The organism is Pseudomonas sp. SJZ079 (assembly GCF_007993865.1).
Lineage (GTDB): Bacteria > Pseudomonadota > Gammaproteobacteria > Pseudomonadales > Pseudomonadaceae > Aquipseudomonas.
Genome location: NZ_VIUH01000007.1, coordinates 55,848 through 169,267, shown reverse-complemented (window position 1 = coordinate 169,267; position 113,420 = coordinate 55,848). Strand labels below are relative to the sequence as shown.

105 protein-coding genes, 2 pseudogenes and 1 riboswitch (1 of these 108 only partly in view) are annotated in these 113,420 nt (G+C 63.1%); of the genes and pseudogenes, 67 read left to right on the top strand and 40 right to left on the bottom strand.

Translation table 11 applies throughout. The features are described 5' to 3' along the window. Positions 1-144 precede the first annotated feature (144 nt). A complete protein-coding gene (locus tag FBY03_RS09490) occupies positions 145-378 on the top strand; it encodes a DUF2789 domain-containing protein (protein ID WP_147171946.1) in 234 nt (77 codons plus the stop codon). Between the two features lie 22 nt (positions 379-400). Here the strand turns inward: FBY03_RS09490 and FBY03_RS09485 are convergent, their stop codons facing one another. The 5 genes from FBY03_RS09485 to tkt all read right to left on the bottom strand — a co-directional run bounded on the left by FBY03_RS09485 (position 401) and on the right by tkt (position 6,722). Beyond that, the gene (locus tag FBY03_RS09485; RefSeq protein ID WP_147171945.1) at positions 401-907 is read right to left on the bottom strand and encodes a M48 family metallopeptidase; all 507 of its coding nucleotides are present in this window, start codon (positions 905-907) and stop codon (positions 401-403) included. 234 nt (positions 908-1,141) lie between these two features. After that, positions 1,142-2,206: a class II fructose-bisphosphate aldolase gene (gene fba / locus FBY03_RS09480; RefSeq protein WP_147171944.1), complete on the bottom strand. Its 1,065-nt coding sequence runs from the start codon at positions 2,204-2,206 to the stop codon at positions 1,142-1,144. Positions 2,207-2,384: 178 nt separating this feature from the next. Beyond that, the gene (locus tag FBY03_RS09475) at positions 2,385-3,557 is read right to left on the bottom strand and encodes a phosphoglycerate kinase (protein WP_147171943.1); all 1,173 of its coding nucleotides are present in this window, start codon (positions 3,555-3,557) and stop codon (positions 2,385-2,387) included. 4 nt (positions 3,558-3,561) lie between these two features. Next, positions 3,562-4,629, bottom strand: a complete 1,068-nt coding sequence (epd, locus tag FBY03_RS09470) for an erythrose-4-phosphate dehydrogenase (RefSeq protein WP_147171942.1) — start codon at positions 4,627-4,629, stop codon at positions 3,562-3,564. A 95-nt stretch (positions 4,630-4,724) separates the two neighbouring features. Next, positions 4,725-6,722: a transketolase gene (tkt, locus tag FBY03_RS09465; protein WP_147171941.1), complete on the bottom strand. Its 1,998-nt coding sequence runs from the start codon at positions 6,720-6,722 to the stop codon at positions 4,725-4,727. 224 nt (positions 6,723-6,946) lie between these two features. Here tkt and FBY03_RS09460 point away from each other — a divergent pair, with 224 nt between their 5' ends. The 5 genes from FBY03_RS09460 (at position 6,947) to ligB (ending at position 12,534) form a co-directional block, all read left to right on the top strand. Further along, positions 6,947-7,984 carry a metalloregulator ArsR/SmtB family transcription factor gene (locus FBY03_RS09460; RefSeq protein WP_147171940.1) on the top strand — a complete coding sequence of 346 codons (1,038 nt, stop codon included), beginning with the start codon at positions 6,947-6,949 and terminating at the stop codon, positions 7,982-7,984. A 21-nt stretch (positions 7,985-8,005) separates the two neighbouring features. Further along, positions 8,006-9,196, top strand: a complete 1,191-nt coding sequence (gene metK / locus FBY03_RS09455) for a methionine adenosyltransferase (protein WP_147171939.1) — start codon at positions 8,006-8,008, stop codon at positions 9,194-9,196. 119 nt (positions 9,197-9,315) lie between these two features. Continuing rightward, positions 9,316-10,158 carry a helix-turn-helix domain-containing protein gene (locus tag FBY03_RS09450; protein WP_147171938.1) on the top strand — a complete coding sequence of 281 codons (843 nt, stop codon included), beginning with the start codon at positions 9,316-9,318 and terminating at the stop codon, positions 10,156-10,158. Positions 10,159-10,208: 50 nt separating this feature from the next. Continuing rightward, complete coding sequence (locus FBY03_RS09445) at positions 10,209-10,775, top strand: YbhB/YbcL family Raf kinase inhibitor-like protein (RefSeq protein ID WP_147171937.1); 567 nt, start codon at positions 10,209-10,211, stop codon at positions 10,773-10,775. Between the two features lie 76 nt (positions 10,776-10,851). Further along, the gene (ligB, locus tag FBY03_RS09440; RefSeq protein WP_147171936.1) at positions 10,852-12,534 is read left to right on the top strand and encodes an NAD-dependent DNA ligase LigB; all 1,683 of its coding nucleotides are present in this window, start codon (positions 10,852-10,854) and stop codon (positions 12,532-12,534) included. A 33-nt stretch (positions 12,535-12,567) separates the two neighbouring features. Here ligB and FBY03_RS09435 read toward each other — a convergent pair whose 3' ends face one another. The 3 genes and pseudogenes from FBY03_RS09435 to FBY03_RS09425 form a co-directional block, all read right to left on the bottom strand. Continuing rightward, positions 12,568-13,011 (bottom strand): cytochrome c, encoded by a 444-nt coding sequence (locus FBY03_RS09435; protein ID WP_147171935.1) that lies wholly within the window; start codon positions 13,009-13,011, stop codon positions 12,568-12,570. A 149-nt stretch (positions 13,012-13,160) separates the two neighbouring features. Continuing rightward, positions 13,161-13,547, bottom strand: coding sequence for an MAPEG family protein (locus tag FBY03_RS09430; RefSeq protein ID WP_147171934.1), 387 nt, complete (start codon positions 13,545-13,547; stop codon positions 13,161-13,163). Between the two features lie 110 nt (positions 13,548-13,657). Beyond that, positions 13,658-13,805: pseudogene (locus FBY03_RS09425) on the bottom strand (Zn-dependent hydrolase); the annotation flags it as partial. A gap of 189 nt (positions 13,806-13,994) precedes the next feature. Next, positions 13,995-14,091: riboswitch (S-adenosyl-L-homocysteine riboswitch) on the top strand. Positions 14,092-14,114: 23 nt separating this feature from the next. On the opposite strand from FBY03_RS09425, the gene ahcY reads away from it, so the two are divergent. From ahcY to FBY03_RS09355, 15 genes and pseudogenes are all read left to right on the top strand, one after another. Beyond that, complete coding sequence (ahcY, locus tag FBY03_RS09420; protein WP_147171933.1) at positions 14,115-15,521, top strand: adenosylhomocysteinase; 1,407 nt, start codon at positions 14,115-14,117, stop codon at positions 15,519-15,521. Positions 15,522-15,612: 91 nt separating this feature from the next. Next, positions 15,613-16,458 (top strand): methylenetetrahydrofolate reductase [NAD(P)H], encoded by an 846-nt coding sequence (gene metF, locus FBY03_RS09415; protein WP_147171932.1) that lies wholly within the window; start codon positions 15,613-15,615, stop codon positions 16,456-16,458. Positions 16,459-16,707: 249 nt separating this feature from the next. Continuing rightward, positions 16,708-18,081, top strand: coding sequence for a nucleotide 5'-monophosphate nucleosidase PpnN (ppnN, locus tag FBY03_RS09410; protein WP_147171931.1), 1,374 nt, complete (start codon positions 16,708-16,710; stop codon positions 18,079-18,081). A 408-nt stretch (positions 18,082-18,489) separates the two neighbouring features. Then, complete coding sequence (locus FBY03_RS23425) at positions 18,490-19,665, top strand: methyl-accepting chemotaxis protein (protein WP_147171930.1); 1,176 nt, start codon at positions 18,490-18,492, stop codon at positions 19,663-19,665. A gap of 18 nt (positions 19,666-19,683) precedes the next feature. Continuing rightward, positions 19,684-19,974, top strand: a complete 291-nt coding sequence (locus tag FBY03_RS09400; RefSeq protein ID WP_147171929.1) for an STAS domain-containing protein — start codon at positions 19,684-19,686, stop codon at positions 19,972-19,974. Positions 19,975-19,982: 8 nt separating this feature from the next. Then, entirely contained in the window at positions 19,983-21,749 is a 1,767-nt protein-coding gene (locus FBY03_RS09395) for a fused response regulator/phosphatase (RefSeq protein ID WP_147171928.1), read from the top strand. A 22-nt stretch (positions 21,750-21,771) separates the two neighbouring features. Then, positions 21,772-22,137 (top strand): response regulator, encoded by a 366-nt coding sequence (locus tag FBY03_RS09390; protein ID WP_147171927.1) that lies wholly within the window; start codon positions 21,772-21,774, stop codon positions 22,135-22,137. Positions 22,138-22,170: 33 nt separating this feature from the next. After that, a complete protein-coding gene (locus FBY03_RS09385) occupies positions 22,171-24,021 on the top strand; it encodes a chemotaxis protein CheA (protein WP_371920763.1) in 1,851 nt (616 codons plus the stop codon). Further along, positions 24,014-24,502, top strand: coding sequence for a chemotaxis protein CheW (locus tag FBY03_RS09380; RefSeq protein WP_147171925.1), 489 nt, complete (start codon positions 24,014-24,016; stop codon positions 24,500-24,502). Before FBY03_RS09385 ends, FBY03_RS09380 begins: the two co-directional genes overlap by 8 nt. Before the next feature lie 33 nt (positions 24,503-24,535). Further along, a pseudogene (locus FBY03_RS23230) lies at positions 24,536-25,072 on the top strand (MCP four helix bundle domain-containing protein); the annotation flags it as partial. A 216-nt stretch (positions 25,073-25,288) separates the two neighbouring features. Beyond that, positions 25,289-26,884, top strand: a complete 1,596-nt coding sequence (locus tag FBY03_RS09375) for a methyl-accepting chemotaxis protein (protein ID WP_256677900.1) — start codon at positions 25,289-25,291, stop codon at positions 26,882-26,884. 53 nt (positions 26,885-26,937) lie between these two features. Further along, a complete protein-coding gene (locus FBY03_RS09370) occupies positions 26,938-27,774 on the top strand; it encodes a CheR family methyltransferase (RefSeq protein WP_147171923.1) in 837 nt (278 codons plus the stop codon). A gap of 3 nt (positions 27,775-27,777) precedes the next feature. Continuing rightward, positions 27,778-28,386 (top strand): chemoreceptor glutamine deamidase CheD, encoded by a 609-nt coding sequence (gene cheD, locus FBY03_RS09365; protein ID WP_147171922.1) that lies wholly within the window; start codon positions 27,778-27,780, stop codon positions 28,384-28,386. A gap of 9 nt (positions 28,387-28,395) precedes the next feature. Continuing rightward, positions 28,396-29,451 carry a chemotaxis response regulator protein-glutamate methylesterase gene (locus FBY03_RS09360; RefSeq protein WP_147171921.1) on the top strand — a complete coding sequence of 352 codons (1,056 nt, stop codon included), beginning with the start codon at positions 28,396-28,398 and terminating at the stop codon, positions 29,449-29,451. A gap of 488 nt (positions 29,452-29,939) precedes the next feature. After that, complete coding sequence (locus FBY03_RS09355; RefSeq protein WP_147171920.1) at positions 29,940-31,763, top strand: DEAD/DEAH box helicase; 1,824 nt, start codon at positions 29,940-29,942, stop codon at positions 31,761-31,763. A 96-nt stretch (positions 31,764-31,859) separates the two neighbouring features. On the opposite strand, the gene FBY03_RS09350 is transcribed toward FBY03_RS09355, so the two are convergent. Together FBY03_RS09350 and FBY03_RS09345 are read right to left on the bottom strand one after the other, a co-directional pair. After that, positions 31,860-32,438 carry a YceI family protein gene (locus tag FBY03_RS09350; protein WP_147171919.1) on the bottom strand — a complete coding sequence of 193 codons (579 nt, stop codon included), beginning with the start codon at positions 32,436-32,438 and terminating at the stop codon, positions 31,860-31,862. Between the two features lie 76 nt (positions 32,439-32,514). Next, positions 32,515-33,060 carry a cytochrome b gene (locus tag FBY03_RS09345; RefSeq protein ID WP_147171918.1) on the bottom strand — a complete coding sequence of 182 codons (546 nt, stop codon included), beginning with the start codon at positions 33,058-33,060 and terminating at the stop codon, positions 32,515-32,517. Between the two features lie 325 nt (positions 33,061-33,385). On the opposite strand from FBY03_RS09345, the gene FBY03_RS09340 reads away from it, so the two are divergent. From FBY03_RS09340 to FBY03_RS09330, 3 genes are all read left to right on the top strand, one after another. Beyond that, positions 33,386-34,792, top strand: coding sequence for an adenosylmethionine--8-amino-7-oxononanoate transaminase (locus FBY03_RS09340; protein ID WP_147171917.1), 1,407 nt, complete (start codon positions 33,386-33,388; stop codon positions 34,790-34,792). 153 nt (positions 34,793-34,945) lie between these two features. Beyond that, positions 34,946-35,668: a 16S rRNA (uracil(1498)-N(3))-methyltransferase gene (locus tag FBY03_RS09335; protein WP_147171916.1), complete on the top strand. Its 723-nt coding sequence runs from the start codon at positions 34,946-34,948 to the stop codon at positions 35,666-35,668. Positions 35,669-35,892: 224 nt separating this feature from the next. After that, positions 35,893-37,386 (top strand): sodium:alanine symporter family protein, encoded by a 1,494-nt coding sequence (locus FBY03_RS09330; protein WP_147171915.1) that lies wholly within the window; start codon positions 35,893-35,895, stop codon positions 37,384-37,386. An 82-nt stretch (positions 37,387-37,468) separates the two neighbouring features. Here the strand turns inward: FBY03_RS09330 and FBY03_RS09325 are convergent, their stop codons facing one another. The 8 genes from FBY03_RS09325 to pilG all read right to left on the bottom strand — a co-directional run bounded on the left by FBY03_RS09325 (position 37,469) and on the right by pilG (position 50,769). Beyond that, on the bottom strand, positions 37,469-37,939 hold the full coding sequence (locus FBY03_RS09325) for a chemotaxis protein CheW (protein ID WP_147171914.1): 471 nt from the start codon (positions 37,937-37,939) through the stop codon (positions 37,469-37,471). Between the two features lie 31 nt (positions 37,940-37,970). Continuing rightward, complete coding sequence (locus FBY03_RS09320; protein ID WP_147171913.1) at positions 37,971-38,990, bottom strand: chemotaxis protein CheB; 1,020 nt, start codon at positions 38,988-38,990, stop codon at positions 37,971-37,973. Beyond that, a complete protein-coding gene (locus tag FBY03_RS09315) occupies positions 38,987-46,285 on the bottom strand; it encodes an Hpt domain-containing protein (protein WP_147171912.1) in 7,299 nt (2,432 codons plus the stop codon). Before FBY03_RS09315 ends, FBY03_RS09320 begins: the two co-directional genes overlap by 4 nt. Positions 46,286-46,306: 21 nt before the next feature. Continuing rightward, the gene (locus FBY03_RS09310; RefSeq protein WP_371920761.1) at positions 46,307-47,182 is read right to left on the bottom strand and encodes a CheR family methyltransferase; all 876 of its coding nucleotides are present in this window, start codon (positions 47,180-47,182) and stop codon (positions 46,307-46,309) included. Positions 47,183-47,232: 50 nt separating this feature from the next. Next, positions 47,233-49,281 carry a methyl-accepting chemotaxis protein gene (locus tag FBY03_RS09305; protein WP_147171911.1) on the bottom strand — a complete coding sequence of 683 codons (2,049 nt, stop codon included), beginning with the start codon at positions 49,279-49,281 and terminating at the stop codon, positions 47,233-47,235. Positions 49,282-49,365: 84 nt separating this feature from the next. After that, positions 49,366-49,902: a chemotaxis protein CheW gene (locus FBY03_RS09300; RefSeq protein WP_147171910.1), complete on the bottom strand. Its 537-nt coding sequence runs from the start codon at positions 49,900-49,902 to the stop codon at positions 49,366-49,368. 45 nt (positions 49,903-49,947) lie between these two features. Beyond that, on the bottom strand, positions 49,948-50,313 hold the full coding sequence (pilH, locus tag FBY03_RS09295; protein ID WP_147171909.1) for a twitching motility response regulator PilH: 366 nt from the start codon (positions 50,311-50,313) through the stop codon (positions 49,948-49,950). A 48-nt stretch (positions 50,314-50,361) separates the two neighbouring features. Continuing rightward, a complete protein-coding gene (pilG, locus tag FBY03_RS09290; RefSeq protein ID WP_147171908.1) occupies positions 50,362-50,769 on the bottom strand; it encodes a twitching motility response regulator PilG in 408 nt (135 codons plus the stop codon). A gap of 239 nt (positions 50,770-51,008) precedes the next feature. Here pilG and gshB point away from each other — a divergent pair, with 239 nt between their 5' ends. The 7 genes from gshB to FBY03_RS09255 all read left to right on the top strand — a co-directional run bounded on the left by gshB (position 51,009) and on the right by FBY03_RS09255 (position 56,866). Beyond that, positions 51,009-51,971, top strand: coding sequence for a glutathione synthase (gene gshB, locus FBY03_RS09285; protein ID WP_147171907.1), 963 nt, complete (start codon positions 51,009-51,011; stop codon positions 51,969-51,971). Positions 51,972-52,027: 56 nt separating this feature from the next. After that, positions 52,028-52,924: an energy transducer TonB gene (locus FBY03_RS09280; protein ID WP_147171906.1), complete on the top strand. Its 897-nt coding sequence runs from the start codon at positions 52,028-52,030 to the stop codon at positions 52,922-52,924. 101 nt (positions 52,925-53,025) lie between these two features. Next, on the top strand, positions 53,026-53,595 hold the full coding sequence (locus tag FBY03_RS09275; protein WP_147171905.1) for a YqgE/AlgH family protein: 570 nt from the start codon (positions 53,026-53,028) through the stop codon (positions 53,593-53,595). Continuing rightward, on the top strand, positions 53,595-54,038 hold the full coding sequence (ruvX, locus tag FBY03_RS09270) for a Holliday junction resolvase RuvX (protein WP_025163420.1): 444 nt from the start codon (positions 53,595-53,597) through the stop codon (positions 54,036-54,038). Before FBY03_RS09275 ends, ruvX begins: the two co-directional genes overlap by 1 nt. Positions 54,039-54,067: 29 nt before the next feature. Beyond that, positions 54,068-54,574 (top strand): bifunctional pyr operon transcriptional regulator/uracil phosphoribosyltransferase PyrR, encoded by a 507-nt coding sequence (gene pyrR / locus FBY03_RS09265; protein WP_147171904.1) that lies wholly within the window; start codon positions 54,068-54,070, stop codon positions 54,572-54,574. A gap of 10 nt (positions 54,575-54,584) precedes the next feature. Further along, complete coding sequence (locus FBY03_RS09260; protein WP_147171903.1) at positions 54,585-55,595, top strand: aspartate carbamoyltransferase catalytic subunit; 1,011 nt, start codon at positions 54,585-54,587, stop codon at positions 55,593-55,595. Next, positions 55,595-56,866 carry a dihydroorotase gene (locus tag FBY03_RS09255; protein ID WP_147171902.1) on the top strand — a complete coding sequence of 424 codons (1,272 nt, stop codon included), beginning with the start codon at positions 55,595-55,597 and terminating at the stop codon, positions 56,864-56,866. The genes FBY03_RS09260 and FBY03_RS09255 overlap by 1 nt, the downstream gene beginning before the upstream one ends. 52 nt (positions 56,867-56,918) lie before the next feature. Here the strand turns inward: FBY03_RS09255 and FBY03_RS09250 are convergent, their stop codons facing one another. The 3 genes from FBY03_RS09250 to pilT all read right to left on the bottom strand — a co-directional run bounded on the left by FBY03_RS09250 (position 56,919) and on the right by pilT (position 59,827). After that, positions 56,919-57,317 carry a TM2 domain-containing protein gene (locus FBY03_RS09250; protein WP_147171901.1) on the bottom strand — a complete coding sequence of 133 codons (399 nt, stop codon included), beginning with the start codon at positions 57,315-57,317 and terminating at the stop codon, positions 56,919-56,921. Positions 57,318-57,538: 221 nt separating this feature from the next. Further along, positions 57,539-58,684, bottom strand: coding sequence for a PilT/PilU family type 4a pilus ATPase (locus tag FBY03_RS09245; protein WP_147171900.1), 1,146 nt, complete (start codon positions 58,682-58,684; stop codon positions 57,539-57,541). Between the two features lie 108 nt (positions 58,685-58,792). After that, complete coding sequence (gene pilT, locus FBY03_RS09240) at positions 58,793-59,827, bottom strand: type IV pilus twitching motility protein PilT (protein WP_147171899.1); 1,035 nt, start codon at positions 59,825-59,827, stop codon at positions 58,793-58,795. Between the two features lie 64 nt (positions 59,828-59,891). On the opposite strand from pilT, the gene FBY03_RS09235 reads away from it, so the two are divergent. The 11 genes from FBY03_RS09235 to FBY03_RS09185 all read left to right on the top strand — a co-directional run bounded on the left by FBY03_RS09235 (position 59,892) and on the right by FBY03_RS09185 (position 69,468). Continuing rightward, a complete protein-coding gene (locus FBY03_RS09235; protein ID WP_147171898.1) occupies positions 59,892-60,578 on the top strand; it encodes a YggS family pyridoxal phosphate-dependent enzyme in 687 nt (228 codons plus the stop codon). Between the two features lie 64 nt (positions 60,579-60,642). Further along, complete coding sequence (proC, locus tag FBY03_RS09230) at positions 60,643-61,461, top strand: pyrroline-5-carboxylate reductase (protein WP_147171897.1); 819 nt, start codon at positions 60,643-60,645, stop codon at positions 61,459-61,461. A 10-nt stretch (positions 61,462-61,471) separates the two neighbouring features. Next, the gene (locus FBY03_RS09225) at positions 61,472-62,062 is read left to right on the top strand and encodes a YggT family protein (RefSeq protein ID WP_147171896.1); all 591 of its coding nucleotides are present in this window, start codon (positions 61,472-61,474) and stop codon (positions 62,060-62,062) included. A gap of 279 nt (positions 62,063-62,341) precedes the next feature. Next, a complete protein-coding gene (locus FBY03_RS09220) occupies positions 62,342-62,620 on the top strand; it encodes a DUF167 family protein (RefSeq protein WP_147171895.1) in 279 nt (92 codons plus the stop codon). Positions 62,621-63,018: 398 nt separating this feature from the next. Then, positions 63,019-65,001, top strand: coding sequence for a dynamin-like GTPase family protein (locus FBY03_RS09215; RefSeq protein WP_147171894.1), 1,983 nt, complete (start codon positions 63,019-63,021; stop codon positions 64,999-65,001). Between the two features lie 129 nt (positions 65,002-65,130). Beyond that, complete coding sequence (locus tag FBY03_RS09210; protein WP_147171893.1) at positions 65,131-66,270, top strand: homoserine O-acetyltransferase; 1,140 nt, start codon at positions 65,131-65,133, stop codon at positions 66,268-66,270. Between the two features lie 7 nt (positions 66,271-66,277). Then, positions 66,278-66,898 carry a methionine biosynthesis protein MetW gene (metW, locus tag FBY03_RS09205; RefSeq protein ID WP_147171892.1) on the top strand — a complete coding sequence of 207 codons (621 nt, stop codon included), beginning with the start codon at positions 66,278-66,280 and terminating at the stop codon, positions 66,896-66,898. Positions 66,899-66,938: 40 nt separating this feature from the next. Next, complete coding sequence (locus FBY03_RS09200; protein WP_147171891.1) at positions 66,939-67,358, top strand: DUF4426 domain-containing protein; 420 nt, start codon at positions 66,939-66,941, stop codon at positions 67,356-67,358. Then, positions 67,355-67,951 carry an RdgB/HAM1 family non-canonical purine NTP pyrophosphatase gene (gene rdgB, locus FBY03_RS09195; protein ID WP_147171890.1) on the top strand — a complete coding sequence of 199 codons (597 nt, stop codon included), beginning with the start codon at positions 67,355-67,357 and terminating at the stop codon, positions 67,949-67,951. Before FBY03_RS09200 ends, rdgB begins: the two co-directional genes overlap by 4 nt. Further along, positions 67,948-69,108, top strand: a complete 1,161-nt coding sequence (hemW, locus tag FBY03_RS09190; RefSeq protein WP_147171889.1) for a radical SAM family heme chaperone HemW — start codon at positions 67,948-67,950, stop codon at positions 69,106-69,108. The genes rdgB and hemW overlap by 4 nt, the downstream gene beginning before the upstream one ends. 36 nt (positions 69,109-69,144) lie before the next feature. Beyond that, on the top strand, positions 69,145-69,468 hold the full coding sequence (locus tag FBY03_RS09185; protein WP_025163436.1) for a DUF3392 domain-containing protein: 324 nt from the start codon (positions 69,145-69,147) through the stop codon (positions 69,466-69,468). A gap of 361 nt (positions 69,469-69,829) precedes the next feature. On the opposite strand, the gene zapE is transcribed toward FBY03_RS09185, so the two are convergent. The 7 genes from zapE to FBY03_RS09150 form a co-directional block, all read right to left on the bottom strand. Then, positions 69,830-70,957, bottom strand: coding sequence for a cell division protein ZapE (gene zapE, locus FBY03_RS09180; RefSeq protein WP_147171888.1), 1,128 nt, complete (start codon positions 70,955-70,957; stop codon positions 69,830-69,832). Between the two features lie 387 nt (positions 70,958-71,344). After that, complete coding sequence (locus FBY03_RS09175) at positions 71,345-71,758, bottom strand: hypothetical protein (protein ID WP_178090611.1); 414 nt, start codon at positions 71,756-71,758, stop codon at positions 71,345-71,347. 426 nt (positions 71,759-72,184) lie between these two features. Further along, complete coding sequence (locus FBY03_RS09170; RefSeq protein ID WP_147171887.1) at positions 72,185-72,565, bottom strand: hypothetical protein; 381 nt, start codon at positions 72,563-72,565, stop codon at positions 72,185-72,187. A gap of 246 nt (positions 72,566-72,811) precedes the next feature. Continuing rightward, positions 72,812-73,546 carry a sulfite exporter TauE/SafE family protein gene (locus tag FBY03_RS09165; protein WP_147171886.1) on the bottom strand — a complete coding sequence of 245 codons (735 nt, stop codon included), beginning with the start codon at positions 73,544-73,546 and terminating at the stop codon, positions 72,812-72,814. A gap of 359 nt (positions 73,547-73,905) precedes the next feature. Beyond that, entirely contained in the window at positions 73,906-74,652 is a 747-nt protein-coding gene (locus tag FBY03_RS09160; RefSeq protein WP_025163440.1) for a DUF3726 domain-containing protein, read from the bottom strand. Beyond that, positions 74,652-76,373 carry a hypothetical protein gene (locus FBY03_RS09155; RefSeq protein WP_147171885.1) on the bottom strand — a complete coding sequence of 574 codons (1,722 nt, stop codon included), beginning with the start codon at positions 76,371-76,373 and terminating at the stop codon, positions 74,652-74,654. The genes FBY03_RS09160 and FBY03_RS09155 overlap by 1 nt, the downstream gene beginning before the upstream one ends. Before the next feature lie 178 nt (positions 76,374-76,551). Next, positions 76,552-77,454: a LysR family transcriptional regulator gene (locus FBY03_RS09150; protein ID WP_147171884.1), complete on the bottom strand. Its 903-nt coding sequence runs from the start codon at positions 77,452-77,454 to the stop codon at positions 76,552-76,554. 93 nt (positions 77,455-77,547) lie between these two features. Here FBY03_RS09150 and FBY03_RS09145 point away from each other — a divergent pair, with 93 nt between their 5' ends. The 4 genes from FBY03_RS09145 to FBY03_RS09130 all read left to right on the top strand — a co-directional run bounded on the left by FBY03_RS09145 (position 77,548) and on the right by FBY03_RS09130 (position 82,042). Continuing rightward, positions 77,548-78,990, top strand: coding sequence for an aldehyde dehydrogenase family protein (locus FBY03_RS09145; RefSeq protein ID WP_147171883.1), 1,443 nt, complete (start codon positions 77,548-77,550; stop codon positions 78,988-78,990). Positions 78,991-79,000: 10 nt separating this feature from the next. Continuing rightward, on the top strand, positions 79,001-79,990 hold the full coding sequence (locus FBY03_RS09140) for a membrane dipeptidase (RefSeq protein WP_178090609.1): 990 nt from the start codon (positions 79,001-79,003) through the stop codon (positions 79,988-79,990). A 48-nt stretch (positions 79,991-80,038) separates the two neighbouring features. Next, positions 80,039-81,598 (top strand): BCCT family transporter, encoded by a 1,560-nt coding sequence (locus tag FBY03_RS09135; RefSeq protein ID WP_147171882.1) that lies wholly within the window; start codon positions 80,039-80,041, stop codon positions 81,596-81,598. 72 nt (positions 81,599-81,670) lie between these two features. Further along, positions 81,671-82,042 (top strand): RidA family protein, encoded by a 372-nt coding sequence (locus tag FBY03_RS09130; RefSeq protein ID WP_147171881.1) that lies wholly within the window; start codon positions 81,671-81,673, stop codon positions 82,040-82,042. Between the two features lie 214 nt (positions 82,043-82,256). Here FBY03_RS09130 and FBY03_RS09125 read toward each other — a convergent pair whose 3' ends face one another. From FBY03_RS09125 to FBY03_RS09105, 5 genes are all read right to left on the bottom strand, one after another. After that, on the bottom strand, positions 82,257-83,600 hold the full coding sequence (locus FBY03_RS09125; RefSeq protein ID WP_147171880.1) for a DUF1329 domain-containing protein: 1,344 nt from the start codon (positions 83,598-83,600) through the stop codon (positions 82,257-82,259). A gap of 194 nt (positions 83,601-83,794) precedes the next feature. After that, positions 83,795-84,466 (bottom strand): tRNA (guanosine(46)-N7)-methyltransferase TrmB, encoded by a 672-nt coding sequence (gene trmB / locus FBY03_RS09120; RefSeq protein WP_218570767.1) that lies wholly within the window; start codon positions 84,464-84,466, stop codon positions 83,795-83,797. Between the two features lie 280 nt (positions 84,467-84,746). Beyond that, positions 84,747-85,541, bottom strand: coding sequence for a thiazole synthase (locus FBY03_RS09115; RefSeq protein ID WP_147171878.1), 795 nt, complete (start codon positions 85,539-85,541; stop codon positions 84,747-84,749). Between the two features lie 75 nt (positions 85,542-85,616). After that, positions 85,617-85,817, bottom strand: a complete 201-nt coding sequence (thiS, locus tag FBY03_RS09110; RefSeq protein ID WP_147171877.1) for a sulfur carrier protein ThiS — start codon at positions 85,815-85,817, stop codon at positions 85,617-85,619. A 107-nt stretch (positions 85,818-85,924) separates the two neighbouring features. After that, positions 85,925-86,305, bottom strand: a complete 381-nt coding sequence (locus tag FBY03_RS09105) for a DUF423 domain-containing protein (protein WP_147171876.1) — start codon at positions 86,303-86,305, stop codon at positions 85,925-85,927. A 200-nt stretch (positions 86,306-86,505) separates the two neighbouring features. On the opposite strand from FBY03_RS09105, the gene FBY03_RS09100 reads away from it, so the two are divergent. Together FBY03_RS09100 and mtgA are read left to right on the top strand one after the other, a co-directional pair. Next, a complete protein-coding gene (locus FBY03_RS09100; protein ID WP_147171875.1) occupies positions 86,506-86,850 on the top strand; it encodes a cupin domain-containing protein in 345 nt (114 codons plus the stop codon). A 168-nt stretch (positions 86,851-87,018) separates the two neighbouring features. After that, positions 87,019-87,753, top strand: a complete 735-nt coding sequence (gene mtgA / locus FBY03_RS09095; protein WP_147171874.1) for a monofunctional biosynthetic peptidoglycan transglycosylase — start codon at positions 87,019-87,021, stop codon at positions 87,751-87,753. A 52-nt stretch (positions 87,754-87,805) separates the two neighbouring features. On the opposite strand, the gene FBY03_RS09090 is transcribed toward mtgA, so the two are convergent. The 5 genes from FBY03_RS09090 to ftsY form a co-directional block, all read right to left on the bottom strand. Then, a complete protein-coding gene (locus tag FBY03_RS09090) occupies positions 87,806-88,411 on the bottom strand; it encodes a hypothetical protein (RefSeq protein ID WP_147171952.1) in 606 nt (201 codons plus the stop codon). A 66-nt stretch (positions 88,412-88,477) separates the two neighbouring features. Beyond that, entirely contained in the window at positions 88,478-89,332 is an 855-nt protein-coding gene (rpoH, locus tag FBY03_RS09085) for an RNA polymerase sigma factor RpoH (RefSeq protein ID WP_147171873.1), read from the bottom strand. A gap of 111 nt (positions 89,333-89,443) precedes the next feature. Then, entirely contained in the window at positions 89,444-90,460 is a 1,017-nt protein-coding gene (ftsX, locus tag FBY03_RS09080; RefSeq protein ID WP_147171872.1) for a permease-like cell division protein FtsX, read from the bottom strand. Next, entirely contained in the window at positions 90,460-91,128 is a 669-nt protein-coding gene (gene ftsE, locus FBY03_RS09075) for a cell division ATP-binding protein FtsE (RefSeq protein ID WP_147171871.1), read from the bottom strand. Before ftsE ends, ftsX begins: the two co-directional genes overlap by 1 nt. Beyond that, on the bottom strand, positions 91,125-92,651 hold the full coding sequence (gene ftsY / locus FBY03_RS09070) for a signal recognition particle-docking protein FtsY (RefSeq protein ID WP_147171870.1): 1,527 nt from the start codon (positions 92,649-92,651) through the stop codon (positions 91,125-91,127). The genes ftsE and ftsY overlap by 4 nt, the downstream gene beginning before the upstream one ends. A 642-nt stretch (positions 92,652-93,293) precedes the next feature. Between ftsY and FBY03_RS09065 the strand changes: the two genes are divergently transcribed. From FBY03_RS09065 to FBY03_RS09030, 8 genes are all read left to right on the top strand, one after another. After that, positions 93,294-94,034, top strand: a complete 741-nt coding sequence (locus tag FBY03_RS09065) for an SDR family NAD(P)-dependent oxidoreductase (protein WP_147171869.1) — start codon at positions 93,294-93,296, stop codon at positions 94,032-94,034. Between the two features lie 4 nt (positions 94,035-94,038). Then, positions 94,039-95,238, top strand: a complete 1,200-nt coding sequence (locus FBY03_RS09060) for a hypothetical protein (RefSeq protein WP_147171868.1) — start codon at positions 94,039-94,041, stop codon at positions 95,236-95,238. Beyond that, positions 95,238-96,479, top strand: coding sequence for a hypothetical protein (locus tag FBY03_RS09055; protein WP_147171867.1), 1,242 nt, complete (start codon positions 95,238-95,240; stop codon positions 96,477-96,479). Before FBY03_RS09060 ends, FBY03_RS09055 begins: the two co-directional genes overlap by 1 nt. A 1-nt stretch (position 96,480) precedes the next feature. Beyond that, entirely contained in the window at positions 96,481-97,104 is a 624-nt protein-coding gene (locus FBY03_RS09050) for a 2OG-Fe(II) oxygenase (protein ID WP_178090608.1), read from the top strand. A 66-nt stretch (positions 97,105-97,170) separates the two neighbouring features. Further along, positions 97,171-98,070, top strand: coding sequence for a DMT family transporter (locus FBY03_RS09045; RefSeq protein WP_147171865.1), 900 nt, complete (start codon positions 97,171-97,173; stop codon positions 98,068-98,070). Positions 98,071-98,140: 70 nt separating this feature from the next. Further along, positions 98,141-98,875 (top strand): cupin domain-containing protein, encoded by a 735-nt coding sequence (locus tag FBY03_RS09040; RefSeq protein WP_147171864.1) that lies wholly within the window; start codon positions 98,141-98,143, stop codon positions 98,873-98,875. Further along, a complete protein-coding gene (locus tag FBY03_RS09035) occupies positions 98,872-99,651 on the top strand; it encodes a class I SAM-dependent methyltransferase (RefSeq protein ID WP_147171863.1) in 780 nt (259 codons plus the stop codon). Before FBY03_RS09040 ends, FBY03_RS09035 begins: the two co-directional genes overlap by 4 nt. Positions 99,652-99,796: 145 nt before the next feature. After that, on the top strand, positions 99,797-100,168 hold the full coding sequence (locus FBY03_RS09030) for a hypothetical protein (RefSeq protein WP_147171862.1): 372 nt from the start codon (positions 99,797-99,799) through the stop codon (positions 100,166-100,168). 19 nt (positions 100,169-100,187) lie between these two features. Here FBY03_RS09030 and FBY03_RS09025 read toward each other — a convergent pair whose 3' ends face one another. Further along, complete coding sequence (locus FBY03_RS09025) at positions 100,188-101,615, bottom strand: PLP-dependent aminotransferase family protein (protein ID WP_147171861.1); 1,428 nt, start codon at positions 101,613-101,615, stop codon at positions 100,188-100,190. A gap of 640 nt (positions 101,616-102,255) precedes the next feature. Between FBY03_RS09025 and FBY03_RS09015 the strand changes: the two genes are divergently transcribed. The 4 genes from FBY03_RS09015 to FBY03_RS09000 all read left to right on the top strand — a co-directional run bounded on the left by FBY03_RS09015 (position 102,256) and on the right by FBY03_RS09000 (position 106,774). Continuing rightward, positions 102,256-103,608: a pitrilysin family protein gene (locus tag FBY03_RS09015; protein ID WP_147171860.1), complete on the top strand. Its 1,353-nt coding sequence runs from the start codon at positions 102,256-102,258 to the stop codon at positions 103,606-103,608. Beyond that, positions 103,601-105,088, top strand: coding sequence for a pitrilysin family protein (locus FBY03_RS09010; protein ID WP_147171859.1), 1,488 nt, complete (start codon positions 103,601-103,603; stop codon positions 105,086-105,088). Before FBY03_RS09015 ends, FBY03_RS09010 begins: the two co-directional genes overlap by 8 nt. Continuing rightward, positions 105,088-105,699 carry a 16S rRNA (guanine(966)-N(2))-methyltransferase RsmD gene (rsmD, locus tag FBY03_RS09005; protein WP_147171858.1) on the top strand — a complete coding sequence of 204 codons (612 nt, stop codon included), beginning with the start codon at positions 105,088-105,090 and terminating at the stop codon, positions 105,697-105,699. The genes FBY03_RS09010 and rsmD overlap by 1 nt, the downstream gene beginning before the upstream one ends. 85 nt (positions 105,700-105,784) lie before the next feature. Beyond that, on the top strand, positions 105,785-106,774 hold the full coding sequence (locus FBY03_RS09000; protein WP_147171857.1) for a hydrolase: 990 nt from the start codon (positions 105,785-105,787) through the stop codon (positions 106,772-106,774). 103 nt (positions 106,775-106,877) lie between these two features. Here the strand turns inward: FBY03_RS09000 and FBY03_RS08995 are convergent, their stop codons facing one another. Next, positions 106,878-107,537 (bottom strand): TetR/AcrR family transcriptional regulator, encoded by a 660-nt coding sequence (locus tag FBY03_RS08995; protein WP_147171856.1) that lies wholly within the window; start codon positions 107,535-107,537, stop codon positions 106,878-106,880. Between the two features lie 243 nt (positions 107,538-107,780). On the opposite strand from FBY03_RS08995, the gene FBY03_RS08990 reads away from it, so the two are divergent. The 7 genes from FBY03_RS08990 to ggt all read left to right on the top strand — a co-directional run. Further along, positions 107,781-109,223, top strand: coding sequence for a coniferyl aldehyde dehydrogenase (locus tag FBY03_RS08990; RefSeq protein WP_147171855.1), 1,443 nt, complete (start codon positions 107,781-107,783; stop codon positions 109,221-109,223). 107 nt (positions 109,224-109,330) lie between these two features. Next, complete coding sequence (locus FBY03_RS08985; protein ID WP_147171854.1) at positions 109,331-109,876, top strand: twin-arginine translocation pathway signal protein; 546 nt, start codon at positions 109,331-109,333, stop codon at positions 109,874-109,876. Between the two features lie 181 nt (positions 109,877-110,057). After that, entirely contained in the window at positions 110,058-111,653 is a 1,596-nt protein-coding gene (locus FBY03_RS08980; RefSeq protein ID WP_147171853.1) for a GMC family oxidoreductase, read from the top strand. Positions 111,654-111,682: 29 nt separating this feature from the next. After that, the gene (locus tag FBY03_RS08975; protein ID WP_256677897.1) at positions 111,683-112,066 is read left to right on the top strand and encodes a phosphopantetheine adenylyltransferase; all 384 of its coding nucleotides are present in this window, start codon (positions 111,683-111,685) and stop codon (positions 112,064-112,066) included. 79 nt (positions 112,067-112,145) lie between these two features. Next, positions 112,146-112,625, top strand: coding sequence for a pantetheine-phosphate adenylyltransferase (coaD, locus tag FBY03_RS08970; RefSeq protein WP_147171852.1), 480 nt, complete (start codon positions 112,146-112,148; stop codon positions 112,623-112,625). Positions 112,626-112,769: 144 nt separating this feature from the next. Further along, positions 112,770-113,021, top strand: coding sequence for a YfhL family 4Fe-4S dicluster ferredoxin (locus tag FBY03_RS08965; protein ID WP_025163485.1), 252 nt, complete (start codon positions 112,770-112,772; stop codon positions 113,019-113,021). A gap of 54 nt (positions 113,022-113,075) precedes the next feature. Next, positions 113,076-113,420: the 5' portion of a gamma-glutamyltransferase gene (ggt, locus tag FBY03_RS08960; protein WP_147171851.1), read on the top strand. 1,353 nt of this gene lie beyond the right edge of the window; 345 of the gene's 1,698 nt are visible here — the first part of the coding sequence; its start codon is at positions 113,076-113,078; its stop codon lies off the right edge, out of view.

The following is a 113,420-nucleotide window of genomic DNA, read 5'->3' as shown; positions in this document are numbered from 1 at the left end:
CGCCATCGTTACAGGGCAGTGGTCACAGCGAACGAACGTGGCGGTACAGCCTGGGGCTTGGCGATCTGCGCTAGGCTGTAAGGTGGTGCCACACACTGCTCTGCAGCGCTTCGGCGCCTAGCCCGACTACCTGAGGAGCCCGTCATGCAAAGCCCCACCCACGACCTCTCGGCCCTGTTCAAGCAACTCGGCCTGCCTGCCGACCAGACCAGCATCGACCGTTTCGTCAGTACCCACGCGCCCCTTGCCGCAACCCTGTCACTCGCCGAGGCGCCGTTCTGGACCACGGCTCAGGCCGCTTTTCTGCGCGAGGAAATCCTCGAAGACGCCGACTGGGCAGAAGTGGTCGATCAACTCAACCTGATGCTACGCGGCTAGCGGCAGCAGCCGGCTACGCAGACTACGACGCATCGCTGCGTGGCAGCTCGCGCCACGTCAGGTACACGCGCAAATCGAACTCCAGCTGGTGGTAGCCGGGCAGCATGTGTTCGCACAGTTTGTAGAAGGCCTTGTTGTGCTCGGCCTCCTTCAAATGCGCCAACTCGTGCACCACGATCATCTGCAGAAACTCCGGTGCCGCCTCCTTGAACAGTGAGGCCACGCGAATCTCCTTCTTCGCCTTGAGCTTGCCACCCTGCACGCGGGAAATCGCGGTGTGCAGACCGAGCGCGCGATGGGTCAGGTCGAGGCGGTTGTCGAACAGCACCTTGTCGATCGCCGGCGCATTGCGCAGATGCTCCTGCTTCAACGCCACGATGTAGGCATACAGCGCCTTGTCGCTCTGCACGCCGTGCTTGCCGCTATAGCGCTGCGCCAGGTAGTCGCCCAGGCGCTGCTCGGCGATCAGCTTGCGGATCTGCTCTTGCAGCTGGACGGGATAACCCTGGAGGTATTTCAGTGGGAACATGGCCTGTGATGAACGGTTTGCGCGGGGTTAGAGCTGAGGAGTATGCCGCAGCCGGGCAGGTGCCGCGACTCTAGCTGGATCCGCTGCCACCTCTGCATGAGCGCCAGGCTAGCGAAGCCTTGTCGATGCAGCCAACACGAGAAGCGCTGCTTGCTAGGGGCCACGAACGAGCGCATTGGCCCACGAAAACGCAAGAGCCCCGCATGGGCGGGGCTCTTGGCGTAACACAGAGGCTTAGTTGACCTTGGCGGCCAGCTCACCCTTGGCATAACGCTGGAACATGCCTTCCAGGGAGATCGGCTTGATCTTCGAGGCATTGCCGGCGGTGCCGAAGGCTTCGTAGCGGGCGATGCAGATGTCGCGCATGGCGGTCACGGTGGCGCCGAAGAATTTACGCGGGTCGAACTCGCTCGGGTTGGTCGCCATCAGGCGGCGCATGGCACCTGTGGACGCCAGGCGCAGGTCGGTGTCGATATTGACCTTGCGCACGCCGTACTTGATGCCTTCGACGATCTCCTCGACCGGCACGCCGTAGGTTTCCTTGATGTCGCCGCCGTACTGGTTGATGATCGCCAGCCACTCCTGCGGCACGCTGCTGGAGCCGTGCATCACCAGGTGGGTATTGGGGATGCGCTTGTGGATTTCCTTGATCCGGTCGATGGCGAGGATGTCGCCGGTCGGCGGCTTGGTGAACTTGTAGGCGCCATGGCTGGTGCCGATGGCAATGGCCAGGGCATCGACCTGAGTGCGCTTGACGAAGTCGGCGGCCTCTTCCGGGTCGGTGAGCATCTGGCTGTGATCGAGCACACCTTCGGCGCCCACGCCATCTTCTTCGCCGGCCATGCCGGTTTCCAGGCTGCCCAGGCAACCCAACTCGCCTTCCACCGACACGCCGCAGGCGTGGGCGAAGGCCACGGTCTGCTGGGTGACGGCGACGTTGTAGTCGTAGTCGGCCGGCGTCTTGCCGTCCTCCTTCAGCGAGCCGTCCATCATCACCGAGCTGAAGCCCAGCTGGATCGAGCGCTGGCAGACGTCAGGGCTGGTGCCGTGGTCCTGGTGCATGCACACCGGGATATGCGGAAATTCTTCGATGGCGGCCAGGATCAGGTGACGCAGAAACGGCGCGCCAGCGTATTTGCGCGCGCCGGCGGACGCCTGGACTATCACCGGGGAGTCGGTCTTGTCGGCCGCTTCCATGATGGCGCGCATCTGCTCGAGGTTGTTGACGTTGAAGGCCGGCACGCCGTAGCCGTATTCGGCGGCGTGGTCGAGCATCTGGCGCATGCTGATAAGTGCCATGGTGTTCTTTCTCCCGGTTGGGCTCATTAATCGGTCAAGCCTGCCGCAGCGGCAGGGGCTATTCAAGTTATTGGAGACCAAGGGGCAGCCTGGTCTCTTATTCAATCCGTAGCCCGGATGAAATCCGGGTTGCCTTGAGATTCAGTGGTGAGTTACGCCACTACGCGGCTAACCCACCCTACGCGCGCTGCTGCAGCACCTCAACGGCCGGCAGGACCTTGCCCTCGACGAATTCGAGGAAGGCACCGCCACCGGTGGAGATGTAGCTGATCTTGTCGGCCACGCCGTACTTGTCGATCGCCGCCAGGGTGTCGCCACCTCCGGCGATGGAGAACGCCGGGCTCTCGGCGATGGCCAGGGCCAGGGCCTTGGTGCCTTCGCCGAACTGGTCGAACTCGAACACCCCGACCGGACCGTTCCACAGGATGGTCTTGCTGGACTTGAGCAATTCGGCAAATAGCGCCGCGGTCTGCGGGCCGATGTCGAGGATCATGTCGTCCTCGGCTACCTCGGCGACCAGCTTGACGGTGGCCTCGGCGTCTGCGGCGAAGGCCTTGGCCACCACCACGTCCACCGGCAACGGCACGCTGACCTTGGCCGCGATGGCCTTGGCGGTGTCGAGCAGATCGGCCTCGTACAGTGACTTGCCGACCGGGAAGCCGGCAGCGGCGAGGAAGGTGTTGGCGATGCCGCCGCCGACGATCAGCTGGTCGCAGATCTGGCTCAGGCTGTTCAGCACATCCAGCTTGGTCGACACCTTGGAGCCGGCGACGATCGCCGCCATCGGCGTGGCCGGGTTACCCAGGGCCTTGCCCAGGGCGTCCAGTTCGGCGGCCAGCAGCGGACCGGCGCAGGCGAGCTTGGCGAACTTGGCCACACCATGGGTCGAGCCCTGGGCGCGGTGGGCGGTACCGAAGGCGTCCATGACGAACACGTCGCACAGCGCGGCGTATTGCTGGGCCAGTGCATCGGTATTTTTCTTCTCGCCCGGGTTGAAGCGCACGTTCTCCAGCAGCACCAGCTCGCCCGGCGCGATCTGGATGCCGCCGAGGTAGTCCTTGATCAGCGGCACGTCGCGGCCGAGGGCCTTGGAGAGGTAGTCGGCGACCGGTTTGAGGCTATCCGCCTCGCTGTATTCGCCCTCGTTCGGACGCCCCAGGTGCGAACACAACATGACCGCCGCACCCTTCTCCAGCGCCAGCTTGATGGTCGGCAGGGCGGCGAGAATGCGCGCATCGCTGCTCACTGCGCCGTCTTTTACCGGCACGTTGAGGTCTTCGCGGATCAGCACGCGCTGACCCTGGAGGTCGAGGTCGATCATCTTCGCTATGGTTTCGAACGGCGTAGTCATGAAATCAGTCCTTCACGGGGGCTGTTTGAATAGAGGCGGTGGAGACCGCAAGGTAATGTTCGGCCACATCGAGCATGCGATTGGCAAAGCCCCACTCGTTGTCGAACCAAGCCAGCAGGTTGACCAGGCGCGGGCCGGAGACCCGGGTCTGGCTGCCGTCGACGATGGCCGAATGCGGGTCATGGTTGAAATCGCAGCTGGCATGCGGCAGTTCGGTGTAGGCCAGCAGCCCTTTCAGCGGCCCGCTCTCCGCAGCCTCGCGGAGCACCCGGTTGATCTCCTCGGCCGAGGTGTCGCGGCAGGTCTGCAGGGTGATATCCAGGCACGACACGTTCACCGTCGGTACCCGAATGGCTTTGGCCTGGATGCGCCCGGATAGTTCCGGTAGCAAACGCTCGATGCCACGCGCCAAACCGGTCGACACCGGAATCACCGACTGGAACGCCGAACGGGTGCGGCGCAAGTCCTCATGGTGGTAGGCATCGATCACCGGCTGATCGTTCATCGCCGAGTGAATGGTGGTGATGGAGACGTACTCCAGGCCCACCGCCTCATTCAGCAACTTCAACAGCGGCACCCCGCAGTTGGTGGTGCAGGAGGCGTTGGAGACCAGCCGCTCCGCGCCGCTCAGGGCGTGCTGATTGACCCCGTAGACGATGGTGGCGTCGACATCCGCTTCGCTGGCCATCGGTTGCGACAGCAGCACCCGCGGCGCACCGGCATGCAGAAAGCGCGCGGCATCGGCGCGGGTGGTGTACTGCCCGGAACACTCCAGCAGCAGATCGATATCCAGCGCAGCCCAGTCGACCCCTTCCGGCGTCGCCTGGCGTAGCACCCTGACGCTATCGCCATTGATGTGCAGGCAATCGCCCTCGACCCTCACCTCGCCGGGGAAACGCCCGTGGGTGGAGTCGAAGCGGGTCAGGTACTCGAGGCTGGCCTGGTCGGCCAGGTCGTTCAAGGCGACGATCTCCAGGCCCGCACCCGCGCCGCGCTCGTGCAGGGCACGCAGTACGCAGCGGCCGATGCGGCCGTAGCCGTTGAGGGCTACTTTATAGGGGCGTTTGGACATGGGCATCCCTTGATGGATGAGGACAACCTGTAGGAGCGAGCTTGCTCGCGATCAATGCCAAGCATCGCGAGCAAGCTCGCTCCTACAGAGGCACGTCAGGCGTCCAACAGTTCGGCGGCGGTTTCCAGGATGTTCTCCACGGTGAAGCCGAAATGCTCGAACAGGGCGGGCGCCGGGGCGGACTCACCGAAGGTGGTCATGCCGATGATGCGACCCTCCAGACCGACGTACTTGTACCAGAAGTCCGCATGCGCGGCCTCGATGGCAACCCGCGCGCCCACTTGCAGCGGCAACACGGCCTGCTTGTAGGCGGCGTCCTGCTGATCGAACACCGAAGTCGACGGCATCGACACCACGCGGACCTTGCGGCCCTGCGCTGTCAGCTGCTCACAGGCCTGCATCGCCAGACCGACTTCCGAGCCGGTGGCGATCAGGATCAGCTCCGGCTCGCCGGCGCAGTCCTTCAGCACGTAGCCACCGCGCGCGACGTCGGCCAACTGGGCGGCGTCACGCTGCTGGTGGGCCAGGTTCTGCCGGGAGAAGATCAGCGCCGAGGGGCCGTCGTTGCGCTCGATCGCGCACTTCCACGCCACCGCCGACTCCACCGCGTCGCACGGACGCCAGGTGTTCAGGTTCGGCGTGCTGCGCAGGCTGGCCAGCTGCTCGATCGGCTGGTGGGTCGGACCGTCTTCGCCGAGGCCGATGGAGTCATGGGTATAGACGTACAGCACACGTTTCTTCATCAGCGCGGCCATGCGCACGGCGTTGCAGGCGTACTCCATGAACACCAGGAAGGTCGCACCGTAAGGCACCAGACCACCGTGCAGGGCGACACCGTTCATGATCGCGCTCATGCCGAACTCGCGCACGCCGTAGTACATGTAGTTGCCTGACGCGTCCTCGGCGCTGACGCCCTTGCAGCCCTTCCACAGGGTCAGGTTGGAGCCGGCCAGGTCGGCGGAGCCGCCGAGGAATTCCGGCAGCAGCGGGCCGAAGGCATTCAGCGCGTTCTGGCTGGCCTTGCGGCTGGCGATGGTTTCACCCTTGGCCGCGACTTCGGCGATATAGGCCGCGGCCTTCTCGGCGAAATCGGCCGGCAGCTCACCCTTGACCCGACGGGTGAATTCGCTGGCCAGTTCCGGGTAGGCGGCAGCGTAGGCGGCGAAGCGTTGATCCCACTCGGCCTCGACGGCGGCGCCGGCGTCCTTGGCATCCCACTCGGCGTAGATCTCGCTGGGGATCTCGAAGGGGCCATGGTTCCAGCCCAGGGCGGCGCGGGTCAGGGCGATTTCGTCGTTACCCAGCGGGGCGCCGTGGCAATCTTCCTTGCCTTGCTTGTTCGGCGAACCGAAACCGATGGTGGTCTTGCAGCAGATCAGCGTCGGCTGCGCGCTCTTGCGCGCGGTGTCGATGGCGATCTTGATTTCTTCCGCGTCGTGGCCGTCGACATTGCGGATCACCAGCCAGCCGTAGGCCTCGAAGCGCTTCGGCGTGTCGTCGGTGAACCAGCCCTCGACTTCGCCGTCGATGGAGATGCCGTTGTCGTCGTAGAAAGCGATCAACTTACCCAGGCCGAGGGTGCCGGCCAGCGCGCTGACTTCATGGCTGATGCCTTCCATCATGCAGCCGTCGCCGAGGAACACGTAGGTGTTGTGATCGACGATGCTGTGGCCGTCACGGTTGAACTGCGCCGCCATGATCTTCTCGGCCAGGGCGAAGCCCACGGCGTTGGCCAACCCCTGGCCGAGCGGCCCGGTGGTGGTTTCGACGCCTGGGGTGTAGCCGTACTCCGGGTGACCGGGGGTGCGGCTGCCCATCTGGCGGAACTGCTTGAGGTCTTCGATGCCCAGGTCGTAACCGGTCAGGTGCAGCAACGAGTAAACCAGCATCGAGCCGTGACCGTTGGACATCACGAAACGGTCGCGATCGGCGAACTCCGGGTTGCTCGGATTGTGCTTGAGGTAGTCGCGCCACAACACTTCGGCGATATCGGCCATGCCCATCGGGGCACCGGGATGGCCGCTGTTGGCTTTCTGCACGGCATCCATGCTGAGGGCACGAATGGCATTGGCACGCTCACGACGGCTGGGCATCACTGAATCTCCAAGGGGCTGCTGGTTATACGAAGGGGGCGGAAAAAGGCGGCTATTTTCGCCCACCCAGGCGGTGCGGGGCAATGACAGATGGTCGCAGGGGCAATGTTTTCTGGCCTGAGCAGCGTCAGACGCCGAACAAACCCGGTCGCGCAACAGCAATATCAAAACTTTTTGATATTGCTGTTGCTGTATGAAAAATGACCGACTAGACTTCGCACCCTATGAATATGCGTATGCCCCAGCTGAGTTTCGAGCCTGCCGACGAACTGGCCGCCCTGTGCAAGGCCGGCGGCGACCCGCTGCGCCTGAACGTGCTGCGCGCCTTGAGCAATGACTCGTTCGGCGTATTGGAACTGGCGCAGATCTTCGCCATCGGCCAATCGGGCATGAGTCATCACCTCAAGGTATTGGCCCAGGCCGGGCTGGTGGCGACACGGCGCGAAGGCAATGCGATCTTCTACCGCCGCGCCCTGGCCCAGGGCGAGCGCCTCGGCGGCAGGTTGCACGCCGCCCTGCTCGACGAGGTCGATGCGCTGGGGTTGCCCGTCGAAGTGCACCTGCGGATCGGCCAGGTGCATGGCCAGCGCGCGGCGGCCAGCCAGGATTTTTTCGCGCGCATGGCGGCGAACTTCCAGGCCCAGCAGGACCTGATCGCCGGCCTGCCGCAATACCGCGACAGCGTGCTGGCCCTGCTCGATGCCTTGGGCTTCAGCGCGCAGGCCTCGGTGCTGGAAGTCGGCCCCGGCGATGGCGGTTTTCTACCCGAACTGGCGCGCCGCTTCGCCCGAGTCACCGCGCTGGACAACAGCCCGGCGATGCTCGAACTGGCCAGCCTGCGCTGCAGTAACGAGGGTTTGGGCAACGTCGAACTGAAACTCGCCGATGCCTTGCATGACGAGTACCCGGCCGCCGACTGCGTGGTGTTGAACATGGTCCTGCACCATTTCGCCGCCCCCGCCGAAGCCTTGAAGCACCTGGCGGTGCGTGTCAAAGCCGGCGGCAGTTTGCTGATAACCGAGTTGTGCAGCCACAACCAGAGTTGGGCCAGGCAGGCCTGCGGTGATCTCTGGTTGGGTTTTGAGCAGGACGATTTGGCCCGCTGGGCCTTAGCCGCAGGGCTCACGCCCGGCGAAAGCCTGTATGTGGGCTTACGCAATGGTTTCCAGATTCAGGTGCGGCACTTTGCCAAGCCGGATGAACACACAGGCCCTAAAACCAGCTCGCGAGCTGGCTCGAACGGCGCCCTCACCCACCGGTAATTAATTTAGGAAGACCGATAGATGAGCGAATACTCCCTGTTTACCTCCGAGTCCGTGTCCGAAGGCCACCCCGACAAAATCGCCGACCAGATCTCCGATGCGGTGCTGGACGCCATCATCGCCAAGGACAAATACGCCCGCGTAGCCTGCGAAACCCTGGTCAAGACCGGCGTCGCGATCATCGCCGGCGAAGTCACCACCTCGGCCTGGATCGACCTGGAAGAGCTGGTGCGCAAGGTCATCATCGACATCGGCTACAACAGCTCCGACGTGGGCTTCGACGGCGCCACCTGCGGTGTGCTGAACATCATCGGTAAGCAGTCCCCGGACATCAACCAGGGCGTCGACCGTTCGCGGCCGGAAGACCAGGGCGCCGGCGACCAGGGCCTGATGTTCGGCTACGCCAGCAACGAAACCGACGTGCTGATGCCCGCACCGATCTGTTTCTCCCATCGCCTGGTCGAGCGCCAGGCCGAAGCGCGCAAGTCCGGCCTGCTGCCGTGGCTGCGCCCGGATGCCAAGAGCCAGGTCACCTGCCGCTACGAGAACGGCAAGGTGGTCGGCATCGACGCCGTCGTCCTGTCCACCCAGCACAACCCCGAGGTCAGCTACAACGACCTGCGCGAGGGCGTGATGGAGCTGATCGTCAAGCACGCCCTGCCGGCCGAACTGCTGCACAAAGACACCCAGTTCCACATCAACCCGACCGGCCAGTTCGTGATCGGCGGCCCCGTCGGCGACTGCGGCCTGACCGGGCGCAAGATCATCGTCGACACCTACGGCGGCATGGCCCGTCACGGCGGTGGCGCCTTCTCCGGCAAGGACCCGTCCAAGGTCGACCGCAGCGCCGCCTATGCCGGCCGCTACGTGGCCAAGAACATAGTCGCCGCCGGCCTGGCCGAGCGCTGCGAGATTCAGGTGTCCTACGCCATCGGCGTGGCGCAACCGACCTCGATCTCGATCAACACCTTCGGCACCAGCAAGATCGGCGACGACAAGATCATCCAACTGGTGCGCGAGCACTTCGATCTGCGCCCGTACGCCATCACCAAGATGCTCGACCTGCTGCACCCGATGTACCAGCCGACCGCGGCATACGGCCACTTCGGCCGTACTCCGGTCGAGATGACCGTCGAAGGTGACACCTTCACCGCCTTCACCTGGGAGCGCACCGACAAGGCCGCCGAACTGCGCGCCGCTGCCGGTCTGTAAGCCCGACGGCAATACCCAAAGCCCCGTCAGCGCACGCTGTCGGGGCTTTTTCTTGCGAGCGTACTGGAGCCGTGCAGCTGGCTGTAGCAAGCTGCAGCAGACGAACACGGAGCCGAACCTTGAGCAATTCCCTCCCCCTGCTGGCCTTCCACAGCTACCAGACCCTGCGCCTCAGTCGCACCCCAATCCTCGCGCCGCTGTTGATCGTTGTGACCTCGGGCAGCAAACAGATCCGCCTAGGCAAGCAGCGGCTGATCGCGCCAGCAGGTAGCTGGCTGGTCCTGCCGGGACAACAGCGGGTCGAGATGATCAACCAGCCGGACCGGCACAGTGGCCACTACCATGCCTGGGCGCTGGGCCAACTGGATGGCTGGCGAGCGCGTCTGCATGAGCTGTTCGCCCCGCAACTGGCGAACGTCGCGCTGCCGCGCAGCGCCGAAGCCTTCGAACCGACGGAGAAGGCCCGCGAAGCCTTCGCTAGCCTGCTCGCCCTGCTGCCCAGTGCAGAACGGGGCAGCCTGCAAGCCGCCCAAGCCGAACATGCCTGGCAGGGCTTGGTGTTGGCGCTGGCGGCCGCCGGCCAGGGCGGCGCGCTGTTCTCGCAGAGCCATAGACACACCGGCGAGCGCGCATTGCGCCTGCTGCGCAGCGACCTGAGCCGCGACTGGCAGGCCGGCGAAATCGCCATGCAACTGGCCATGAGCAGCGCCACCCTGCGCCGCAAGCTGGCGGCCGAAGGCCTGTCGTTCAGCCGCTTGCGCCAAGATGCGCGTATGGATCAGGCGCTAAGCCTGATCAGTTGCAGCCCACAACCCCTGGGCGAAATAGCGGCGGCCTGCGGCTACCAATCGCCCTCGCGCTTTGCCGCGGCCTTCCAGCGCCAGTTTGGCTGCGCACCCAGCACCCTGCGGCAGATGAGCACTGCGGGCGAAAAATCGCGCGAAGCGGGCGCGCCAGCTTGAGGCCGGCGGTCAATAATCATGGTTCCCCCTACGTCTCAGGAGCCCCACCCATGAGCCTTACCTTACGCCCCTCGAGCCTGCTCTGCGCCGGCCTGCTGAGCTGCAGCATCGCCCAGGCCTTCGAGCTGAGCAGCCCAGACATCCGCGATGGCCAGCCACTGAGCAAGACTCAGGAGTTTTCCGGTTTCGGTTGCAGCGGTGACAACCGTGCGCCAGCCCTGAACTGGCAGGACGCGCCTGCCGGCACCCAGAGTTTCGCCATCACCGTGTATGACCCGGATGCGCCGACTGGCAGCGGCTGGTGGCATTGGCTGGTGTTCAATCTGCCGGCCTCCAGCACCGGACTCCCGAGCGCCGCCGGTCAGGCGCAAGGCCCGAGCCTGCCCGCCGGCAGTGTGCAAAGCGTGACCGACTTCGGCGCCCCAGGCTTCGGCGGTGCCTGTCCACCGCAGGGCGACCAGCCGCATCGTTACATTTTCACGGTGCACGCCCTGAAAGTCCCCAAACTCGACCTGGACGCCACAGCCATGCCCGCACTGGTGGGCTACATGCTCAACGCCAACAGCCTCGGCAAAGCCTCGCTGACCGCGACCTACGCTCGCCCCGCGGACAACTGAGGGTCTGCCGCGCCGGGGGTCGACCTGCCAGCGCCAAGCGATCGACTACGCTACAGGCGTTATTGCTCGAGCAAGGATGCTCCCGATGAAAGCCTGGACCGCGCCCCTCCTATTCACCCTCGCCCTCGATGCCTCGGCCGCGCCCTGCCCCGACTGGCCCGCAGACCAGGCGGCGACTGAAACCGCCGCCCTCTCCGCGCAACTCGCCACCTGGGACGACGCCTACCACCGCCGCGGCGTCTCGCTGGTGGCCGACGAGCTCTACGACCAGGCCAGCGCCAAGCTCATGCACTGGTCCGCCTGTTTCCCCAGCGCGGCGCCCGCCAGCACCAAGCCACTGGCCAGCAGCGCCGGGACCCTCACTCATCCGGTGGCGCAGACCGGGTTGCACAAGCTGGCCGACGCCAATGCTGTCACTGCCTGGATCGCGACGCGCAGTGACCTGTGGATTCAACCCAAGGTCGACGGCGTCGCAGTAACCCTGGTTTACCGGGGCGGCCATTTTCAGCAGCTGATTAGCCGCGGCGATGGCCACAGCGGCCAGGACTGGACGAGCAAAGCGCAGCTACTGCCAGCCATTCCGGCGCAGCTACCCGGTGCGCGCGACCTGATCCTGCAGGGCGAGTTGTATTGGCGCCTGAACCGGCATGTGCAGGCCGACTCCGGCGGTGTTGGCGCGCGCGGCAGAGTCGCCGGCTTGATGGCGCGGCGCACCCTCGAGCAGTCAGAAGCGGCCGGCATCGGCCTGTTCGTCTGGGACTGGCCCGACGGTCCCGCCGAGATGCGCGAGCGCCTGCAGCAACTCGGCGCCCTGGGCTTTACCGACAGCCTGCGCTTCAGCCAACCGCTCGACGACCTCGCCGCCGCCCAACGCTGGCGCCAGCACTGGTATCGCAGCGCCCTGCCCTTTGCCAGCGACGGCGTGGTGCTGCGTCAGGGCAGACGCCCCAACGCAGCCACCTGGCGAGCCGAACCGCCGCACTGGGCGGCCGCCTGGAAGTACCCGCTGAGCCAAGCCTTGGCCGAGGTGCGTGCGGTGGACTTCAGGGTCGGCCGCAGCGGGCGCATCACCCCGGTGCTGCGCCTGCTACCGGTGCAGCTGGACGACCGCAGCATTCGCCGCGTCAGCCTGGGTTCATTGCAGCGCTGGCAAACACTGGACATCCGTCCGGGCGATCAGGTCGCCATCCGCCTGGCCGGCCTGACCATTCCGCAACTGCACAGCGTGGTCTGGCGCCCAGTGCAGCGCCCCGAATTATCGGCACCCCGGGCCGAGGACTACCATGCCTTGAGTTGCTGGCGGGCCAGCGCCGCCTGCGCCAGCCAGTTCCGCGCCCGACTGGCCTGGCTCAGCGGCAAACAGGGCCTGGCCCTGCCCGGAGTAGGCGCCGGTACCTGGGAGAAATTGCTGCGAGCACAACGACTCGACGGCTTGCTGGATTGGTTAACGCTCGGCGAGGAACAACTGCGCAACGTGCCCGGTTTCGGCAGGCGCAGCGCGGCCACTCTCCTGCAGCGCTTTGCCCTGGCCCGGCAACGCCCCTTTGCCGATGGGCTGCGTGCCCTGGGTCTGCCGCCAACCGCAGGGGCGTCACTGGCCGGAAACTGGGATGCCCTGGCACGACGCAGCGCGCACGACTGGCAGCGGCAAGCCGGCATCGGACCCACTCGCGCCGCACATTTGCAGGCATTCTTTCGCCACCCGGAGGTACTGGCCCTGCGCGCTCAATTGCACGCGGCGAACATCGACGGCTTCTGAGCGGACTCGGCAGGACAACCCGCTAGCCAGGCCTCAATAGGCGCGGAACTCCTCATGACAGGCCTCGCAGCTATCCTCGACGTGCTGCATCGGCTTGGCCAAATCGGCTCTGTTCAGCGGCGTGGCGGTGGTGGCGACGACCAACGCCGCGGTGGCGCTCTCCAATTCGCGGGCCAGTTGCTGAAAGCGCTCCTGACGCTGCCAGACCTCATCCTTGGCGCTGCTGTCGTCTTCCTTGACCTGGGGAAAGTGCTGCCACGGCTGGCGCGACAGCTTATCCAGCTGCGCCGCGCCGACCACGAACTTCTGCTCGTCGAAGGCGATACGCCCGCGCAGCATGCCGCCGAGGTCTTCGCTGGTGTGCAGCATCTGCTTGAAGATGGTCTGCCGTTTGCCCAGCGGCGAATTCGGGTCGACTCCACCGCAGGCGGTCAGGGTCAGGCTGGCGAGCACGAGCAGCAGGATTTTCGGTTTCATCACAACGACTTCGGTAAAGGAACGGCCGCCAGTATCGTCACTCACAACGCACCGGCCAAGCGCGGCAGGTTGCCGCAGCCCGCAGCTAGTGCTTGGCCGCGGCCGCACAGGCCGCTAGCAACAGCCCGTGACAGGCTCTCAACCGTCGGTCAGGCCGACACCACGAACAGACTGATGATCAACCCCATGCCGGCGAACCAGACCAACGAGCGCAACGGCGCCCAGTCGGCCAGGTAGCAGATGAAATACAGCACCCGGCTGACGATGAAGGCCACCGCCAACAGGTCGATCAAGCCTTGCTCCGCAACGCCGGCCAGCTGCGCAATGATCACCGCCGCCGTGAACGCCGGGGTGACCTCGAAGCCATTGAGCTGCGCATTGTTGGCGCGCCGCGCCAGGCCACTCAGGGTGACCTGCAAGGCCCGTGGATCGTGATTGTGCTTCGGGGTGAAACCACCGCCCACGGCCTTGGCCGTGACGGTGCTGAGATACGGCAGAAACAGGGCGATCAATACACACCAATAGGCAAGCGTCATGCGGGGTCCACTCCATTGTTTGGAAACACAGCTGTTTGGAAACACAGCCGCGCAGCTTGCCTGCCGGCACCACGGCCGTCCATGACCGCAAACGCCATCAGCCCGTCACTTTAGGCCACTCCGGCGGCCAGCTTGCCGCTGGCGATCGCCGCCGAGGCGCTGAGCATGGCGCGCAGCAGCACCGCGCAACCGGCGGCGAGATCCTTAGGCGCGGCGTGACTGATCGCGCGCGCAGGGCGCGAAGGTCATCCCTGCCGGCTGCGGATGGCGGAACTCCGAGGCCATGCGCGCTTCGCCGACAATCCCGTTGCGCGAGCCAAGTCTCTATCTTGCGATTGCCCATGACGCATCCAGCACAGGCCGACGGAAACCCTTGGGCACTTCGCCCGACGCGGCTATAATCGCCAGGCTTCACGCGACCGGCACCGCTCCGGTCGCTCCCGCCACCTGTCCGAGGGGCGCTGCAGCAGGCCTATACCCAGTAACGGGGCCTGTCAGGCTCGGATGGGGCGTTAACCATACGCATCAACGGCGCCCATTCGCAGACAACGAATGGAGAACTCATTTATGAGCGCTGTACTGACGCCTGGCGGTTTTACCGACTTCAAGGTCGCCGACATTTCCCTGGCCGCCTGGGGCCGCCGCGAAACCATCATCGCCGAATCGGAAATGCCCGCGCTGATGGGCCTGCGCCGCAAGTACGCCGGCGAACAACCGCTCAAGGGCGCGAAGATTCTCGGCTGCATCCACATGACCATCCAAACCGCCGTGCTGATCGAGACCCTGGTCGCCCTGGGTGCCGAAGTGCGTTGGTCGAGCTGCAACATTTTCTCCACTCAGGATCAGGCCGCTGCCGCCATCGCCGCCGCCGGCATCCCGGTATTCGCCTGGAAAGGCGAGACCGAAGAAGAGTACGAGTGGTGCATCGAGCAGACCATCCTCAAGGACGGCCAGCCGTGGGACGCCAACATGATCCTCGACGATGGCGGCGACCTGACCGAGATCCTGCACAAGAAATACCCGGCCATGCTCGACAAGGTCCATGGCGTCACCGAAGAAACCACCACCGGCGTGCACCGCCTGCTCGACATGCTGGCCAAGGGCGAGCTGAAGATCCCGGCGATCAACGTCAACGACTCGGTGACCAAGAGCAAGAACGACAACAAGTACGGCTGCCGTCACAGCCTCAACGATGCGATCAAGCGCGGTACCGACCACCTGCTGTCGGGCAAGCAGGCACTGGTCATCGGCTACGGCGACGTGGGCAAGGGCTCGGCGCAGTCGCTGCGTCAGGAAGGCATGATCGTTAAGGTCACCGAAGTCGATCCGATCTGCGCCATGCAGGCCTGCATGGACGGCTTCGAACTGGTCTCGCCGTTCAAGGACGGCATCAACGACGGCACCGCCGCCAGTATCGACGGCGCCCTGCTGGGCAAGATCGACCTGATCGTCACCACCACCGGTAACGTCAACGTCTGCGACGCCAACATGCTCACTGCCCTGAAGAAGCGCGCGGTGGTGTGCAACATCGGCCACTTCGACAACGAAATCGACACCGCCTTCATGCGCAAGCACTGGGCCTGGGAAGAGGTCAAGCCGCAGGTGCACAAGATCCATCGCACCGGCAAGGACCTCGACCCGCTCAACGACGACTACCTGATCCTGCTGGCCGAAGGTCGCCTGGTGAACCTCGGCAACGCCACCGGCCACCCGAGCCGGATCATGGACGGTTCCTTCGCCAACCAGGTGCTGGCGCAGATCTTCCTGTTCGGCCAGAAGTACGCCGACCTGCCAGCCGCGCAGCAAGCCGAGCGCCTGACCGTGGAAGTGCTGCCGAAGAAACTCGACGAAGAAGTGGCCCTGGAAATGGTCAAGGGTTTCGGCGGCGTGGTCACCCAGCTGACCCAGCAGCAGGCCGAATACATCGGCGTGCCGCAACAAGGCCCGTTCAAGCCGCACGCCTACCGATACTGATGCGTAGGATGGGTTAGCCGCGCAGCGGCGTAACCCATCGAGAACCATGGTGGGTTACGCCTTCGGCTAACCCACCCTACGGAATTTTCTTATGTCTCAAGAACGCCGTTACAGCTTCGAGTTCTTCCCCGCCAAGACCGAAGCCGGGCATGAAAAACTGCTGAACACTGCACGCCAGCTTGCCACCTATAAGCCGGATTTTTTCTCCTGCACCTACGGGGCCGGTGGCTCCACCCGCGACCGCACGCTGAATACCGTGCTGCAGCTGGACGGCGAGGTGAAGATACCGACCGCGCCGCACCTGTCCTGCGTGGGCGACAGCAAAGCCGAGCTGCGCGAGCTACTCGGCCTCTATAAAAGCGCCGGTATTCAACGCATCGTCGCCTTGCGCGGTGACCTGCCATCCGGCATGGGCATGGCCAGCGGCGAGCTGCGCTACGCCAACGAACTGGTCAGCTTTATCCGCGAGGAAACCGGCGACCACTTCCACATCGAAATCGCCGCCTACCCGGAGATGCACCCGCAAGCACGCAACTTTGAGGCCGATCTCGCCAACTTCGTGCGCAAGGCCAAGGCCGGCGCCAACAGCGCGATGACCCAGTACTTCTTCAACGCCGACAGCTACTTCTACTTCGTCGAGCGCGTGCGGAAAATGGGCGTGGATATCCCGGTGGTGCCCGGCATCATGCCGATCACCAATTACAGCAAGCTGGCACGTTTCTCCGACGCCTGCGGCGCCGAGATTCCACGCTGGGTGCGCAAGCAGCTGGAGTCCTACGGTGACGACGCCGAGAGCATCCGCGCCTACGGCGAACAGGTGATCAGCGAGATGTGCGAGCGCCTGCTGCAAGGCGGCGCGCCGGGGCTGCATTTCTACACCCTGAACCAGGCCGAGCCCAGCCTGGCGATCTGGAACAACCTCAAGCTACCGCGTTAGCCGCTGCCTGTACTATCCCGCCCGCCACATCTTGAACCGCATTGCAGCGCAAGGCGTGGCGGGCGCTGCACCTGACACCCGCCGCTGCGGTTTTGCGTCCATGCTTACAGGCATTCAGCCCCGGTTTGATGCATCACGAGCAGTATTTTTTATCGGCTGAGCAGGCGGGCGAGCCGTTCCTCTAGTCGGTCAGCCCAGGGCCACCGCCCGCACGCGGCCTCTGCCGTATCACCGCCACGGAGTGCCTAAATGGTCATCAACAACAAAACCAATGCGTCAATTTCCCCCAAAGGCAGCCTGGCAACGCTTTCGCAGCGCGAAGTACAGCAGCTTCGTGAAGCGGGCGAAGGGCGTGTGTACGAGCTGTTCCGACAATGTGCCCTGGCGATATTGAACATCGGTTCAGGCAGCGATAACGCGAAAACCCTGCTGGATGCCCACCCGGACTTTGAAATTCGCATCCATCAACAGGATCGCGGTATTCGTCTTGAGCTGATCAATGCCCCCTCGGCCGCCTTCGTTGACAATGAGATGATCGCCAGCACCCGGGAAATGCTGTTCAGCGCCCTGCGCGATATCGTCTACACACAGAGCAAGCTTGAAAGCGATCGGGTCGATCTCGATAGCTCGGAAGGCATCACCGATTATGTCTTTCACCTGCTACGCAACGCCCGCACGCTGCGCGCCGGCGTAGCACCGAAAATAGTGGTGTGCTGGGGCGGGCACTCAATCAACCACGAAGAATACAAATACACCAAAACCGTGGGTCACGAACTCGGGCTGCGCGGTCTCGATATTTGCACCGGCTGCGGTCCCGGCGTGATGAAGGGGCCGATGAAAGGCGCCACCATTGCACATGCCAAGCAACGCGTGACCGGCGCGCGCTACCTGGGTTTGACCGAACCGGGGATCATCGCCGCAGAAGCGCCGAACCCCATCGTCAATGAACTGGTGATCCTGCCGGATATCGAAAAGCGCCTGGAAGCCTTCGTGCGGGTGGGGCATGGCATCATCATCTTTCCCGGCGGCGCCGGCACCGCCGAAGAGTTCCTGTATCTGCTCGGTATTCTGATGCACCCGGACAACAAGGACCTGCCCTTCCCTGTGATCCTCTCCGGGCCACAAAGCAGCGCGCCCTATATCCAGCAATTGCATGAGTTCATTGGCGCCACCCTGGGTCCGGTCGCGCAGCAGCGCTATCAAATCATTCTCGACGACCCGCATCAGGTCGCGCGGGAGATGGCCCAGGGCATCAAGGACGTCACCCAGTACCGCCGCGCCCACGACGATGCCTATCATTTCAACTGGCTGCTGAAGATCGACGAGAGCCTGCAGCGCCCGTTCGACCCCACGCACGAGAACATTGCCAGCCTCAAGCTAACCCGTAATCAGCCGGTACACGAGCTCGCCGCGCAATTGCGCCGTGCTTTCTCCGGCATCGTCTCCGGCAACGTCAAGGTTCAAGGTATCCGTCTGATCGAACAGCACGGCCCTTATCAGATCACCGGCGACCGGGACATCATGCAGCAGCTGGATCGTCTGCTGCAGGCGTTCGTCGACCAGCACCGCATGAAGTTACCCGGCGGCAGCGCCTATGAGCCCTGCTACAGGGTCGTGGGGTAAATACTGCAGCAGATGAACACTGCTGCATGGTAAGAGCAACTGCACGCGCTATGCTGATTGCTGACAGGGCGGTGCGCTGCTTCACGGCTCGCCCTGTCAACTCAAATAAGGGCGAGAGTGCAGCGGGCTACGGGTCGGCCCGGTTTCGGATGCCACTTACGCCGGCCCAATACGCCGAATCGGCCAATCATCAGCACAAATAGCCATTAGCTACTTCTGAATAAATATTTTATCGCCGCCTAACCCCCTCCGCGCTCAAGGCCCAGTCCAGCATGGCCGTGCCTTTTGAGGCCATACCCGCCCCCGGCAGTGCAATCATCGTTTCACCGTGTATTTGACAAGGCCCCAGCTGACCCTAGATTGATAGCAAGCCTAGATAAATCAGTGCGCTTGCACAGGGAACCTTTGATGCTCGGCGAAACCTCGCAGAAACCCTCCGCGTTTCTACTGACCAGCTTGTTGCTGCTGCCCTGGCTGCTGTGCACGGTGTTGCTGACCGTCGATTTTTCTTCCTGGAGCGCGATCTTGCTCGGTGCCCTGGCGAGCCTGGCCAGCACGACCTATCTGCTACGCCAGGCTGGCAAAGGCCAGCCGGACGAGTCGGCAACCAGCGCAACCAGCGACACCCTGGTAGACACTCAGGTGCTGGAGCCCTTATGCCAGGCGGTCGCCCAGCAAGCCCAGCAAATTACCCTGCACAGCCACCAGGTCGACGGCCTGCTGAACACCGCCATCGACCAGTTGACGGCCAGTTTCACCAACCTCAGTCATCTGATCGGGCGGCAGATCAGCATTGCCGCCTCGCTGACCGACCGCTACAGCGACAGTGACGCATCCGAAGGCGGCATGAGCTTCCAACAGTTCGTCATCACCACCCAACAAACCCTGGGGTTGTTCGTCGACTCCACCATCGAGACCAGTCGCACCTCGATGGAACTGGTCGACAGCATCGATCGCATTACCCACAAGATCGGTGAAATCGTGAAGTCCACCAGCGACATGGACGCCATCGCCAAGCAAACCAATCTGCTGGCGCTTAACGCCGCCATCGAGGCGGCCCGCGCAGGCCAAGCCGGGCGTGGTTTTGCCGTGGTCGCCGACGAGGTGCGTGCGCTCTCGACCCGCTCCAGCGTGTTCTCCGAGGAAATTCGTACCCACATCAATATCGTGCACAAGGAGCTGCAACAAGCCGATACCGCGATCAGCCATCTGGCGGCCAAGGACATGAGCTTCGCCATGACCTCGAAGAAACAGGTTCAGAGCATGCTCGGGGACCTGGAGCTGATGAACGGCAAAACCGTGCATGCCGTGGAAGAGTTGGAGCAGGTTTCCCGCGCGGTGGCCGACGATGTCAATACGGCCATCACCGCCCTGCAATTCCAGGACCTGAGCAGCCAACTGCTGGCTCAAATGCGCAAACACTCGGAACAGCTCGAGCACTTTACCCTCAACCTCGAGGGCACGGCCGAACTGCCACAGGACGCCCAGCAAAATCACTTGCGGGCCCAGCAGCACCTCAGCAACAAGCTGCACAACCCAGTCAGCCAGACGTCCATGCACGCCGGCGAGATTGATCTCTTCTAAGGACAGGAGTCCATTGCCATGAGTGAAGCGAGCACTGCCGTCATTCGACCGGGCAAACGTTTCGATTTCCAGGCCTACCGAGCCTTCCGTGATGCCTATGAGCAGGAATTGGCCAAGTCCTCTGTGCACTGCCTGGTCGTCGACCTGCAAGAAGTGCAGTACATCGACTCGGCAGCCCTGGGCATCCTCCTGCTGCTACGCGACAAAGCACTGGCGCAGAACAAGATGGTGGAACTGTGCAACCTGCACGGGGTGGCGAAGGATGTACTGGAAATTGCCAATTTCCACAAACTGTTCAAGATCAGCTGAGCCTGATCGTGCCGTCCCTGAATATCCTTAGCGTCGATGACGACGCCACGCTTGGCATGCTGCTCAAGGCCTTCATCGGATCGCTGGGTCACCGCTGCACAGTGGTCAGCGATGGCGAACAGGCCGTGCAGCGCTACCAGCAGGAGCCTTTCGACCTGGTGCTGGTGGATCAGCTGATGCCTGGCATGGACGGTATTTCCGCCACCATCGCCATCCGCGAACTGCAAAAGCACACCGGCTGGCGACCGATCATCATGCTGTCCGGCATGGACGAGGCCGATGATCAGGTCGCGTCGCTCAACGCCGGCTGCGACGACTTCATCGCCAAACCGGTCAACTTCAGCATACTCGCCGCCAAAATCACTTCGTTCAGCCGCATCTGCGCCTTGCAGGAGCAGGTCGCCGAACAGAATCGTCAACTGCGCCACTATCACCTTGCCGAAGCCGAGGAACGGCGCATCAGTAGCTTCCTGATGGAGCGCTTGGTCCGCCGCGACCTGCTCGATCAACCTCAGGTGCGCTACCTGCTGCAACCGGCCAGTGAGGTTTCCGGCGACCTGCTGCTGGCCTGCCCCGCGAGCAATGGCGATCTCTATGTGATGCTCGCCGACGCGACCGGCCATGGCCTACCGGCGGCCCTGACCCTGATCCCGCTGTCGCAAACCTTCTATGCCATGGCCGGCAAGGGTTTCAATCTCGACAGCATCGCCCGCGAGCTCAACCTGCGCAACCGCGCTTACTCACCGGCCGATCGCTTCGTCGCCGCGCTGATGGCGGTGTATCGGCCGCGTGAGAACGTCCTCTCGGTGTGGAATGGCGGCGTTCCTTCGGCCCTGCTGCTGGATGAGCGAGGGCAGATCGTCCGCCGCTTCAAATCGCTGAACCTGCCGCTGGGCATAGTCGCCGATGAGGCGTTCGAGAGCGAGTGTGAAACCATTGCCGTACGCCCCAACCAGCGCCTGCTGCTGTACTCCGACGGGCTGATCGAGGCAGAGAACGCCGCAGGTGAGCTATTCGGCCAGACTCGCCTGGAACACTACCTGCAAGAGCAAGAGTCGCTCGCGCCGAACCTGCTGGCAGGCCTGCAACAGGCGCTGCAGGCGCACATGGGCGACCGACGACCGCACGATGACCTGTCATGCCTGCTGCTCGAATGCAACGCTGACAACACCCGCTTCGCCGGCCAGCAGCAAACCAGCGCCGAGATAGCCGAGGACTGGCATCTGCAACTGACCCTCAGTGCCCCGCAGTTGCAGCGTCTGGATCTGGTCCCGATGGTCGGCAATATGTGCACCACCCTTGGGCTCGAGAGCGAGCGGCAAGGTGTGCTGGCGGTGATTCTCAATGAACTGCTGAGCAATGCCCTGGACCACGGCGTGCTCGGCCTCGACTCGTCGATCAAGAACCATCCGGAGGGCTTCGAACTCTACTTCGAGAGCCGCTACGAACGTCTCGCCGCGTTGCTTGAGGGTGAAATCCACATAGACATTCGCCAACAGGGTCACCCACAGAACAACAGCCTGCAGGTGCAGATCACCGACAGCGGCACCGGCTTCGACATCAGCCAGCTATGCTCGCCGCCCGATCAGAGCACCCCCGCCCGCTACCACGGCCGCGGCCTGGAGCTGGTTCGTAACCTCTGCCAGCACCTGGAATTTCACCCGCCAGGCAATAGCGTAAAGGCCGAGCTTCGCTGGGGGGCTGCCCCCAGACGAAATCTGGCAACTCACCCGCAACCGTTATCAACCCCAGCAGGGCAGCAATCCCCTAACTAAGTGTGCGAAGAGGAAGGACCCTATGAATAAATCCATCCTGATAGTCGACGACTCTGCCTCGATCCGGCAAATGCTCGGCTTCACCCTGCGGTCCGCCGGATACGACGTCGATGAGGCCGTGGACGGCAAGGATGGCCTCGGCAAGGCCCAACGCAAAAGCTATCAGTTGGTATTCACCGACCAGAACATGCCGAACATGGATGGCCTCAGCCTGATTAAAAACTTACGCGGCCTGCCCAACTACCGCGGCACGCCGATTCTGATGCTGACCACCGAATCCACCGATGCCATGAAACAGCAAGGCAAGGCTGCCGGGGCTACAGGCTGGCTGGTCAAACCGTTCGACCCGCCGAAGCTGCTCGAGGTCACTAAGAAGGTATTGCCCTGAAACCTGACCACGGTGGCCACGATGAATTTTGGTATGGACCAATTTCTCGGCGTGTTCTTCGAAGAAGCCGAAGAGCACCTGACAAACCTTGAAAACCTGCTGCTCACCCTCGACTTGCAGGATCCCGATGCAGAGGCACTGAACGGGATATTTCGTGCGGCTCACTCGATCAAGGGCTCCAGCGGCATGTTCGGCTTCGAGGAGATGACCGGCGTTACCCATGTATTGGAGACCCTGCTCGACCAGATTCGCAGCGGGCAGATCAAGCTACACGCCGAAATGATCGATGTGTTTCTCGAAGCACGCGACGTACTCGCGCAGCTACTCGACAACTACCGTACTGGGCATCAACCCGTGGACGTGCCAGTCGCAGCCGTCAGCCAGCGCCTGCAGACACTTATCGAACGCTACAGCCCGGACAGCCAACTCGCGCCAGCCGAAGAGGCCTATGGCCTGTTCGGCGATGACGCGGCAGCAGCCTCGGCCCAGCAGAAAGATGCCTACGGACTATTCGGCGATGAAGCTGCGCAACCTCTGCATGTCAGCGGGCAAGACGACGAAGATTCCGCCTACGGCTTCTTCGACGCACCACCCCAGCCGCAAAGCGCAACGCTACCCGAGCCGGTAACTGCGGCTGCCGCCGAACCCATTGCAGCGCCCAAACCCGGCCAGAAGCTACCCACTGCTGGAGGTGAGACAGAGTCCAGCTCCATTCGGGTCAGCGTCGAGCGCATCGACAACCTGATCAACCAGGTCGGTGAGCTGGTGATCACCCAGGCCATGCTCGCCCAACTGACTTCGGTGCTCGATCCTGGGGAACACGAGCGCATATTCCAAGCACTCAATCAACTCGACCACAACACCCGCGAATTGCAGGAAGCGGTGATGTCGATCCGCATGCTGCCAATCAGTTTTATCTTCAACCGCTTCCCTCGCGTGGTGCGCGACACCGCCAACAAACTGGGCAAGCAGGTCGAGCTGGTATTACGCGGCGAACACACCGAACTGGACAAGGGGGTGATCGAGAAGCTCACCGACCCACTCACCCATATCGTCCGTAATAGCATCGATCACGGCATTGAAAGCCCAGCCGAGCGGCTCGCGGCGGGCAAGCCGGAACAAGGCTCGGTGCGGATGTCGGCCTACCATCAGGGAGGACGCATCGTGGTGGAGGTCAGCGATGACGGCAAGGGCCTGTCACGCGAGCGCATTCTGGCCAAGGCCAAGGAAAAAGGCATGGCGGTCAGCGACGACATGCCGGACGGCGAGGTCTGGCAGCTAATCTTCATGCCAGGTTTTTCCACCGCCGACGCGGTCACCGACCTGTCCGGCCGGGGCGTGGGCATGGATGTGGTACGGCGCAACATTACCTCGATCGGCGGACGCATCGACATCAATTCAGCAGTAGGTCTAGGCACCCATATCGTTATTCGCCTGCCGCTGACCCTGGCCATTCTCGACGGCATGATCGTCGAGGTGGACAAGGTGCACTACGTGGTGCCGTTGACCTACATCGTCGAGTCCTTGCAGCTGAAAGCCGAACACCTCTACAGCATGAGCGGAAGCAGTAGTTCGGTCATCAGCGTACGCAACGAATACCTGCCGCTGCTCTCCTTGCACAGCTTGCTCAACCTCACCGCGGACCCACCACCCGCGGTGGGCGGCATCGTGCTGATCCTCGAGGCCGAGGGCAACACCTTTGCCTTGCAGGTGGATGAGCTGATCGGCCAGCAGCAAGTGGTGATCAAGAGTCTGGAGCAGAACTTTCGGCGCATCGACGGTATCACCGGCGCCACCATCATGGGCGATGGCAGCGTAGCGCTAATTCTCGACATCGACGCCCTGCCCCGTCTCGCCGGCCAAGGAGTAGCACAGCATGCATAACAGCAGTGAGAGCATCCGCAGTAGCGAACCCACCCAGGAGTTTCTGACCTTTACCCTGGGCCAGGAGGAATACGCCATCGACATCCTGCGCGTGCAGGAAATTCGCGGCTACGACCAGGTCACGGCCATCGCCAACAGCCCGGTCTTTATCAAGGGGGTGATCAATCTGCGCGGCGCCATCGTGCCGATCATCGATCTGCGCATCAAATTCAATCTGCCCACGGTGACCTATGACCAGTTCACCGTGGTGATCATTCTCAATGTACTGAAACGCATCATCGGAGTCGTGGTGGACTCAGTGTCCGATGTGATTGCCCTGGACGGAGACGCCATCAAGCCACCTCCGGAGTTCGGCAGCACCTTTAACACGGAGTACCTGATGGGCTTGGCATCGGTGGAAGAACGCATGCTGATCCTGGTGGACATCGAGAAGTTGATGTCCAGTGACGAGCTGACCCTGATCGATCACAGCAACGCTTGAAGGAACTCACCAGAGCAACACAAGGAGATCACAATGAATCTGACCAATCTGACCCTGGTCCAGCGGCTGTCGCTCTGCTTCGCCACCTTGGTGGCGTTGCTGATGCTGCTAATTGCATTGAGCGTGAAACAGATCGATAACCTGCGCGGCAACCTCGAAGAGATGGTGGAAAGCAGCCTCCCCAAGATTTTCTGGGCCAATGCCTATATCAACCAGACCAACTCCATTGCCCGCTCCGTGCGGACCATGCTGATTGCACAAGACGATGCGGAGATGGTCAAAACGCAGAAACAGCAAATCACGGAATTCGAGAAAACCGCAGATGAGCTGCAAGCCAAACTCGAGCAGGCCATTACCACGGAACAAGGTCGGAAAATCCTGCTGGAACTTCAGGCTTCCGAAAAAGTCTTCCGTGACGGCGTCGTAGAGTACCAGCGGCTGTTCGAGGCAGGCCTTTACGAGCAAGCGCGAAACTATTTGCTGACGAGCCTGAGAACCGCACAACACGCTAATGCGAAGGACATCAGCGCGCTTATCGACTACGAGAACAAGTTGGTCGACCAGCAGGGCGTGCAAACCAAAGAGGATGCCAGCAGCACCATTCAGCTGCTGCTGGCTATTGGCGCCCTCTCGATCCTGCTGGCCTGCGTCCTCGCCTTCCTGCTGATCCGCAGCGTCAAACGCCAGCTCGGTGCCGACCCCAAGGAACTGGCGAGTATCACCACCAGCATTGCCGAAGGTCGCCTCGACCTCGACCTGCCCCCCGTGGTCATTGAAAACAGCGTGATGGCTGCCGTCAAATCCATGCTGGCTTCACTGCAAAAGTCTGCCGTCGCGGCCCGCGACAATGCCCGGGTCAAGAGCGCGTTGGACAATGTCTCGGCCAACGTGATGATCGCCGACAACGAACGTACCATCATTTACACCAACAAGACCGTGCAAAGCATGTTGCAGACGGCAGAGAGCGATATCCGCAAGGCCCTGCCACAGTTCGACGCGGGTAAGTTGATGGGCTCCAACATTGACCAGTTCCATAAGAACCCGGAACACCAGAAAGGCATGCTCGCCCGCCTCAACGGCACACATACCGCGCAGATCGAGGTGGGTGGACGCATTTTCAGGCTGACCGTAAACCCGGTGTTCGCCGACAACGGCGAGCGACTCGGCTCGGTGGTGGAATGGCTGGATCGCACTCTGGAGGTGGCCGTCGAAGAAGAGGTCGGGCAACTGGTCAAGGCGGCCAGCGAGGGCGATTTCACCCAACGCATCAGCCAAGCCGGCAAGCAGGGATTCTTCCTTAACCTGGCCAATGGCCTGAACCAGCTAGTGGAGACCGCCGACAAAGGACTGAAAGATGTCGTTCGGGTGCTCGGCGCACTCGCCGAAGGCGACCTGACCCAGCGCATAGAAGCCGATTACCAGGGTACCTTCGGCCAGCTCAAGGACTACTCCAACGAGACCACGCAAAGCCTGTCGCGCATGCTCGGTCAAATCAGCGAAGCGACCGACACTATCTATACCGCCGCCAGCGAAATCGCCGCCGGCAACTCCGATCTCTCGTCACGCACCGAAGAGCAGGCCTCCAGCCTGGAGGAAACCGCGTCCAGCATGGAGGAGCTGACGTCCACGGTGAAACTCAATGCCGAGAATGCGCGTCAGGCCAACTCCCTGGCGGTCAATGCCTCGGAGGTCGCCACTACCGGTGGCAATGTAGTGCAACAAGTAGTGCATACCATGTCGTCGATCAACGACTCGGCACGCAAGATCGCAGACATCATCGGCGTCATCGACGGCATCGCCTTCCAGACCAACATCCTCGCCTTGAATGCTGCAGTCGAGGCCGCACGCGCCGGTGATCAGGGCCGCGGCTTCGCCGTGGTGGCGGCCGAGGTACGCACCCTGGCGCAGCGCTCGGCGGCGGCTGCCAAGGAGATCAAAACGCTGATTTCCGACTCGGTGGATAAAGTCGACAACGGCAACACCCTGGTCGCCCAGGCCGGCCAGACCATGACTGAAATCGTGGTCGCCATCAAACGGGTCACCGACATCATGGCCGAGATCGCCGCCGCGTCGGTGGAGCAGAGCAGCGGTATCGAGGAGATCAATATCGCCGTCAGCCAGATGGACGAGATGACTCAGCAGAACGCCGCCCTGGTCGAACAGGCGGCCGCCGCTGCCGAAGCCATGCAAGAGCAGGCTACCACCCTCAACCAATCGGTGGCGGTGTTCCGCTTCGACCAGGCCGCCAAGCCTCATCAGACCAGTATGGCGCCACGCAGACCAAGCGCTTCGGCCAGACCTGAAGTCAAAGCGCCGGTCACCAAGTTGAAGAGCCTGCCACCCACCAAGAAGGTCAAGGAGGACGAGTGGGAAGAGTTCTAGACAATGGCAATCTCGAGGAGGCCCACGCGGGCCTGCAGTAGAGCCCGGTTGCGATGAGTGAACAGGCCACGCTGCGCGAGTTTCACTACACCCCGGCCGATTTCGAGCAGGCGCGCCGCCTGCTCTATCAGCAAACCGGCATCAAGTTGGCCGACAGCAAGGACCAGATGCTCTACAGCCGCCTGGCCCGCCGCTTGCGGGCCCTGCGGCTGACGGAGTTCTCGGCCTATTTCACCTACCTGAATGAACACGAGGAAGAATGGCAGCTATTCATCAATGCCCTGACCACCAACCTCACCGCATTTTTCCGTGAGGCTCATCACTTCGAGGTGCTGGCTGACTATGCGCGTAGCCATGCCCAAGCCGGGCGCAAGCTACGTATCTGGTCGGCAGCCGCCAGCACTGGCGAAGAGCCTTATTCCCTGGCGATCAGCCTGATCGAAGCTTTCAAAAACTTCACCCCGCCGGTTGAACTCGTCGCCTCAGACATCGATACCGGAGTACTCAACACGGCGCGCCAGGGTATCTACGCCGAAACGCGCCTCGACGACCTCAGCGCGGAACGCAAGCGTGCCTTTTTTCTACGCGGCAAGGGAAACCAGTTGGGCAAAGTGCGTGTGCGCGACCAACTGCGCGACCTGATCGAGTTCCGCCAGATCAACCTGCTGGATTCCGACTGGGGAATCGAGCCAGGCCTGGACGCGATCTTCTGCCGCAACGTGATGATCTATTTCGACAAAGTCACCCAGACCCGCCTGCTTGAACGCATGGTGCGCCTGCTACGGGACGACGGTCTGTTCTTCGCCGGACATTCGGAGAGTTTCATCCAAGCTACTCACTTAGTCAGGCTGGTCGGGCGCACCGTCTACCGTCCGACCCAAAGGAAATGATGCATGGAAGAGGAATTCGAGGCGCATCTAGCTCCCAACTGCTACTTCGACCCCACCTTCAACAGCGAGACGGTGAAAATCCTGCCAGGCGAGTACTACGTCACCTCGCGCGACATTCTCATCGTGACGGTTTTAGGCTCCTGCGTATCGGTCTGTCTACGTGACCGTGTCAGTGGTATCGGCGGCATGAACCACTTCATGTTGCCAGGCAATAACAATGAAGCGCTAAGCCCGGTTTCGGCCTCTGCCCGTTATGGGGTGTACGCCATGGAACTGCTGGTCAACCACCTGCTCAAACTCGGCGCTCGGCGCCAGAATTTCGAGGCCAAGGTGTTCGGTGGCGGCGCGGTCTTACGCGGCCTCACCATCAACAATGTCGGTCAACGCAATGCCGATTTCGTGCTGGACTACCTGCATACCGAAGGTATCCAGATCGTTTCCCAGGACTTGCTGGATGTTTACCCGCGCAAGGTTTACTTCTTTCCAGCCAGTGGCCGGGTACTGGTTAAAAAGCTCAAGTCCCTGCACAACTCGACCCTCATCGACCGCGAGCAGGAATACAGCATGAAAATCAAGAAGGCGCGCGTAGCTGGCGCCGTCGAACTGTTCTAGGAGAGCGCAATGCCGATCCAGGTGCTGGTGGTTGACGACTCGGCGCTGATCCGTGCCCTGCTCAAGGAAATCATCGACAACGACCCCGCACTCAGCTGCGTCGGTTGCGCCCCCGATGCCTATGTCGCACGGGACATGGTCAAACAGTTTGCTCCCGATGTGATCACCCTCGACATCGAAATGCCGCGCATGGATGGCCTGAGCTTTCTGGAAAAGCTCATGGCCGCTCGCCCAACACCAGTGGTGATGATCTCTTCGTTGACCGAATCCGGGGCCGAAGCCACCTTTCGCGCCATGGAGTTGGGGGCAGTGGACTTCGTCGCCAAACCCAAACTCGGAATCCGCGAGGGCATGCAGGACTATGCCGAATTGATCTGCCACAAAATCAAAGTAGCTCGCCACGCCTGCATCAAGCGTATCCGTTCCGAGACCGGACAGACGCCCAGCACGCCCTTGCACGCGCCACTGCTGAGTACCGAGAAGGTCATCGCCATCGGCGCGTCCACCGGCGGCACCGAGGCCATCAAACAGGTCTTGTTGCAGATGCCGGCCAACAGCCCCGGGATCGTCATCACCCAGCACATGCCCGCCGGGTTCACCCGTTCCTTCGCCGAGCGCTTGGACCGCATGTGCCACATCCGTGTCAGCGAAGCCCAGGGCGGGGAGCGCATTCTTCCCGGACACGCCTTCATCGCCCCCGGCGGCTACCATATGCTGGTCGAACGCTCTGGCGCCAACTATGTGGTGCGCCTGGATCAAGGCCCTGCCGAACATGGCCACCGCCCCGCCGTCGACCCGATGTTTCGCTCGCTGGCTCGCTGCGCCGGACGCAACGTGATAGCCGCATTGCTGACGGGCATGGGCAAAGATGGCGCCAGCGGCATGCAACAGCTGCGCGCAGCCGGTGCCCACACGCTCGCTCAAGACGAGGCCAGCTGCGTGGTTTACGGCATGCCGCGCGAGGCCGTGGCGCTGGGCGCCGCCGACGAAGTCAAAGCGCTCGACGAAATCGCCGCCAGCTTGTTGCTACAAGCTCGTCAACGCGGTGGCGGCAACCGTGTCTGATTTGCACCGCTACGTGCGAATACCTGCGCTCGTGGGGCTCCCGCGTCTGGCTAGCGCCCACGATGACGTGCTGCAGGCTCCATCAAGCGAACTCAAGTCAAGCAACTCGCGATTACCGATCACTGATACTCCTGAGTGCTCAATCACGACCCACTGTTTCGCCGATAGCATGCAACTCGGGGCTTACCGTCCTTGCGCCATAGACGGCTCAAAAACCGGAAATTCCAGCACAGAAGCAGCCAAAGCCGAATCACTCACCCGCCACAGCACAGCCATAGCCCCCTTGAGCGGCCCATTGCGCCATTTAGCAGGCAAACAGCTACACAACAGCGTCGCTCTGTTATACTCGGGCCTTCCCGCCAGGCTTGCGCCCGGATGCTAGCCCCCAGTGGTCAGCAGTACCGGACGGGATTGCGCCCCCCCAAACGCGCGATTCAAGCAAGGCAATACACCCCATAGGGCCTCGCCCTCACTAGACAGGATTTCACATGTCCTTTGCCTCCCTCGGTCTCTCCGAGGCTTTAGTCCGCGCGGTCGAATCCGTCGGCTACACCCAACCCTCGCCGGTGCAACTGCGGGCCATTCCCGCCGTGTTGCAAGGACGTGACCTGATGGTAGCCGCCCAGACGGGTACAGGTAAGACAGGCGGCTTCGCCCTGCCGATCCTCGAACGACTGTTCCCCAACGGTCACCCGGATCGCGAACACCGCCATGGCCCGAAGCAGCCACGCGTGCTGGTGTTGACCCCCACCCGCGAGCTGGCCGCCCAGGTGCATGAGAGCTTCAAGGTCTATGCCCGCGACTTGAAATTCGTCAGTGCCTGCGTCTTCGGCGGCGTTGGCATGAATCCGCAAGTGCAAGCCCTGGCCAAAGGCGTCGACGTACTGGTCGCCTGCCCAGGCCGCCTGCTCGACATGGCCGGACAAGGCAGCGTCGACCTGAGCCACGTCGAAATCCTGGTACTCGATGAAGCCGACCGCATGCTCGACATGGGCTTTATCCATGACGTCAAGAAGGTCCTCGCGCGCCTGCCGAGCAAGCGCCAGAACCTGCTGTTTTCGGCGACCTTCTCCAAGGACATCACCGACCTCGCCGGCAAGTTGCTGCACAACCCGGAACGCATCGAGGTAACGCCGCCGAACACCACGGTCGAGCGCATCGAACAACGCGTATTCCGCATCCAGGCCAGCCACAAGCGCACCCTGCTCGCCCACCTGATCACCGCCGGTGCCTGGGAACAGGTGCTGGTGTTCACCCGCACCAAACACGGCGCCAACCGCTTGGCCGAGTACCTCGACAAGCACGGCCTGCCTGCGGTGGCGATCCACGGCAACAAGAGCCAGAATGCCCGCACCAAGGCCCTGGCCGAATTCAAGACGAACAAGATGCGCATCCTGGTCGCCACCGACATCGCGGCGCGGGGCCTGGACATCGACCAACTGCCGCACGTCGTCAACTTCGAGTTGCCAAATATCGAGGAAGACTATGTACACCGTATCGGCCGCACCGGCCGTGCCGGACGCAGTGGCGAAGCGATTTCGCTGGTCGCACCCGATGAAGAAAAGCTGCTGCGCGGCATCGAACGGATGACCAAGCAGAAGATCGCCGACGGCGACCTGATGGGTTTCGACGCCAGCACAGTCGAAGCCGAACGCCCGGAAGTGCGCGAGCCGCAAAAGCCGCGCCAACCGCGCGGCGGCAGCCCAAGCGGCGAACGTCACGGTGGCGGCCGCAAGGACAAGGGCAAGGATAGCGGCAAGGCTAAAGCTCAGCCGGGCCGCCAGCAGCAGCCCCGTGCGGCACGCCCCGCGGCGCCAACCGCAGCAGCCGTGCCCACCCTGCCACCGGATCGCGCGCCCGACGAATTCCGCGATGACGAGATCGACAATTTCGGCAACCGTGTCGACTACGTCAGCCCGAACCAGAACAAGCAGCAGAATCGTGGCCGTCGGCCAGGTGCTGCGGCGACCGGCAACGGTGCTGGCCAGCCTCGCAGCCAGGGCAAAGGCCCGCGCAGCAATACAGGTGGCGGTGCGGGTGCAGGCCAAGGCAAACGCCAAGGTTCGGCCGGCCAGGGTCGTAACGGCTCCGGCCGTGCGCGCCCACCGCGCGACAGCAGCACCTCGCTCAACCGCGATGAACTGCCGCGCCAGGAGCCTGCGGTAAAAAGCACCCGCGACAAGCAGCCGGTGATTGTCCACAAAGGCTCACGCAGTGATCGCCTGCCGACCCCGGAACAGCTCGACCAGTTGCAGAGCAGTCGCCCGCGCGGCGAGAAACCCGCCCTGCTGACGCGCAACCGCGACAGCTAAGCTGCAGCACTGAAGACCCCGGACTTCGCCGGGGTTGTCAGCCGCACAGAAAAACGCCGACCTCAGGGTCGGCGTTTTTGTTGCAGACGATTGTGTTTACTGACGCACACCTTCCACCGAAATGATCAGCTCGACGTCCTGAGAGGCCGGACCAAGATCCTTCTGGATATCGAAGTCTTTCAGCTTGAGCGTGGTGTTGCCGCTGAAACCGGCACGGTAGCCGCCCCACGGGTCATCGCCCTGACCGACGAAGGTGGCCGCGATGACCACCGGCTTGGTCACGCCATTGAGGGTCAGGTTACCGGTGATGTCGGCTGTGCCTTCGCCGGTGGATTTCACCGAAGTGGAGGCGAAGGTCGCCGTCGGATGCTTGTCGACGTTGAGGAAGTCACCGCTGCGGATGTGCTTGTCGCGCTCGGCATGGTTGGTGTCGACGCTCTTGGTGTTCAGCGTGACATTGACCTTGCTGGCTTCAGGGTTCTTTTCATCGAAGCTGAAGCTGCCATCGAATTCCTTGAAACTGCCGTACAACCAGCTGTAGCCCAGGTGGCTGATCTTGAAATTGACGAAGGCATGCTGGCCTTCGGTGTCGATGGCGTAGTCGGCGGCCATCGCCGAACCGGCGCCGAGCAGGGCGGTTCCCAGAACCAATGTAGCGAGGGTTTTCTTCAGCATGGGACATTCTCCTTGAGAGGTTGTGCAGTCGGGACGTGGGGGTTTCCACACACAGAGAGACGGGGTTAATCGGCTATCAGCGACCGAGCATGCGCAGCAAGGTGCGGTCTCGATCAATAAAGTGGTGTTTCAGTGCGGCCAGCGCGTGGATACCGGCAAAAATCACCAGAGCCCAGGCCAGATATTCGTGCACCAGACCGGCGACATCTTCCTGATCGGGAATGCTGGTCAGGGTCGCCGGCACCTCGAACAGGCCGAATACGCTGATGCCACGCCCTTCGGCGGTGGAAATCAGGTAACCGGAGAGCATCAGCACGAACAACCCCAGATAGAGGAAGGCGTGGCCAAACTTGCTGCCCAGACGGGTCAGCTGGCCATGGTTTGCCAGGCTGTTCGGCGAGGGGCTGAAGCCACGCCAGAGCATGCGGGCGAGCATGACCAGAAACAGCAGAATGCCGAGGCTTTTGTGCATATCAGGCGCGGTCTTGTACCAGCCACTGTAGTAGTCCAGGCCGACCATCCAGTAGCCCAAACCGAACAAGCCAAAGACCGCCAAGGCCACCAACCAATGCAACAGGATGCTGACCAAACCATAACGGGTGGGGGAGTTGCGCCACTGCATTGCGAGGCTCCGGAAAGAAGGCGCTGTTACCAGTACCCGGTAGTAAACGATGGGCTGCAAGCCTAACAACAAATCTATCGATGAAAGGCGAAAAAATTCGCTATGAAATATCGAGAAATACGATCCCTTTACCGGCCATTTTGCCCCCTCGAACTGGCGGTGCGCGGGGTACGCAGACGTTCAGCCAAATAGCGCCGAGCACCCTCGCCAACCGCCTGAGCCTGGGCCGAGTCATCGGCCCGGTAGATCTCGCGCCACAGGCGTGCCGTACATCGCCAGCGACGCATCTGATAGGCTTGCCGCAGATGATTGGGAGAGCAGTTCGATGAGCCTGAATGACCACTGGATGCAACGCGACCTGAACGTGCTCTGGCACCCCTGCACGCAGATGAAAGACCATGAACGGCTGCCCCTGGTGCCGATCAAGCGTGGCGAGGGCGTGTGGCTGGAGGACTTCGACGGCAAGCGCTACCTGGATGCGGTCAGCTCCTGGTGGGTCAATGTATTCGGCCACGCCAACCCGCGCATCAATCAACGCATCAAGGACCAGGTCGACCAGCTGGAGCACGTGATGCTCGCAGGCTTCAGCCATGCCCCGGTGATCGAGCTGTCCGAACGCCTGGTCAAGCTCAGCCCGCCAGGCCTGGACCGGGTGTTCTACGCGGACAACGGCTCCTCCTGCATCGAAGTCGCGCTGAAGATGAGCTTTCATTACTGGCTCAACGTCGGCCAGCCGGCGAAAAAACGCTTCGTCACCCTGAGCAACAGTTATCACGGCGAAACGGTGGCGGCCATGTCGGTCGGCGATGTCGCCCTGTTCACCGACACCTACAAACCCTTGCTGCTGGACACCCTCAAGGTGCCCAGCCCGGATTGCTACCACCGCCCCGAAGGCATGAGCTGGGAGGCGCACTCGCGCGCCATGTTCGCCCACATGGAACAGTGCCTGGCCGAGCACCACCACGAAGTGGCGGCGGTCATCGTCGAGCCCTTGATCCAGGGCGCAGGCGGCATGCGCATGTACCACCCGGTCTACCTCAGGCTGTTGCGCGAGGCCTGCGACCGTTACGGCGTGCACCTGATCCATGACGAAATCGCCGTCGGCTTCGGCCGTACCGGAACGATGTTCGCCTGCGAGCAGGCCGGTATCCGCCCCGACTTTCTCTGCCTGTCCAAGGCGCTGACCGGCGGCTACCTGCCGCTCGCCGCCTGCCTGACCACCGACCAGATGTATCAGGCCTTCTACGACGACTACTCGACCCTGCGCGCCTTCCTGCACTCGCACAGCTACACCGGCAACCCGCTGGCCTGTGCCGCGGCGCTGGCGACCCTGGACATCTTCGAGCAGGACCACGTCATCGAACGCAACAAAGCCCTGGCCGCGCGCATGGCCAGCGCCACCGCGCACCTGGCCGATCACCCGCATGTCGCCGAGGTGCGCCAGACCGGTATGGCGGTGGCCATCGAAATGGTCCAGGACAAGGCCAGCAAGACCGCCTACCCCTGGCAGGAGCGCAGGGGCCTCAAGGTCTATCAGCATGCACTCCAGCGCGGTGCGCTACTGCGCCCGCTGGGCAGCGTGGTGTACTTCCTGCCGCCCTACGTGATCACCCCGGAGCAGATCGACTTTCTCGCCGAAGTGGCCAGCGAAGGCATCGATATCGCCACCCGCGACTCGGTCAGCGTGGCCGTGGGCAATGCCCTGTACCCGGGCTTTCGCGATCCGGGTTAGCCACAGCGGTGCCACCTAGGGTGGATGACGCTCTTTTCATCCAGCGGAATTTAGCAATGGTGAATGGATGAAGCGCCATCCACCCTACGGATATCGGTGCGCAGAAAGCAGCCTGGCGCTAGAATTTGCGCCTTTGATCCCGGTTCGCCCCTTATGCGCCTATCCCGTTTCTTTATCGACGCCCCTCTCGCCCTCGGCCAACATGAGCTGCCGGAAACCCAGGCCCACTACATAGGTCGTGTGCTGCGGCATGCCGTCGGTGATGCCGTGCAGCTGTTCGACGGCAGCGGCAACGAGTTTCTCGGCGAACTGATCGAGGTTGGCAAGAAGCGCGTACGGGTCGAACTCAGCGAAGCCTTCCCAGGGCTGGCCGAGTCGCCGCTGCAGATCCACCTCGGGCAGGGCCTGTCACGCGGCGAGCGGATGGACTGGGCGATTCAAAAGGCCACGGAACTGGGCGCCAACCAGATCAGCCCGATTGTCAGCGAACGCTGCGAAGTGAGGCTGAAAGACGAGCGCGCCGACAAGCGCATGGCCCACTGGCGTCAAATAGCGATCAGCGCCTGCGAACAGTGTGGCCGCTCGACGATTCCGTTAATCCATGCGCCGATCAGCCTGGACGACTGGCTGCAGCAACTCGACGCCGAACTGAAACTGGTGCTGCACCCGGTCGCCGAGCCGCTGGCCAGCCACGCTCGACCGCAATCATTGGCCTTCCTCATTGGCCCTGAAGGCGGCCTGACCGATGCCGAAGTGGACAAAGCCAAAGCCCAGGGCTTCCACGCCGCCCGCCTCGGCCCACGCGTGCTGCGCACCGAGACCGCGCCAGTGGTGGCCCTGGCGGTCGCCCAGCAGCTCTGGGGCGACTTTTCATAAGTCCTTGTCGCCTGGATGTAACAAGATGTGATTTTTTGGGGTGGCAAGGCCGCCCGCCTCTGGCATCCTCTGCACCCCAATTGCGAGCCGCGGTCCATCCCGCACATTGCACTTGCCGAGACCGGTGCGCACCGCGCCGAACCTCTCTCCAATAATAATTCGCCAGGGTCATGCGCCTTTCCCAAAAGGAGGTCGCCGCACACCCTAGGCCCAAGGAGCACTGTATGAATGAACTGGTTAATTACCTCAACGGCCTCATTTGGAGCCCGGCACTGATTTATCTGTGCCTGGGCGTCGGCCTGTACTTCAGCCTGCGTGGTCGTTTCCTGCAGGTTCGTCACTTCCGTGAAATGGCCCGTCTGATCTTCGCCGGCCGCACCGACAGCAATGGCATCACCTCCTTCCAAGCGCTGACCATGACCCTCGCCGGACGCGTGGGCACCGGCAACATCGCCGGGGTCGCCACCGCCATCACCTTCGGTGGTCCGGGTGCGGTGTTCTGGATGTGGATGGTCGCCTTCCTCGGCGCCAGCTCGGCCTTCGTCGAATCCACCCTCGGCCAGGTCTACAAGGAAGAGGTCCGCGGCCAGCATCGCGGTGGTCCGGCTTTCTACATCGAGAAAGGCCTGGGCATGAAGTGGTATGCAGTGACCTTCGCCATCGTCACCATCTTCGCCTGTGGCCTGCTGCTGCCAGGCGTACAGGCCAACTCCATCGGTTCCGGCTTGCAGAACGCCATGGACATCCACCCCAACACCACTGCAGCGGTGCTGGCAATCATGCTCGGCATGATCATCTTCGGTGGAGTCAAGCGCATCGCCTCCTTCACCGAGGTCGTCGTGCCTTTCATGGCGCTGGGCTACATCATCGTCGCCTGCGTCATCGTCATGTTGCACATCGAGCAACTGCCTGACGTGATCGCCCTGATCTTCAAGAGCGCCTTCGGCCTGCAAGCCGGGTTCGGCGCCATCCTCGGCCAGGCCATCATGTGGGGCGTCAAACGCGGCGTGTATTCCAACGAAGCCGGCCAGGGTACCGGCCCGCACGCCTCCAGCGCCGCAGCCGTCAGCCACCCGGCCAAACAGGGTCTGGTACAGGGCTTCTCGGTCTACATCGACACCCTGTTCGTCTGCTCCGCCACCGCCTTCATGCTGCTGGTCACCGGTCAGTACAACGTGCAGGGCGCCGACGGTGAAGCGCTGTTCACCGGCATTGCCGGCGTCGCCGCCGGTCCGGGCTATGTGCAGAACGCGATGGAGAACATCATGCCGGGCTTCGGCTCCTACTTCGTCGCTATCGCCCTGTTCTTCTTCGCCTTCACCACTATCCTCGCCTATTACTACATTGCCGAAACCAACATCGCCTACCTCACCCGCAAGGTCGATCGTCCTTGGCTGGCCCCGCTGCTGAAGTTCGGCATCATCGCGGCGACCGTCTACGGCACCGTGAAGACCGCCGACCTGGCCTGGGGCCTGGGCGACCTGGGCGTGGGCCTGATGGCCTGGCTCAACATCGGCGCCATCCTGCTGATGCACAAGGTGGCCTACACCTGCCTGAAGGACTACGAGGCGCAGAAGAAGCTGGGCCTGGACCCGGTCTTCGATCCGGAGAAGCTCGGCATCAAGAATGCGGACTTCTGGACCAACCCGAAACCCGCTGCGACACCCGAGCCGATCGAACAGCCGGTTCCCGGCGCACAGCCAGAAAGCGCTCGCTAAAGCGCTGAACTAAAAAGCCCCGCCTGCCGGACGGCCCCAATCAGGGCCGCTCGACAGGCGGGGCTTTTTTATCTGGCGCCGCTCAGATCAATCCGGCATCCGCCAGCATCTGCTCCAAACCGATCAGATCGGGAATCTTCAGTACATCCTCGCCGATGCTCACGGCATCCAGCTCCAGCGGTGCGAGCGGCGCATCGGCGCGTACCAGCTCGGCGCCCACTTTTAGCGAACGCGGGATGCCCTGCACCAACAGGGCGATGAACTTGACCTTAGGCCGCCCCCCGATTGCGTTGATCACCGCCACCCGCGCACCTGAACCGACCTGCGCTTGAGCACCGGAGGCGGCCTCGAACGACAACAGCGGCAGACGCAAGTCACGCCATGCAACCTGGCCAAGAAACCAGTCCGGCATGCCTTCAGTAACTTGCGGCGTGCGGTAGGGAATCAGCTCGGCAACCGCTACGTTGGGCAGCAACAGGGTGCGGTCGGCCAACGGCACCAGCAGGCCGGTGAGGCTGCTGACAGTGTTTGGAGCGGCTACAGCTTGGCTCATAAGAAGGTCCTATACCGGGCGGCGCCGGAAATTAACTGCACTGCTCGGCCAGGTGATTGACCAGGGCTTCGGCCAGTTCCCGCGGGTCGGCGCTGAAACTGCTGTAGCCGCCCTCACGCAGACTGTCCGGCATACTCGAGGAGACACAGCTGTCGGCACGCTGGGTCCAGATTGCGCCACCTTGGCGGCGTACATACGCGGCCGCGGCGCTGCCATCACTGCCCATCCCGCTGAAGGCGATGACGCCGCACAGTCCGGAAAAGCACTGGGCCAGGTTGAGCATCATCTGATCGATAGACGGGCTGTAGGGCTCGGGCCAGCCGCGCGCAGCAAGCTGCATGCAGCCGTCATCGCTAAAGCCCAGTTCGTGATTGATCGGCGCCACCACCACCTCGCCGCAGCGCACCAGATCGCCGTGCCGCGCCGGGTTGACGTGCCACTGACTGTGGCGGCCGACAGCTTGTGGCAATGCTGCCTCGAAACTGGCGTCGATATGCTGGGCGTAGATAAAGCCGATCGGCAAACCACCCGGCAGGGCATCGAGAAAGGCTTTGACCGCGGCCGGGCCGCCGAGTGAAGCCGCCAAGAGCCAGACCTGTCGCGCCGGCTCGCCCGCCACCAATGGCGTAGCCGCCAGTACCGCCGGCAACTCCAGACGCGTCGGGCGCTGCGCCTCGGCAAGCAAGGCCTGCAGACTAGGACCAATCGCTTGCGAGGGATCGCCGACCAATTTTTTCAGCTTGCCGAACAACCGTCGTTCCCAACGTGGGTAGTTCTCCGAATGCCGCTCCGGCGCATGTCCCTCGCCAAACAGCACCGGCGCAGAGGTGCGCTCCAGCAGGCTGTCGACCAGCGGTGAGTCTTCCGATTGCGCCAGATCGACCAACCACAGGTCGGCCTCGCAGGCACTCAGGGCCTCTTCATCCAGTCGTGCGGGGTCGCTATTGAGCACCACCTGGTAACCACTGCCGGCCAACGCCTGTTGCAGCACATGGCGCTGCAAGGAGGTGTCGGCAATTATCGCAATCCGTGCCGCGTTTTTTTCACTCATGTGCGTTTGACCGGGTGGCGATCCACCAGTTGCCCAATGGTGTCGAGCAATAGCGACTCCTGATAGGGTTTGCCAAGGTATTCGTTGACCCCGATGGCCATTGCCCGCTCGTAGTGTTTATCACCGGTGCGCGAGGTGATCATGATGATCGGCAAGTCCTTCAGGCGCTCGTCGTGACGCACCAGGGTCGCCACTTCGAAACCATCCATCCGCGGCATCTCGATGTCCAGCAACATGATGTCGGGCTTGTGCTCCTGCAACTGGGCGATGGCGTCCACCCCATCCTTGGCCGTCAGCACGTTCATCCCGTTGCGTTCCAGCAGGCGGCTGGTGACCTTACGCACGGTAACCGAATCGTCCACCACCATGACCAGTGTCGGGCGATCCGCCTCGATTTCGGCGTCGGTCGCCGCTTTGCTGGCCAGGCGCGGTTGTAGCTGGCTCTGCAAGTGGGCGTGCAATACCCGGATAGTCGCCAGCAGGTCGAGAATCACCACCACCCGGCCATCGCCGAGGATAGTCGCGCCGGAGATACCGTGCACGCCAGCGAACTGCGGCCCCAGCGCCTTCACCACGATTTCGCGCGAGCCGGCCAATGAGTCGACCTGCACCGCCACGGCGTGTTCACTCGAACGCACCAAGACAACCGGCAATGGCAGGCTCTGGCCGATCAACTTGGGTTGCTGGCCGTTGTTCAGCAAGTCGCCCAGGTAACGCAGCTCATAGGCTTGACCGGCATACTCGAAGCGCGGCGCATCCGGCGCGTAGTAAGCCTCCAGCTCGTAGGGGGAAACCCGCACGATGCCTTCGATGGTATTCAGCGGAATGGCGTACAGGTCCTCGCCGGACAGCACCATCAACGCACGGTTGATCGACACGGTGAACGGCAGGCGGATCATGAAGCTGGTACCGGCACCCGGGATCGAGTCGATGCTCATCGAGCCGCCGAGCTGCTTGACCTCGGAATGCACCACGTCCATACCGACGCCGCGCCCGGAAATCTGCGTGACCTGCTCGGCCGTCGAGAAGCCGGCTTCGAGAATGAACTGCAGGATCTCGTGGTCGGTCAGGTCCGATTCCTGGTCCATCAAGCCACGCTCGATGGCTTTACGGCGCACCGCATCCAGCTTGATACCGCCGCCATCGTCAGCCAGCGTCAGGACGATATCGCCACCCTCACGCCCCAGACTCAGGCGGATCGTGCCGTGCTCAGGCTTACCGGCCGCGCGCCGGGCCTCAGCCGACTCGATGCCGTGGTCGACCGCATTGCGCAGCATGTGCTCCAGCGGTGCGACGATACGCTCGAGCACGGCTCGGTCCATCTCGCCTTCGGCGTTGCCAATGACGAACTCCACCTGTTTGCCCAGCTCGCCAGCCACCTGCCGGACGATGCGCCGCAAGCGCGGCAGCAGGCGGTCGAAGGGCACCATGCGGGTGCGCATCAGGCCTTCCTGCAGCTCGGTATTGACCCGCGCCTGTTGCAACAGCAGGGTTTCCGCGTCGCGGTTGCGCGCGGCCAGGGTCTCTTTCAAATCGAGCAAGTCGGAGGCCGACTCGAACAGCGCCCGCGACAACTGCTGCAGCTGCGAGTGCCGGTCCATTTCCAACGGGTCGAAGTCTTCGTAACCGGAACGCTCGGCCTCGGCCTGATAGCGGCTGAGAATCTGCGCCTGGGTTTCGGTATCCAGACGACGCAGCTGATCGCGCACACGATCGATGGTCGATTCCATCTCGCTCAGGGTGAAACCGAAGTCGCTGACCTGCTGCTCGACCCGCCCGCGGAAGATCGAGGTCTCACCGGCCAGGTTGACCAAGCCCTCGAGCAGCTCCGCCGGTACCTTGACCAGTTCCTGTGGCGCTCGGCGAGCGGCGGCGTCCTGAGCGGCCTCCTGGGCGCGGCGGACGAACGGCAGCACCTTCTCCACCAGCACTTCGGCCGGCATGGCGCTGGCCGCAACAATCGGCGCCATCAGTCCCGTCGAAGGAATCACGGCAGGCTCGACGGCAACCGCGCTGTTAGGCTGGCTTGCCGCATCCGCGAGCTGGCTGTCATGCAGACGCTGGCGTAGTTGATCGAGTTCCTTTTGCAGCCCTTCGAATCCAGACTGTACGTCGAGGACCAGGCTTTCCGGCCAAGGTGCGCCGTTGGACTGGGCCTCGGTCAGATGTTGCTCCAGGTCATGGGTCAGGTCGCCCAGGCGTCTCTGCCCGGCCAAGCGCGCCCCGCCCTTGAGGGTGTGCAGGATGCGCAGCATGTCATCGACCGCAGCACTCTCGCCACGATTAGCCTCCCAGCGGCCGCTGGCAACTTCCATGGCCTCCAGCAGGTCATCGGCCTCTTCCAGGAAGATATCGAGAATGTCCGGCTCGGCATCGCCATCGTTGTGTTCTTCGGCGGCGGCCTTGAGCTGAACCGCGGAGGGCATGCTCAGCTGCTCGTCCGGACTGGCGCGGAATCGCTTGATCGTCGCAATCAGCGCGTCGCCACTCGGGATGCCGCGTTTATCACGCACCGCCTCCAGCATCTCTGCCAGGCGATCGTGACAGGCCTGCAGCAAGCCGAACAGATCTGTACCGGCCCTTAGCCGCCCGCCACTGAGGCCCTCATAGAGAAACTCCAGTTCATGGGCGAGATCACCGATCTCGCTGACTTCCGCCATCCGCGCGCCACCCTTGAGGGTGTGCAGGTCGCGCAGCAGGGCTTCCAGTTCGAGGCTGTTGTCGGTGTCATCCATCCAGCGCTGCAGAGCGGCGCCGGAGCTGTCGATAATTTCGAAGCCTTCTTCGAGGAAGATTTCGACCAATTCGGGGTCGCGCTCATCCTCTAGCGCTGGCTCGGCCGCTTGCTCATCGGCCAATTCCAGCGCCGCGGGCTGTAGCTCGGTGTCGTCGGCCGCCATGCTCAGGTCGAGCGGCTCGAAGTCTGCCTCAGGCTCGGCCTCGAGGGGCGCTGCTGCAGCGTCCTCCGCCTGGCTCAGCTCAGCTTCGGTTTCGGTTTCGGTTTCGGCTTCGGCTTCGGCTTCGGCTTCGGCTTCGGCTTCCAATTCAGCCTCAGGCAGGGCCGCCGGGCTCGACAAGCCTTGCCTGCCGGCCTGGCGGAAGTTGCGTATGGCCTCGATCAGCGCCAATGGCTGCGGCAGTTCAACCCGTTTTTGCAACAGTTCGAGCAGCTGGGTCAGCCGGTCATGGCTTTGCTGCAGCAGTTCGGCGAGCTCGGGACAATGGCTATAACGCCGATCCAGCAAGCCTTCGTACAGTGCCTCAAGCTCATGGGCGAGGTCGCCAATCGGGCGGATCTCGGCCATCCGCGCGCCACCCTTGAGGGTGTGCAGGTCGCGCTGCAGGGACGACAGCGCCGCCCTGTTGTCCGGCTCGGCAAACCAACGCGCCAGCGCCTGGCCCGCGCTCTCCAATATATCCACCGCCTCTTCGAGGAAGATTGTCACCATTTCCTCGTCTAGCGCTGGATGAACCGCGGACGCGGGCATCGCTCCGTCATCCAGCGAGGGGGTGTTAACGCCAGGGTTCGGAAGCAAGTCATCGACCAGTTCGTCGACCTCCTGGTCGACGTGCGTGGCAACCTCGCCCTCGCCGTCCGATTCCCACAGCGTCCGTTCCAGCGCAGCCGTCGCAGCGTCCAGCTCGACAATCTGCAGACCCGTATCGCCGCTGGTGGACAGCAGCGCCAGCGCGCTCGGATCCAAGGCCTCGTCCAGCAAGCTGCGCAGTGCGTCGACACACGCCGGCTGGGCACTGACCTGCAGACCGGCCGCGACCTGATCCATCATGCTGATCAGCGCCTCATGGGCCAGTTCGGCTTCGCTGAAGAAACGCTCACTGACCGCCAGACGGCCCTCCTCAACGGCGCCATAGAGGTCGAGCAAGGCTTCGCAAAGCTCGTCGATCTGCGGCAATTCGGCCATTTCCGCACCGCGCCCCAGAGTGGTCAGCTCCTCCAGCAAGGCGCTGAGCTCCTGACGCTCCGACGGATGCTCACGCCAACGGCGCAGCAACTCTTCGGCATCCAGCAGAATGTCCATACCTTCGGCGAGGAAGATACCGATCAGTTGCGGGTCGCGGTTCTCGCCTTGTTCGTTCTGGCGGTTGCTCAGCGCGGTATCCAGGCGCTCCTGATGCAATTTCTGCGCACGCTCGAGGAATTCCGGCGCTCCCGACAGCGGCGCCAAGGGTTGCTCGTCCAGCTGTTCCAGGCCACTGCGAAACAACAGCTCAGCGCTGCTCAATAGTTCTGCTTCGGCCAGATCCATCGGAATCAGGTTGGCCTTGAATTCTTTGACCAGCTTCTCCAGCGGCGCAGCGATCTCGGCCACCGGCAGAATACCGGCCATGTAGGCGCTGCCCTTGAGCGTATGCAAGGCGCGCTGCAGGTTGTCAGTCACCGGCTGCGGCAGTTCCTGGGCGCAATCGGCGAGAAACCCCACCAGGGTGTCGAGATGAGACTCCGCCTCGTTGCGAAAAATTTCCAGCAGTTGCGGATCCAACGCTTCTACGCCATCCTCCTCCAGCACTGCGGCAGCCTCTAGCTCAACCACAAGCTCTTCTGGTTCGTCTAGCTGAGTAGCCGGAACGCCGTGCTGAGGAAGACTCTGACCTTTGGCCAGGGCATGGGCAGTGGCGGCAAGTAAGTCGACATCATCCCGCTGGCGCTGGGCTTTCGAGGCGAACTCATCGACCAACGCCGGCATCAGCGCCACCACGTCGGCAATGACCTGCTGAACCTCGTCCCCCGGCTGAATGCTGCGATCCAGCACCCGGTTGAGCAGATTCTCGATCGACCAGGCCAACTCGCCGATGACCAACGCCCGCACCATGCGACCACTGCCTTTGAGCGTGTGGAAGGCGCGACGAATTTCGCTCAGGGCGTCTTTGTCGTCGGTATTCGCACGCCATTGCGGTAAGTACACGGCAATGGTTTCCAGCACTTCGCCGGCTTCTTCAATAAAGACTTCCAGCAGCTCGTCGTCGATCGGCTCTTCATCGGCTGGCGGCGGTAGCAAACTCGGTGGAATGTCCTGTGCCGGCGGATTGATGGCCTGCAGCGGCGCGGCCATCACATCGGCCATCGACAGCGGTTGTTCAGTCTGCGGCTGCTCATCCACGACCGGCGGGGCACTCGGCAACTCGACCTCGGGCAACTGCATCGCCGCCAACTCGGCTTCGTCCCAATGCGCTGGGCTGTCCAGTGCGTCGAGGCTGAGCTCTTCCAACTGCAGATCGGCGCCAGGCAGCGTGGCCGGCGGTTCGTCATCCAACCCCGGGGCCGCTAGCATGTCGCTGGCTGACGGCTCGACATCGAAATCGATCAACTCAAGTCCAGCGTCTAACGGCTTCAGGCTCAAGCCGTAGTCGCTACCGGCTGGCACCTCATCATCGGCGGCCAATGCGTCGAGCTCAGTATCGGCGGCATTCGGTTGCTCCAGCGGTTCCGCAGCGAGCGACTCCGAATACTCCGCAACTGGAGCGTCAACCGCCTCAAGCGCTAAGACCTCGGCCGGGTCATCGGACAGAACGTCGATATCGTGCAGCGGGTCGGCGAGCGGCGCCGCTGTGTCTGCCTGCGGCTCGACGCGATCGAGAATAGAAGGCTTCTCTTTCAGCGGGTAGCCCAAAGTTTCCAGACTTTCCTCGGCCACATCGAGAATCAGGTCGCCCTGGTTCGAGTTGTCTTCGGCCAATCGTTCCAGGTAATACTCGACGCTGGTAATGGCGTCCGCCAAGGTGTCGAGGCTTTGCCAGTTCGGCACTGCCTTGCGCGCCAACAACTGCTCCACGATGTAGCGGTTGCAGGCATTCAGCAACGCGGCTGCGCGCGCCAACGGAATCATCGCCAAACCGCCGCGCACCTGAGTCAGTAACTCGGGGACCCGCGCCAGATGTTCGTGATTCCACTGCGAGGCAATGAACTCGATGATCGCGTCTTTGGCCTGTTCCAGGCCGCTGCGTGCTTCCTTGATCACCAGTTGGTGGATCTGCGCCACATCGGTGGTCGGCAGGTGGCTCTCTTCACGGCCACCCTCTTCCGCCGGACCGGCCATACCCGCCAGGGTTGCCTCGACGTACAGCAACGCACCCGCCACATCCATCAGCACCGCGTCACTCGGCTCTCGCTGGCCGCTGGCCAGGCCGTGGACCACGTCGATCTGATCGACGATGACTTTGCGTGGCTGGCCGAAACCGAGCACCGCCAGGGTATCGGCGATTTGCTTGAGCGGCGCCAGCAAGGTATCCAGCTCTGCCACCTGGTTGCGGTCGCTGCGCACGAACAGGTCGAGGCTGTCCTTGACCCGCACCAACTCTTCGCACAAAGCGCCGACCACCGAACGCATGGCATCGCGATCGGGGCCGGCCAGGCGGGCACGCTCCTCGTCCACCACGTCGTTAGCCGGCAGCGCATCGTCGAGACGGTAGCGTTCTTTCAGCGCATCAATACGCGGCGACTGGGCAGGTGCCTTGGCTATGTAGAACAACAGATTCTTGATCAGCTCGTCGGGTGCTGACTGATTGATGCCGTCGACGCCCTGTTCCTGCAGGCGTTTCAGTTGTTTATCCACCTGGCTCAGCAGGCTCCGCACCGAGGAACTGTTGGCAACGCCGCCAGTAGCCAGGCCTTCGACCAGGCCCGAGGCGATCTGCCACAGCGCGCCGAGTGGCGCATCCTTGCAGAGGACTTCGAGACGGGCGAAAACCCGCGCCATATAGCCCAGGTTGGTCGGCATATCCTGGTTACGGATGACACCGACCAAGGCCATCTGCAGCATCTGCCGCAGCTTGCGCAGCAGTACCGGCAGCTCTACCGTACGCAGCTCGGCCAAGGATTCGAGCGAAAGCGATGGCAGGCGCTCAGACATATCCGGAGCGAACAGGCTGGTTTCCGAGAGCAGTTTCTCGCCACGGGCAGCCCGCAGGTCGTTAAGCAGTGGCAGGACGACCATGGGCAGGTCGCGACGCGCCGTCTGGATGCGGTCGAGATAGACCGGCAGTTGCAGGATCGCCTGCATCAGCACTTCCAGGGCTTCGTTGAGGTTGGCCACACGGCCTTCCATCAGCGCCTGCGCCAATTGCTCCATCTCTTCGGCGAGCAACGCAGCGCCGTAGAACTCCACCATCTGCAGAGTGCCATGGACCTGGTGCACATAGGTCAGGCAGAAGCGCATGCGCGTCGGATCCTGTGGATTCTCGACGAATCCCTCCAGGGCTTGACGCGCCTGTTTCAGGGTTTCCGCAATTTCGCCCTTGACCCACTCCAGGGCGACATAATCGTGTCGATCCCCCATAGCCACTCCACTCATAAAGCCCTATCCCTTGCGGGTAAACGCCAGCACTTGCGTGTCGGCCACCGGGATCATCTCCGGATGCTGCCAACCGACCACTTCACCTACCCCCACCACCAGCAGACCACCCGGCGCCAGGCATTCAGCCAGGCGGTTGAGGATCTCACGGCGACGCCAGCGGCGAAAATAGATCAACAAGTTCTGACAAAAAATGACGTCCATACCGGACATTGGCGCCTTGGCCAGTTCCAGTACATTGAGCTTGGCGCAACACACCCGCGCTGCCAGCCTCGGCACTACCTTGAAGCGTCCATCGGACTCGGCCGCGAAATAGCGCTGACACAAGTCCGCATCCAGTTGTTCCAGTTTGCGCGCGGCATACTGAGCCTCGCGCGCCTTGCTCAGCGCGCTGAGGCTGATATCGGTGCCGGTCACGCCGAAGTAGTCGGGCTGCGGCGTATCACGCAGCGCCTCGGCCGCGCTGATCGCCAACGAATACGGTTCCTCACCGCTGGAGCAACCCACGCTCCATAATTCCAAAGGCCGCTCCAGTCCTTGCTCCAGTCGTTCACGCAGGTAGCGTTCGAGCGCCTCGAAAGACGCTCGATGGCGAAAGAAACGGGTTTCCTGCACGGTCAAGCGATCCAGCAATGTCGACCATTCCACCGCACCCCGAGGCCCATCCATGATCTGCCGGTGGTAGGCGGCGTAATCAGCCACCCCCAGCTCGCGCATCCGCGCAGCCAGGTTGGTTTGCAGAAACGTCCGGCGCTGCTCGTTGATCACCAGGCCGGTGCGCTCTTCGAGCAACGCTTGCCAGGTGCGGAACTCCGTAGCGGACATTTCCATCACCGGTTGCAAGGCCCAGACGCCTGACTGCATGTCGTGCCCCTCGCTCATCGGCGCATGCCTCGGGCGGCGCCCCTTTCAGGTCGCCGCTCCGCGCTCGCTTAAGCCTGCTCTCCAGCTTCCGGCAAGGTAAAGCCGGAGACCGACTTACGCATTTCACTGGCCATCTTGGCCAGGTTACCAATGCTCTTGGCGGTGGCCGTAGTACCGGACGAGGTCTGCGAGGTGATCTCCTGGATCACGTTCATGGTGTTGGAGATATGCCCCGCCGAAGAGGCCTGCTGCCGCGCCGCGTTGGAGATGTTCTGAATCAAGGCCGCCAGGGTCTTGGATACCTTCTCGATCTCTTCCAGGGCGACCCCGGCATCCTGCGCCAGGTGAGCACCGCGGACCACTTCGGAGGTGGTCTGTTCCATCGAGATAACCGCTTCGTTGGTGTCGGTCTGAATGGTCTTGACCAGTGCCCCGATTTGCTTGGTAGCGGCCGACGAACGTTCCGCCAGGCGCTGTACTTCGTCCGCTACCACGGCGAAGCCGCGACCCGCATCACCGGCCATGGAGGCCTGGATCGCGGCGTTGAGGGCGAGGATGTTGGTCTGGTCGGCAATGTCGTTGATCAGGCTTACGATGTCACCGATCTCCTGGGACGACTCGCCGAGACGCTTGATCCGCTTCGAGGTGTCCTGGATCTGCTCACGGATGCTATCCATGCCGGTGATGGTGTTGTGTACGACTTCGTTACCCTTGTTGGCGATGGCTACCGAGCGCTCCGCTACCGCGGAGGACTCCGAGGCGTTCGCCGATACCTGGTCGATCGACACGGCCATCTCGTTGATCGCAGCCGATGCCCCGGCAATTTCTTGAGCCTGGTGCTCCGAGGCTTCCGCCAGGTGCATCGCCGTGGCCTGGGTTTCCTGGGCGGCGCCGGCGACCTGAACGGCGGTCAGGTTGATCGTCGCAACCAGGTCGCGCAGCTGGTCGATGGAGTAGTTGATGGAGTCGGCGATGGCCCCGGTGAAGTCTTCGGTTACCGTCGCCGCTACGGTCAAGTCACCGTCGGCGAGGTCGGCGATTTCGTCGAGCAGGCGCAGAATCGCCGCCTGGTTACGTTCGTTCTTCTCGGCGGTTTCCGCCAGACGACGGCTGGTTTCACGCACCATGACGATGCCGATCAGAATAATCGAAGCCAGTGCCAGGAGACCCAGCAAGTAACCAATGACGGTGTTCAGGGCGCGGCCGGTGGCCAGATTGTCGAAGCCGACGGCCAGATCCGAAGCCTTATCCAGCAGAGTCTGCGACACGCTGAAGATGACGTTCGCCGATTCCCGAACCTGGAACAACTCGGGCGAAGTCTCGAGAATTTCGTCTACCGAACCGGATACGAATTCGAACAGCTCGGAAATTTCTGCCAGACGCTCGAGAGCTTCCCCGTCGGTCACCTTGGCGATCTCCATCGCCGCATTGCCTTCAAGCATGGCGTTGAGCACCCGACCGAACAGGCTGGCGTCGCGACCGAACATGTCGGCGGCCTGCACCGAGTCTTCGTCACCGGCCAGTACCTTGTTCACCGAGCCGAGGATACGTTCGGCGAGCAGCGACTGGCGCTGGGCCACCGAGACCTGGGCCGCTGGCGCCCCGCTCTCGAGCAGGATGTCGACCACCTCCTCGTACTCGACCTGCAGCTGCGGAATGGTTTCCGCGAGCGTCGCGGCCACCTGGTGCAGGGAGAGAACGGTCTGTTCGCTGGCCAGAATGGCGTCGGTGTTCTGCCGCAAACTGTCCCAGTCCTGCTGTACCGCAGCCATTTCTGCCTGCACGGCCTCCGGAGCTGACGGCACGCCGCTGGCCTCGTTACCATCGGTCAGATAGCCCCAACGAGTCTGGAAATCGTTACGCGCCTCGCGCAACAGACCAAACGCCGCCGGAGTACCAGCCGCCGCCTCGGTGGCGTTCTTGGCGATACGCTGGGACAGAACACGCAGCTCACCGGAGTGACTGACGTATTCCGTATCGTAGTTGGATTGGGTGTTGATATAGGCGAAGTTGGCGAACAACAACACGATGGAAACGATCAGGACGATGAACAGTCCTGCGATCAGCGTGCTGCTACGCGTACCCGCGAATAAATTGCCTGCGTTTAGTTTTTTCATTATCTGGCCCCCGCCTGGACCGACCGCACTACGGTTTCCATGTAACGCCAAAAGGCCGGCAATGCCGACCCCACCGAAAAGCTCTTAATACGCCACGTCGAGAAAGCGCTGATGCTGGGCCAGCGCATGTGGACTGAACACCAACCAGGCTTGCTCACGTTGAAATACTCCGTGGATAAACGGCTGAATGGACGCCTCGAGCAACGGCAGCTGCTCGGAAAAGGTATCCACTGGGAAATGTTGCATACCGAATACTTCATCGACCGTCAGGCCGGCAAAGACATCCCGATGGTCGACCACCAACACCCGCCGCTGTTTACGCAACGGCGACAGTTCTGCACCGAAAAAACCGCACAGGTCCATCACCGGCAGCAAACGACCGCGCACGTTGGCGACACCCTTGACCCAGCCTTTTACGCCAGGCAACAAGGTGTAGCGCGGTTCGTGCAACACTTCACCAACCTCACCCATCGGTGCAACGAACAGCCGTTCGCCCATGCGAAAGCCGATCCCGCTCCAGGTTTGCAGGGTTGCCTGCTGCGACGGCAAGCCAGCCGCCAGCGCTCGACAACGCTGGTCGATATCGAGGAGGGTTTGAAACGGTGTTTGCGCGTCCGACATGCCAACCGTGGCCTTCTTGTTATTTAATTGCGGACCGGCCTGGCATCAGCCGACCAATACCGCATTAAGGGTTTTCAGCAACGTGGCTTCGTCGATCGGCTTGGTCAGGTAGTCTTTAGCGCCTTGGCGCTTGCCCCAGACCTTGTCGGTTTCCTGGTCCTTGGTGGTGACAATGATCACCGGAATATGGCTGGTCTCGGCATCCTTGGTCAGCTGACGAGTCGCCTGAAAACCGTTGAGGCCGGGCATGACGATATCCATCAGCACCGCATCGGGTTTTTCCTGACGCGCCAGGGCGACGCCGTCCGCACCGTTTTCCGCCTTAAGCACCTGATGGCCATGCTTTTCCAACATGGCGGTCAGCTTGTACATCTCGGTCGGCGAGTCATCAACAATCAGAATTCGAGCCATGGTGTTTCCCAATACATGAAGAGGCGTCTACGGCTAAACCGCCAGACGTCAGGAGGCTTGATCCACCGGAGTGAAGTCGGGCACATGGGCCTTGATCGCACCCAACAACTCTTCTTTGCTGAAGGGTTTGGTCAGGTACTGATCGGAGCCGACGATGCGCCCCTTGGCCTTGTCGAACAGACCGTCCTTGGAGGACAGCATGATCACCGGAGTGGACTTGAAAGCGCTGTTGTTCTTGATCAGGGCGCAGGTCTGATAACCATCGAGCCGCGGCATCATGATGTCGACAAAGATGATACTCGGATGGGTATCGGCAATCTTTGCCAAGGCATCGAAGCCGTCTACGGCGGTAATCACCTCGCAACCCACCTTCTTTAGTAGGGTTTCCGCGGTGCGCCGAATCGTTTTCGAATCGTCGATCACCATCACCCTCAAACCTTCGGAATGCTGTTCCATGTTTGCCCTACCATCGCCTCGGTGAGTCGTTATTTTTGCGTTTTATCAGTGCGCCTGAGGCCTTACCATCGACGGGCTGCAACCCAATCGTCGGGCCTTTTTAGCACACTCTCCAGATGCAATCCATAAGCCTCGGAAGTGCAAGGTTTTTTCCTTGACCGCCTGACCTGTCAGCGCCACCCTGACGCCACACGCTAGTTTCAACAGCCTTTAGTTATAGCCCTTCACGGAGAATCCCCATGAGCGTCCGCCTCGGCATAGTCATGGACCCCATCGCCCAGATCACCTTTAAAAAGGACAGCTCGCTGGCCATGTTGCTGGCAGCCCAAGCGCGCGGCTGGTCACTGTTCTATATGGAGCAGCAAGACCTCTACCAAGCCAAAGGCGAAGCACGTGCCCGGCTCAGCCCGCTGTCTGTATTCAACGATCCGCAGCACTGGTTCGAACTAGGCAGTGAGCGCGACATAGCGCTGACCGAGCTGGACGTGATCCTGATGCGCAAGGACCCACCCTTCGATAACGAGTTCGTCTACTCCACTTATCTGCTTGAGCAAGCCGAGCAGGCCGGCGTACTGGTGGTCAACCGCCCGCAGAGTCTGCGTGACTGCAACGAAAAGCTGTTCGCCACCCAATTCCCCCAATACACCCCGCCAACCATAGTCACTCGACGGGCAGACATTGTGCGGGAGTTTGCCAAAGAGCAGCGTGACATCATTCTCAAACCCCTGGATGGCATGGGCGGTTCTTCGATCTTTCGTCATCGCGAGGGTGACCCGAACCTTTCGGTGATTCTGGAAACCCTGACCGCCCACGGCACCCAGCAGATCATGGTGCAGCGCTACCTGCCGGCCATCGTCGACGGCGACAAGCGCATCCTGATGATCGACGGCGAGCCGGTCCCCTACTGCCTGGCGCGCATCCCGGCGCACGGCGAAACCCGTGGCAACCTGGCCGCCGGAGGTCGTGGCGAGGCGCGCCCACTGACCGAGCGCGATCGCGAAATTGCCGCCGCGGTAGGCCCGACCTTGCGCGAGAAAGGCCTGCTGTTCGTCGGCCTCGACGTGATCGGCGACCACCTCACCGAGATCAACGTGACCAGCCCCACCTGCATCCGCGAGATAGACGCCGCCTTCGATACGCAGATCGGCGAACGCCTGATGGATGCCATTACCGATAAGCTCAATGCGCGCAGTGCTTCATAGACTTTTACCTGGGCCCTCGGCAGACTGCGTGGCAACCTGAACTGACCTGATACGCGATGACTGCAGCCGCCCCCAAACTCGCCACCAGCTCCGCCGACGTCCGTCCGGCGGATCGCCTGGGGTTCACCCTGTTTCTCGCCGCCACGCTGCACGTCGCCCTGATCCTCGGCCTGGGCTTTACCCTGGCCGAACCCAATCAGATCAGCAAAACCCTGGAAATCACCCTGTCGACCTTCAAGAGTGAGGAGCAGCCGAAAGAGGCCGACTTCCTCGCCCAGGATAACCAGCAAGGCAGCGGCACCCTGGAACACAAAGCCGCACCGAAGACCACCGAACAGGCACTGTTTCAGGACACCCAGGTCAAGCGCGTCACCCCGCCCGCGGCGCCACAACAGCCCGTGGCCCGCCAGGAAGCACCGAAAGCCGCCGTCGCCACCCGCACGCCCCAGCAGCAGAAGACCCCGGTCAAACGCGAAGAAACCAAACCGGCGCCGCAGGTACCCCCGGCGCCGGTGTTCGACAGCGCGCAACTGTCGATGGAAATCGCCAGCCTGGAAGCCGAACTGGCCCAGGATATCCAGCTGTACGCCAAGCGCCCGAAGATCCTCCGCCTGAACGCCGCCTCGACCCGGCGCGACAAGGGCGCCTGGTACAAAGACGAGTGGCGCAAGAAGGTCGAACGCATCGGCAACCTCAACTACCCGGACGACGCAAGGCGCAAGCAGATTTATGGCAGCTTGCGCCTGCTGGTGTCGATCAACCGCGACGGCACCCTATACGAAGTGCAGGTACTGGAGTCATCAGGCCAGCGTCTGCTCGACCAGGCCGCACTGCGCATCGTCCGCTTGGCCGCCCCTTACGCGCCGTTCACCGGCGACCTGGCCGATGTCGACCGCCTGGAAATCATCCGCACCTGGCGCTTCGAGCGCGGCGACCGCTTGTCGAGTAACTGAGCCCGCCGCCCAGCGCTCCCCGACTACCACCCGCTCCCGAGCGCAACGCCGATGTGCGTTTTGGCTTCCAGCCTCAGGCCGCAAGCTTTAAGCTAACGGACATGAAAGACGCCAGCCCCAGCTACCTCAAGCACCACTTCCTGATTGCCATGCCACACATGGCCGATCCTAATTTCGCGCAGACCGTCACTTACCTGATCGAACACAATGAACAGGGTGCCATGGGTCTGGTGATCAACCGCCCGAATGGCCTCAATCTGGCCGACGTGCTGGAGCAGCTGCGACCGGACAGCCAGCCCCCGGCCCAATGCCAGGACCTGCCGATCTTCTCCGGCGGCCCGATGCAGACTGACCGGGGCTTCGTCCTGCACCCGGCCGGCCCCCAGTTCCAGGCCACCCTGGATCTGGGCGAATTAAGCCTGTCTACCTCGCAGGACGTGCTGTTCGCCATTGCCGACGGCAGCGGCCCGGAAAAGTACCTGATCACCCTCGGCTACGCGGGCTGGGATGCCGGACAACTGGAGAGCGAACTGACTGACAACGCCTGGCTGACCTGCCCCGCCGACAGCGTCATTCTCTTCGACCTGCCCTTCGACCAGCGCCTGGAAGCCGCGGCAGCGCGCCTGGGGGTCAACCTCAGCCTGCTCACCTCGCAAGCCGGACACGCCTGATGGCCGATGCCAACAGCAAACCCTTGCGGCTGTTACTGGGTTTCGACTACGGCAGCAAACAGATCGGCGTCGCCGTGGGCCAGGCCATTACCGGCCAGGCCCGCGAACTGTGCGTGCTCAAGGCGCAAAATGGCGTGCCGGATTGGCAGAAAGTCGAAGCCTTGATCCGCGAGTGGCAACCGGACGCCATAGTCGTCGGCCTGCCGCTGAATATGGACGGCACGCCGAGCGCGATGAGCGAACGCGCGGAAAAATTCTCCCGCCGCCTCAACGGTCGCTTCAATCTGCCCGTACACACCCACGACGAACGCCTGACCACCTACGCTGCCAAAGGCGAACGCCAGCAGCAAGGGCAACACGATGGCTACCGCGAACGCCCGGTCGATGCTCTCGCCGCCGCGCTGCTACTGGAAGGCTGGCTGGCCGAACACAGCCCAGGCTGAACCCGGCTCAGGCCCACAAGGAGTTTCAGATGAATCTACCCAACCCCGCCGAACTCCTGCCGCAAATGGCCGGCGCGCTGATTAACCACCTCAATCAGCGGCAGATCAGCCAACCGCGTTTCATCGGCATCCGCACCGGCGGCGTCTGGGTCGCCCAGGCGTTACTCGAATGCCTCGGTAACCGCGAGCCGCTGGGGGTGCTCGACGTCTCCTTCTACCGCGACGACTTCACCCAGAACGGCCTACACCCTCAGGTCCAGCCTTCCGAACTGCCGTTCGAGATCGAAGGCCAGCATCTGGTATTGGTCGATGACGTGCTGATGAGCGGGCGCACCATACGCGCGGCCATGAACGAGCTGTTCGACTACGGCCGCCCGGCCAGCATCACCCTGGTCTGCCTGCTCGACCTGAATGCCCGCGACCTGCCGGTGCGCCCGGATGTGGTCGGCGCGACCCTGTCGCTGGCCACGGACCAGCGGATAAAATTGTCCGCCACCACGCCACTGACCCTCGAACTCCAGACGCTCGCCAACTGAGACCCTCGCGATGACGCCCATTGACGCCCAGCGCCCGCTGCAACTGAACGACCAAGGTCAGCTGCGCCACTTCCTCTCCATCGACGGCCTGCCGCGCGAACTGCTGACGGAAATCCTCGACACCGCCGACTCCTTCCTCGAGGTCGGCGCTCGCGCGGTGAAGAAGGTCCCGCTGCTGCGCGGCAAGACCGTGTGCAACGTGTTCTTCGAGAACTCCACGCGCACCCGCACCACCTTCGAGCTGGCGGCCCAGCGCCTGTCCGCCGACGTCATCAGCCTCAACGTGTCGACCTCCTCGACCAGCAAGGGCGAGACCCTGTTCGATACCCTGCGCAACCTCGAAGCCATGGCCGCCGACATGTTCGTGGTCCGCCATGGCGACTCCGGCGCCGCGCACTTCATTGCCGAACATGTCTGCCCGGACGTGGCGATCATCAACGGCGGCGACGGCCGTCATGCACACCCGACCCAGGCGATGCTCGACATGCTCGCCATTCGTCGGCACAAGGGTGGTTTCGAAAACCTCTCCGTAGCGATTGTCGGCGACATCCTCCACTCACGCGTCGCCCGCTCCAATATGCTGGCGCTGAAGACCCTGGGCTGCCCGGACATCCGCGTGATCGCACCGAAGACCCTGCTGCCGATCGGTATCGAGCAATACGGTGTGACGGTCTACAGCGACCTGGCCAGCGGGCTCAAGGATGTCGACGTGGTGATCATGCTGCGTCTGCAGCGCGAACGCATGCAGGGCGGCCTGCTGCCCAGCGAAGGCGAGTTCTACCGCCTGTTCGGCCTCACCGAACAGCGCCTGCTGCTGGCCAAGCCGGATGCCCTGGTGATGCACCCGGGGCCGATCAATCGCGGCGTGGAAATCGAGTCGGCGGTGGCCGACGGCCCGCAGTCGGTGATTCTCAATCAGGTCACCTACGGCATCGCCGTGCGCATGGCCGTGCTGTCCATGGCCATGAGCGGACAGAACACTCAACGTCAACTTAACCAGGAATCCGAGGAGCAGAACTGATGCGCACCCGTATCCTCGGCGCCCGCGTTATCGATCCGAGCAGCGGCCTCGATCAAGTCACCGACCTGTATCTCGAGGGCGGTAAAATCGCCGCCATCGGCCAGACCCCAGCGGGCTTCAACGCGGACAAGACCCTCGACGCACAGGGCCTGATTGCTGCCCCCGGCCTGGTCGACCTCAGCGTCGCCCTGCGTGAGCCGGGCTACAGCCGCAAGGGCAGTATCGCCAGCGAGACCCAGGCCGCTGCAGCTGGCGGGGTCACCAGCCTGTGCTGCCCGCCACTGACCAAGCCGATACTCGACACTCCGGCGGTAGCCGAACTGGTGCTCGAGCGAGCCCGCGAGGCCGGTCATACCAAGGTCTTCCCCATCGGTGCGCTGAGCAAAGGCCTGGCCGGGGAACAGCTGGCCGAACTGGTGGCCCTGCGCGATGCCGGTTGTGTGGCTTTCGGCAACGGCCTGGACACCTTCCGCAACAGCCGCACCCTGCGCCGCGCCCTGGAGTACGCGGCCACCTTCGACCTGACGGTGATCTTCCACTCCCAGGACCACGACCTGGCCGAAGGCGGCCTGGCCCACGAAGGTCCCACCGCCAGCTTTCTCGGCCTGCCTGGCATTCCGGAAACGGCCGAGACCGTCGCCCTGGCCCGCGACCTGCTTCTGGTCGAACAAAGCGGCGTGCGCGCCCACTTCAGCCAACTGACCAGCGCCCGCGGTGCCCAGCTGATCGCCGATGCCCAGGCTCGCGGCTTGCCGGTGACTGCCGACGTCGCCTTGTATCAACTGATTCTCACCGACGAAGCACTGCAAGGCTTCTCCAGCCTCTATCACGTGCAACCGCCGCTACGCAGCCGCGCCGACCGCGATGGCCTGCGCGAGGCGGTGAAAGCCGGGGTAATCCAGGCGATTGCCAGCCATCACCAGCCTCACGAACGCGATGCCAAGCTGGCCCCCTTCGGCGCCACCGAGCCTGGCATCAGTAGCGTGCAGCTGTTGCTGCCCCTGGCCATGAGCCTGGTCCAGGACGGCCTGCTCGACCTGCCGACCCTGCTCGCCCGTCTAAGCCACGGCCCAGCCCAAGCGCTGCGCCTGCCCGCCGGCAAGCTGGCGGCCGGGCACGCCGCCGACCTGCTGCTATTCGACCCACAGGCCTCGACCCTGGCCGGTGAAAGCTGGTACTCCAAAGGCAGCAATTGCCCCTTTATCGGCCACTGTCTGCCTGGCGCGGTGCGTTACACCCTGGTCGACGGGCATATCTGCTACCAGAGCTGATCTGACGCCCATAAAAAATCCCGCAAACAGCGGGATTTTTTATGGGCGCAGGTTAACCGCGCGCGGCATTCTCGATCGATATCTGGGTATTCAAGGTCCAGAAGTCATAGAGCACGCCCACCAGAAACAGGCCACCGGTGAACAGGTAAATGATCCCGCTGATCCACTTGCCCTGGTACATCCGGTGCACGCCGAACACCCCTAGGAAGGTCAGCAGAATCCAGGCGACGTTGTAATCGGTAGCGCCTGCGGTAAAGCGCAGATCGGCCTCACGGTCCATCGCCGGAATCAGGAACAGGTCGATGATCCAGCCGATAAACAACAACCCGAGGGTAAAGAACCAGATGGTGCCGGTCACCGGCTTGCCGTAGTAGAAACGGTGCGCACCGAGAAAACCGAAGATCCACAGTAAATAGCCGATGATCTTGCTATGAGTATCCTGTTGCTGCATGTCTGCCTCCTGCTGGCATGGTCCCGTTGGACGCCTCGATCTGCCCAGGGTTTCCTGGCATCGGGTAATTCGTCCCTCAATACTGTCGCCGAGCCTTACCTGCGCCAGCCCTCCGACTGATCCCAACCGGCCACACCTTGGGTGTCAGCGGTATTACCAGACATCCAGTGGATGTTTAGAGCAGCCTCGGCCGGCACATGGGTTAGAGCGTGGGCGAAACCTTAGCGGAAACGCCGCCCCGGATCGTCCTCGCTGGCTTCCAGCGACAGACCCTCGGACAGGCTGGTCAGGTGCTCGCCATCGGTTTCCGAACCCAGCTTGATCATCAGACGCAGGTCGTTCGCCGAATCGGCGTAGAGCAGCGCATCTTCGTAGGTGATCTCACCCTGGCTATACAGGCTGTACAACGCCTGATCGAAGGTCTGCATGCCGAGCTCGGTGGAGCGTTTCATCAGGTTCTTGAGCTCATGGACGTCGCCCTTGCGGATCAAGTCGGCGGCCAGCGGCGTATTGATCAACACCTCGATCACCGCGCGCCGGCCCTTGCCATCCGGCGTGGGAACCAGCTGTTGGGCGACGATGGCTTTGAGGTTCAGCGACAGGTCCATCCACACCTGATTCTGCCGGTCGGCGGGAAAGAAGTTGATGATCCGGTCCAGCGCCTGGTTGGCGTTGTTGGCGTGCAGCGTGGCCAGGCACAGGTGGCCGGTTTCGGCGAAGGCCACGGCGTGGTCCATGGTCTCGCGGGCGCGCACCTCACCAATCAGAATCACGTCCGGCGCCTGACGCAGGGTGTTCTTCAACGCCACCTCGAAGGACTCGGTGTCGATGCCCACTTCACGCTGGGTAACGATGCAGCTCTGATGTTGGTGGATGTATTCGATCGGGTCCTCGATGGAGATGATGTGGCCGCTGCTGTTCTTGTTGCGGTAGCCGATCATCGCCGCCAGCGAGGTGGATTTACCGGTACCGGTGGCGCCGACGAACAGCACCAGGCCGCGCTTGGTCAGCGCCAGCTTCTTGAGGATTTCCGGCAGCTTGAGGTCATCCAGGGTCGGGATATTGGTTTCGATGCGCCGTAGCACCATCCCGGCCAGGTTACGCTGGTAGAAGGCGCTGACGCGGAAACGGCCGATGCCACGGGCACTGATGGCGAAGTTGCACTCGTGATTTTCGGCGAAGTCGCGGCGTTGCTGCTCGTTCATCACCGAGTGCACGGTTTCCCGCGTTTGCTCCGGGGACAACGGTGTCTTGGTGACCGGCATGATCTTGCCGTTGACCTTCATCGACGGCGGAACCCCGGCGGTGATGAACAGGTCGGAGCCGCCTTTCTCCACCATCAGGCGCAGCAGTTTTTCGAATTCCATGCGTAGTCTCGCCCATCAGCATCACGCGCTTGACCAAAATCCAGCCGCGGCGCGCGTGTCTCGCCAACGGCCTGAACCCGGCCGGCCGCATGGCCGGCCGGGAGCGGTTTAGAAGTTTTCCGGGGCCTTGGCTTTTTCCCGCGCGCTTTCGCGGCTGACCACACCTTTGGCCACCAGGCCCTTGAGGCAGGCGTCCAGGGTTTGCATGCCCAGCGAACCGCCGGTCTGAATCGACGAATACATCTGCGCCACCTTGTCCTCACGGATCAGGTTACGGATCGCCGGGGTGCCGATCATGATTTCATGGGCCGCCACCCGACCGCCGCCGGTCTTCTTCAACAGGGTCTGCGAGATCACCGCCTGCAAGGACTCGGAGAGCATCGAGCGGACCATGGACTTTTCTTCGGCGGGGAACACGTCGACCACCCGGTCGATGGTCTTGGCCGCCGAGGTGGTGTGCAGGGTGCCGAACACAAGGTGACCGGTTTCCGCGGCGGTCAGCGCCAGGCGGATGGTCTCCAGGTCGCGCATCTCGCCCACCAGGATGATGTCCGGGTCTTCCCGCAGCGCCGAACGCAAGGCCTCGGAGAAACCCAGGGTGTCGCGGTGCACCTCGCGCTGGTTGACCAGGCACTTCTTCGACTCGTGGACGAATTCGATCGGGTCTTCGATGGTCAGGATATGTTGGTACTTGGTGCCATTCAGGTAATCGAGCATCGCCGCCAGGGTGGTCGACTTGCCCGAACCGGTCGGCCCGGTGACCAGCACCAGACCGCGCGGCACGTCGGTGATCTTGCGGAACACCTCGCCCATGCCGAGGTCTTCCATGGTCAGGACCTTGGACGGAATGGTCCGGAACACCGCACCGGCGCCACGGTTCTGGTTGAACGCATTGACCCGGAAACGGGCCACGCCAGGCACCTCGAAGGAGAAGTCGGTTTCCAGGAACTCCTCGAAATCCTTGCGCTGCTTGTCGTTCATGATGTCGTAGATCAGCGCATGCACCTGCTTGTGATCCAGGGCCGGCAGATTGATCCGGCGCACATCGCCGTCGACTCGAATCATCGGCGGCAGACCAGCAGAGAGATGCAGGTCCGACGCGCCTTGCTTGGCACTGAAGGCAAGCAACTCAGTGATATCCATGGGACTCCCTAATGACGGTAGAATGCCGCGAACACAGAACGGCCGGGGCTACAGAGCGCAAGTAATGTCCACGATAGCAGAGAATATTGCAAAGGTCGGTGCGCGCATCCGTGAGGCGGCGCAAGCCTCGCAGCGAGATTGTGCGGCGATTGGCCTGCTCGCCGTGAGCAAAACCAAACCCGCCGAGGCGGTGCGTCAGGCACATGCTGCCGGCCTGAGCGACTTCGGCGAAAACTACCTGCAAGAGGCCCTGGATAAACAAGCCGAATTAAGCGACCTGCCCTTGTGCTGGCACTTCATCGGCCCCATTCAGTCGAACAAGACCCGGCCAATCGCCGAGCACTTCGCCTGGGTGCACTCGGTGGATCGCCTGAAGGTAGCCGAACGCCTGTCCGCACAACGGCCGGCGCAGCTACCGCCGCTGAATATCTGCCTGCAGGTGAATGTCAGCGGCGAGGCCAGCAAGTCGGGCTGTACCCCGCAGCAGCTGCCCGCGCTGGCCCAGGCGGTGAGCCAACTGCCAAACCTGAAACTGCGCGGATTGATGACCATTCCCCAGCCGACCGAGGACCTGGCCACACAACACGCAGCCTTCGCCCGCCTGCGGCAACTGCAAGACAGCCTGAACCTCGACCTCGACACCCTGTCCATGGGCATGAGCCACGACCTGGAGGCCGCCATCGCCGAAGGCGCGACCTGGGTACGCATCGGCACGGCCCTGTTTGGCGCGCGTGATTATGCCCAGCCATAAGCGCCCGCGTTCTCGACTCGCACTTTTCGACTCGCTCTTTCCGACTAAGTAAAGGAAGCCCGTTATGACCGCTCCTCGCATTGCCTTTATCGGCGCCGGCAATATGGCCGCCAGCCTGATCGGCGGACTGCGCGCTCAAGGCGTCGACGCCAGCGCCATCCGCGCCAGCGACCATGGCGCCGAACAACGCGCGAAGATCAACGCTGAACATGGTATCCAGACCTTTGCCGCCAACGCCGAGGCCATTGTGGGCGCCGACGTGATCGTCCTGGCGGTCAAGCCGCAAGTGATGAAGGCTGTCTGCCTGGATCTGGCCGCCCACATCGGCGCCAACCAGTTGATCGTGTCCATTGCCGCCGGCATCACCTGCGCCAGCCTGGAAAGCTGGCTCGGCCCCCGCGCCATAGTGCGCTGCATGCCCAACACCCCGGCGTTGCTGCGCCAGGGCGTCAGCGGTCTGTATGCCAACCAGCAGGTATCGGCAACTCAGCGCCAGCAAGCCGAACAGTTGCTCGGCGCGGTGGGCCTGGCGCTGTGGCTCGAGCAGGAACAACAGATCGATGCGGTTACCGCGGTGTCCGGCAGCGGCCCGGCCTATTTCTTCCTGCTGATCGAAGCGATGACCGCCGCCGGGGAAAAGCTCGGCCTGCCGCGCGACACCGCCGCGCAACTGACCCTGCACACCGCGCTCGGCGCCGCGCGCATGGCGGTGGCCAGTGAGGTCGACGCCGCCGAACTGCGCCGCCGCGTGACCTCGCCCGCGGGCACCACCGAGGCGGCAATCAACAGCTTTCAGGCCGGCGGCTTCGAAGCCCTGGTCGAACAGGCACTCAATGCAGCCGCCCGCCGTTCGGCGGAGCTGGCCGAACAGCTAGGTCAATAAGGAGTTAATGATGATCGGACTCACTACAGCGGCTGTTTATATCCTGCAAACCATCGGCAGCCTGTACCTGCTGGTGGTGTTGCTGCGGTTCATCCTGCAGCTGGTACGGGCGGACTTCTACAACCCGCTCTGCCAGTTCATCGTGCGCGCTACCCAGCCACTGCTCAAGCCCCTGCGCCGGGTCATCCCGAGCTTCGCCGGCCTCGACCTGTCGTCGCTGGTGCTGGCGATTCTGGTGCAACTGGTGCTGATGGCGCTGACCCTGATGCTGATGGGCTATGGCCTCGACAACCTGGGGTTACTGCTGGTGTGGTCGGTCATTGGCGTCACCGCGCTGTTCCTCAAGGTGTTCTTCTTCGCCCTGATCATCAGCGTGATCCTCTCCTGGGTCGCCCAGGGCAGCCACAACCCGGCCGTCGAGCTGGTCAACCAGATCTGCGAGCCGCTGCTGGCGCCTATTCGGCGCATCCTGCCGAGCATGGGCGGTCTGGATCTATCGCCGATCGTCGCCTTTCTGGTACTCAACCTGATCGACATGCTGGTGATCCGCAACCTGGCGATGATGAGCGGAATGTTCCGAGGCCTCAGCCTGGCAATTTAATGGCTATGTCCCACTAGTGTGTTGCATGGCACGCCCCACCACCTCCTGCTTTAAGTAGATCCGTAGGGTGGGTTAGGCGCCTGGCACAAGGCTATTGGCTGTTACCCAGTCAGTTGCGCCGTAACCCACCATGATCAGCACGCCGACCGCCACTTGCTGGGTTACCCGGCGCGCCAATGATGCAGTTGATTTTCAGCTCTATGACCTGCGCCGCTAACCCACCCTACAAAAGCGGCGGCCAACACATCACTGAGACATAGCCAATTTAATGGCCTGCTAGTGGGTTGCTGTCGCTGGGACGGCGCGGACTTGATCCTCGACTGCCACCTGCAGCCCAAGGCCAGCCGTGCTGAGTCCACTAGGCTGCACGCTGAACGGGTGAAGATTCGCCTCAGCGCGCCGCCGGTGGATGGCAAGGCCAACGCTCAGCTGTTGGCCTTGCCATCCACCGCCTTTGGCGTCGGCAAAAGCCAGGGCAGCCTGGAAAGTGGCCGGCAGAGCCGACAGAAATGCGTGCGCGTCAACAGGCCGTTGAGAAATGTAGCGAGCGACGGCTAGGCAAGGCGAAAGCAGCCGAAAAAGCGCAGTGTACGAGCTGTACATGAGCACTTTGAGGCTGATTTCAACGCGGCATAACCTAGCGCAGTAGTTTTCAACGACCTGTTAAGCAGCCTCGGCAACTGCCCGCAGTCCTTCCTGACCGTTCAACCCTCCTGAGCGACCATAAGACGGGACGTCGGTGCTGGCCAATTGACACAGACGCTGCTGCCCGCATAATTCCGCGCAAGCCAATCCTCGCCGTAGCGGGTTTGCTGTCGCAGTGCGCGGTTTTTTTGCCGCGCAACCGCCACGACTGGAGTCGTGGCCCAAGACGAAGTGCCACGTTGCACCCCCAAGACCCCGAACGTGATTAACGCGAGAGTGCCCCAGGTCGTGCTAACGAGAGGAATGGCAGAATGAGCATGGAACGACTCAGTCAACAGGTCGATGCCTACGTCGGCTGGAAACGCGAGCTGATGCGCGAGATCACCCGCTATCGCAGCTGGCTGGTGAACAACCGACTCAGCTCCGACGCGGTGGACGCCAAGCTCGACCGCGCCCTGCGCTTGCTGCGCACCGATCACATTACCCTGGCCTTCGTCGGCGAGTTCTCGCGCGGCAAGACCGAGCTGATCAACAGCCTGTTTTTCTCCGAGTACGGTCAGCGCATGCTGCCCTCGCAAGCTGGGCGTACCACCATGTGTCCCACCGAGCTGTTCTTCGACCCACGCTCGGAGCGTTCCTATATTCGCCTGCTGCCAATCGAAACTCGCCTGGCCGAGGCCAGCGTCGCGCAGTTCAAGCGCATTCCGGGGCACTGGGTAAACATCCCGCTGGACCCCAGCGACCCGGACAACATGATCCAGGCGTTCACCCAAGTGGCGAAGACCAAGCCCATGCCGGTGGAGCAGGCGATTCAGCTGGGCTTTCATCCCGACATGCTGGAGCGCACCGGCAAACCCGGCCAGGTGCTGGTCCCGGCCTGGCGGCATGCCATGATCAACTTCGACCACCCACTGCTGCGCCAGGGCCTGCGCATCCTCGACACCCCGGGCCTGAATGCCCTGGGCAGCGAACCGGAACTGACCCTGTCGATGCTACCCAGCGCCCAGGCGATCCTGTTCCTGCTGTCGGTCGACACCGGCGTCACCGCCAGCGACCTGGACATCTGGCAACAGCACATTCGCCAACTCGACGAGGACACCCAGGCCAGCCTGTTCGCGGTACTCAACAAGATCGACATGCTCTGGGACGACCTGGCCGGCGAGGCCTTCGTGCAGAACGCCATCGCCCAGATCCAGCACCTGACCGCCAAACAGCTCGGCATCGAACCCGAGGACGTGCTGCCGCTATCGGCCAAACAGGCGCTGCTGGCCAAAGTGCGCAAGGACCCGGCGCTGCTCGCCCGCAGCCAGATGAGCAACCTGGAGAACCTGCTGTGCGAGCGTATCGTCGCGCAGAAGGAGCGCCTGATCGAAGATCGCGTGGTGCGCCAGGTGCTGGCCCTGCTGCAAAACAGCCAACACGCACTCAACCTGCGCCTGGAGAAGGTCAACCAGCAGCATGCGCTGCTCAGCAACCATCAACAGGACAACGGCCAGCTGCTGTTTGAGCTGACCGCCAAGACCAAGCAAGACCACGGCCAGCACCACAGGCGCCTGCTCAGCCTGAAGACCAACCAGCGCCTGCTCAAACGTCAAGGCGAGTTGTTGCGCGTCGCCGCCAGGCCCGAGTGCCTCGACGCGCACCTGCTCACGGTGCGCAAGAACCTCACCGGCAGCTGGACCACCCTCGGCATCAACCAGGCCATCCTGCAGTTCTTCCGCGCGGTGGAAAACGACCTGCATAACCTGCAGCACGATGCCGAGCTGGCCAACAAGATGGTCGCCGCCATCTACCAGCGGCACAATCTGGAGAACCCGCTGCATGGCGTCGACGCGCCGCAGTTCGAGGTCAGCCGCTACCTGCGCGAGCTCAAGCAGCAGCAGAGCAAGGCCGACCAATTCCGCCTGCAGCTGAAAACCCTGCTCACCGAACAGCGCAGCCTGACCCGGCGTTTCTTCGCCACCCTGGTGCAGGAAGTCATCGGCCTGCACCAGCGCTTGCGCCAGGACATCGAGCAATGGGCCAGCGACGCCCTGATGCCGCTGATGCAGCACAGCCTGGAACACAAGCAAATGCTCGAAACCCACATGCTGCGGCTCAAGGCCCTGGCCCAGGAAACCCAGCAGGCCCGCCAGCGCAGCCAGTACCTGGCCCACTACCGCGACGAGCTGGCCCAGCAACTGACCCAGGCCGGCGAGATGCTCCGCGTCCTGCGCCGTCCGGCGCCGATCCAGCGTCAGGCCAAGGTGATCAGCCTGCCCGGCGTAGGCCGTTCGCACAGCGTCGGCGAGTAATCGCTCCTCACCTCCGCCGCCGCGACCCGGCGCTTAGCCGCCCAGGCCTTCACCCGCCGCCCCAGTGCGCTTGCCGCCTGGGGCGGCGCTCTTTAGACTGCTGCTCTTTCTTTTTCACGGGCTGGGACAATGCCGACTGCTTTTCCCCCGGACTCTGTTGGCCTGGTGACGCCCCAGGTGCTGCACTTCGCCGAACCCCTGGCGCTTGCCTGCGGGCGCAGCCTGGCCGACTACCAACTGATCTACGAGACCTATGGCGAGCTGAATGCTGCGCGCAGCAATGCCGTGCTGATCTGCCATGCGCTATCCGGCCATCATCATGCCGCCGGCTACCACAGCCCGGATGAGCGCAAGCCCGGCTGGTGGGACAGCTGCATCGGCCCCGGCAAACCGATCGACACCAACAAGTTCTTCGTCGTCAGTCTGAACAACCTCGGCGGTTGCAACGGCTCGACCGGCCCCAGCAGCCTCAACCCGGCCACCGGCAAACCCTTCGGCGCGGACTTCCCGGTGATGACCGTGGAAGACTGGGTGCACAGCCAGGCGCGCCTGGCCGATGTGCTCGGCATCGCGCAATGGGCCGCAGTGGTCGGCGGCAGCCTCGGCGGCATGCAGGCCATGCAGTGGACCATCAGCTACCCGGACCGCGTGCGCCACTGCCTGGCCATCGCCTCGGCGCCCAAGCTGTCGGCGCAGAACATCGCCTTCAACGAAGTGGCACGCCAGGCCATCCTCACCGACCCGGAATTCCACGGCGGACACTTCCAGGAACAGGGGGTGATCCCCAAGCGCGGCCTGATGCTGGCGCGCATGGTCGGCCACATCACCTACCTGTCGGACGACGCCATGGGCGAGAAATTCGGCCGCGGGCTGAAGAGCGAGAAGCTCAATTACGACTTCCACAGCGTCGAATTCCAGGTCGAGAGCTACCTGCGCTATCAGGGCGAAGAGTTTTCCGGGCGCTTCGACGCCAATACTTACCTGCTGATGACCAAGGCGCTGGACTACTTCGACCCGGCGGCGGCCAACGATGGCGACCTGGCCAAGACCCTGGCCAAGGCCACCGCGGACTTCTGCGTGATCTCCTTCACCACCGACTGGCGCTTCTCGCCGCAGCGCTCGCGGGAAATCGTCGACGCCCTGAGCGCCGCGCGGAAGAACGTCTGCTACCTGGAAATCGACGCGCCGCAAGGTCACGACGCCTTCCTGATCCCCATCCCGCGCTACTTGCAGGCATTTAGCAGCTATATGAACCGCATTGCAGTATGAGGCGCGCATGAGAGCCGACCTGGACATCATCCAAGAATGGATTCCCGCCGGCAGCCGGGTGCTCGACCTCGGCTGCGGCGATGGCGAACTGCTCGCCTGGTTGTGCGAGCACAAGCAGGTTAGCGGCTACGGCCTGGAAATCGACCCGGACAACATCGCCCGCTGCGTCGAAAAGGGCGTCAACGTCATCGAGCAGAACCTCGACAAGGGCCTGAGCAACTTCGCCACCCACAGCTTCGACGTGGTGGTGATGACCCAGGCCCTGCAGGCCGTGCACTACCCCGACCGCATCCTTCGCGAGATGCTGCGAGTCGGCAAGACCTGCATCATCACCTTCCCCAACTTCGGCCACTGGCGCTGCCGCTGGTACCTGGCGAGCAAGGGCCGCATGCCGGTTTCCGACTTCCTGCCCTACACCTGGTACAACACGCCGAACATCCACTTCTGCACCTTCGAAGACTTCGAGCGCCTGTGCCTGGATCAGGACGCCACCGTGCTGCAACGCCTGGCGGTGGATCGCGATCACCGCCATGGTTGGGCCAGCAGGATTTGGCCTAATCTGTTAGGTGAGATAGGTATCTACCGGGTCAGCGGATCCGCAGCCATGGATGCGCAGGCCGCCAGCTGAGCGACCTGCCCGTTCAGGCCCATTATTTAGGAGAGCCATCATGCACCGCATTGCCTTACTGTTTATCGCCCTGTGCCTGAGCCTGCCGGCGCTTGCCGAACGCAAGATGAGCTTCGGCGATCTGGACGTGCATTACATCGCCTTCAATTCCGGCTTCCTCCAGCCGGACATCGCCGCCGCCACCGGGCTGGTGCGCAGCAAGACCCTCGGCGTGGTCAACATCGCCGTGCTCAAGGCCGGTCAACCCAGCGACGCCAGCGTCAGCGGCGCGGTGAAGAACCTGCTCGGGCAGAACTACCCACTGACCTTCAAGCAGGTCAAAGAGGGCGACGCCATCTACTACCTGGCGCAATTCCCCTTCGAAGACCGCGAGGTGCTGCGCTTCACCATCAATGTCAAAGCCAGCGGCGACGTAGACCGCAGCTTCGACTTCAACCAGGAATTCTTCCCCGACGAATGAAGCCGCTCAGCCAACTCGTACTCGCCAGCCATAACGCCGGCAAACTCAAGGAACTCCAGGCCATGCTCGGCGATGCCGTGCGCGTGCGCTCGGTCGCCGAATTCAGCAGCGTCGAGCCTGAAGAGACCGGCCTGAGCTTCGTCGAAAACGCCATCCTCAAGGCCCGCCACGCCGCCCGCGTGTCCGGCCTGCCGGCGCTGGCCGACGACTCCGGCCTGGCGGTGGACTTTCTCGGCGGCGCACCGGGCATCTATTCGGCGCGTTATGCAGATGGCGCTGGCGATGCGGCAAACAACGCCAAGCTGCTCGAGGTGCTGAAAGAGGTGCCCGATGAACAGCGCGGCGCCCAGTTCGTCTGCGCCCTGGCGCTGCTGCAACACGCCGACGACCCGCTGCCGATTATCTGCGAAGGCCTCTGGCATGGACGCATCCTGCATGCCGCGCGCGGTGAACAGGGTTTCGGCTACGACCCGCTGTTCTGGGTCGAGGAGCGCCAGTGCTCCAGCGCCGAACTGGCGCCCACCGAGAAGAACCAGCTCAGCCACCGCGCCCGCGCCATGGCCCAGCTCAAGCAACGACTGGGGCTGGCATGACACTGTCCACGGGCGGAAGTTTTCAACTTCCTCCACTCTCGCTGTACATCCATATCCCCTGGTGCGTGAAGAAGTGTCCCTACTGCGACTTCAACTCCCACGCCGCCGGCCCCACGCTGCCGGAACAGGAATACGTCGACGCCCTGCTCGCCGATCTCGATGAAGACCTGCCGCAGGTGCATGGCCGCCAACTGACCTCGATCTTCTTCGGCGGCGGCACCCCCAGCCTGTTTTCCGCCGAGGCCCTGGGCCGCTTGCTCGAAGGCGTCGAGCAACGCGTGCCGTTCGCGCCCGATATCGAGATCACCCTGGAGGCCAACCCCGGCACCTTCGAGCAGGCCAAGTTCGCCGCCTACCGCGCACTCGGCATCAATCGCCTGTCGATCGGCGTACAGAGCTTCCAGGCCGACAAGCTCAAGGCCCTCGGGCGCATCCACGACGGTGACGAGGCGATCCGCGCCGCCGACATGGCGCGCGCCGCCGGCTTCGACAACTTCAACCTGGACCTGATGCACGGCCTGCCCGATCAGTCGATCGACGACGCCCTCGGCGACCTGCGTATCGCCATCGCCCAGCAGCCGACGCACCTGTCCTGGTACCAGCTGACCCTGGAGCCGAACACGGTGTTCTGGAACCAGCCGCCGAAACTGCCGGAAGACGACATCCTCTGGGACATCCAGGAAGCCGGCCAGGCCCTGCTGGCCGAGCACGGCTACGCGCAATACGAGGTGTCCGCCTACGCCCAACCCGGCAAGGCGGCGCGGCACAACCTCAACTACTGGAGTTTCGGCGACTTCCTCGGCATCGGCGCCGGCGCCCACGCCAAGCTCAGCAGCCCGGACGGCACCATCAAGCGCAGCTGGAAAACCCGTCTGCCCAAGGACTACCTCGATCCCAGCAAGCGCTTCAGCGCCGGCGAGCGGGTACTGGGACCGGACGAACTGCCCTTCGAATTTCTGATGAACGTGCTGCGCCTCACGGACGGCAGCGCCAGCGAGTTGTTCACTCAGCGCACCGGCTTGCCGCTGAGCCAGTTGGCCGCCGCCCGCGCCGAAGCCGAGCAGCGCGGCCTGCTGCACAGCGACCCGTCGCGCCTGACCGCGACCCGCGAAGGCCAGCTGTTTCTCAACGACCTGCTGCAACATTTCCTGCCCTGAGCGGCAGCCATGCGCCCTTTGCGCTAAGGACTTCACTTGGACCTGCTACTCGACCTGATCGCTACCCTGTCACGCTGGAGCCGTAGCCACCTGTACGACATTTCCCTGGCCATCATGGCCACCCTGCTGGTGCTGTTCGGCCCCGGCATCAACGCCTGGGTGCAACGCAGCATCGGCGGCCTCAACTTCTTCCTGCGCACCCTGCTGTTCGTGCTGCTCTGCGCGGTCGGCTACGGCCTGGCGATGATCTTCCTCACGCCCTGGCTGGCCCAGGGCCTCGGCCACTTCAACAACTACACCCTGGCGCCGGTGCTGCTGCTGTCGTTCTTCCTGATCGGCATCCTGGCCGACCGCAACTAGCCGGTAGCCCGGATGCCATCCGGGCCTCGATCCTCTCCCCGCGCAGGAGCCAGCTTGCTGGCGATGCTGGTGACTGTGCGTGACGACTGGCGCCGGATCGCCAGCAAGCTGGCTCCCACAGGCCGGGTACAGGCCAACGACTGCTACAGACGCTGGCGCTCTTCGCGGCGGTATTGCACGACACCTAGCGGAATGCGCCCTCGATGGCCGCACGGATCTGCTCGACCCGGCGCCGGCGCTGCTGTTGTCATTCTCTCTGATGGGCATCTTGGCGGGCCGCCACTAGCCGGTAGCCCGGATGCAATCCGCGGCCGATCTGAACCCGTGCTACGAATCCCCGGATTGCATCCGGGCTACGTGCTCACGCCTCGGCGTAGCGCTGCAACTGCATCTCGCGCAGGCGGCTGAGGGTGCGGCGAAACGGAAAGGCCAGATATCCTTGGGTATACAGCTCATCCAGCGGCACCTGGGCCTCCAGATACAGCGGCACGCGGCGGTCGTAGCATTCATCGACCAGGGCGATAAAGCGCCGCACGCTGTCGTCATGTACCGACAGCTCGGGTAATTCGCGGTCGCCTGCCTGCACCCGTTCGACGCCATCCTCGGTGCCACGGGCAATCTTCGCGGCGCGCTGCTGGGCACTGAGGTTGGGCACCTCGCTCACCACAATGGCCGAGTAACGATCGCACAGGCCGATGAAATCCAGGGCCGATAGCGGCTGCTCGCACAGCTCGGCGTAGCGACACCAGAGCGCCGTTTCGCTGCGCCGCACCACGTTAATCGCCCGGTGCCCCAGCGTTATCTGCTCGGTCGAGGCCGGCTGGCCTGGCGTCAACTGCTCGAACACTTCACCCAAACCGCTCGGCTGCTCTGGATGCGTCACCCAGTAGCGCGGCTGCGCGGCGCCCGGATGCAGGCGATGGTCCTGGCCGCCATCGATACCCAGCACCTGCATGTGCTGCTCTATCGCCGTGACGGCCGGCAGAAAGCGCTCGCGGTTGAAGCCCTCGGCATACAGCTGCTGCGGCGGCTGGTTGGAGGTGGCGACCAGCACCACGCCGGCCTCGAACATCGCCTGCAGCAGAGGGCCGACAATCATCGCGTCGCCGATGTCATTGACGAACAGCTCGTCGAAACACAGCACCCGCACCTCTTCGCTCAACTCGCGCGCCAGCGCCTGCAAAGGGGCGGGCGTGCCGGTCAGCTGAAACAGGCGCCGATGCACCCAGCTCATGAAGTGGTGAAAGTGCTGGCGCCGCGCCGGCACCCGCAGGCTGCGATGGAACTGATCCATCAGCCAGGTCTTGCCGCGCCCCACCGGCCCCCAGAGATACACCCCGGTCAGTGGCTGCCCGGTGCTGTCAGGCTGATGCAGGGCCTGGTGGCAGTCTTCCAGCACCTGCGCGGCCTGCCACTGCGCCTGATCCGACTCGAAGCCCTGCTGCTCGATGGCCCACCGATAGGCCGCCAGGGGTGACACCACATCCATACAACTACCGCTCGCTTAACCCAGCCCGTAATGGCGGCGGCTATTTTACAGGCTCGCGGCGGGCGTGCGGCATCAGGCTGACGACCGCCCTAGCCCTCAAGCGAGCCGACGCGGCCAATCGCAGAGGCTGGTGGACAGGCAAGCGTTGTCCTCCCTACACAACCCCCAAGTGCGCGTAGGGTGGAAAACCGCGAAGCGTTTTCCACCAAACCATTCCCAGGCTACCTCGCTAAAACGCCCATATGATCGCATGATATGCATTAACCATCGCGAAACCGAAAAGAACATAGCCAGACAGTGCCGATAGGATTGCCACATCTCGAAACCTATCACCCAATACTTGGTACTTATCCTTGTCCTTTGAACTCTCGGAGTAGCAAGCCTGACTTAGGTAGCGGAATGCAAAACCCAGAGCGCCGACGAGCACACCAATACCAAATTGCAGCAGCGGGAGGGCAAGATACTGCGCAAGAACAGTGCCCCGGGCTTGCCAACAAGGTTGCTCATAACACCTAGCAAGGCGACAACTGCTCCGCCATTGATAATTAGCAACGTGTGAAGCGCACTCTTTCCGGCTTCAAGTACAGCCTTAAGCATTTCAATGCTGTGTTGATTCTCGGCAACATAGTGGGCAAGCATTCCCTCATGATCTCGCTGCCTGAATTCTTGAGACGCGCCAGCATCCCTCTCTAGCGCATCAAGATACGTGCGCAGTGCAGAAACCTGAATCTGCTGCCCACCTTGCGTTTCAACTTGATCAAGTTGTTTGCGAAAGGAGTTTATTAATTCTTGGGATTCCACTTTCTTTTCGCCCTACCGTCTAAATAAACGAACGCAGCTTTGCTGCATCCAAGAGCCCCTTTTAGCTGCTACATGAAGTGCAATAGCAGCCTACCGATTGAGTTCGTAAGGTCCCTTGCATATCCGACAACCAATTTTGAGCATTCTGATCAAAATCAGACCCTTTAGTTATCTGAGTGACTTGCTATGCATAAAGTACTCGAAATATAGCAGTAACGATTGCCACAACGCTAAGCCCGTAAGGGATGAATAGATCAGAGAATGTTTTGTCGGTTGCCATGACAGATAAGTAAGCCTTAATCCTCATATATTCATAAGGAATGTAAGCGATGTTATGTGTGACGCTGTCGGGGTGAAATTCACCCATGGGGTTTTCTACATTAATATGCAATTGACGGCTTAAAAATTTATGCTCAACCGATACGATTACCGGAATTGGCTCGTATTTTCTGCGATCTCAATTCCCATCGCGGCACCCCACCCCTCTTTGTAAGCAACACCTCCTTCGTTTTTAAAGGCATTGATTAGAGGGCTTATCATCCTGCGGTATGACTTCGAGGTTGATACGCGCTCTTGGGCTATTTTGCGAAACTCTTCGTGCAAAGGCTTTGCGTACAGCCAGTAACGCCAAATTAAATATACCAGTGCAATATATGCAAGGATTATTATGGCCTGGCCACTTTCTAGCTTTATGCCGCCACCGAGAAATGATATTGGTTCGACTTCCCCGCCCGATAGTTGGTAAATGACTAGACCTAGGGATACTCCTATAAGATTTCTTCTTTGCTTATGAATGTTGGTATCCACAACGTTTAGCCTTTTATGCACAACTAATAATTAGGCGACATGCCATGTCGCGCTTCTGCAGTGACTGCTTGTCGCTAATCGCTCCTTGTCGCCCGATAAGCCCTTGTCTAGCAAAGAGATGGTCGCAGCAAACGCGGCATCAGTCGGGGAGAAACGCGACATAGACGGCAAGCTTCAGCGAAGCTACTGATTTGCCATCAGGCTGTCCACCGCCTGTTCAGTCGCGCAAACGCTGCGGCCTCGCGCCTAAGCCAGCAGCCGCCACAGGCTGTGCATCAACAAACCACTTGCCGCCAGCAAAGAGAGCAGCAGCAAGAGCTGGCGCGGGCTGCGTTTGTCGAAGCGGCCGTCCAGCCAGCGGGCCAGGCCATAGCCGGCCACCACGCCAGGCGCCAGCTTGAGTGTGCTGTGCAGGTAATCGAGGGGCATGCGGCCCTGATAGAGCAGGAACAGCACCGAGACCGGGGTGGTCAGCAGGAAGAAGGCGGCCAGTTCATCGCGGGCGCTGATGCGGCTGCAGCTCTGGTAGACCAGCGCCATGGGCGGGCCGCCGACCGAGGTGGCGGTGCCCATCAGCCCCGAGCAAAAGCCGGCGATGGCCAGGTTGCGCGGGTTGCAGCGCACCTCCAGCCAGCGGTAGCTGGTGAGGGTCGCCAGCAGCACGCAGGCACCGAGCAGCAGGCCGAGCCAGGCGGCAGGTAGCAAGCCAAGCAACAGGCCGCCGCACCAGGCACCGGGCAATCGCGCCAGAATGGCCGGCATGGGTCGACGCCAGGCCAGCGACTGGCGGTTGCCGAGCAGCATGCAACTTGCCAGGAGAAAGCCCAGCAGCAGGATCGGCCCGGGCACGTAGTTGGGGTCCAGCAGATACAGCAGCGGCGCCGCCAGCAGGCCGAAGCCGATGCCCAGCAGCCCCTGCACCAGGCTGCCGCCCAGCACGATCAACAGCGCCAGGCAGTCGCTGCCGCTGTAGTCCGTCAAGGCGTGTATCTACCTAGTGTCGTGTCAATCATGCAATGTCGGAGCATTGTAGGGTGGGTTAGCGGCGCCAACCTGCGAACGATCAGGCCGCGCTAGGGTGGCACGCCGCGTAACCCACCAGGCGATAGGCCTGCGTCGCGCCGATGGTGGGTTACGCCGCAACGGATCTTGCAGGCTCATCGCGATCGGTAGCATGCGCCTAACCCACCCTACAGGGATCGCGGTACAGCGGTACGACCGCGATTAACCGACATTTAAACGTTGTCGTGATACTAGCCTTAACAGGCCATTGAAAAATGTAGCGAGCGCAGGCGAGACAGGGCGCGCTCAGCCGAGCGCAGTCGTTTTTCAACGGCTTGTTAACGGCCACCGGCGCCGCTGCGCGATTGCTCGGAGTTCTCCACCAGCACCGCTTCGGCCAGCTGGTTGAGCTGTTGCCACAGCTCGATGGAGATATCCATGCCGCCTTCCAGGGCGCCCTCGCCGGCGCGGGCGAACTGCTCCGGGCTGACCTGGCGATAGCCGCTGCGCTGACCCGCGCTGCCGTGCAACTGCCCCTGCAGGTCGATCCGCGTGCTGAGTAGCAGGGTCAGGGTTTGGGTGTCGGCCGTGGCAGGATCGACCAGCAACGCCTCGCTGTAGCTCGGATAGCGGGCGCCGACGGCGATGCTGGCGACATGCTCGCTGACCGGCTGCTTACCGTTCTGCCAGTAGGCCAAGCCGCTGATGCCCTGACGGGCGCAGTCGACCAGCAGCTTGAGGATGAACTTGCGGTTGTGGCAGTTGCGCACCTTGACGTTGACGCAGCCCTGCTCCAGCACCTTGGTCTGCGCCAGTTCGACGATGCTCGGCAGGCAGTTCAGGCCGCTGCGGCCATGACAGTCGAACAGCAGCGCCTGGCTCTCCTCGGCCAGCAGTTCCAGCGCCGGCCTCTGGCTGTCGGCGACATAGGGCAAGGCGCGCTGCAGTTCGCCGAAGCCCTGCTCGCCATGCACCTGCAGCCATTTCACCAGGCCGGCGGCATCTTCGTAGTAGCCGACGGGATAGCCCATGCCTTCGAATACGCGCTTGAGCAGGGAGGTCAGTTCATTCGACGAGATCAACATCAGCGCTTCTCCGCAGTCGGGGCCAGGGGCAGGAACCAGTCGTCCTCGAACGGCTGGCCGATATCCTCCAGCAGCGGCGCGCCCTGGAACATGGTGTTGCGCACCCACAGGCGCGAGCGCGGATCGAACTTGCTGACGCCGAAGAAGGCCAGCTTGCAGCGCAGCAGGTGCATGGGCAGCACCTCGCGGTCCAGCAGGTTGGCCTGGATCTCGCCGTAGTGGGTCTTGGCCATGCTCTGCATGCGCCGCACGATGCCGCGCTGCTCGGGGTGACGGAGGAGGAAGCTGGCGGTGCACTGCGCGGGATGTTCGGCCAAATAGGCGCCGAGCTGACGATGGCACTGCTGCGCCAGGTAGCCGATGCCCAGGGGCATCTGCTTGTCGCGGCCGCTCTCCAGGTTGCAGTTGCCCAGGCGCGGCTCCTGCTTCTCCTCGGAGCGATACCAGAAGGTTTCGCTGGCGCCGTCGGCCGTAAAGTCGATGGCCAGGGCCCAGGCGTAGTGCCGCTCGATCAGCGCCTGCAGCTCGGCGGCCGGCATCTGTGGTTGCAACTCGAGGGATTCAACCAGGGAAAAGCTGTCCTCCAGGCTGTCGACCAGCTCCGGGTAGAGCTCCAGCAGGATGCAGTTGAGCAGCTCCTGACCCTGCAGGCTGAGCTGTTGCTCGGCCCAGCTCGACAGCTGCTCCCAGCTGTGCAGCGGGTGGCTGGCGAGCCAGTCCTGCAGCGCGGCGAAGTCTTCCAGCACCACCCGGTTGTTGCCGGTCTGCCAGTCGTCCTCGGTGACGGTCTGCTGGATATGCGCGGTGCCGCGCTCGACCAGCACCTGCAGGCGAGCCAGACGCTCGGCGGTGACCTGGCCGAGGCCGCGCACGCGCGCCAGGGCCAGTTCGCGCATCTCAATCCAGCGGCTGATCAGCTGCGGGTGATTGATCAGGTAGGGCGCCATGCCCAGGCCCGTGGAATTGCCGATACCGAAGTAGCGTTTCAGCTGCGGCTGCAGCGCCACGGCCGTTTCAGGCGCACGTTGGCGGGCGATGTGCTCGGCCTGCTGCAGGCTGAAGTTGCGCAGCATGAAGCAGTTGAACATCTCGGCGGCGAAGGGCCGGGCGAAGTCCGGGTGCTTGCTGCTGACTTTCTCCCAGTCGGCCATGCCCAGCTTGCCGCTGCCGTACACCGCGGTGGTGCGATAGAGGTAGCCGACCTTGGCGATCTGCTCCACCTCGGGCTGCTGGCCGGCGCTCAGGGCCGCCACCACGCTGTCGAAGTTGCGCACGCTGCGGTTGGCCCGCGACAGCACCATCACCTTGGCGTCCAGGCGGCCGGCTTCCTGCAACGGCACGTTTTGCCGCAGGTACTCGACGTAGGTGTCGTCCACCTCGCCCTCGCACAGCGCCATGGTCAGGTCCCACTCGCTGGCGATCACCCGGTCGTTGCGCTTGTCCGGGTCCAGGTACTGGGAAAACAGCACGAAGCTGAACAGGTCGCCCGTGGTCTGGATGCGGTAGATGACGGTGCCATAACCCTCGGCATCCAGCTCGAAACGCCGCGCCTCGATCTGCCAGCCCTCGCGCATGATCTTACGCACCAGGCAGCGCATGAAACTCAGGCGACTCTGGTGCAGGCTGCCGAGGCGTTCCAGGTCCATGACCACATGGGCCGGACGCAGGCGGATCGCCTGGGCCCCGCGCTTGGCGGGATCGATGCTGGAAGGAGTGCTCATGGGCTGGACCTCGACTGGCGCAAACCGTAGCCGGCGCTGCGGCCTGTTGGGGGCCAAGCGGGATACGGTGGATTGTTGTTAGCTGCCGTCGATGGTGGTCCAAGGGCCGCCACAGGGCAATTCAGATCGCCCTATCAGCCGATAAGGGAAACTTATCTAGAAGGCTATCTCGATCAGATTAAAGCGCGCTCGGGTCCAGTTCGTTGTCGCGCAGGATGAAGTCGAACAACGCCTGGGCCGCCACCGGCAGCGAGCGATTGGCCAGGCAGACGATGCCGATGTCGCGCGTCACCAGCGGCTCGCTCAGCGGAATGAAGCGCAACTGGCTGTGCTCCGGCGGAAAGGCGAAACGCGGCAAGGTGGTGATGCCCATGCCCGCTTCGAGCATGGCCAGCAGCGAGATCATGTTGGACATATAGAACTGCGCATCGGCCACCAGCTCTTCGGCCTCGGTGCCGGCCAGCAGGCGCGAGGTGCCGTTGCCGATCAGCCGCTCGCCGCGCAGTTGCTGCCAGCTCAATTCGGCTTCGCCGGCCAGGCGATGGTCGCTGCGGCAGACCACGCCGATGCTGTCCTCCCAGATCGGGATGAAGCGGATGTCGCTCTCCGCCTCCCACAGGCTGGCAATGCCGAAGTCGACCTGCTGATTCTCGACCATCGCCAGCACCACCTCGGAGCTGTCGTCGAACAGGCTGACGTGCAGGTCGGTGGCATCGCCGATAAAGCGCGTGAGGATATCCGGCAACAGGCGGCTGGCGATCGACGGCACCGAGGCGATGCGCAAATGCCCGGATTTGTGCTGGGCGATCAGGCTCATGTCCTTGATCACCCGGTCATGGTGGGCGATCAGCTCCTTGGCGTAGGCCATGAACTGCACGCCGAAGGGGGTCAGCTCCGGCCTGGCCGCGCGGGCGTTGCGCTTCTCGAACAAGGACTGGCCGAGCTTGCCCTCCAGGTCGCGGATCGACAGGGAAATCGCCGGCTGGGTGCGGTGGGCTTTTTCCGCCGCGGCATGAAAGCCTTGCAGCTCATGCACCCAGACGAAGTGCCGCAGCTGGACGATCTTGAGGTCGGGAAGCACGGTAAGTTTTCCTTATCAAACAATATTTACAACTGATTTTAGTTTATTGAGAACGGCGCCTACCATTCGCTAACAGTTTGAGAGGAGGTGCATATGTCCGGCGATATCTTTGCTAACTACATCAATGGCGAGTGGCTTACGGGCTCCGCGACTATCCGTAATATCAGCCCCGCGAACATCCAGGATGTGCTGGGCGACTATGCCCAGGCCGACGCCGGGCAAATCGAGCAGGCCCTCGACGCGGCCATCGCCGGTCAACTCGAGTGGCAGCGCAGCGGCCTGGAGCAGCGTTATCAGGTGCTGACCGCGATCGGTGACGAATTGATTGCGCGCAAGGCCGAACTCGGCGAGCAGCTGGCCCGCGAAGAAGGCAAGACCCTGGCCGAAGGCATGGGCGAAGTCTACCGCTCCGGCCAGTTCTTCCACTACTACGCCGCCGAAGTGCTGCGGCAGATGGGCGAGACCGCCGATTCGGTGCGTCCGGGCGTGGAAATCGAAACCCGCCGCGAGCCGGTCGGTGTGGTCGCCATCATCACCCCGTGGAACTTCCCCATGGCCACCGCGGCCTGGAAGATCGCCCCGGCGCTGGCCTTCGGCAACGCCGTGGTATTCAAGCCGGCCAACGCGGTGCCGGCCAGCGCCTGGTCGCTGACTGAAATCATCGCCCGCCAGGGCCTGCCGGTCGGCACCTTCAACCTGGTCATGGGCAGCGGCGCCACGGTTGGCGACGCGCTGATCCACTCCAACAAGATCGATGCCCTGAGCTTCACCGGCTCGGTCGAAACCGGGCGCAAGGTGGCCTGCGCCACCGCCGCCAACTTCGTCCGTTGCCAGCTGGAAATGGGCAGCAAGAACGCCCTGATCGTGCTCGACGATGCCGACCTCGACCTGGCCGTGGACTGCGCATTGAACGGCGCCTTCTTCGGCACCGGGCAGAAGTGCACCGCCTCCTCGCGGCTGATCGTCACCGCCGGCATGCACGACCGCTTCGTCGCCGCCCTGGTCGAGCGCATGGGTCAGCTCAAGGTCGGCTACCCGCTGCGCGAAGGCACGCAGATTGGCGCGGTGATCGACGGCAAGCAGCTGGAGCAGAACCTGCGCTACATCGAGCAGGCCAAGGCCGACGGCGCGGTGCTGGCCTGTGGCGGCGAGCGCATCGAGGAAGAGTACCAAGGCTTCTATATGCGCCCGGCGCTGTTCGTCGAGACCCGCAACGACATGCAGATCAACCGCGACGAGGTGTTCGGTCCGATCGCCTGCGTGATCAAGGTCGCCGACTACGAGGAGGCCCTGGCCACCCTCAACGACACCGACTTCGGCCTCACCGCCGGGATCATGACCCAGTCGTTGAAGTACGCCAGCGACTTCAAGCGCCGCGCCAAGACCGGCTGCGTGATGGTCAACCTGCCGACCGCCGGCACCGACTACCACGTGCCGTTCGGCGGCCGGAAGAACTCCAGCTTCGGCCCGCGCGAGCAGGGCAGCTACGCCCGCGAGTTCTACACCGTGGTCAAGACCACCTATATCCGTGCTTGAGGGCGCAGCCATGCATGACGACCTGATCGTGATCGACGGCCTGCAGTACTCCAACTGGGACCGCGAGCTGTTCACCCAGCTGCGCCAAGGCGGGGTCACTGCGGTGCACGTGACCCTGGTGTACCACGAGAATGCGCGCGAGACCTTAAGCCGTCTCGGTGAATGGAACCGCCGCTTCGAGCAACACGGCGACCTGATCATGCCGGTGGCGGGCGCCGCCGACATTCGTCGGGCCAAGCAGCTGGGCAAGGTGGGGATCTTCTTCGGCGCGCAGAACTGCTCGCCGATCGAGGACGATATCGCCCTGATCGAGGTGTTCCGCCAGCTCAACCTGCTGATCATGCAGCTGACCTATAACAACCAGAGCCTGCTGGCCACCGGTTGCTACGAGGGCAGCGACAGCGGTATCACCCGCTTCGGCAAGCAGGCCATCGCCGAGATGAACCGGGTCGGCATGCTTATCGACATGTCGCACAGCGCCGAGCGCAGCACCCTGGAAGCCATCGAGCTGTCGAGCCGGCCGATCATCATCTCCCACGCCAACCCGGAGTTCTTCCACCCGGCCAAGCGCAACAAGTCGCAGACCGTGCTGCGTGAACTGGGCCAGTCTGGCGGCCTGCTCGGCTTCAGCCTGTACCCCTTCCACCTGCATAACGGTTCGGACTGCACCCTGGCGCAGTTCTGCGACATGGTCGCACGCACCGCCGACCTGATCGGCATCGAGCATATCGGCATCGGTACCGACCTGTGCCAGAACCAGCCGCAGTCGGTGCTGGAGTGGATGCGCAGCGGTCGCTGGTCGAAGCAGGTCGACTACGGCGAAGGCTCGGCGAGCAACGCCGACTGGCCCAAGCCGCTGACCTGGTTCGGCGACAGCCGCGACTTCCCGAAAATCACCCAGGGCCTGCTGCAGCGCGGTTTCAGCGCCGAAGACACCGCCAAGGTGATGGGTCTCAACTGGCTCAACACCCTGGAGCAAGGCCTCAAGCCTGCTCCGTAACTGTCCTGAACAACTCAACAAGTACAAAATTCTTGTCAGGAGAACACTATGAATAGCAAATCGCAGGCGGCCCAGATGGGGGCTGTCGACAGTGGCAAAAGCACGCTGCTGCAGAGCGTGGATGTACCGGTCTTTCTTCTCAGCGGTGGCTTTGTTCTACTCTTCGCGATTATCGCGCTGTGGGACATCGAACTGATGACCCAGTGGGTCAATACCGCCTTCGCCTGGTCGACCAAGTTGTTTGGCGCCTACTGGCAGGTGCTGCTGCTGCTGACCTTCGTCATCGGCCTGCTGCTGGCCATGGGCCGCACCGGCCGCGTACGCCTGGGCGGCCTGGCCATCCCCGAGATGTCCACCTACACCTGGGTGTCGATCATCATGTGCACCCTGCTGGCCGGTGGCGGCGTGTTCTGGGCCGCGGCCGAGCCGATGGCCCACTTCCTCTCGCCACCGCCGCTGTACGGTGGTGCGACGGGCACCCCGCAGGCGGCCTACAACGCGCTGGCGCAGAGCTTCATGCACTGGGGCTTCCTCGCCTGGGCGATTCTCGGCAGCCTCAGCGGCATCGTGCTGATGCACCTGCACTACGAGAAAGGCCTGCCGCTCAAGCCACGCACCCTGCTCTACCCGGTGTTTGGCGAGCGCGTCATGAGCGGCTGGTTCGGCGCCCTGATCGACGCCAGCTGCGTGATTGCCGTGGTCGCCGGCACCATCGGCCCGATCGGTTTCCTCGGCCTGCAGGTCAGCTTCGGCCTGGAAAAGCTGTTCGGCATCACCAACAACTACAGCACCCAGCTGATCATCATCGGTGCACTGGTGGCGACCTACACTATTTCCGCCGTGTCCGGGGTAACCCGCGGGATCAAACTGCTCAGCCATCTCAATGTGGTGCTGGCAGTTGGGCTGATGCTGTTCATCCTGTTGTTCGGCCCGACCGCGTTCATCTTCGATGCCTACCTGCAGTCCATGGGCATCTACCTGGACAAGTTCATCCCGATGGCCACCTTCCGCGCCGACCCGGCCTGGCTGGACTGGTGGACGGTGTTCTTCTGGGGCTGGTTCCTCGGTTATGGCCCGCTGATGGCGATGTTCGTCGCGCGCATCTCCCGTGGTCGCACCATCCGCGAGCTGGTGACCATGATCTCGATAGTCGCGCCGCTGATCACCTGCTTCTGGTTCACCATAGTCGGCGGCAGTGGCCTGGCCTTCGAGCTGAGCAACCCGGGTTCGGTGTCCGAAGCCTTCGCCGGTTTCAACCTGCCCGGCGCCCTGTTGGCGATCACCGCACAGCTGCCGCTGGGTTACCTGATCTCGGTGCTGTTCCTGATCCTCACCATCATCTTCGTCACCACCACCGGTGACTCGATGACCTACACCATCTCCATGGTGATGACCGGCACCGATCACCCGCGTACAGAAGTCCGGGTGTTCTGGGGCGTGATGATGGGCGTGGTGGCGGCCTTGCTGATCTCCATCGGCTCGGGCGGCATCAGCGCGCTGCAATCGTTCATCGTCATCACCGCCGTGCCGGTGTCCCTGGTGCTGCTGCCGGCCCTGTGGAACGCACCGCAGATCGCCCGGCGCATGGCCGACGAACAAGGGCTCTAATCCCCACCTTTCGAGGGAGCGCGGCAGCCGTCGCCTCCCTCTTTTTTATTCCGCAAAAAGTAGGAGCACGCCATGAAACAGGTCGTGAAAACCCAACTGTTCCCGTCAAAAGCCCCGCTGGAGTGGGCGGTGATCGGTAACGGCACCCTGTACACCGCGCAGATTCCCATCGACGCTCAGGGCCAGGTGGTGCCCGGCGGCATCGAGGCGCAAACCCGGCAGACCCTGGACAACCTCAAGCACACCTTGGAGTGCGCGAACCTGGGCATGGACGCGGTGACCCAGGTGCTGATCTACGTCACCGACCGCAGCTACCTGGCCACGGTCAACGCGGTGTACGCCGACTACTTCAGCGCGCCCTACCCCAACCGCGCGGCCATGGTCATCGCCGGCCTGGCCCGCGAGGAAATGCTGGTGGAGCTGGTGGTGTACGCCGCCGCCTGACCTGCTTGATGTGCAATGCGCTGGCTCGGCACCACCGGCTGGCGCGCCGAGTGCCTGGTACTCAAGCCCTGGCACTCAACCCCTGGCGCGGCCACCACACCCACCCAGGGGCACCTACTTCTCGCGCACCAGCACCTAATCGCCACAAGCGAGGACGGCGCCGCGCACAGCAAAAAGCCGCCCAGTTGGGCGGCTTTTGCGATCGGCTCGTGCCTCAGTTGCCTTCGCGGCGCAAGGCCTGCGGAGTGAAGTCGCGCGGATTCAGTGGGGCGTTGAAGTCGTACATCGGCTCGTTGTTGTCCAGGCCATCGACGAAGTAACGCGCGTCCTTGAAGTCGTAAATGGTCTCCAGGGTACTGCCGAACATCGGCACCTCGTAGTAGCTGATCGAATGACTTTCCTGCAGCCCCGTCAGCTCGCCATTCTTGTCGTACAGATCGACCGCGAGAATCTGCCAGCTGTCCTCGTCCAGGTAGAAGCGGCGCTTGGCGTAGGGATGGCTGAAGCCTTTGCGCAGCTCGGCCTCGACCACCCACACGCGGTGCAGCTCATAACGCAGCAGCTCCGGGTTGACCGTATTGCGTCGCAGGATGTTGTCGTAGGCAATGCCTTTCTGGTGCACCGCGTAGCTGTTGTACGGCACCAGCATTTCCTGCTTGCCGAGCAGCTGCCACTGGTAGCGATCCGGCGCGCCGTTATAGACATCCACCTGGTCAGCGGTGGCCATGCCGTTGCTGTCCGGCTGCAGGCTGTCGTAGGCCAGTCTCGGCAGACGGCGCACCCGCCGCTCGCCGCGGTTGAAGCGCCAGGCCTTGCGAATCGCCAGCACCTGATCGAGGGTTTCCTGCACCACCAGTGCCGAGCCGGCCAACTTGGACGGCGCGACCACCTTGTATTTGTAATAGAACAGGGTGTTATCCAGGTCCTGCGGACTGACCCCTTCGCGTCCGTAGAGGTAGTACACGTCGCGTTCCAGCTTGAGCAGGTTGTAAGCGCCACTCGACAGCACTGCCGCCTGGTTGGTGACCATGCGGATCTGGTTGCCGCGGTAATGCATGATGTGGTTCCAGATCGCCTGTTGGCCGTTCTCCGGCAGCGGGAAAGGCACCCCGGCGGCGGCTCCGGCGACGCCGTTGCCGTTGGAGATCAACTCGGCATTCAGGGCGTTGAAGCGCGTCGCGTCATAGATCCGCTGTGGCGCCGCAGCGCTACGCCGGGTCGGGTAAACGCGCAGGTAATAGTCGGGATTCTGCTCCAGCAACAGCCGCAGACCCGGCGGCAGCTGCGCCTGGTATTGGCCGAGGTTCTGGCTATTGACCTGATACAGCGGGGCATCATCGACGTAGGGGTCGGGATGGTGCATGCCCGGTTGATAACTGGCCGGCGGCTGCGCCAGGCCGCCCTGCCAACTGGGGATGGTGCCGGCCAGGTTACCGGCGCGTTCGCCGCCAAGCGGCGTCAGGTCCTGACCGAGGCGCGCGGCCTGGACGCTGTCGACCTTGGCCTGCGCCTGCAGCACGACGCCGGCCAGCAGCAGGATGGGTAGGGTTCTCAACACAACATTCTCCTCACGACGTATAAGCCATACGCCGCTGTTTTTTTGGTGCTCTGACCATGAATAGATCGAGCTTTATGCTGTTGGCTTGGTGAGGAGCCGTCCTGGTGCCGGGTTATCCCGATCTTTTGAATCGTCCCTGTGGCGCGATTACGCCATGCCGCGCCGATCGCTCGGCGCGTGAAAGCTGTACTGAGTTAGTCGACGCGCTGGAACTTGAGGTCCCATACGCCATGACCGAGGCGTTCGCCACGGCGTTCGAACTTGGTGATCGGCCGCTCGGCCGGACGCGGCACGCAGCCGCCGTCAGCCGCCTGGTTGCGGTAGCCCGGCGCTACGTTCATCACTTCCAGCATGTACTCGGCATAGGCCTCCCAGTCGGTGGCCATGTGCAACACACCGCCGACCTTGAGCTTCTGCCGCACCAGCTCGGCGAACGCCGGCTGGACAATGCGGCGCTTGTGATGGCGCGCCTTGTGCCAGGGGTCGGGGAAGAACAGCAGCACGCGATCGAGGCTGGCGTCGGACACGCAGTTGCGCAGCACTTCCAGCGCGTCGCAACTGTAGACCCGCACGTTGCTGAGGTTCTGGGTCATCAAGCCGTTGAGCAGCGCGCCGACGCCGGGCCTGTGCACCTCGACGCCGATGAAATCCTGCTCGGGCGCAGCGGCGGCCATCTCCAGGGTCGAGTGGCCCATGCCGAAGCCGATCTCGAAGGTACGCGGCGCCTGACGGCCGAACAGCGCATCGAAATCCTGAGCGCCGTCCTCCAGCTTCAAGCCAAACTTCGGCCAGCCCAGATCGAGGCCGCGCTGCTGGCCTTCGGTCATGCGCCCGGCACGCATCACGAAACTCTTGATGGTGCGCAAGTGGCGCTTGTCCTCGGCCGGAGCCGAGGGTTCGTGCGATTCGGTCATCGGGTGCTCTTCAAAATCGGTGGTTTTTAAGCTGTCTTAGCGGACGATTGAAAGCGTAGCGAGCGACGGCTAGGCAAGGCGAAAGCAGGCGAGGATGCGCAATGTACGACTGTACATGAGCATTACTCGTTTCACTCGCCCTACGGGCCGCGCTAAAGCGCGTTAGCCGCAAGCGGCTTGCCGAGTCTGCTTTCAACGCCGCATAGCCGAGCGCAGTAGCTTTCAACGTCTGCTAACGGATCAGGCCTTCCAGGGGGGACGAGGCACTGGCATACAGCTTCTTCGGCATGCGCCCGGCCAGATAGGCCAGGCGCCCGGCTTCGATGGCGTATTTCATCGCTTCGGCCATCATCACCGGGTTCTGCGCGTGGGCGATGGCGCTGTTCATCAGCACCGCCTCGCAGCCCATCTCCATGGCGATGGTGGCATCCGAGGCGGTGCCCACGCCGGCATCGACCAGCACCGGGACTTTCGCTTCCTCGAGGATGATCCGCAGGTTATAGGGGTTGCAGATGCCCAGCCCGGTGCCGATCAGGCCGGCCAGCGGCATTACCGCGATGCAGCCCATCTCGGCCAGTTGGCGGGCGATGATCGGGTCATCGCTGGTGTAGACCATCACGTCGAAACCATCCTTGACCAGCACTTCGGCGGCCTTGAGGGTCTCTATCACGTTGGGAAACAGGGTCTTATCGTCTGCCAGCACTTCCAGCTTGACCAGCTTGTGGCCATCCAGCAGCTCGCGCGCCAGGCGGCAGGTGCGCACCGCCTCGGCGGCGTCGTAGCAACCGGCGGTGTTGGGCAGAATGGTGTAACGATCCGGCGAGATCACATCCAGCAGGTTGGGCTCGCCCGGATTCTGGCCGATGTTGGTGCGGCGCACCGCCACGGTGACGATCTCGGCACCCGAGGCCTCGATGGCGGTACGGGTCTCATCGAGGTCCTTGTATTTACCGGTGCCGACCAGCAGACGCGACTGATAGGTACGGCCGGCCAGGGTGAAAGGCTTGTCGCTACGAACGTGGCTCATCGGAAATCCTCTTGGGCTTAGGCGCTGCTGTCGCCTGGTCTATTGCTCTCGGGGCTGCACTGTCGCGGCTGGGCGTTAACCGCCGCCGATGGCGTGTACCACTTCGACCCGGTCACCGTCGCGCAGCGCGGTGGCGCCGTGCTGGCTGCGCGGCACGATATCCAGATTGAGCTCGACCGCCACGCGGCGTCCGGCCAGGTCCAGACGCCCGATCAGATCCTCGACGGTCTGGCCATCGGGCAGCTCGAATGATTCACCGTTCAACTGAATGTGCATGGCAGAGCGGTCACAACTGGAGAGGGGGCGGGCATTCTAGCCCGATCACCGACGATGACCAAGGCTAAAGGGCGCCGCTCGTCCAGAGGCCTGACTCTGCAGTCAGCTTAATTCGCTCGCGGCGCGCGCCAGGCGGCCAACCCCAGACACAACCAGCCCGCCAGAAAGGCCAGGCCGCCGAACGGGGTGATCATCCCCAGCTTGCTGATGCCGCTCAGCACCAGCAGATACAGGCTGCCGGAGAACAGCAGAATGCCCAGGGCGAACAGACTTCCCGCCGCTGTCAGCAGACGCCCCGGCAGCTGGGTGCCGAGCAAGGCGACCGCCAGCAGGGCCAGCGCATGCACCAGCTGGTACTGCACGCCGGTGTGAAACACCGCCAGGTATTCGACCGACAGGCGGGCTTTCAGGCCATGGGCGGCGAAGGCCCCGAGGGCCACGCCGCTAAAGCCGAACAACGCGGCCAGCAGGGTATGGAGACGCAACATGCACAACACTCCCGAATGACTATTCCATGATCGCGGCCAACACCTATGCCGCGGTAACCCGCACGGCGCACAGATCTGGCAGTGGCGGGAACCAGGCCATAGCAGGTCGGCTGCAGACATTCCCGGCCCGGCGCGCGCGCCTATATTAACCGCGCAACCCACCGCTCACCTGCCCCTCTCACCTGCCAAGGAAAAGCCCCATGTCCAACCCGATCACCGTACTCAGAGACACTCATCCGCTACCGGTGCTGGATGCCTGCAAGTGGAAGAAGGTCGCCGGCGACCCGCACACGGTGAACCTGAATGCCTACACCTCCGAAGACGGCAAAAAAATCATGGGCACCTGGATCTGCACGCCGGGCACCTGGGAAGTGGAATATGACCGCTGGGAGTACTGCCACTTCCAGGAGGGCTACTGCATCCTCACCCCGGAAGGCCAAGAGCCGATCCACCTCAAGGCCGGCGACATCTTCGTCCTCGAAGTCGGTTTCCGTGGCACCTGGCAAGTCGTAGAGACGGTGCGCAAGTACTTCGTCTTCGCCTGACCGGTTACCCCGCTGCCGCCGTTGACTACAGACGGCGTCAGACAAGTGGCCTGCGTGGCTAGTTCAATTGATCAACTAACCGTACAGGCCACCGGCGCCGCGACAAAGCAGCGCGAGCGCCCAGCCCCCTCGTTATAATGGCCGGCACTCTTGCCTGGCCTCGTTCGCATGTTTCGATCCATCCGCCGCCGCCTGTTCAAACTCCTGCTCTGGTTCATGGCCGGCTCGGCCCTGCTCGTGCTGCTGTTTCGCTGGATCCCGCCACCCGGCACGGCGCTGATGGTCGAACGCAAGGTCGAGTCCTGGGTCGACGGCCAAGCCATCGACCTGCAGCGCAACTGGCGGCCCTGGAGCGAGTTGCCGGACGACCTCAAGCTCGCGGTGATCGCCGCAGAGGACCAGAAATTCGCCGAGCACTGGGGCTTCGATCTCGCGGCGATTCAAGCGGCCCTGGCGCACAACCAGCAGGGCGGCTCGGTGCGCGGCGCCAGCACCTTGAGCCAGCAGGTGGCAAAGAACCTGTTTCTCTGGTCGGGCCGCAGCTGGCTGCGCAAGGGCATCGAGGTCTGGTTTACCGGGCTGATCGAGCTGCTCTGGCCCAAGCAGCGCATCCTCGAGGTGTACCTCAACAGCGCCGAATGGGGCACTGGGGTGTTTGGCGCAGACGCCGCCGCGCGGCATCATTTCGGCATCGGCGCGCCTTATCTGTCACGCCAGCAAGCCAGCCTGCTCGCCGCCGTGCTGCCGAACCCGCGCGAGTGGCGCGCCAACCGACCGAGCAGCCACGTCAGCCGCCGCGCCGCGTGGATTCGCCAGCAGATGCGTCAACTCGGCGGCAACCACTACCTCAACCAGCTGCAGGCCACCCGCCCGGACTGGTGGCCGCACTGGCTGAAAGTCTGAACACCCCCAGCTCGATAGCCAGTAACCGGCGACGCGGCGTCTGAAGTCTGCGCTAAGGCTGCTGCAAGGCTTTGCGCGGCACCGCGTGCAGCACGCTCAGACGCTCATTCTGGATATGCAGGGTCAGCCCCAACTCGGGATACACCCAGGCCTGGCCTTCGTCCAGCTCCAGGCGCAAGCGCGGCTGACCCAGATTGCCGACCAGGCGCTCAACCGCCACCTCGGCCTGTGGCTTGAGCACCAGACTGGCAATCGCATGACTGCTCATCTGCGCCAGTAACTGCTCGCTCAACGGCTGCTCGGCGCCCTGGGCGTTCGCTCCCTGCGCCGCCACCAGACTGTCGCGCTCGGCCTCGCTCAACGCCAGTTCGGCTTCCAGCGTCCAAGGCTCGCCATCCGCCTGCCACTGCCCGCGATAGAGCAAGCGCGGCCCGTCCAGGCTCGGCTGCAGCCACAACTCGCCCGCCACCTCGTCTTGCAACCGGGCCAGGCTCAGGCGGTCATCGGCCAGCGGCGTCAGCACCCTGGCTTGCCATTCGTCAAGCCAGGGCAGCGGTGCAGCGGGGACGGGCGGACGGGTCAACCACGCGCCCCAGGCGAAGAACAGTAGCGCGACGGCGGCAAACACCAACCAGTGCTGGGCGCGCAGGGGCGGCATCGTTTTCAAGATTTTTCTCCAGGCAGAAAAAAGCCGCACCTGGGTGCGGCTTTTCGGGGTGTGCGGTTACGCCGCAATCGAGCCCTTGAGCTTGGTCATGGCGTTCTTCTCCAGCTGGCGGATGCGCTCGGCGGAGACATTGTACTTGGCGGCCAGGTCGTGCAGCGTGGCCTTCTCTTCGGCCAGCCAGCGCTGGTAGAGAATGTCGCGGCTGCGCTCGTCGAGGCCTTCCAGGGCCTGGTGCAAGTTGGCGCTGGAGCTGTCGCTCCAGTCGGCGTCTTCCAGCTGACGCGCGGGGTCGTAACGGTGGTCTTCCAGGTACTGCGCCGGCGACTGAAAGGCGCTGTCGTCATCCGCTTCGGCGGCCGGATCGAAGGCCATGTCGTGGCCGGTCAGGCGGCTTTCCATCTCGCGCACTTCACGCGGCTCGACCCCCAGGCTTTCCGCCACGGCATGCACTTCGTCGTTATTCAGCCAGGCCAGACGCTTCTTCTGGCTACGCAGGTTGAAGAACAGTTTGCGCTGCGCCTTGGTGGTGGCGACCTTGACGATGCGCCAGTTGCGCAGGATGAACTCGTGGATTTCCGCACGAATCCAGTGCACGGCGAAGGACACCAGACGCACGCCCATTTCCGGGTTGAAGCGCTTGACCGCCTTCATCAGGCCGACGTTGCCTTCCTGAATCAGGTCGGCCTGGGCCAGGCCGTAGCCGGAATAGCTGCGCGCGATATGCACGACGAAACGTAGGTGCGCGAGCACCATCTGCCGAGCCGACTCGAGGTTCTGCTGATAGTAGAGACTCTCGGCCAGTTCGCGCTCCTGCTCTTGGGTCAACAGCGGTATGCAGTTGACCGCATGCACGTAAGCCTCCAGGTTGGCGCCTGGGACTAGGGCATGAACAGGTTGCAATGAAGTGGACATGGGAACCCTCCGACTCACGAATCGCGTGAAGTGTAGCACTGCGCAATATGACTTGGAACGCGTATACAAGTTCCGTTACAGATAGTCAATATTAACGAAATCAATTGCTTACTACCTGGGGGCCAATTCATTCAAATGCCGGGCGACCGCCACCCAGGCGCCGATATAGCCCAGCAGCACCGCACCCAGCACCAGCGACAGGCCGTCTGCCAGCGGCACGCCGGCCAGGGCGAAGTCACTGCCGTACAGCCCGGCCAGGCGCACCACCGCCGCGTTCAGCCAGTCCAGGCCATAGGCCAGCACCAGCCAGGCCAACAAGCCGGCACCGAAACCGTACAGCGTGCCCATATAGAGGAAGGGCCGGCGCACGTAGCTGTCGGTACCACCGACCAACTTGATCACCTCGATCTCGGTGCGGCGGTTCTCGATGTGCAGACGAATGGTATTGCCGATCACCAGCAGCAGCGCCATCACCAGCAACAGGGTCAGACCGAAGACGAAGCGCTCGCCGAGCTTGAGGATCGCCGTCAGGCGTTCGACCCAGAGCAGGTCGAGCTGCGCCTGCTGCACCTTGGGCAGCTCGGCCAGGCGCAGGCGCAAGGCTTCCAGGGTGGTCTTGTCGACCTCTTTGGGGGTCACCAGCACCACGCCCGGCAAGGGGTTTTCCGGCAGCTCCTTGAGCGCCTCGCCCAGACCCGACTGCTGTTGAAACTCGTTGAGTGCCTGCTCGCGGCTGATCCACTCGGCCTCCTCGACGTCCTCCATCGCCGCGATCAATTCGCGCAGCCCCTCACCCTCGGCCTCGCTGGCGTCGATATTGAGGAACAGGGAAATCTGCGCCGCCCGTTGCCAGGAGCCACCGAGGCGATCGACGTTCTCCAGGAGCAGGGCCAGACCCATCGGCAGGCTCAGGGCCACGGCCATCACCAGGCAGGTAAAGAAGCTGCCAATCGGCTGCTTGGCCAAGCGGCGCAGGCTGTCGACCAGGCTGGCGCGGTGGCTCTCCAGCCAGGCGTGCACCTGGCTGCGAAAGTCCGGGCCATCGTCCGGGGTCGGCTGCTCGGACTTTTTCGGCGCGGCGCCGACGCGCTGGGCCGGTTGCGGAGGTGGAATACGGGTGGCACTCATCAGACGGCTTCTCCGTCGCCGATCAAACGGCCGCGTTGCAGGGTCAGCATGCGGTGGCGCATGCGCGCGATCAGGGCCAGGTCGTGGCTGGCGATCAATACGCTGGTGCCGAGACGATTGATGTCCTCGAACACCCCCATGATTTCCGCCGCCAGACGTGGATCGAGGTTGCCGGTCGGTTCGTCGGCGAGCAGCAGGGCCGGCCGATGGACGATCGCCCGGGCAATGCCGACGCGCTGCTGCTGGCCGGTGGAGAGATCGCCGGGGAACAGCTCGGCCTTGTCCGCCAGCGCCACGCGCTCCAGCGAGGCGCCGACACGCTTGCCGATCTCCGGTTTGGACAGGCCGAGGATCTGCAGCGGCAGGGCAATGTTGTCGAACACGCTGCGATCGAACAGCAGCTGGTGATTCTGGAACACCACGCCGATCTGCCGGCGCAAGAAGGGGATCTGCGCATTGGTGATCTGCGCCAGGTCCTGGCCGGCCAGCAACAGCTTACCGGTGGTCGGCCGCTCCATCGCCAGGATCAGACGCAGCAGGGTGCTCTTGCCGGCACCGGAGTGCCCGGTGACGAACAGGAACTCGCCACGCCGGACACGAAAACTCAGCTCGTGCAGCCCGACGTGACCATTGGGGTAACGTTTACCGACCTGCTCGAAACGAATCATGCGCTCTCTCTTTCCGCAAACAGCGCCTGGACAAAGGGTTCGGCCTCGAAGGTGCGCAAGTCGTCGATGCCCTCACCGACACCGATATAACGGATCGGCAGACCGAACTGCTTGGCCAGGGCGAAGATCACCCCGCCCTTGGCGGTGCCGTCCAGCTTGGTCAGGGCCAGGCCCGTGAGGTTGACGGTCTGATTGAACTGCTTGGCCTGGTTGATCGCGTTCTGCCCGGTGCCGGCGTCCAGCACCAGCAACACTTCGTGCGGCGCAGTGTCATCCAACTTGCCGATCACCCGGCGGACCTTCTTCAGTTCTTCCATCAGGTTGTCTTTGGTGTGCAGGCGCCCAGCCGTGTCGGCGATCAGCACGTCCATGCCGCGCGCCTTGGCCGCCTGCACCGCATCGAAGATCACCGAGGCGGAATCGGCGCCGGTGTGCTGGGCGATCACCGCGACCTGGTTGCGCTCGCCCCACACCTGCAATTGCTCGACCGCCGCGGCGCGGAAGGTGTCGCCGGCGGCCAGCATGACCTTCTTGCCTTCGAGCTGGAGCTTCTTCGCCAGCTTGCCGATGGTGGTGGTCTTGCCGGCGCCATTCACTCCGACCACCAGGATCACGTAGGGCTGTTTGGCCTGATCGATCAGCAACGGCTGCTCGACCGGCCTGAGCAAGGCGGTCAGCTCTTCCTGCAAGGCCTTGTACAGCGCGCCGCTGTCGGTCAGCTGCTTGCGCGCGACCTTCTGGGTCAGACTCTGGATGATCGAGCTGGTTGCCTCGACGCCCACGTCGGCGATCAGCAGGCGGGTTTCGATCTCATCGAGCAAGTCGTCGTCAATCGCCTTCTTGCCGAGGAACAGGCTGGCCATGCCATCGCCGAGGCTGGCACTGGTCTTCGACAGGCTCTGCTTGAGGCGGGCGAACCAGCCGCCCTGGTTGTCGCCCGGTTTGTTCTGCTCGACCAGCGCCGCCACCACCGGTTCCGGCTCGGGCGCCGCAATCGGCGCGACCACGGGCTGCACGGGGGCGTGCAGCACCTCGCTGCCAACGTTGAGACGAAAGCGCGAACCGCCTGCCGTGGGAGTCGCGGGAGCTGCTGGAGCTGCTGGAGCTGCTGGAGCTGCTGGAGCTGCATCAGTCTGCGGCTTGGGCGCGGCCTCAGCGCTAGCGAACGGAGCCGTGGCAGGCTGTGGAGCGACGGCGGTTACGGGCGTGGCCTGCGCAACGAGCGGTGACGGTGTCGGTACTGCTGGCGGCGCAACCGGCGCAACGGCGGCTGAAGGCTCATCGGCGGTTTGTGCTGGAGCCGGCGCGGCAGCGGGCGGCGAAGTCGGCGCCAGAGCGGGCGGCGCGACGGGTGCTGGCGATGCTACCGAGTCACTGCTGGCAGGCTCCTGCGGCTTTTTCCGCAGCCAACCGAACAGCCCTTTCTTCTCGGCGTGCGTGTCGGTTTTTTTCTCGTCGTCGGCCGCCGTGCTGGGCGCAGCAGTCGGTGCGGGGGTCTTCTTGTCGTCGTTGGAACCAAACATGGAGGACGGCTATCTCAAAGGAGCGACGCGCCATAGGCGGGTCTGGAACATTGCGTGTGCAGCACAATATAAGAGTTGAGGGGCGCACACAGTAATATTCAGACGCCGTACCCGGCAGGACCGCCAGTAAAACGGACGGCTATCCTAGCACCTCCGCGCCCGCCGACGCTAAGCCCAAGCGGCGCCGTCCGACCGGTCGCCCCGGCCACCCGGCAGCGGCAAATCCCCACCGGCAGCACTGCCTGCAAGCCGCGTAGTAGCCAGCGGCGGGCTGTGCCGTAGACCTCGCCGCCCCAGCGAACACAGCGCAACAGCTGGATGCCGGGAAAGCTCAGGCCTGACGCCCCCTTAACTTGTTGCATGGCCTTGCCGCACCGCCACTCGCGCGCCCCTCCCTTCGACCTTCAGCATGGCGGGCTATCGCCGAACGGCGAAGACCTGCCTGCGTCGCGCCGCTGCCGCCCCAGCAACTGTCATGGTCGGCGAACGATACAGTTCGTTGCCGGCAGCCATGACCGTACCGGTACGCCGACTGCCGACCTCCTTAACCTGCACGTGTTCGCTCGGTGCCAAGCGCCCCGCCGGCCTAGCTGTTGATCCGCCCCGGACCGCTCCGGGAAACGCGATGAGAAAGGAGTTTCAATGATCACTAAGGAAACAGTCGTCGTCACCGGCGTGACATCGGGTGTCGGCCTGGCCTGCGCCAGGAAGCTGATAGAGCACGGCAACAACGTCATAGGCATTGGCCGTCGGCAAGCGCGTCTGGAGGCCCTGAGCAACGAACTCGGCGATGACTTCTATCCAATGCCCTGCGACGTCAGGGATGCCGACGATCTGCGCGCACGCCTTGCGGCGCTTCCAGAAAGGTTTCGCGGTTTCAGCAAGCTGATCAATAGCGCCGGCTTGCTGCAAGGCCAGGGATCGCTGCTGGACGTCACCCCGGCGCAGATCTCCAGCATGCTCGACACCAATATCAACGGTCTGGTCAATGCCACCCGAGCCGTACTGCCGCAGCTGATGGAGAGCGGACGCGGGCATATCGTCAACCTGACCTCGATTGGCGCTCACCTCCACTACGTCGGCGGCCATGTCTATGCGGCATCCAAGGCCTTCGTCGACCACTTCGGGCGCTGCCTGCGCACCGAGCTGATCGGCTCGCGAGTCAGGCTGACCAATATCGCGCCGGGCAAGACCCGTTCCGAGTTTGCCCTGGTGCAGTTTGCCGGCGATCAGGCACGTGCCGATCAGGTGTACAGCAGCCTGACCCCGCTCGAGCCGGAGGATGTCGCCAGCTCCATCCTCTGGGCGTTGGAACAGCCGCCGCACGTCAATATCAACGTCATTGAACTCGTGCCTGCCGACCAGAACCTCTCCTACCGGTGACCCCATGAGTCAGCCTCTCGCTCACTACTACGTCAGAAACAAACTGACCCATAAGTTGATCAGCAAGCGCGTGCTGTCGCCTATCTCGTTGTCCTTGCAACCGCCAGCGGATCTGGTCAAAGCCCTGAGCATCGAAGACGAAGTCTCCAAGTTGTCGACGGTATTCGCCGAGTTTCAGCATCGCAATGACAGCCAGAGCGGCCTGCCCCGCTATATGCCGTTCTATCGTTTCATCCAGTCCAAGTTCCCAGGCTTCCAATGGCAGATCCGCACCAGCGAAGGCAAGAAGACCTTGATCCTGGACAAGCCCTATATCAATCAAAGTCGTCCGTCGCTGTTGAACCTGCTGCTGTGTGCGGTCAACGACAACACCGCAACCACGCCGGCCCTGAAAGTCCGCTACCCCTCGATGCAGGGCTTGCCAGACGAGTTGGTGCTCGACCTCGAACGGGCCTTTGAAGCGCTGAGTTTCAGCCAATCGGCCGCGCACTTCATGGCGCGCTTCGCCGAGACGCTGCACAAGGGTCTGGCCGGAGAAAGGGTCACGCTGGTATCGCCGGTGTGTCCCGACTACGGCTTCGAGAGCAAGAACGGCCGCTTCCGCTACACCTTCGAGCAACTGGGCGATGGCATTGGTTTGGTCGCCGGGCGGGTGGTCAAGACGCTCCCCGTCCTGCAAGCCGTGCTGCGCAAGCACGGCATCGATGCGCAGCTAGCGGTGGCCGCCGGGGATTTCGAGGGCTTCGATGCCAGCACCCTGGCGCGCCTCAAGGAAACCCGCGCGGGCTTCGCCGGCAAGCTGCGAATCAGCCAGGAGAAAATCCTCAGCGCCCTCGGCCCGGACGCCGAGTCGCTATTGATCGCCGAGTCGGCAGGCGGGGAGTCGAGCTGGCATGCCCTGACCGCGGTTGCGCAGCAGCGCCTGGCCGAGGGCGACAGCGGCCGCATAGTCGCAGGCGACCTCGACTATGCCGCCATCTTCAATGCGCGACTGCCGCTCTACCAAGCCTGGCACCAGCAACGCAGCAACGACGAACTGATGCAGATCCTCTATGCCCAGGGCGCGGAATACGCCGCCATGGGCAAGGTGTTTGCCGAGCGCTGGAGCAATCCGATCGTGATCGGTGCCGACCACAATCGCATGCAGCCGTTCTACTGGCTCTACAGCCAGATCCCCGTCCTCTACCTGACCAGGGTCTATTGATGGACCGCCATGATCCGGCGGGGCAGCGCACCGCATACTGTCAATACGGGCCACAGGGCGACGTCCGTGCCAGCTATGCCCATCTGCCCTGGCAGGGCCTGTGGACCTGGCTGACCGGCAAGGGACAGGTGCTGACGCCAGAGGCCTTGCAGCTCGCCGCGAACGAAAGCAGCGAGCGCTTTCTGCTGGCTCATCTGCTGTTCACCTGGTCGGCGATCATCGCCATCCTGGTACTCGGCGGGTATGTCGTGCAGGGCGCTTTTTCAACGGTCACCACAGTGCTGCTGGTGCTGGTCGGCTGGGTGCTGATGGTCAACCGGCTGCGCAGCATGCAAGCCACCTTCCACTACCTGACTCATGGCGCCGTACTCAGGAACAAGGAGCGAGCACAGTGCTATGCCAAGGTCTTTCTGACCACGCCGCTGCTGTATCAGGACTGGGACAGCTACAACCAGAGCCATGTGCGCGAACACCACAATATTCGGGTGCTGTGTTCCGAGGATGATCCCGACCAGGCCTTTATCCGCCGCCAGGGCTTCTACCCGGGCATGCCTGAATCGGCCTATTGGTGGCGGGTCTGCTGCACGCCCTTTCGCCCCCGCTATCTGTGGCACCAGTGGCGCACCACCTTGCTCGACAGCTTTGTCCGCCCCCAGCGCTCGGAGCTGCTGTTGCGCTGGGCCTTCTGGAGTGCGCTGCTCGGCGGCCTGTGGGCGATCGACGGGCTCGCGGCCTTTGCCCTGATGTATGCGATCCCACGGGCGCTACTGTTCGAGCACTCCATGTGGCTGCAGCTGTTTACCGAACACCTGTGGTTTTACCAGCGCCAACCGCAGCGCACCGACAAGGCTCACTACGGCCGGCTGACCTGGGGGCGCTTCCAGGGTCGCCGCCCGCCGCGCAAGGGACTGGCCGCACAGTGCAGCTGGGCGCTGCAGGGTCTGCTCTGCGACCTGCCGGTACGCCTGTACGTGTACCCACAGGACTTGCCCAACCACGACGCGCATCACCGGCGCCCCAACATCCATTACCGGCATATCGCCAATTATCGAGCCAGCGTAGAGCGAGAGCCCTCGCCCTACGGCCCCTATCTCGAGGTCTGGGGCTTTATGGCGGGCCTGTATGTCATTCGCGACCACTTATGCCGAGGGGTTCGTGAGCCGTTTACCCCCGATGAACCCGCCACGGCGGCCAGCGCAATCACCGGCCCGGTCCCACAGGCCGATATTCAAGGAGCATGAAATGCAAGAAGTGATTCAAAACGCAAACCTGGAACTGCACAGCAACGCCTACGCCGCCCTCAATGCCGCACAGCTGTTCACCGACGAGGAAATCCGCTACCTGGATGAGGCGTGCCAGATCATCCCGAAGACCATCATCGAAATTGGCGACGTGGGCGAGCAGAACTATCTCTCGGTGGGGCGCTTCATGGAGGATCAGAAAGGTCAGTTGCCGCAGTACCGCAATGACCCCTACGGCAAGCGGGTCGTGGAGATTCTCTCCTCGGGCAAGAGCCGCGAGTTCTTCAACGGCATCATGCAGGGTGAGTGCTTTATCCGGCGCTGCCAGTCGAATCTCCTCGAGGCCGGCAACTTCATCGGCAAGCACATCGATACCTACAGCAACCTGGAGTACCGCTACTCGGTGGTCATCCAGTTCGGCAAGCAATACGAAGGCGGCGAGTTCTTCATCGAGCATGAAGGGCGTGAGTCGCAGCTGAAAACCGGGTATGCCGATGTACTGATCAACCGTTGCGAGATTCCCCATGGGGTCAACAAGGTGCAGAGCGGAACCCGCGCTTCGCTGGTGTTTTTCCTCAGCACGACCCCCTTGGACAAACCCAACCTGCACAACAAGCAAATCTGACCGGAGCGACCGTCCGACCACTCAGGTACGGACGCGCGGCCGGCGTCGCCAGAAGGAATCGAAAGCATGACGCAAGCCAACGTAGCGAGTTATCCAGATACCAAGAATCAAGACCTGCAGGCCTATCTGCTCGGCCTTATTTCGGTGGCGGCCTTCGCCATGACCTTGCCGGCGGCGAAAGTGCTCGCGGGGGATTTGAGCGCTGTCCAGGTCGGCATCTTCCGCTCGGTAATAGCGGCGTTTGCGGCGATTCCTTTTCTGCTCATAGGGCGCGCGAAACTGCCCAACCGCTCGCAGCTCAAGCGGATGCTATTGACCTCGACTGGCATCGTCTACGGCTTCCCCATTCTCACCGCACTGGGCATGCAATACGTGCCGGTCAGCCATGGCGGCGTGGTGCTGGCTGCGCTGCCGCTGTCCACCGCGATCTTCGGCACCCTGATCACCGGTATCCGACCCTCCCGGATGTTCTGGGTGGTCTCCTGCCTCGGCTTCCTGGTGGTCATGGCCTATACGGTGGCCATGTCGGATGTGTCGGACATCTACGTGGGTGACCTGGCCCTGCTCGGCGCGGTGCTGCTGGCGGGTTTCGGTTATGCCCAGGGCGGCGCGCTGTCCAAGGAGCTGCCCGGCTGGCAGGTGATGTGCTGGACCCTGGTGGTCAGCCTGCCGATCCTGCTGCCGGCCAGCCTCTGGCTCTACGACGGCGAGACCGTTGCCAACTTGCCCGACATAGGCGTAGCCGCGCTGCTGTTTCTGGCCCTGATCAATTCGCTGCTGGGCTTCTTTTCCTGGAACCGCGCCCTCGCGCTCGGCGGTATCCAGCGCATCAGCCAACTGCAACTGCTGCAGCCGTTCTTCACCTTCGCCTTCTCGATCTTCCTGATGGGCGAGTCCTGGAACTGGCTGACTCCGGTCGTCTGCGTCGTGGTCATCGTGTTGGTCTGGCTGGCCAAACGCACCTGAACCTGGCATCGCGTTGGCAACACGCCGCCCTGCCAACGCATGGCATCCACCTGCAAGCATAGGTACTCGTATGTCCGATATCGCCTCGATCGACCCAAATCTCATGCTGGTAGCGCCTCTGCAGGCAAGCAGCCGCTTCGCCTTCAGCGACCATCAGCATCGGGCGCTAATTGCCTCCTGGGCGGATGGCGAACGCTCGCTGCCGGGCCAGGCTACGCACTTCTTCATCGTCTACAGCGGATGCCTGCAGGTGACCCGTGGCGAACACACCTTCGAGCTGGGCGCGGGACTCTTCGCTAGTTTCCCGGGACCCATCCAGGTTCGTGGCGACGCCCAGGCCTTGATCGTCTCGCACCAGGGGTATACCGGCACGACGTTGCTGGGCGGGCCCGTGGAAGATCAAGGCCGGCTGCGTTACGTCGACGGTTGCACCAGCAGCCTGTTGCTCGCGCCACAGACAGCGGGCGATCCCTGCCTGAACTTCCTGCACCTGCCGGCCCATACGGCGCAAACCCCACACAGCCATCCTTCGCTGCGCGCCGGGTTGATCCTGTCGGGCAATGGTTATTGTGAGACCGAACTAGGCCTGTTGGCCTTCGAGCCAGGCACGCTGTTCGTCATTCCACCGGGCGTGCGCCATAGCTTTCAGAGCACGGAGCAGGCCATGCGCATCGTGATTTTCCATCCCGACTCCGACAGTGGCCCCAGCGACACCAACCACACCATGCTCAACAGAACCCTGGTCGAAGGCGTATCGGCCCAACAGCTGACCCACCTGCATACCCTGACGGAGGCGCAAGCATGAACTCTGGCACCTTCTTACGGCCCACCTCCGAGTTGCAGCAGTGGGATGCGACTCAATATGAGAGCAACGCGCGTTTCGTCGCCCACCTGGCCAGCGCCGCGGTCGAGTTGCTGGCCCTCCAGCCTGGGGAACGACTATTGGACATCGGCTGTGGCGATGGCTACCTCAGCGAGCAACTGAGCCGGGGCGGGGTCGATGTAGTCGGCTTCGATTACAGCCCGGAGCTGGTCAAGGCGGCCCGTGCAAGAGGGCTCGATGTGCGCCTGGGCAATGCCGAGCAGCTGTATTTTCATCAGGAATTCGACGCGGTTTTCAGCAATGCGGCGATGCACTGGATGCGCCAGGCCGACCAGGTGGCACTGGGGGTGCACTCGGCGCTCAAGCCAGGCGGGCGTTTCGTCGGCGAATTCGCCGGCGCCGAGAATGCCCTGATCATTCGCCGCGCGGTACACGACGCGCTGGCGCGCCGATCCATCGACCCGGAAGAGATCGATCCCTGGTACCTGCCCAGCGCCGGCGCCTATCAGCAGGTACTGGAAAACGCCGGCTTTCACGTCAGTTCCATCAGCTGGTTCGAACGGCCAGTGATCATCGATTATCCGATAGGCCAATGGATCGAGACCTTTGGCAGCCCGTACTTGACCATTCTGCCGGCGGCGGCGCGCGGCGCGTTTCTGGGTGAAGTGACCGAGGAGCTGGCAGGCGACCTGCTGCTCAGCGATGGCCGCTGGACGGTGGACTACACGCGCCTTCGTTTCCGCGCGGAGAAGAAATAGCGCGGCGCAACGCTGGCCTGGAGAGGTGGCCATGGCGCCTCTCCCGCCCATTGGGCAATAGGTGGTGAGTGAAGATAAGAAGCGTGGGCATTCGATAAATGATGGGGCAGCGACAACGCGCCTGACCGTCGAGTTGGAAGTAACTATGTCTATCAAAACCACTGGATTAGAACTGAAGTCTTTTTATGCCGATGCTGACGCCTGGTCCGGTCACGACGGCAAACCGCTCTATTGGGTCGACGACATCGGCCTGGCCATCAACGGCGCGGTCGTGGATGAAGACCCCAAGATTCAAGCGCTGCAGGACAGCGATGAAGTCCAGATTCTCAGCGGCTTCGTCTACTCCTACGAAAACCTGAGCGAGGTGGCGACCCTGGAGGAGTACTTCAACATCTGGCAACGCAGCCTCGGCTCGGTGTTTCTCGGCGCCTTCGTCCCGCCGGGTCAGTATGAAAACATCCGTGCGGCGATCGAGGCGGCCGGGGGTCAGGTACTGCGCAGGGCCACGAGCGCCTGAGTGTCCTGCCAGCGGCTGGTCAGAGGCTGTGTTCGGCGATCCGGGCGTGGTCGATTGCCACATGGGCATGGATGAAACGCCTGAACTCGGCATCGTTGCAATGACTCACATTGAAGCGAATGTGCCGGTCGTAATGACGGGTGTTGCTGAACAGCGACCCGGGGGCCAGAAAGATGCGGGCATCATGGGCCTGTTCGATCAGCCTGCGGATATCTACATGCTCGGCAAAGCGCCCCCAGAGGAATATGCCGTCGGCGCTGTGCCCATCGAAGACCACGCCCGCCTTGCCCAACCATTCCCGCGCCTTGGCGCGCTCTTGCATCACGCGCTGGCTCAGCGCGTCGAGATGGTGCTGGTAGCGCCCGGACTCCAGCGTGTAGGTGACGATGGTTTCGTCAATCGCCGAGCCGCACAGGAGGTTGTACATCTTCTGTTCGACCAGGCGCTCGACGAATGCCGGCGGCGCCGCCGCATACCCCAGGCGCAACGCCGGGCTCAGCACCTTGCTGAAGCCACTGATGTAAAAGGTCCGGTTGAATCCGTCCAGGCTGGCGAGGCGCAGGGTCTGTTGCGACGACAGCGAGCCGAAGATGTCGTCTTCGACTATATGGAAATCATACTTGTCGGCCAGCGAGAGGATTTTGTAGCCATTGGCCGGCGAGGTGCTGCCGCCTGTGGGGTTGTGGATCAGGGTCTGGGTCAGAAACAACTTCGGCCGGTACTTGAGCACCATGGCTTCCATGGCCTCCAGGTCCGGACCGTCGTTCAGGCGCGGAACGGTGATGATGTTGAAATCCCGGTCCTTGATCAACTTCAGTTGCAGTAGCAGGTAACTGGGGTCTTCAACCAACAGGTAATCCCCGGGTTTCAGCATCACCTTGCGAATCAGCGAGAACGCGTGGGTGGCCCCCGAGGTGACCACGATCTGGCTGCTGGAGGCGTTGATATGCAGCTCGCGCAGCTTGCGCGCAATCACCGCGCGCAACGCCTGGCTGCCTGCCGCCGGTGCGGGGACACTGCAGGACAGGGTGTTGCGAATCAGCCGCCCGGTCACCGAGGGCGGCACCGCATCGGCCAGCCAGGCCGGTGGCAGGTAGCCCGAACTGACGGGCAGGTCATATTGCGACGGGTCCAGGGCGCGGTAGAGAAACCCCGCGTGCAGGCTGGAGGGCGGTATCAGGCTGTCGAGATCCTTGAGTCCGCCCGCCTGCTTGACCGGCAGGACGAAGTAACCGGCCCCCGGTCGCGATTCGATGATGTGCTGCGCCACCAGGTCTTCATAGGCGCTGGTCACGGTAAAGATACTGACGCCCAGTTGTTTCGACAGCGCCCGGACCGAAGGCAGTCGACCGCCTTGAACCCACTGCAAGGACTCGATGCGGCTAATGATCGCGCTGCGAATCTGGTCTACCAACAGCACCTTGCTGCTGCGATCTATCTCGAACATCTCATTCCCTTAATTGCGGCAGACACCATCCTGGGAGCGCGGCCTTTCTGCCGCCGACAACGCAGAAAGTATCGACGATCGATTTGCCGGGCTGCAAGTGCGTGGTTCGCAGAGCAAAACATTCCAATATGCACGCAATAATTGCACTAGCAGCTTGATTTGAGCGCTGCCGGCGGCAGACCAGGTGCAATCCAGCCAATTCCCCTTGCCGGTCTACGCCGAGTCGGGCACCTTGCACGCAGTGTCCTAGGGTCTGTTGCCGTTTCATTCGCGGCCGCGCCTTAGCTTGTTTTTGCGCAAGGCAAGGCACGAGGAGCGCGGTTTGGTTGTTCCAAATGAGCGACGAGAAACGCCGCATCGCGCAAAAACAGGCCCGGGCCTTCGGGTTGCGCGGGAAATGGCCCCCGCTGTTGTTGCAGGACTTGGCAAGGGAATGACCATTACCTGCGTCCTGCGCCTGATCGGGGGCCATTTCTCGCGGCGACGCGGCCCGCAATGAAACGGCAACAGACCCTAGGAGTTGGCGCTGTGATCGCGCATCATACTGTGCCCCAGGCCGGGTCAGGCCATGCTGCCTGTCCCCTTATCTGGCGCGATCACAGCGCCAAGGTGAAACGTAATTGACGGTGACGACAGTCTCATGACTATGCTTGCTCAACGCGCTGCAGCCCTGCTGTTCGTAGTGCTCTGCCCTCTGCTGGGATTCGCCGCAGAACCACAGCCAACCCATGAATTTAGCCTGGATAACGGCCTCAAGGTCATCGTCCGCGAGGATCACCGCGCCCCGGTCGTGGTGTCCCAGCTCTGGTACAAGGTCGGCTCCAGCTACGAGACGCCCGGCCAGACCGGCCTGTCCCACGCCCTCGAGCACCTGATGTTCAAGGGCAGCCGCAAACTCGGGCCGGGCGAAGCCTCGCGCATCCTGCGTGAGCTGGGCGCCGAAGAGAACGCCTTCACCAGCGACGACTACACCGCCTACTACCAGGTATTGGCGCGCGACCGTCTGGGTGTGGCGCTGGAGCTGGAAGCCGACCGTCTGGCCAGCCTCACGCTGCCGGCCGACGAGTTTGCCCGGGAGATCGAGGTGATCAAGGAAGAACGCCGCCTGCGCACCGACGACAAGCCCTCGAGCCTGGCGTTCGAGCGTTTCAAGGCCATGGCCTATCCCGCCAGCGGCTACCACACCCCGACCATCGGCTGGATGGCCGACCTGAAGCGCATGACCGTCGAGGAGCTGCGCGCCTGGTACCAGGCCTGGTATGTACCGAACAACGCCACCCTGGTGGTGGTCGGCGATGTCAGCGCCAGCGAAGTCAAAGCCCTGGCCCAACGCTACTTCGGCGCCATCCCCAAGCGCGCCGTGCCAGCGGCCAAGGCCCCCCGCGAACTCGCGGCACCGGGTGAGCGACGCATCACCCTGCACCTGAAGACCCAGCTGCCGAGTCTGTTGATGGGCTTCAACGTGCCCGGCCTGGCGACCGCCGAGAAGCCACGCCAGGTGCATGCCCTGCGCCTGATCGGCACCCTGCTCGATGGCGGCTACAGTGCCCGCCTGCCCACGCGCCTGGAGCGCGGCGAGGAACTGGTGTCCGGGGCGTCCGCCTGGTACAGCGCCTACGTGCGCGGCGACAGCCTGTTCGTGCTGTCCGCCACCCCCAATACGCAGATGGGCAAGACCCTGGAGCAGGCCGAGGCCGGTCTGTGGCGCGAACTGGAAGAGCTGAAGAACACCCCGCCCTCCGCCGAGGAACTGGCCCGGGTGCGCGCCCAGGTCATCGCCAGCCTGGTCTACGAGCGCGATTCGATCACCAGTCAGGCCACCACCATCGGCCAGCTGGAAACCGTTGGCCTGTCCTGGAAATTGATCGACCAGGAGCTGGCCGAGCTGGAGGCGGTCACCCCGGCCGACATCCAGCAAGCCGCGCGCACTTTCTTCAATCGCGACCGCCTGAGCGTCGCCCATATTCTGCCCGAGGAGTCTCGCGATGAGTGAGCGTAATGGCCTGCGCTATGGCCTGCTCGGCCTGGCCCTGCTGGTGTTGCTGGCGATCCTGGCCCTGCTGATCAATCGCCCGGACGCCCCTGACAACGCAGCGAAATCTCCGTCGGCCGGGCCGGCTAAACTCGAATCCCTCGCCGAGCTGAATGGCCAGGCGCCGACTCACCGCAACCTGAAGATCCAGAGTTGGCAAACCGCCGAAGGCGCCAAGGTGCTGTTCGTCGAGGCCCCGCAACTGCCGATGTTCGACCTGCACCTGACCTTCGCCGCCGGCAGCAGCCAGGATGGCGAGGTGCAAGGCCTCGCCATGCTGACCAATGCCATGCTCAATGAAGGCGTGCCGGGCAAGGACGTTGGCGCCATCGCCGCGGGCTTCGAAAGCCTTGGCGCGGAATTCGGCAACGGCGCCTACCGCGACATGGCGATCGCCAGCCTGCGCAGCCTGACTGCCGCCGAACAACGCGAACCGGCTCTGCGCCTGTTCAGTGAAGTGATCGGCCAACCGACCTTTCCGGAAGAGGCCCTGGCGCGGATCAAGAACCAGATGCTGGCAGGCTTCGAGTACCAGAAGCAGAATCCCGGCAAGCTGGCCAGCCTGGCGCTGTTCGAGCGTCTGTATGGCAACCACCCTTACGCCCACTCGAGCGACGGCACCGCCAGCTCGATCCCCACTATCGGCCGCGAGCAGCTGCAGGCCTTCCATGCCAAGGCCTATGCCGCCGGCAACGTGGTGATCGCCCTGGTTGGCGACCTCTCGCGCAGCGAGGCCGAAGCCCTGGTGGCGCAGGTCTCCGCCGCCCTGCCGCAAGGTCCGGCGCTAGCAAAAATCGCCCAACCACAGGAGCCCGAAGCCGGCCTCCAGCATATCGAGTTCCCGTCCAAGCAGACCCACCTGATGATCGCCCAGCTCGGCATCGACCGCCGCGATCCGGACTACGCCGCGCTCTACCTGGGCAACCAGATCTTCGGCGGCGGTGGTTTCGGCACCCGCCTGATGGAAGAAGTGCGCGAGAAACGCGGGCTGACCTACGGCGTCTACTCGGGCTTCAGCGCCATGCAGGCGCGCGGCCCCTTCATGATCAACCTGCAAACCCGCGCCGAACTCAGCGAGGGCACCCTGCAACTGGTCAAGGATCTGCTGCGCGATTACCTGGCCAGCGGCCCGACCCAGGAGGAGCTGGACAACGCCAAGCGCGAATTGGCCGGCAGCTTCCCGCTGTCCACCGCGAGCAACGCGGCGATCGTCGGCCAGCTCGGCTCGATGGGCTTCTACGACCTGCCGCTGGATTACCTGGAAGTCTTCATGCAGCAAGTCCAGGCCTTGACCGCCGAGCAGGTGAAAACGGCCATGGCCAAGCACCTCGACCCACAGGCACTGGTGATCGTCAGCGCCGGCCCAAGCGTGAAACAGCAAGAGCTGCCACCGCCCACCGACACACCCGCCGAGCAACCCGCCGGCGTACCGGAGCACTGATGCGCAAGCGACCCTCCGCGCCGAAGGCGGCGCCCGCCCATGGCGGTGATGGCCAACTGCGGATCATCGGCGGCCAGTGGCGCAGCCGTCAGTTCGGCTTCCCCATGGCCCATGGCCTGCGCCCCACCCCGAACCGGGTGCGCGAAACACTGTTCAACTGGCTGGCGCCGCATGTCGAGGGCGCCAAGGTGCTCGACCTGTTCGCCGGTAGCGGCGCGCTGTTTCTCGAGGCGCTGTCGCGCGGCGCCGATAGCGCCCTGGCGCTGGACCTCAATCCCAGCGCCATCGCCAGCCTGCGCGGGCACCTGCAGACCCTGCGCTGCGAGAATGGTCAGCTGCTGCACGCCGACGCCCTGGTCTACCTCGGCAGCCCGGCCGCAAGCCCATATGACCTGGTGTTTCTCGACCCGCCGTTCAGCCAGGACCTGCTGCTGCCGGCCTGCAACCTGCTGGAGACACACGGCTGGTTGAGCGCCCACGCCTGGATCTACACCGAGAGCGAACACTCGCCGTCCAGCCTCGGCCTGCCCGGTAACTGGCGCCTGCACCGCGAACAGAAAGCCGGACAGGTGTATTACGCGCTGTGGCAGCGCTCCCCGGCCAACAACTAGCCCGGTAGCCCGGATACAATCCGGGGAACAGAGCCTCAGCTACTCAGCGAATCCCCGGAGTGCATCCGGGCTAGTGGTTACGCCCATGAACACGCCCTTCACACCCGCCTGGTGGTTGCCCGGCCCACACCTGCAAACGCTGTGGAATCCGCTGTGCCGCACGGCGCCGCGGCTGCAACGCCGACGTGAACGCCTGTGGCTGGAAGACGGCGACTTCCTCGACCTTGACTGGTACGGCCCGCACAACGCCACGACGCCCCTGGTGCTGGTGCTGCATGGTCTGACCGGCTCGTCCAACTCGCTGTACGTGCTCGGCGCGCAACAGGCCCTGGCCGCGCAAGGCTGGGCCAGCGTGGCGCTGAACTGGCGCGGCTGTTCGGGCGAGCCGAATCTGCTGCCGCGCGGCTACCACTCAGGTGCCAGCGAGGACCTGGCCGAAGTCGTGCGCCACCTGCGCGCCCAGCGGCCGATGGCGCCGCTGTATGCGACGGGTTATTCGCTGGGCGGCAATGTGTTGCTCAAATACCTCGGTGAGTCGGGCGAAGACAGCCAGCTGCAAGGGGCCGTGGCGGTGTCCGTACCGTATCGCCTGGATCAGTGTGCGGATCGCATCGGCATCGGCTTTTCCAAGCTCTATCAGGCGCACTTCATGCGCGAGCTGGTCAGCTATGTGCGGAACAAACGCAGCCTGTTCGCCCACCAGGGCCTGGCCGATCGTCTTTCTGAACTGGACAAGCTGGGACCGCTGGACGGCATGCGCACCTTCTGGGACTTCGACGGCCGGGTGACCGCACCACTGCACGGGTTCAGCGATGCCCAGGACTATTACCAGCGCGCCTCCAGCCGGTATTTCCTCGGCGCCATCCGCACCCCAACCCTGCTGATCCAGGCCGCCGACGACCCCTTCATATTCCGCCATAGCCTGCCGGAACCCGACGAACTCTCGGCCTCGACCCAGCTCGAACTGCATGCCCATGGCGGCCATGTCGGCTTTATCGAGGGCTCGGCCCAGCGCCCTGGCTATTACCTGGAACGGCGGATTCCGCAGTGGCTGGCGACGCAGGCCAAGGGTTAAAACAGCCTCGGCTCGGCACTGAGAGCTGTAGCCCGGATGCAAGCCGGGAGTCAGCCTCGAACCTGGTCCCGAATTACATCCGGGCTACCAGGGCACCTATCCGCTAGATCACCCGTTCCAGCGGCACGAACAATTTCGCATACAGGGCGTCCACCGCCGCCTGCGCCTGCGGTGCGATATAACCGCCCTCCAGCGCCAATACCTGATAGATGCCGCGGCGCAGCATTTCCTCACTGAGCTCAATCGGGCCGCCGCGGGCGGTGCAGAGGAAGCGCACCCAGGAGGTCATGATGATCCAGCTGTTGAGGGTCAGCGCCTCGATCTGCGCGGGGTTCATCAACAGGATGCCCGCGTCGACGAACCCCTGATAGATGCCTTGTGCGCCCTGCAGACAGCGCTGGGCGAACAAGCGGTAACGCTCGGCCAGGTGCGCGTCGCTGTCGAGCAGGTGCTCCAGGTCGCGATGCAGAAAGCGGTAATGCCACATCGCCGCCAACAACGCCTCCAGGTAGAAGGTCTTATCCGCCACGGTCAGCGCACGGTCCTGCGGGCGCCGCAGGAAAGCATCGACATGCGCTTCGTACTGGACGAACAGCTCGGCGATGATCGCCTGCTTGTTGCGGAAGTGGTAGTACAGGTTGCCCGGCGAAATGCCCAGGTGGGCGGCAATGTGGTTGGTGCTGACGCTGCGCTCGCCCTGGGCGTTGAACAGCTCGAGGCTGGCCTGAATGATGCGCTCGCGGGTTTTCAGAGGGGGCGACATAACGCAACTCGATCTCGACTCGATAAACAATGATCGCCAGAACCTGAACAGCCGGCCCGGTAAAGGTACAGAGGAAAACCGCCAAAGTGTTAGCCGAGCAGGGTCTGCGGCGCAATCCAGGGCAGAGCCGGGCGGCTTGGAACACCAAGTTATTTGACAGATTAGAGCAATTGCTCTAAAAATCCAGCACGCCCCGCCAGAAACACCCAACGGGCCTCACGCTGAACTGCCGAGGAACTGCACATGGTTGCCGACGTCGCCTATCTAGAACAAAGCCTACAACACAGCCAACACCAGATCAGTCAGCTGCAAAGCCGCTTCGCCGCCCTGCGCCAGGCGTACCAGGCCAACCCTATGCCCTCGGCCGAACAGCGCATTGCATGGCTCAAGGCCCTGCGCGAGCTGCTGACCCAGGAACAGGACGCCCTGGTCCAGGCGATCTCCGACGACTTCAGCAACCGCTCCGCCGATGAGACCCTGCTCGCCGAGCTGATGCCCAGCCTGCATGGCATCCACTACGCCAGCAAGCGCATCAAGAAGTGGATGAAACCCTCGCGGCGCAGCGTCGGCCTGCAGTTCATGCCGGCCTCGGCCAAGGTGATCTACCAGCCGCTCGGCGTGGTCGGCATTATCGTGCCGTGGAACTACCCGCTGTTCCTCGCCATCGGCCCACTGGTCGGTGCGCTGGCGGCCGGCAACCGGGTGATGATCAAGATGAGCGAGTCGACCCCGGCCACCTCGCAACTGGTCAAGGACCTGCTGGCCAAGGTGTTCCCCGAGGACCTGGTCAGCGTCGTGCTCGGCGAGGCGGAGGTCGGCATGGCCTTCTCCAAACTGCCGTTCGACCACCTGCTGTTCACCGGCGCCACCAGCATCGGTAAACACGTGATGCGCGCCGCCGCCGAGAACCTGACCCCGGTGACCCTGGAGCTGGGCGGCAAATCGCCAGCCATCGTCTCCGCCGACGTGCCACTGAAAGACGCCGCCGAGCGCATCGCCTTCGGCAAGACCATGAACGCCGGCCAGACCTGTGTGGCGCCGGACTATGTGCTGGTGCCCAAAGACCGCGTCGACGGCTTCGTCGTGGCCTACCGCGCGGCGGTGCAGGGCTTCTACCCGCAGCTCGAGGACAACCCGGACTACACCGCGATCATCAACGAGCGTCAGCAACAGCGGCTCAAGGGCTACCTCAGCGATGCCGAGAGCAAGGGCGCCACGTTGATCCCGCTGTTCCCCGAAGCCCAGGGCCGGCGTATGCCACACAGCCTGCTGCTGAACGTCAACGACAATATGCAGGTGATGCAGGACGAAATCTTCGGTCCCCTGCTACCGGTGATCCCCTACGAGGGACTGGACCAGGCCTTCGCCTACGTCAACCAGCGCGCCCGCCCGCTGGCGCTGTATTTCTTCGGCTATGACAAGCCCGAGCAGCAACGCGTGCTGGATGAAACCCACTCCGGCGGAGTGTGCCTGAACGACACCCTGCTGCACGTGGCCCAGGACGACATGCCGTTCGGCGGCATCGGCCCGTCCGGCATGGGCCATTACCACGGTCATGAGGGCTTCCTGACCTTCAGCAAGGCCAAGGGGGTCTTCATCAAACAGCGTTTCAACGCCGCCAAACTGATCTACCCACCCTATGGCAAGGCGCTGCAGAAGCTGGTGTACAAGCTGTTCGTGCGTTAACCCTTTTACCGGTAGGAGCCCGCTCGCTGGCGATATCCAGGCGCCGCCTGCAGCCCTGATCGCCAGCAAGCTGGCTCCTACACAAGCTCGCTTTGGTGATAACAAGAATGATCGACACCTCAGTTGAACGCCCGGGCCTGTCCCGACGCAACCTGCTCAAGGTCGGCCTGCTGGGTTCGGCCCTGCTGACCACGGCCGGACTCACCGCGACGCTCAGCGGCTGCTCGGCGAGCGTCCCGCAGGCGGGCTTCGCGGTGATCCGCGCCTCCGACCTGGCATTCCTCCACGCCCTGATCCCGGTGATGCTGGAGGGCGCAGTACCCGCAGACAAGATGCCGCAGGCAGTCGCAGGCACCCTCGAGAGCCTGGACTACAACCTCAACCACCTGTCGCCGGAAATGCTCAAACTCACGGTCCAGCTGTTCGATGTGCTGGCCCTGCCGATCACCCGTGGCCCGCTCACCGGTATCTGGGGCAGCTGGAACAACGCCTCGGCGGATGAGGTGCGCCATTTTCTCAGCCGCTGGCAGCACAGCTCCCTCGGCCTGCTGCAGATGGGCCACGCCTCGCTGCTGCAACTGGTGATGATGAGCTGGTACGGCCGCCCCGAGTCCTGGGCGCATTGCGGCTATCCCGGCCCGCCCAAGGTCTGAGCACACCGCCTTAACAACAAGAACTAGCAAGAGGCCGCTGCAACCGTAGCGAGCGGTTTGAGTGCAAGGAAGGATCGCAGCCCGCAGCGAGGCAGTACTGGAAGTACGCCGAGTTGCGGGCGAGAGCCTGACGCTGCAGTCGAGTCGCGCAGTAGGTTTCAGTGACCCCGAGGAATAACCGATGCCCGTACCTGATTTATTCGCCGAGGGCCTGGCCCGTGGCTGGAAAACCTACAACGGCTCGCGCCTGGAACACGACCTGACCCTGGAGGCGGATATCGCCATCATCGGCAGCGGTGCCGGCGGCGGCACCAGCGCGGAAATCCTCAGCGCCGCCGGGTTCAAGGTGCTGCTGATCGAGGAGGGCCCGCTGAAGACCAGCAGCGACTTCAAGATGCAGGAAGCCGAGGCCTACCCCCAGCTGTACCAGGAAGGTATCGGCCGCATGAGCAAGGACGGCGCCATCACCATCCTGCAGGGCCGCGCCGTCGGCGGCACCACGCTGATCAACTGGACCTCGAGCTTTCGCACGCCGGAGCCGACCCTGCAGCACTGGGCCAGCGAACATGGCGTCAAGGGGCACGGCGTCGAGGACATGGCGCCCTGGTTCGCCAAGATGGAACAACGCCTGGGCGTCGCGCCCTGGGCCATGCCGCCGAATGCCAACAACGATGTGATCCGCGCCGGCTGTGAAAAACTCGGCTACGCTTGGAAGGTCATCCCGCGCAATGTACGCGGCTGCTGGAACCTCGGTTACTGCGGCATGGGCTGCCCGACCAATGCCAAGCAGTCGATGCTGGTCACCACCATCCCCGCGACCCTGGAGAAAGGCGGCGAACTGCTCTACCTGGCGCGCGCCGAACGCCTGCTGATCGATGGCGAACGGGTCAGCGGCATCGAATGCCTGGGCCTGGACGAACGCAGCGTGGCGCCCAATGGCCGCAAGATCAGGGTCAAGGCCAAGCACTACATCCTCGCTGGCGGCGGCATCAATACCCCAGGCATTCTGCTGCGTTCGGACGCCCCCGACCCACATAGCCGCACGGGCAAACGCACCTTCCTGCACCTGGTGAACTTCTCCGCCGCGCAGTTCGAACAGGTGATCAACCCCTTCTACGGTGCGCCCCAGTCGATCTACTCCGACCACTTCCAATGGGACGACGGCATTGCCGGGCGCATGTCCTACAAGCTCGAAGTGCCACCACTGCAACCGGCGCTGACCGCCACCCTGCTCGGCCGTTTCGGCATCGACAATGCGTTGCGCATGGAACAACTGCCGCACACCAATGCCATGCTCGCCCTGTTACGCGACGGTTTCCACCCGGACAGCGCCGAAGGCCGGGTCGAGTTGCGTGGCGACGGCAGCCCGGTGCTCGACTACCAGATGACCGACTACACCTGGGACGGTGTACGCCGCGCCTTCCACAGCATGGCCGAGGTGCAATTCGCCGCTGGCGCCAAGAGCGTGCTGCCCCTGCATGCCGATGCGGGCTACGTGAAGACCCTCGCCGAGGCGCGCACGCTGATCGACGACCTGGATCTTGCGCTGTACCGCACCCGCCTGGGCAGCGCTCATGTGATGGGGGGCTGCGCCATGGGCGAAGACCCGCGCCAGGCGGTCGCCGACAGCCTCGGCCGCCATCACCAACTGGAAAACCTGTCGATCCATGACGGCTCGCTGTTCCCCACCAGCATCGGCGCCAACCCGCAACTGTCGATCTATGCCCTCACCGCACAGCTGAGCAGCCTGCTGGTCGGGCGACTGGGCAGCGCCTAAGCTCAGTCGCAGGACTCAAGGAGCGTTCGATGCTGGCCAAAGTCGTTTCCGCGCTGCTGATCATCGCCGGCCTCATTCACCTGCTGCCGGTCACCGGCGTGCTCGGCGCCGAGCGGCTGGCCGCGCTTTACGGCTTAGCCGTTCAGGAGCCCAACTTATTGATCCTGCTGCGCAGCCGCGCCGTGCTGTTCGGCCTGCTCGGCGCCCTGCTGATCTACGCGGCCTGGCGCCCGGCGCTACAGCCCATCGCCCTGTTCGGCGGCCTGGTCAGCGTGCTGACCTTCCTCTTCCTGGCTTACGGCAGCCCGAGCTACAACGACGCCCTGCGCCGGGTGGTGATCGCCGACTGGCTAGCCTTGGCGTGCCTGCTGATCGCCCTGACGCTGTATTTCATCGCCCGCGCCAAAGCCTGAGTCAATCGCCTCGACTTGGCCGCTGCGGGCTGCTGCGCTACCATCCGACTCCCAAACGGACCCCTGCCAGGACGTCACGATGAATCGAGTGTTATACCCAGGCACCTTCGACCCCATCACCAAGGGGCATGGAGACCTGGTCGAACGCGCCTCGCGCCTGTTCGATCAGGTGATCATCGCGGTCGCCGCCAGCCCGAAGAAAAACCCGCTGTTTTCCCTCGAGCAACGCGTGGAGCTGGCGCGCGAGGTCACCAAGCACCTGCCCAATGTCCAAGTAGTAGGATTTGCCAGCCTGCTGGCGCATTTTGCCAAAGAACAACAGGCCAACGTGCTCCTGCGCGGTTTGCGCGCGGTGTCGGACTTCGAGTACGAATTCCAGCTGGCCAATATGAACCGTCAACTGGCCCCGGATGTGGAGAGCCTGTTCCTCACTCCGTCGGAAAAGTACTCTTATATTTCCTCCACCCTGGTGCGTGAAATCGCCGCCCTGGGCGGAGATATCTCCAAATTCGTCCACCCGGCGGTGGCCGACGCGCTGAGCGAACGCTTCAAGCGCTAACAGGCCGCTTGTGCAGCCCTAGCCCTTGTCGACCAGGGTACTGCTGCACATAGCGCCTGCTCCGACAATCCGGCACAATTCGCTCAACTGCCCATTGTTAGTTACGAATGTCGCGGCTTCTGGCCACGGCAGGAGCGTTCTCCCATGTCCCTGATCATCACCGACGACTGCATCAACTGCGACGTCTGCGAGCCCGAATGCCCCAACGGCGCCATCTCCCAAGGGGAAGAGATCTATGTGATCGACCCCAATCTGTGCACCGAATGCGTCGGCCACTACGACGAACCCCAGTGCCAGCAGGTCTGTCCGGTGGACTGCATCCCGCTCGACGAGAACCACGTCGAGAGCAAGGATGAGTTGATGGAGAAGTACCTGATCATCACCGGCAAGGCCTGACCGGCCGGTGAATAACTACTGCGCTCGCGACGCGTTTCAACGGCCCGTTAAGCCATGCGCCGCCTGAGCCGCAACCTTGCCCCTTGGCGCGCCCTCGCCGGCGCGCTGGCTCTGCTGCTCGCCCTCGGCCTGCAGGCGGCCGAGCAACCCGGCCGCGCCGCCATCGCCAGCGCCCACCCCGCCGCCACCGTTGCCGGCCTGGAAACCCTGGCGATGGGTGGCAATGCCTTCGATGCGGCGGTGGCCATCAGCGCCGCCCTGGCGGTGGTGGAACCCTACAGCTCGGGCCTCGGCGGCGGTGGCTTCTTCCTCCTGCGCGAAGCGGGCGAGCAGCCGACCTACCGCTTCATCGATGCACGCGAGCGGGCGCCGCAGGCCGCCCATGCCGACCTGTACCGT

What these genes read in the sequence shown, in the direction of transcription:
- FBY03_RS09490 (WP_147171946.1), top strand. Translation starts at nt 145, where the DNA reads ATGCAAAGCCCCACCCACGACCTCTCGGCCCTGTTCAAGCAACTCGGC.
- FBY03_RS09485 (WP_147171945.1), bottom strand. Translation starts at nt 907, where the DNA reads ATGTTCCCACTGAAATACCTCCAGGGTTATCCCGTCCAGCTGCAAGAG.
- fba (WP_147171944.1), bottom strand. Translation starts at nt 2,206, where the DNA reads ATGGCACTTATCAGCATGCGCCAGATGCTCGACCACGCCGCCGAATAC.
- FBY03_RS09475 (WP_147171943.1), bottom strand. Translation starts at nt 3,557, where the DNA reads ATGACTACGCCGTTCGAAACCATAGCGAAGATGATCGACCTCGACCTC.
- epd (WP_147171942.1), bottom strand. Translation starts at nt 4,629, where the DNA reads ATGTCCAAACGCCCCTATAAAGTAGCCCTCAACGGCTACGGCCGCATC.
- tkt (WP_147171941.1), bottom strand. Translation starts at nt 6,722, where the DNA reads ATGCCCAGCCGTCGTGAGCGTGCCAATGCCATTCGTGCCCTCAGCATG.
- FBY03_RS09460 (WP_147171940.1), top strand. Translation starts at nt 6,947, where the DNA reads ATGAATATGCGTATGCCCCAGCTGAGTTTCGAGCCTGCCGACGAACTG.
- metK (WP_147171939.1), top strand. Translation starts at nt 8,006, where the DNA reads ATGAGCGAATACTCCCTGTTTACCTCCGAGTCCGTGTCCGAAGGCCAC.
- FBY03_RS09445 (WP_147171937.1), top strand. Translation starts at nt 10,209, where the DNA reads ATGAGCCTTACCTTACGCCCCTCGAGCCTGCTCTGCGCCGGCCTGCTG.
- ligB (WP_147171936.1), top strand. Translation starts at nt 10,852, where the DNA reads ATGCTCCCGATGAAAGCCTGGACCGCGCCCCTCCTATTCACCCTCGCC.
- FBY03_RS09435 (WP_147171935.1), bottom strand. Translation starts at nt 13,011, where the DNA reads ATGAAACCGAAAATCCTGCTGCTCGTGCTCGCCAGCCTGACCCTGACC.
- FBY03_RS09430 (WP_147171934.1), bottom strand. Translation starts at nt 13,547, where the DNA reads ATGACGCTTGCCTATTGGTGTGTATTGATCGCCCTGTTTCTGCCGTAT.
- ahcY (WP_147171933.1), top strand. Translation starts at nt 14,115, where the DNA reads ATGAGCGCTGTACTGACGCCTGGCGGTTTTACCGACTTCAAGGTCGCC.
- metF (WP_147171932.1), top strand. Translation starts at nt 15,613, where the DNA reads ATGTCTCAAGAACGCCGTTACAGCTTCGAGTTCTTCCCCGCCAAGACC.
- ppnN (WP_147171931.1), top strand. Translation starts at nt 16,708, where the DNA reads ATGGTCATCAACAACAAAACCAATGCGTCAATTTCCCCCAAAGGCAGC.
- FBY03_RS23425 (WP_147171930.1), top strand. Translation starts at nt 18,490, where the DNA reads ATGCTCGGCGAAACCTCGCAGAAACCCTCCGCGTTTCTACTGACCAGC.
- FBY03_RS09400 (WP_147171929.1), top strand. Translation starts at nt 19,684, where the DNA reads ATGAGTGAAGCGAGCACTGCCGTCATTCGACCGGGCAAACGTTTCGAT.
- FBY03_RS09390 (WP_147171927.1), top strand. Translation starts at nt 21,772, where the DNA reads ATGAATAAATCCATCCTGATAGTCGACGACTCTGCCTCGATCCGGCAA.
- FBY03_RS09385 (WP_371920763.1), top strand. Translation starts at nt 22,171, where the DNA reads ATGGACCAATTTCTCGGCGTGTTCTTCGAAGAAGCCGAAGAGCACCTG.
- FBY03_RS09380 (WP_147171925.1), top strand. Translation starts at nt 24,014, where the DNA reads ATGCATAACAGCAGTGAGAGCATCCGCAGTAGCGAACCCACCCAGGAG.
- FBY03_RS09375 (WP_256677900.1), top strand. Translation starts at nt 25,289, where the DNA reads ATGGCTGCCGTCAAATCCATGCTGGCTTCACTGCAAAAGTCTGCCGTC.
- FBY03_RS09370 (WP_147171923.1), top strand. Translation starts at nt 26,938, where the DNA reads ATGAGTGAACAGGCCACGCTGCGCGAGTTTCACTACACCCCGGCCGAT.
- cheD (WP_147171922.1), top strand. Translation starts at nt 27,778, where the DNA reads ATGGAAGAGGAATTCGAGGCGCATCTAGCTCCCAACTGCTACTTCGAC.
- FBY03_RS09360 (WP_147171921.1), top strand. Translation starts at nt 28,396, where the DNA reads ATGCCGATCCAGGTGCTGGTGGTTGACGACTCGGCGCTGATCCGTGCC.
- FBY03_RS09355 (WP_147171920.1), top strand. Translation starts at nt 29,940, where the DNA reads ATGTCCTTTGCCTCCCTCGGTCTCTCCGAGGCTTTAGTCCGCGCGGTC.
- FBY03_RS09350 (WP_147171919.1), bottom strand. Translation starts at nt 32,438, where the DNA reads ATGCTGAAGAAAACCCTCGCTACATTGGTTCTGGGAACCGCCCTGCTC.
- FBY03_RS09345 (WP_147171918.1), bottom strand. Translation starts at nt 33,060, where the DNA reads ATGCAGTGGCGCAACTCCCCCACCCGTTATGGTTTGGTCAGCATCCTG.
- FBY03_RS09340 (WP_147171917.1), top strand. Translation starts at nt 33,386, where the DNA reads ATGAGCCTGAATGACCACTGGATGCAACGCGACCTGAACGTGCTCTGG.
- FBY03_RS09335 (WP_147171916.1), top strand. Translation starts at nt 34,946, where the DNA reads ATGCGCCTATCCCGTTTCTTTATCGACGCCCCTCTCGCCCTCGGCCAA.
- FBY03_RS09330 (WP_147171915.1), top strand. Translation starts at nt 35,893, where the DNA reads ATGAATGAACTGGTTAATTACCTCAACGGCCTCATTTGGAGCCCGGCA.
- FBY03_RS09325 (WP_147171914.1), bottom strand. Translation starts at nt 37,939, where the DNA reads ATGAGCCAAGCTGTAGCCGCTCCAAACACTGTCAGCAGCCTCACCGGC.
- FBY03_RS09320 (WP_147171913.1), bottom strand. Translation starts at nt 38,990, where the DNA reads ATGAGTGAAAAAAACGCGGCACGGATTGCGATAATTGCCGACACCTCC.
- FBY03_RS09315 (WP_147171912.1), bottom strand. Translation starts at nt 46,285, where the DNA reads ATGGGGGATCGACACGATTATGTCGCCCTGGAGTGGGTCAAGGGCGAA.
- FBY03_RS09310 (WP_371920761.1), bottom strand. Translation starts at nt 47,182, where the DNA reads ATGAGCGAGGGGCACGACATGCAGTCAGGCGTCTGGGCCTTGCAACCG.
- FBY03_RS09305 (WP_147171911.1), bottom strand. Translation starts at nt 49,281, where the DNA reads ATGAAAAAACTAAACGCAGGCAATTTATTCGCGGGTACGCGTAGCAGC.
- FBY03_RS09300 (WP_147171910.1), bottom strand. Translation starts at nt 49,902, where the DNA reads ATGTCGGACGCGCAAACACCGTTTCAAACCCTCCTCGATATCGACCAG.
- pilH (WP_147171909.1), bottom strand. Translation starts at nt 50,313, where the DNA reads ATGGCTCGAATTCTGATTGTTGATGACTCGCCGACCGAGATGTACAAG.
- pilG (WP_147171908.1), bottom strand. Translation starts at nt 50,769, where the DNA reads ATGGAACAGCATTCCGAAGGTTTGAGGGTGATGGTGATCGACGATTCG.
- gshB (WP_147171907.1), top strand. Translation starts at nt 51,009, where the DNA reads ATGAGCGTCCGCCTCGGCATAGTCATGGACCCCATCGCCCAGATCACC.
- FBY03_RS09280 (WP_147171906.1), top strand. Translation starts at nt 52,028, where the DNA reads ATGACTGCAGCCGCCCCCAAACTCGCCACCAGCTCCGCCGACGTCCGT.
- FBY03_RS09275 (WP_147171905.1), top strand. Translation starts at nt 53,026, where the DNA reads ATGAAAGACGCCAGCCCCAGCTACCTCAAGCACCACTTCCTGATTGCC.
- ruvX (WP_025163420.1), top strand. Translation starts at nt 53,595, where the DNA reads ATGGCCGATGCCAACAGCAAACCCTTGCGGCTGTTACTGGGTTTCGAC.
- pyrR (WP_147171904.1), top strand. Translation starts at nt 54,068, where the DNA reads ATGAATCTACCCAACCCCGCCGAACTCCTGCCGCAAATGGCCGGCGCG.
- FBY03_RS09260 (WP_147171903.1), top strand. Translation starts at nt 54,585, where the DNA reads ATGACGCCCATTGACGCCCAGCGCCCGCTGCAACTGAACGACCAAGGT.
- FBY03_RS09255 (WP_147171902.1), top strand. Translation starts at nt 55,595, where the DNA reads ATGCGCACCCGTATCCTCGGCGCCCGCGTTATCGATCCGAGCAGCGGC.
- FBY03_RS09250 (WP_147171901.1), bottom strand. Translation starts at nt 57,317, where the DNA reads ATGCAGCAACAGGATACTCATAGCAAGATCATCGGCTATTTACTGTGG.
- FBY03_RS09245 (WP_147171900.1), bottom strand. Translation starts at nt 58,684, where the DNA reads ATGGAATTCGAAAAACTGCTGCGCCTGATGGTGGAGAAAGGCGGCTCC.
- pilT (WP_147171899.1), bottom strand. Translation starts at nt 59,827, where the DNA reads ATGGATATCACTGAGTTGCTTGCCTTCAGTGCCAAGCAAGGCGCGTCG.
- FBY03_RS09235 (WP_147171898.1), top strand. Translation starts at nt 59,892, where the DNA reads ATGTCCACGATAGCAGAGAATATTGCAAAGGTCGGTGCGCGCATCCGT.
- proC (WP_147171897.1), top strand. Translation starts at nt 60,643, where the DNA reads ATGACCGCTCCTCGCATTGCCTTTATCGGCGCCGGCAATATGGCCGCC.
- FBY03_RS09225 (WP_147171896.1), top strand. Translation starts at nt 61,472, where the DNA reads ATGATCGGACTCACTACAGCGGCTGTTTATATCCTGCAAACCATCGGC.
- FBY03_RS09215 (WP_147171894.1), top strand. Translation starts at nt 63,019, where the DNA reads ATGAGCATGGAACGACTCAGTCAACAGGTCGATGCCTACGTCGGCTGG.
- FBY03_RS09210 (WP_147171893.1), top strand. Translation starts at nt 65,131, where the DNA reads ATGCCGACTGCTTTTCCCCCGGACTCTGTTGGCCTGGTGACGCCCCAG.
- metW (WP_147171892.1), top strand. Translation starts at nt 66,278, where the DNA reads ATGAGAGCCGACCTGGACATCATCCAAGAATGGATTCCCGCCGGCAGC.
- FBY03_RS09200 (WP_147171891.1), top strand. Translation starts at nt 66,939, where the DNA reads ATGCACCGCATTGCCTTACTGTTTATCGCCCTGTGCCTGAGCCTGCCG.
- rdgB (WP_147171890.1), top strand. Translation starts at nt 67,355, where the DNA reads ATGAAGCCGCTCAGCCAACTCGTACTCGCCAGCCATAACGCCGGCAAA.
- hemW (WP_147171889.1), top strand. Translation starts at nt 67,948, where the DNA reads ATGACACTGTCCACGGGCGGAAGTTTTCAACTTCCTCCACTCTCGCTG.
- zapE (WP_147171888.1), bottom strand. Translation starts at nt 70,957, where the DNA reads ATGGATGTGGTGTCACCCCTGGCGGCCTATCGGTGGGCCATCGAGCAG.
- FBY03_RS09160 (WP_025163440.1), bottom strand. Translation starts at nt 74,652, where the DNA reads ATGTTGATCTCGTCGAATGAACTGACCTCCCTGCTCAAGCGCGTATTC.
- FBY03_RS09155 (WP_147171885.1), bottom strand. Translation starts at nt 76,373, where the DNA reads ATGAGCACTCCTTCCAGCATCGATCCCGCCAAGCGCGGGGCCCAGGCG.
- FBY03_RS09145 (WP_147171883.1), top strand. Translation starts at nt 77,548, where the DNA reads ATGTCCGGCGATATCTTTGCTAACTACATCAATGGCGAGTGGCTTACG.
- FBY03_RS09140 (WP_178090609.1), top strand. Translation starts at nt 79,001, where the DNA reads ATGCATGACGACCTGATCGTGATCGACGGCCTGCAGTACTCCAACTGG.
- FBY03_RS09135 (WP_147171882.1), top strand. Translation starts at nt 80,039, where the DNA reads ATGAATAGCAAATCGCAGGCGGCCCAGATGGGGGCTGTCGACAGTGGC.
- FBY03_RS09130 (WP_147171881.1), top strand. Translation starts at nt 81,671, where the DNA reads ATGAAACAGGTCGTGAAAACCCAACTGTTCCCGTCAAAAGCCCCGCTG.
- FBY03_RS09115 (WP_147171878.1), bottom strand. Translation starts at nt 85,541, where the DNA reads ATGAGCCACGTTCGTAGCGACAAGCCTTTCACCCTGGCCGGCCGTACC.
- thiS (WP_147171877.1), bottom strand. Translation starts at nt 85,817, where the DNA reads ATGCACATTCAGTTGAACGGTGAATCATTCGAGCTGCCCGATGGCCAG.
- FBY03_RS09105 (WP_147171876.1), bottom strand. Translation starts at nt 86,305, where the DNA reads ATGTTGCGTCTCCATACCCTGCTGGCCGCGTTGTTCGGCTTTAGCGGC.
- FBY03_RS09100 (WP_147171875.1), top strand. Translation starts at nt 86,506, where the DNA reads ATGTCCAACCCGATCACCGTACTCAGAGACACTCATCCGCTACCGGTG.
- mtgA (WP_147171874.1), top strand. Translation starts at nt 87,019, where the DNA reads ATGTTTCGATCCATCCGCCGCCGCCTGTTCAAACTCCTGCTCTGGTTC.
- FBY03_RS09090 (WP_147171952.1), bottom strand. Translation starts at nt 88,411, where the DNA reads ATGCCGCCCCTGCGCGCCCAGCACTGGTTGGTGTTTGCCGCCGTCGCG.
- rpoH (WP_147171873.1), bottom strand. Translation starts at nt 89,332, where the DNA reads ATGTCCACTTCATTGCAACCTGTTCATGCCCTAGTCCCAGGCGCCAAC.
- ftsX (WP_147171872.1), bottom strand. Translation starts at nt 90,460, where the DNA reads ATGAGTGCCACCCGTATTCCACCTCCGCAACCGGCCCAGCGCGTCGGC.
- ftsE (WP_147171871.1), bottom strand. Translation starts at nt 91,128, where the DNA reads ATGATTCGTTTCGAGCAGGTCGGTAAACGTTACCCCAATGGTCACGTC.
- ftsY (WP_147171870.1), bottom strand. Translation starts at nt 92,651, where the DNA reads ATGTTTGGTTCCAACGACGACAAGAAGACCCCCGCACCGACTGCTGCG.
- FBY03_RS09065 (WP_147171869.1), top strand. Translation starts at nt 93,294, where the DNA reads ATGATCACTAAGGAAACAGTCGTCGTCACCGGCGTGACATCGGGTGTC.
- FBY03_RS09060 (WP_147171868.1), top strand. Translation starts at nt 94,039, where the DNA reads ATGAGTCAGCCTCTCGCTCACTACTACGTCAGAAACAAACTGACCCAT.
- FBY03_RS09055 (WP_147171867.1), top strand. Translation starts at nt 95,238, where the DNA reads ATGGACCGCCATGATCCGGCGGGGCAGCGCACCGCATACTGTCAATAC.
- FBY03_RS09050 (WP_178090608.1), top strand. Translation starts at nt 96,481, where the DNA reads ATGCAAGAAGTGATTCAAAACGCAAACCTGGAACTGCACAGCAACGCC.
- FBY03_RS09045 (WP_147171865.1), top strand. Translation starts at nt 97,171, where the DNA reads ATGACGCAAGCCAACGTAGCGAGTTATCCAGATACCAAGAATCAAGAC.
- FBY03_RS09040 (WP_147171864.1), top strand. Translation starts at nt 98,141, where the DNA reads ATGTCCGATATCGCCTCGATCGACCCAAATCTCATGCTGGTAGCGCCT.
- FBY03_RS09035 (WP_147171863.1), top strand. Translation starts at nt 98,872, where the DNA reads ATGAACTCTGGCACCTTCTTACGGCCCACCTCCGAGTTGCAGCAGTGG.
- FBY03_RS09030 (WP_147171862.1), top strand. Translation starts at nt 99,797, where the DNA reads ATGTCTATCAAAACCACTGGATTAGAACTGAAGTCTTTTTATGCCGAT.
- FBY03_RS09025 (WP_147171861.1), bottom strand. Translation starts at nt 101,615, where the DNA reads ATGTTCGAGATAGATCGCAGCAGCAAGGTGCTGTTGGTAGACCAGATT.
- FBY03_RS09015 (WP_147171860.1), top strand. Translation starts at nt 102,256, where the DNA reads ATGACTATGCTTGCTCAACGCGCTGCAGCCCTGCTGTTCGTAGTGCTC.
- FBY03_RS09010 (WP_147171859.1), top strand. Translation starts at nt 103,601, where the DNA reads ATGAGTGAGCGTAATGGCCTGCGCTATGGCCTGCTCGGCCTGGCCCTG.
- rsmD (WP_147171858.1), top strand. Translation starts at nt 105,088, where the DNA reads ATGCGCAAGCGACCCTCCGCGCCGAAGGCGGCGCCCGCCCATGGCGGT.
- FBY03_RS09000 (WP_147171857.1), top strand. Translation starts at nt 105,785, where the DNA reads ATGAACACGCCCTTCACACCCGCCTGGTGGTTGCCCGGCCCACACCTG.
- FBY03_RS08995 (WP_147171856.1), bottom strand. Translation starts at nt 107,537, where the DNA reads ATGTCGCCCCCTCTGAAAACCCGCGAGCGCATCATTCAGGCCAGCCTC.
- FBY03_RS08990 (WP_147171855.1), top strand. Translation starts at nt 107,781, where the DNA reads ATGGTTGCCGACGTCGCCTATCTAGAACAAAGCCTACAACACAGCCAA.
- FBY03_RS08985 (WP_147171854.1), top strand. Translation starts at nt 109,331, where the DNA reads ATGATCGACACCTCAGTTGAACGCCCGGGCCTGTCCCGACGCAACCTG.
- FBY03_RS08980 (WP_147171853.1), top strand. Translation starts at nt 110,058, where the DNA reads ATGCCCGTACCTGATTTATTCGCCGAGGGCCTGGCCCGTGGCTGGAAA.
- FBY03_RS08975 (WP_256677897.1), top strand. Translation starts at nt 111,683, where the DNA reads ATGCTGGCCAAAGTCGTTTCCGCGCTGCTGATCATCGCCGGCCTCATT.
- coaD (WP_147171852.1), top strand. Translation starts at nt 112,146, where the DNA reads ATGAATCGAGTGTTATACCCAGGCACCTTCGACCCCATCACCAAGGGG.
- FBY03_RS08965 (WP_025163485.1), top strand. Translation starts at nt 112,770, where the DNA reads ATGTCCCTGATCATCACCGACGACTGCATCAACTGCGACGTCTGCGAG.